This is a genomic window from Pseudomonas sp. MAG002Y (genome assembly GCF_019400845.1).
GTDB lineage: Bacteria > Pseudomonadota > Gammaproteobacteria > Pseudomonadales > Pseudomonadaceae > Chryseomonas > Chryseomonas luteola.
The window spans coordinates 399322-487195 of sequence record NZ_WOEJ01000002.1; the positions used below are offsets into that span (position 1 = coordinate 399322).

An 87874-nucleotide genomic window follows, 5' to 3' on the forward strand; every position below is an offset into this window, starting at 1 on the left:
AAGGCTCGACCAAGCTCAAGCTCAAGGATTTCAACATCCAACGTGACCTGGGTCCGGCTTCGCAAGAGGTTGAGTTGACCCTGTCACTGGAAGGTGTACGCCAGTAACTAAATATTTCGATACACAAAGCGCAGTTCCGCAAGGGCTGCGCTTTTTTTATGGGCCTAGTCTAACAAACGTGATAATAGCCTTTAAATCTTCATAACTTCTGCACACTGTCTAGGCTAAATAACCAAGTTCAGCAGTGCTCTAGCCTGTTAACCATGAAACGCATCACATCGAATGCGAGTCTGTTGAAAGCTCAGGAGCAAGATGCCAAATGGTTTTTTCAATCGCTTGGATAAGTCCCCGCAGGCGACTTGTTCCTGTTTACAAACAACCATGTACGTAAGTATATTGGGCGATCACAAGAATCTGCCAAGAATGATGCGGCCGCATAGCGTCGCGTTGCCTAGCACCCTATTCAAAGGTTTTGTTCAAGGACTCCGATATGCACATCAAGTCGGCGCATGCTTATTTTGTCCCGGTTTTATTGCTGGCGACGCTGACGCTCAATGGATGCGGTAAGCAGGATCAGGATCAGCAGGCTCAGCAACAGCAGCCACAAGCGGTTGAAGTGGGTGTGGTTACGCTCAAGGAACAGCCGGTTACCCTGACGACTGAATTACCTGGCCGGACCTCGGCATTCCGTGTAGCGGAAGTCAGGCCTCAGGTCGGTGGTATTCTCCAGAAGCGTTACTTCAAGGAAGGTTCTGAGGTCAAGGCTGGCCAGCAGCTCTATCAGATCGATCCTCGCACCTATCAGGCCAACCTGAATGCAGCCAAGGCCACTTTGGCACAGGCGCAGGCGACCATGGCGTCCAACCGGCTCAAGGCCCAGCGCTATGCTGCCTTGGTAAAGGACGAAGCGATCAGCCGCCAGGAAGCGGATGACGCCCAGGCGACTCTCAAGCAGAACGAAGCCCAGGTAGAGACTGCCAAGGCTGATCTGCGTACTGCTGAGATCAATTTAGCCTATACCAAGGTGACGGCGCCGATTTCGGGACAGATCAGTCGTTCACTGGTGACAGAAGGTGCTCTGGTTACTGCTGATCAGGCGACTGCCTTGGCCATCATCAACCAGCTTGATCCCATTTATGTGGACGTGACGCAGTCCAGTACCGAGATGCTGCGTCTGCGACGTGAGCTGGACAGCGGTCTGATCAAGCGGGCGGGTGAGGATGCCGCCCAGGTGAAGCTGATGCTGGAAGACGGTTCCGAATACAAGCATCTGGGCAAGCTGCAGTTCTCTGAGGTGTCAGTGGATCAGGGAACCGGCTCGGTTACCATTCGTGCAGAGTTTCCCAACCCTGACCGGTTGTTGCTGCCAGGCATGTTCGTGCGTGCGCAACTGCAGGAAGGAGTCCGTCAGACGGCTATCCTGGCGCCACAGCAGGGCATCTCGCGCGACCTGAGAGGTAACGCCGTAGCGATGGTTGTTACGCCGGACAACAAGGTTGAGCAGCGTACCGTGAAGACCGAGCGTACGATCGGCACCAACTGGCTGATCTCCGATGGCCTGAAGGCGGGCGACCAATTGATTACGGAAAACCTGCAGCGTATTCGCCCGGGTGCTTCGGTTACGACCAAGCCGGCCACCAATGTGGCTGGGCCTGGCGATTCGGCACAACCTGCTCAGCAGGATAGTGCCGACAAGCAGCAATAAGGGAGCCGCTGTCGATGTCAAGATTCTTTATTGACCGCCCCATTTTCGCCTGGGTACTTGCCCTGGTGATCATGCTGGCGGGCGGTCTCGCCATTCTTAACCTACCGATCAACCAGTACCCAAACATCGCGGCACCGGCTGTTTCGATCCAGGTGAGCTATCCCGGCGCGTCGGCACAGACCGTTCAGGATACAGTCGTCCAGGTCATCGAACAGCAGATGAACGGGATCGACAACTTGCGTTATCTCTCCTCGGAGTCCAACTCCGATGGCAGCATGACCATTATCGTGACCTTTAACCAAGGCACGGACCCGGACATTGCGCAGGTTCAGGTACAGAACAAGCTGCAGCTGGCGACACCGCTTCTGCCTCAGGAGGTGCAGCAGCAGGGCCTTCGGGTGGCCAAGTATCAGCGTAACTTCATGCTGGTAGTGGGTCTGGTGTCAAACAACGACTCCCTGACTCGTGAGGATCTGTCCAACTACATCGTGTCCAACATGCGTGACCCCATCGCGCGGACCCCGGGTGTAGGTGATTTCCAGGTCTTCGGCTCGCAGTACGCCATGCGTATTTGGCTGGATCCGGCCAAGCTGAATAAATATCAGTTAATTCCCGGAGATGTTTCCAATGCCATTCAGAGCCAGAACGTCCAGTTGGCTTCGGGCTCGCTGGGCGGTTTGCCTGCCGTTGAAAACCAGCAACTCACCGCTACGATCATTGGCCGTACCCGTCTGGAAACCCCAGAGCAGTTCGGTAACATTTTCCTGAAGGTCAATCCCGATGGTTCCCAGGTGCGGCTGCGTGACGTCGCACGTATCGAGCTGGGCGGTGAAAACTATTCGATCGACGCCCAGTTCAACGGCAAGCCTGCGTCGGGTATGGCGCTGCGTCTGGCGACCGGGGCCAACCTTCTGGACACGTCCAAGGCCGTTCGTGCGACCATCGAGCAACTCAAGCCGTTCATGCCTGAAGGCATGGAAGTGGTGTACCCATATGACACCACGCCTGTTGTAACTGCCTCCATTCATGAGGTGGTCAAGACACTGGGCGAGGCGATTCTGCTCGTATTCCTCGTGATGTATCTGTTCCTGCAGAACTTCCGAGCCACTTTGATCCCGACTATTGCAGTTCCGGTCGTTCTGCTGGGTACGTTCGGTATCCTGTTCGCGTCAGGCTTTACCATCAATATCCTGACCATGTTCGGGATGGTGCTGGCGATTGGTCTGCTCGTGGACGATGCCATCGTTGTGGTGGAAAACGTCGAACGGGTCATGGCGGAAGAGGGGCTAAGTCCCAAGGAAGCGACCCGCAAGTCCATGGATCAGATCCAGGGCGCGCTGGTGGGTATCGCTCTGGTGCTGTCAGCGGTATTCGTGCCGATGGCCTTCTTTGGCGGCTCGACCGGGGTGATCTACCGGCAGTTCTCGATTACCATTGTTTCCGCTATGGCCCTATCGGTGCTGGTTGCTTTGATCCTGACGCCAGCGCTGTGTGCCACGATCCTCAAGCCGGTCGACAAGAACCATCACGAGAAGCGCGGCTTCTTTGGCTGGTTCAACCGCAAGTTCGACAGTGGCGTCAACCGTTATGAGCGCAGCGTCGCTACTGTTATCCGTCACAAGGTACCGTTCCTGCTGGTATATGTCGTCATTCTGGCTGGCATGGCGTTCATGTTTACCCGCATTGCATCATCCTTCCTGCCTGAGGAAGACCAGGGCGTAATTTTCGTGCAGGTAACCACACCAACCGGATCGTCTGCGGCACGTACCCAGGTTGCGCTGGATCAGATGCGCGAAATGATGATGAAGAACGAGCCGTCGGCAGTCAGCTCCATGTTTACGGTCAACGGCTTCAGCTTTGCCGGTCGTGGTCAGAGCTCCGGCCTTGCATTCGTTCAGCTCAAGCCTTGGGAAGATCGTCCGGATGCCAAGGACCGCGCCAGTGCTGTAGCCGGACGCGCCATGGGTTATCTGTCGCAGATCAAGGATGCCATGATCTTTGCCATCGTTCCGCCAGCGGTACTTGAGCTGGGTAACGCTACCGGTTTCGACTTCTATCTTCAGGACAACTCCGGCCTTGGCCATGAGAAGTTGATGGAGGCGCGTAATCAATTGCTGGGCATGGCGGCACAGAATCCGAAGCTGACTCAGACTCGCCCCAATGGTTTGAATGACGAAGCGCAGTACAAGCTGATCATCGACGATGAAAAGGCCCGTGCGCTAGGTCTGTCCCAGACCGATATCAACCAGACCTTGTCAATTGCCTGGGCCTCCAGTTACGTCAATGACTTCATCGACAGAGGCCGCGTAAAGCGTGTGTATATACAGGGCGAAGCCGATTCACGGATGAATCCGGAAGATCTGAGCAAGTGGTACGTACGTAACAGCAATGGCGAGATGGTGCCGGTATCGGCTTTTGCCCATGGCGAGTGGGTCTACGGCTCACCCAAGCTCGAGCGTTATAACGGTATCTCGTCTGTCGAGATCCAGGGCTCTCCTGCGCCTGGTTACAGTACGGGCGATGCCATGACCGAAATCGAGAATATGGCCAAGGAGCTACCGCAGGGCGTTGGTATTGCCTGGACCGGCATGTCGTATGAAGAACGACTTTCAGGTTCGCAGGCACCTGCCTTGTATGCCTTGTCCCTGGTAGTGGTCTTCCTCTGCCTGGCAGCACTGTATGAGAGCTGGTCGATCCCGATTGCGGTCATTCTGGTAGTACCGCTGGGCGTGATCGGTGCGCTCCTGGCTACCTACTTCCGAGGTTTGGCAAACGACGTGTTCTTCCAGGTGGGCCTGCTAACCACCATTGGTTTGTCAGCCAAGAACGCGATTCTGATCGTGGAGTTTGCCAAGGAGTTGCACGAGGGCGGCAAGAGCATCGTCGATGCCGCCGTAGAAGCCGCACGGATGCGTCTACGCCCGATTATCATGACGTCCATGGCCTTTATCTTGGGCGTGGTTCCGCTGGCCATCTCCAATGGTGCCAGCTCCGGTAGTCAGCATGCGGTTGGTACGGGCGTGATTGGCGGGATGGTAACCGCAACCGTTTTGGCGATCTTCTGGATTCCCATGTTCTACGTCGTGGTCAGCAGTCTGTTCAAGGACAAGGCTTCACGTGATCAGGAATCAGGCGCCGAGGGAAGACATTGAGTATGAAGAAGTCTCTTTTATCCATCGCAATAGGTGCAGTGCTGCTTTCGGGCTGCACCCTGATTCCCGACTACGAGCGGCCTGCATCGCCTGTGGAAAACGCTTGGCCGCAAGGCGAGGCGTACAAAGGCAATCCAACCAGCAGTGGTTCGGAATACACGGCCGATATTGGCTGGCGTGAGTTCTATAGCGATCCGCAATTGCAGCGTCTGATTCAAGTCGCTCTGGATAACAACCGTGATCTGCGGCAGGCGGCTCTGAATGTTCGCCTGTATCAGGCGCAGTATCGTATCCAGCGTGCAGAGCTGTTCCCGACCATTGGCGTCAATGCCAATGGTTCGCGGACGCGTACGCCAGCAGACATGAGCTCGGCAGCGGCGATCCAGGAGTTGCTGCAAAGCACTGGTCAGGCTGGCGCGGGAAGCTCTCGTAGCGGCTCGATCAACAGCCAATACACGGTAACGCTTGGCATGTCGGCCTATGAGCTGGATCTATTCGGTCGGTTGCGTAGTTTGAACGAGCAGGCCTTGCAAAGTTATTTTGCAACCGTTGAGGCGCGGCGCAGTACGCAGATCAGCCTGATTTCCGAAGTGGCCAACGCCTACTTCACTTGGAAAACCGATCAGAAATTGCTCCAGCTTACCCGCGATACACTGGACGCTTATCAGCGCTCATTCGATCTGACCAAGCGTCTGCTGGATAATGGGGTGGGTAGCGGTCTGGATCTACGTCAGTCCCGTACGGCGCTGGAAGGCGCTCGGGCGAGTCTTGCGCAGTACACTCGTCAGGAGGCGCAGGATCGCAATGCGCTGGGGTTGCTGTTGGGCGCGCCCTTGCCGACCGATCTACCGGCCGGCAAGAGCCTGGATGACAATGACCTGCTGGCCAAGCTGCCAGCTGGCTTGCCGTCGCAGCTGTTGCAGCGCCGTCCGGATGTTTTGCAGGCCGAGCTTAACCTTAAGGCAGCCAATGCCAATATCGGAGCCGCCAGGGCAGCGTTCTTCCCAAGCATCAGCCTGACCGCCCAGGGTGGAACGGGTAGCCGGGAGCTTTCTGGCTTGTTTGATGCCCATTCGGGATACTGGACGTTCGCGCCCAGCATCAATATCCCGATCTTTACCGCCGGTAGTCTGAAGGCAAGCCTTGATGCGGCCAAGATCCAGAAGGACATCAATATCGCTGCGTATGAGAAAGCCATCCAGACAGCCTTCCGGGAAGTGTCTGATTCTCTAGCTGCACAGGGAACTTATGATGACCAGCTTCAGGCCCAGCGTGATCTGGTGACGGCAAGTCAGGAGTATTACGATCTGGCTGAGAAGCGTTACCGTCAGGGCATCGATAACTACCTGACTGTGCTTGATGCGCAGCGATCCTTATATTCGGCTCAGGAGCAGCTGCTCGCAGACCGCCTTAATCAGCTCAGCAGCAGTGTGACGCTGTACAAGGCGTTAGGCGGTGGCTGGTTGGAGCGTACGACGGATAACAACGTCAGTGCGACGCCCGCAATCACATCAAAGCGCTAGTAAGGCAGACATGAAAAAGCCGACTCGATTGAGTCGGCTTTTTTTATGCCTATTTTTCCCTCCAGCCTGCGCGGGAGGGAAAACGCATCAAGCGTCAGCGTCAGCCGAGCGATTACGTGTCAGCAAGGCAGGCTTTTCAGCCTTTGGACGAACCTGGAGCGAATCCAGTTGCTCAGGCGTCAGCATGCGGTCTGCACGAGAAGGCTTGTGCAGAATGCGAGGTTGCGGCTTGCTGGGTGCACGCTCCTCTGTCATAGCGGGACGCGGCTCACGGGGTTCGCGTGGCTGGTAAGGACGATTCTCCTGACGGGGACGTTGTCCGGCCGGCTTGTTACGACGCTTGTTCTGAGCTGGGCCACGACTGTCGGTTGCAGGCGCGTTGCTAGCATTGGCCGCACCTTGTCTAGGACGGGGCGGGCGTGCTTGAGCCGTAGCGCCTGAAGTCGCTGCGCCTTGGCTATGGGTACGCGGCGGTTGCCCTTGACCTGGACGACGCGGACCACCATTACGGCGATTCTTGCCTTGATAAGGGCTGACATAATCGACCCGGTTACCAAAGTTATCGAAATCGTCATCTAGAAACTCTTCCGGATCGCGGTTCTGGGGGCTCTGAGTTGTCTGCTGTGGCTGGCGCTCGCCGCTGCGCTCCTGGCGTGGCTTGTTTCTACCGGCGCGTGCCTGGTCCTGACCCTGACTCTGGCTCTGCTGGCGGCCACGACGTGGCTGGCGTGCCTGCCGCTCCTCGTGCTGTGGTGCTGCGTGTTCAGCAGAAACTTCACCTTCCGCTGCTCTTGCAGGCTGCTCTTTGCGGGGTGCACGTGGCTGTCGTGCCTGGCGACGGGGCTCGCGTGGCTCACGCGCTTCCACTTTCTCAACCGGTGCGCTGGCAGGGTCAAAGCCCTGCATGTCACCGTCAGGGATGTTCTGCTTGGTCAGGCGCTCGATGGCGCGCAGCAGTTTCTCCTCGTCGGGAGACACAAGGGATATGGCTTCGCCGCTACGACCGGCACGACCTGTACGGCCGATGCGGTGTACGTAATCTTCCTCCACGTTCGGCAACTCGAAGTTGACGACATGGGGAAGCTGGTCGATGTCCAGACCGCGAGCGGCAATATCGGTTGCTACGAGCACGCGAATGGAATTGTCCTTGAAATCGGCCAGCGCTTTGGTACGTGCGTTCTGGCTCTTGTTTCCATGGATAGGCGCAGCCGGAAGGCCGTTCTTGTTCAGGTATTCGGCCAGGCGGTTGGCACCGTGCTTGGTCCGTGTGAAGACCAGCACTTGTTCCCAGGCGCCAAGAGTAATCAGATGAGCCAGCAAGGCGCGTTTCTGGGCAGCGGCAATACGGAAGACACGCTGCTCGATACGTTCGACCGTGGTGTTTGGCGGCGTGACCTGGATGCGCTCGGGATTACGCAGGAGCTTGTCGGCCAAATCGGTAATGTCTTTGGAGAACGTTGCCGAAAACAGCAGGTTCTGCCGTTCTTTGGGAAGCAGGGCGAGAACCTTCTTCACGTCGTGAATGAAGCCCATGTCGAGCATGCGGTCAGCTTCGTCCAGCACGAGAATCTCGATGGCTGACAGATCGACGTTATTCTGACCGGCAAGGTCCAGAAGACGACCAGGGCACGCTACCAGGACGTCAAGGCCCTTGGAGAGCGCAGTGACCTGGGGCTTCATGCCAACACCACCAAAGATGCAGGTGCTACGCATGGGAAGGTCGCGTGCATAGATCTTGAAACTATCATGCACTTGGGCGGCCAGCTCCCGGGTAGGCGTCAATACCAACACACGGGCTTGGCGCGGACCGGCTTTTTTGCCGTCAGGTTGTCCGTTCGGAAAGAGCCGCTCGAGAACGGGGAGGGCGAATCCACCCGTCTTGCCAGTACCGGTCTGGGCGGCAACCATCAGGTCACGGCCTTGCAGTACAGCGGGAATGGCCCGTTGTTGAACGGGAGTCGGGTTGACATAACCCGCGTCGTTTACTGCGCGGGATAGGGCCTCGGAGAGACCGAGGGAAGTGAAGGACATGCGGGGTTCCTGTCTACTAAGTCGGCGTCCCGCCGACGTTGGGGCGCGGTTTCGCCTGAAACTGACGACAATAATGTGTTCGTCTTCTCCACACGCTACCGCCCTGCGCTGGGTGGAAGGCTGGAAAATGGCTCCAGGCGATGATGTTCAGCTTTTAAAGCCAAGGTTATTCCAAATGGCCAGGCTGGGTTCAGCCTGATTCAATGTGTAGAAGTGCAGGGCAGGCGCTCCGCCGGCCAGCAAGCGTTCACACATGTCTGTCACGATTTCCTGGCCAAACGCCTGAATGCTTTTGACATCGTCAGCATACGCTTCCAACTGCTTGCGAATCCAGCGTGGGATTTCGGCGCCACAGGCTTCGGAAAAGCGAGCCAGGCTGCTGTAGTTGGTAATCGGCATGATGCCAGGAATGATGGGTACGTCTGCGCCTAGCTTGCACGCTCTGTCGACAAAATGAAAGTAGCTGTCGGCATTAAAAAAGTATTGTGTGATCGCGCCGTTGGCTCCAGCCTTGATTTTGCGAACAAAATTGGCGAGATCGGCTTCGAAGTTGCGTGCCTGGGGATGAACTTCCGGATAAGCGGCAACTTCAATGTGAAAATGATCACCGGTTTCTTCGCGGATAAAGCTGACCAACTCGTTGGCGTAACGCAGTTCGCCGCCGGAAATTCCCATGCCGGAAGGAAGATCACCGCGCAGTGCCACAATACGCGTGATGCCCGCTTCACGGTAGCGAATCAGCAGGTCCCGTAATTCGGCCTTGGAGTCGCCTACGCAGGAGAGATGGGGCGCTGTAGGAATCCGAATCTCGCTGTCGAGCTGAAGAACGGTATTGAGGGTACGGTCCCGGGTCGAGCCGCCAGCACCATAAGTGCAGGAGAAGAATTCTGGGGAGTAGCCGGCCAGCTGGCGAGCAGTATTGAGCAATTTTTCGTGGCCGGCTTCGGTCTTCGTCGGGAAGAACTCGAAACTGACGTTGGGTGTGGTACGAGTCATGGGTAATCCCTGGAGCGCATTGGCGCTTCCTCAAGAAACACCGCCGCTTGGGCGGTGTTGTCCTGAACTGCCGAGGAGAAGGGGAAGACCTTCTCCGTGTCGATTGATGCCTACCGCTTAGTAGCGATAGGTTTCCGGCTTGAACGGGCCGTCCTGCTCAACGCCGATGTAGTCCGCCTGTTCTTTGGTCAGACGTGTCACGACACCGCCGAAGCCCTTGACCATTTCCAGCGCCACTTCTTCGTCCAGCTTCTTGGGCAGAACCATAACCGTGACGTTCTTGGTCTTTTCGACTACAGGAAGGTCGGCGAACTTTTCATTGAACAGGTGCATCTGCGCCAGAACCTGGTTGGCAAAGGAGCCGTCCATGATGCGGCTTGGGTGGCCGGTCGCGTTGCCCAGGTTGACCAGGCGACCTTCGGCCAGCAGGATTAGATAATCATCGTTGGCCGGATCGATGTCCTTACCGGTGCGGTGAATCTTGTGAACCTGCGGCTTCACTTCTTCCCAGCCCCAGTTCTTGCGCATGAAAGCTGTATCGATTTCATTGTCGAAATGGCCGATGTTGCACACCACGGCGCGCTTCTTCAGCTTTTTCAGCATATTGGCGTCGCAGACGTTGGCGTTGCCGGTGGTGGTGACGATCAGGTCGATCTTGCCCAGCAGGTCGGCATCAACGCAGGCTTCGGTGCCATCGTTCTGACCATTCTTGTAGGGCGAAACGACTTCATAGCCGTCCATGCAGGCCTGCATGGCACAGATCGGGTCGACTTCGGACACTTTCACGATCATGCCTTCCTGGCGTAGGGAGGCAGCAGAACCCTTGCCTACGTCGCCATAGCCGACAACCAGCGCCTGCTTGCCGGAGAGCAGGTGGTCGGTGGCGCGCTTGATGGCGTCGTTCAGGCTGTGACGGCAGCCGTACTTGTTGTCGTTCTTGCTCTTGGTAACGGAGTCATTGACGTTGATCGCCGGGATCTTCAGGGTGCCTTTCTTCAGCATGTCCTGCAGGCGATGTACACCAGTGGTGGTTTCTTCAGTAACGCCGTGAATCTTTTCCAGGGCCTGCGGGTACTTATCATGTAGGATCTGGGTCAGGTCGCCACCATCGTCCAGGACCATGTTGGCATCCCAGGGCTGGCCATCTTTCAGGATGGTCTGCTCGATGCACCACTCGTATTCTTCTTCGGTTTCACCTTTCCAGGCAAAGACCGGAATACCGGCAGCGGCAATGGCGGCAGCGGCCTGATCCTGGGTAGAGAAGATGTTGCAGGAGGACCAACGCACTTCAGCGCCCAGCGCGACCAGTGTTTCGATCAGCACGGCAGTCTGGATGGTCATGTGGATGCAGCCCAGGATCTTGGCACCCTTGAGCGGTTGCTCGCCGGCGTACTTGCGACGCAGGGCCATCAGGGCAGGCATTTCGGACTCGGCGATGATGATTTCGCGGCGGCCCCAGTCAGCCAGGGAAATGTCGGCAACCTTGTAGTCGTTGAAACCGGCAGGCGTGATAACAGCGCTCATTAAGCTCTCCATTCGTTCGAAGTTGTTGGCTGCCCCGGCGATAACGTGCCGCTGCAGGACAGCTGTAAATGCGAATGGGCGCCGTTGATGCGTGTGCAGGCCAGGCCTGCGGCTACGCTCCCCCGAGCCTGACAGGGAAACCCTGCTGCAGCGCCCCTCGGTAGGATGGCGGGTGGCGATTTGAAAATCGCCATGGGCTCGAAGTATAGCGGGCAATCCCCAGGCTTTGTAGGTGTACCGGATTCATGATGATCAGTAATTGACTGCATAGAGAGGAACGACCGCTTCGGTGGCTTCTCTAACCGGCGGAAGGGGTTAAGCTTGTGTACCGCTATTACTCAAGGAGACGACATGAATTTCCATACACGCAAGTGGGTAAAGCCCGAGGATCTGAACGCCAACAACACTCTGTTTGGCGGCAGCCTGCTGAAGTGGATAGACGAAGAGGCTGCGATTTATGCCATCGTTCAGTTGGGCAACCAGCGGGTCGTCACCAAATATATTTCCGAGATCAATTTTGTCAGCGCATCGCGTATCGGTGACATCATCGAGCTAGGGATCACGGCTACTGAATTTGGCCGCAGCTCCATTACCCTGCGCTGTGAAGTCCGCAACAAGATTACCCGCAAGAGCATTCTGACCATCGACAAGATCGTCTTCGTCAACCTGGACGAGGAGGGTAATCCGACTCCCCATGGCAAGACGAAGATCACGTACATCGAAGATCAGTTCAAGGATGAAGAAAAGGGCGCCTGAGTCGCTCTAGGTTCGCGACAGACCTTGGAGTAGCCTTGGCGTTTACTGCTCGTATCGGAAATGCCATGGCTAATCACAAGATCGAGATCCGCCGCAGGAATACGCAGAAGATATTGCTGGCTGCCGAAAAGGTGTTTGCCGAGAAAGGGTTTGGTGCTGCTTCCATGGGCGATATTGCCCAGGAAGCAGAGCTGCCGCGGTCGAACCTGCATTATTACTTCTCGACCAAGGATGACCTGTACCGTGAGGTGGTGCTCGGATTACTGGAACTCTGGAAACAGGATGCCATCTGTTTCGAGCAGTTCGATGACCCCCGGGTAGTGCTGGCGAGCTATATCCGCGCCAAGATGAACCACTCCCGTACGCGTCCCTATGGCTCAAAGATCTGGGCCAACGAAATCATGCATGGTGCACCGCTGCTGGGGGCCGCTCTGGATGAACACCTGATGGAGTGGGCCAGACTCAAGCAGGCCAAGATCAAGCAGTGGGTGGATGACAAACGTATCCTGCCGGTAGAGCCGGCTTATCTGCTCTACATGATCTGGGCCTCGACTCAGCACTATGCAGACTTCAATTATCAGATCGACCTAATCAACGGTCATACGGCCTTGAGTGATCGGCAATTCGAGCAGGCTGTACAGACGGTGACGGCGGTTATCCTGCGAGGAATTGGTCTGGAGCCTTGAGCATTCCTAACGTAGCTGTCAGGAATAAAGGGTATCCGGCGCTGCCTTGGTGATCGTCGCTCACCAAATTGTTGCACAGGCTATGGCTTGGCTTTTCTGAACTTAATCAATGAGTTGGTTGCTTTTGCAACGCTTGCAAGCGATCACACTGCCTTTTTTCTGCACCAGTTTGATTCCTGACAACGCTGTTAGGACGCTTCGCTTCGGTGATCAGCTGCCATTGCCTTGCTAGGCAAACCAATATTCCAGGTGTGATATCAAGGACTTAGCGCAAGGCCCGCTCCCCTGACTGTTTTCGATCACGGTTCCGGCACGCTTATTGAGAGAAAGGGCGATCAGCCTGCTAGCAGGACCTACTCACCCCTATGAGAGAAAACAGGGAGAGCATGCCATGCCATACAACAGATCCGAAGTGATTGTGCGCGATGGTCTTCATGAGCTTCATGCCGGCCCGGATGTTCTGGACAGCCCACGTTATAACCACGACATGGCGCCTACTCAGGTAGCGGAGCGTTCCTGGAATAAGTGGCATATCGCAGCGCTGTGGGTGGGCATGGCCATCTGCGTACCCACGTACACCCTGGGTGGCGTACTGACGGCTTACTTTGGATTATCAGTGGGCGAGGCGCTGGCTACCATTCTGCTGGCCAACCTGATCGTGCTGATTCCCCTGACATTGAATGCATTTCCAGGCACCAAGTACGGGATTCCTTTTCCGGTCCTCCTGCGCAGCTCCTTTGGTATTCTGGGCTCGAACGTGCCCTGCCTGATTCGAGCAGTCGTGGCCTGCGGTTGGTTTGGCATCCAGACGATGTTTGGCGGTTTGGCGATTCACCTGTTTCTCGGGTCACTTTTCGAGGGCTGGAAGGCCTTGGGCAGTACGGGTGAGGTCATTGGCTTCATGGTGTTCTGGACGGCCAATCTTTGGGTGGTCATTCGAGGCGCCGAGTCGATCAAGTGGCTGGAGACCTTGTCTGCACCGCTCCTGTTACTTGTCGGGGTCGGTCTTCTGATGTGGGCGATGCCCCATGTGTCGATGACGGAGCTCCTGTCCCAGCCAGCCAAACGACCGGAAGGCGAGGGGGTGACCAAGTATTTTCTGGCAGGCCTGACTGCCATGGTGGGTTTCTGGGCGACTCTCTCGCTGAACATTCCAGACTTCAGTCGCTATGCCAGAAGCCAGAAGGATCAGATCATAGGGCAGGTAATTGGCCTGCCGGTCACCATGTTCCTGTTTGCCTCCCTGGGCGTGGTAATGACGGCCGCTTCGGCGGCCCTGGTGGGCGAGACGGTGTCTGATCCGGTTTCGCTTATCGGTCATATCCAGAGCCCTGTTTGGGTCGCCTTGGCCATGGCCTTGATCGTAGTTGCGACGCTGTCGACCAATACAGCTGCCAATATCGTTTCGCCCACGAATGATTTCCAGAATCTTGCGCCCCGGCTCATCAATCGGACCCGAGCCGTATTGATAACTGGGTTGGTGGGCCTGGCGCTGATGGCCCATGAACTGCTCAAGAAACTAGGCTGGATTGTCTCGGATGTCAGCTTGGAGAGCGTGTATTCGAACTGGCTGCTGGGGTACTCCAGTCTTCTGGGGCCCATCGCCGGCATCATGGTGGTGGACTATTTCATCGTGAAAAAGCAGCAGCTTGATCTGGCCGGGTTATACCGTGACGACTATTACCCAGCCTACAACGTGGCGGGTTTCGTTGCGTTCGGTATTCCTGTCGTGCTGACGCTCATGGCGTTGACAACGGGTGTCATGACCTGGTTTTACGATTACGGCTGGTTTACCGGTTCGGCACTTGGTGGGGTGATCTACTTTGCCTGTGCCGGGCAGCGTCATCGCAGCCCGGCGCCGCTGGCCAGACCTTCGCTGTGAAGGCCCTGACTAGACTTCCAGGGTAATGAGTTCGGCGTTGACCTCAGTACCCTGTATGGTCAGGCGTCCCAGAGAGACAGGCAGCTTGAAGCGGCGAGGGCCAGGGCTGCCTGGGTTGAAGTAGAGTACGCCCTCGCGCTCCTCCCGTTTTGGCTTATGTGAATGCCCGCAGATTACGACGCGAATACCTTCGGCCGCCGGATCAATCACCAGATCCTGGAGGATGTGGATCACGTAGAGGTCGACCTCGCCAAAACGAAGCGTAGCTGTTTCAGGTAGGGTCTGGGCCCAGTCGTCCGTGTCGTTATTGCCGCGGACGACGGTAAGGGGAGCTATTTCCCGAAGTCGCTCAAGGATTTCGGGCTTGCCGATATCACCGGCATGGATGATATGGTCGCTCCCTTCAAGTGCACTCAATGCGCCGGGACGCAGGAGATTGTGCGTATCGGCGATAACGCCAATGCGAAAAATCGGATGGTTGGAGGCAGGCATGGTTCTCCCGTACACAGGCTGGGTCTGTATAACCTTTGACCGATAAAGTGTGTAAGGGTTGAATGAGTGTGATCGACGCCCAGTACAGGCGTCGATCACAAGCGCCCTTTATTCCTGTGCTATGTCTGTGGTGCTGTCTGGCAGGAACCAGTTCATGATCAGAGCGCAAAGCCCTCCTGTGGCCACACCTGAATTCAGCACATCACGTAGCGCTGCTGGCATGTGGGCGAGAAACTCAGGGACCTGGGACACACCCAGACCCAGTGCCAGGGAAACGGCAATAATCAACAGGGCACGGCGGTCCAACTGAATGCCGGCCAGAATGTTGATCCCCGAAGCTGCAACGGCGCCAAACATCACCAGTGCGGCGCCACCCAATACTGGCTCTGGTACGGCCTGAATAATGCCAGCAACTGCTGGAAACAGGCCGAGCAGAACGAGAAAGACGGCAATCCACAGCCCGACGTGGCGGCTGGCGATACCCGTCAGTTGGATTACGCCGTTGTTTTGCGCAAAGATTGAGCTGGGAAAGCTGTTGAACAGTCCGGCCAGCAAGGAATTGGCTCCATTGACCAGTACACCGCCCTTGATCCGAGCCATCCAGACCGGACCCTCTACCGGCTGGCGGGACACTTTACTGGTTGCGGTCACGTCACCGATGGCTTCCAGGGAGGTGACGAGATAGATCACCAGCATGGGAACGAACAGTGCCCAGGAAAAACCCAGCCCAAAATGCAGGGGAACCGGCACTTGGAACAGAGGAGCTTCATGCATGCCGGTAAAGTCCAGACGTCCTAGATAGGCCGCCAGGCCGTAGCCGACCAGGAGCGCAATGACGATGGCCGCGCTACGTACCCATACCACGCGAACGCGGTTGAGCACGACGATGATTGCCAGCACCACACCGGACAGCAGCAGATTCTCGCCGTTGGCAAAGGTACCCTGGCTCATGGCTGAGAAGCCGCCGCCCATACTGATGAGTCCGACCTTGATCAAGGTAAGACCGATCATCAGCACCACGATGCCGGTTACCAGCGGAGTAATCAGGCGCTTAACGAAAGGCAGTATTCGGGAAATACCCATTTCGACGAAAGAGCCTGCCATGACCACGCCAAAAATGGCAGCCATTACGGCTTCGACCGGCGTACCTTGCTTAACCATCAGCGCGCCGCCAGCGATCAAGGGGCCGACAAAGTTGAAGCTGGTACCCTGAACGATTAGTAGCCCTGCCCCGAACGGGCCGAAACGGCGACACTGGATGAACGTGGCAATGCCTGAAATCACCAGGGACATGGACACGATCAGGTTGGTATCCCGTGGTGAGACACCCAGTGCCTGGCAGATTAGAAGGCCTGGAGTGACGATAGGCACGATGATCGCCAGCAGATGCTGCAACGCAGCGAGCAGAGCGATAGGCAGGCGAGGCCGATCGTCGAGACCGTAGACCAGTTCATGGCGGGAGGGAGAGGCGTCCGGCTGGCTCATGTAGCGGTTCCGCAAAAGGCGGCAAGTGTACTGTTCCGGTGCTGCGCCGCACAGTCTTCATCCCATAAAAGAGACGGGCGATAGGACAGGCTGCTGCCATGCGCCTTGGGCATGGCGTTAACGTTCAGTAATAAAGACGAAAGTCCCACGGCCTAACTTTACCAGTATCCAGGGTCTTAGGCCTTGTTCTGATGGCAGGCGCTTGGCATTCACTACTCCAATCCCGCCGGGCTTCATGGCAAGCACTTCAGCAGTCATGCCATGCAGATCCAGCAGCCAGGTTGCCCATACCTTCTTCTTTTACCGAGGGCTTTTGCGTGTTTGACGCGATTACAGGGTTGATTCAACAGGGGGGTTACCTGGGCATTCTTTTGCTCATGTTTCTGGAAAACGTGTTTCCGCCTATTCCATCGGAGGTCATTATGCCGCTGGCAGGGTTTCTAGCGGCGAGAGGGGAGCTGAATTTCATCGGCGTGGTGCTGGCGGGAACGCTGGGGTCCTTTCTGGGCGCGCTACCGTGGTATTACGCTGGTGCGGTATGGGGAGAGGCGCGCATGCGCAAGCTGGCGCAGCGTTACGGGCGCTGGCTGACTCTTTCGGCCAAGGACGTCAGTGAGGCCTCTCTCTGGTTCAGGTCGCATGGCAGTAAGGCTGTCTTCTTTGGCCGCCTGGTACCGGCAATCCGTACCCTGATTTCTGTACCGGCCGGTATTGCCCATATGCCGTTTCGTCGCTTCGCCGGATATACCCTGGCGGGTTCTCTGATCTGGACAACGGTGCTGACACTGGCGGGTTACCTGCTGAATGCCGAATACGAGCGTGTCGCGACGCTTTTGGATCCGGCCTCCAAAATAGTTCTGGCAGTGATTGTGCTTGTTTACCTGTATCGCCTGCTTAAAACCAACAGCCGGGAAGACTGCCGGGAAGGCTAGACGGGTTGGAATAGCGCCAAGGATGAGTCCTAGCGCTGATCCAGCAGACGCCTGCGCTCGGCTTTCTGTGCTTCTACCTGCGCCTTTTTCTGCTCGATCGCGGCGCGTCCACGCTCTGTTACGCTGGGGCGCGGTGCGGGCTCGGGGGCTGGCTGGGGCGTTGGTGGGGTTGGCCTGGGATAATGATGCCAGGGCGGACGGTGTCCACCATAATCGTAATAGGGCTCTGGATAGGGATAGTAGCGGTCCTGCCGGATCGGTGGCGGGACATCATAGTCATCATCGTCGAGATCGTAGTAACGATCAGCGTCTGATGGTGTACGAGTGCTTGACTGAGACGTCTCGTCTCGAGGCTTGATGCTGGGCTTTTCCACTACCGGTGGTGGCGTCGGGTCGGCCATACGGGTGACCGGGCCACTGCCTCTTGGTGGAGGGTTATCAACTTCGATACGGTCGGCCAGGGATTGATCAGATGGGCAATGGCCTTGTGTAAACGTGATCTGGCCTGCCTTGTCGACGCATTTGAGTATGGTGTCTGCCTGGGTATGGGTGACGCCGCCCAAGCTTGAGACCGCAACCGCCAGAATTGCCCACTTCATAGCAATCCCCTCTAACGTACCTGCATGCCACTCTAGCACCTTGCAGGTCGGGTCATCTAAACGGTTACTGAAGAAAACCGTGAAGGTTAGACCAGGGAGTGCTGCGCTCTGACAGAAAATCGAACAAGCCTTCCAGAGGCAGTGGCTCGGCCAGAAAATACCCCTGCGCCTCGTCGCAACTCGCGCGCTTGAGCAGTTCGAGCGTCTCTTCGTCTTCCACACCTTCCGCCACGACAACAAGGTTCAAGGCATGGGCCATGTCGGTAATGGCCTTGATGAACACGTAGCGGTCCAACCCTTCGGCGGGATGGGTAATAAGCGTGCGGTCGAGTTTGACGGTATCAATAGGAAAACGCCTAAGATAGGACAGGCCGGAGTAGCGGGTTCCCAGGTCGTCTACTGCCAGTTTGACACCCAAAGCTTTCAGCGCTCTGAGCGCCTGATTGGAGGCGTCCATGTCTTCAATGAAAGCCCCCTCGGTCAACTCGAGTTCCAGGTGACAGGGTCTCAGTTTGGTCGTGTGCAGAATCGCTTCTATCCTGTCCTTCAAATGTGGTGACTTGAGCTGGTGGGGTGACAGGTTCACGGACAGTTCCAGCGACTGCCCAAGTCGACTGGACAGGTCGTGAATGTCCTGACAGGCCTTTTGCAGAACCCACAGTCCCAGCTCGTCTATCATGCCAATCTCTTCGGCAATCGGAATGAAATCCACAGGCGAAATCCAACCCCGCTCCGGGTGATGCCAGCGGATCAAGACCTCAACGCCCTGGGGAGTGCCCTCAGGCAGCCGAATACGCGGCTGGTAGTAAAGCGAAAACTGATTCTGCTCCAAGGCGTGGTACAACGCCGTTTCCAGCACCATGCGGTTTTTGGCTTCGACACTCATTTCTTCTGAGAAGATGCGGCAACAATGGCCTCCTGCCGCCTTGGCACGATACATCGCAATATCTGCATGCTGGACCAGTTGTTCCTTGGTATGGCCGTGCTCAGGGTAGAGTCCTATCCCTACCGACGCACCGGAAAAAACACGGCTGCCATTGATTTCGATCGGAGCCGCAACCGCTCGGATGATGGCGTCAGCCACCGCTTGAACGGAGATTTCACCTTCCGGGGTGTGGGCGACCACGACAAACTCATCGCCACCCAGGCGCGCCACCAGATCACCCTGAGGTACCGCTGCCCTCAATCGCTGCGCCACTTCGCGCAGCATTGTGTCGCCGGCATCATGTCCCATCGAGTCGTTGACCTGCTTGAAGCGGTCCAGGTCGATCAGCATGATGGCAAGGCAGCTGTTAAGCGGCGTGAAATTGATCAGAGCCTGCAAGTGCTCGTTCAGGTACGCCCGATTGGGCAGTCCTGTCAGCATGTCATGGTTGGCCAGCTGGTGCAGGCGACTTTCGGCCAGCTTCTGCTCGGTGACATCCGTATAGCTGCCTGCCCATTCGATAAGCTGACCTTCCGTATCAAGAATGGGAACGGCATAACCACTGACATGGCGATATTGACCATCGGCCCGGCGCAGCCGGTACTGGGCATATACCGGCTGGCGGTCTTGCAGCATTTTGGCTCCCAGCGCAGCGGTGGGCTCCTGATCGTCCGGGTGAACCACGTTCATCCAGCCAAACCCCTGCATTTCCTCCTGAGTTTGGCCGGTAAAGGCACACCAGTCCGGCTGAGGAGAAACAATTTCCAGGGTAGGCGAAGCCGTCCACACGATGGCACCTGTAGCATTTACCAGTGAGCGAAAGCGCTGCTCGCTGGCTTGAAGCGCCAACTCTGCCGCTTTGCGCTCCGTGGTTTCCCGGTCGCGCTCGATAACCAGCGCCGCAGTATTGACCAGCAGGCGCATGGACTCCTGCTCCGAATCGCTCGGCTCGCGCGCCTCCCTGCAATAATAGGCCAGGGTGCCCAATATTCTTCCAGAGGATGACAGGATCGGGTGAGACCAGCAGGCGCGGAAACCATAACCAAGCACCACAGACTTGGCTTCAACCCAGCGCGGATCGTTTTCTATATCGCTGACGATAGTCGAGGTGCCGGTATACGCGGCCGCTCCACAGGAGCCGGCGAGGGGGCCAATGGGTATGCGTTCTACGGCCTGATTGAACGATTGGGGGAGCGAGGGGGCCGAGCCAAAGCGCAGGTGCAGGCCATCGGTGTCCATGAGCATGACCGATGCCCAGATGTTGCCACCTGCCTGCTCTTCCGCAGAGCGGGTCAGGGTATCGAGAATCTGCTTGAGCGGGGCTCCCGCGACGGCCTGTGCCAGTGCCTGCTGCTGACCGTTGGCCAGGGCCTCGGTGCGTTTCAGATCACTGATATCTGACGCAATGCCCCGTAGCCGGAGGCTGTCAACGTCGCTTAGCACCTTGCCTTTGACGCTGATCCAGCGAGTGCGGCCGTCTGATAGCAGCAACCTGCAGTCGAAATGCCAATGCTCGGCACGTTTCGCTGCCGTTTCGATGACGCGGCGTACACGCCTCTGGTCATCCGTGTGGATACGCTCGAAAAACTCCTCGAGCGCCCATGTGTCCGGCTGTATGGACGTACCGAAATCCGGTCCGTTTCTTAATAGACAGGTCAGCGTTCCGCTAGCGACATCCAGTTCCCATTCACCCAGATCCGCTACATCGAGCGCGAACTGCAGGCGTGCCTCAAGTTCTGCAGCGGAGGAGGAAGGCGAGGGGGCGGTGTTGACATCCTTTTTTACCCTGGGCTCGGCATTGGTGTCCGGCATATCGTTCACTCGAAGTTTCCAACTATCGATTGATCTGCCACGTCTTGCGGGCGCGGCACAGCAGCGGTGCGTCTAAAACAGGACTCTATAGAAAGCGTAGTCGCTCTGGGCAATGGCTCAATTCATAATCATCCATGAAATACGAGGGTAACGATTTACCATGCTGTCGGAGGGCTATCATCGAGCAGAAAAGGAGACGTTCTACAGGCGACGCCATCTTGCCTGAAACAGGCTTTTTGCCAAGAGTAAGAGAGTCCCAACCAGACCAGTGGAGAGGCTGCGCTTTTGTGGAACAGACACAAAAACGCCGCCCGAAGGCGGCGTGCTCAACACGATCCCAGATCAGTCTTCCAGCATCGCCTTGTTACGGACGGCACCCTTGTCGGCACTGGTGGCCAAGAGGGCATACGCCTTGAGCGCTGTGCTCACGCGGCGCGCACGTGGCGTGGCAGGCTTCCAACCCTTTTTGTCCTGTTCGATGCGGCGGTGAGACAACTCCTCATCGCTAACCAGTAGGTTGATGCTGCGATTGGGGATATCGATCAGAACCTTGTCGCCGTCTTTCACCAAGCCGATCGCACCACCAGCCGCCGCTTCTGGCGAAGCATGGCCGATGGAAAGTCCTGACGTGCCGCCCGAGAAACGGCCGTCGGTGAGCAGGGCGCACTGCTTGCCCAGTCCCTTGGACTTCAGGTAGCTGGTGGGGTAGAGCATTTCCTGCATGCCCGGGCCGCCCTTGGGACCTTCGTAGCGGATGATAACGATATCGCCGGCTTTCACTTCGTCGTTCAGGATGCCCTTCACCGCGGCATCCTGACTTTCGAAAATCTTTGCCGAGCCTTCGAAAACATGGATGGATTCATCCACGCCCGCCGTTTTCACCACGCAACCGTCCAGCGCGATATTGCCGTATAGCACGGCAAGACCGCCTTCCTGAGAGTAGGCATGCTCGACGCTACGGATGCAGCCTTCGGCGCGGTCGTCATCCAGGGTGTCCCAGCGAGTCGCCTGACTGAAGGCTTCCTGCGTGGGGATACCGGCCGGACCTGCGCGGAAAAAGGTCTTGACCGCTTCGTCCTGAGTAAGCGTGATGTCCCACTTCTCGATGGCTTCGCCCAGGGTTCTGCTGTGCACGGTTGGCAGATCCGTATTGAGCAAACCGCCGCGAGCCAGTGCACCCAAAATGCTCATGATCCCGCCGGCACGGTGAACATCTTCCATATGGTATTTCTGGATGTTCGGCGCCACCTTGCACAGCTGGGGTACTTTACGGGACAGGGCGTCAATAGCGCGCAGATCAAAGTCGACCTCGGCTTCCTGAGCCGCCGCCAGGAGGTGGAGGATGGTATTCGTGGAGCCACCCATCGCGATATCCAGCGTCATTGCGTTTTCAAAGGCCTTGTAAGACGCAATGTTTCGTGGCAGTACAGAGGCATCGTTCTCCTGATAGTAGCGCTTGCACAGCTCGACCGCCGTACGGCCGGCTTGCAGGAATAGCTCCTTGCGGTCGGCATGGGTTGCCAGCAGCGAGCCATTACCCGGCAGTGCCAGGCCCAGGGCCTCGGTCAGACAGTTCATGGAGTTGGCCGTAAACATGCCGGAGCAAGAGCCGCAGGTTGGGCAAGCGCTGCGCTCATACTCGGCTACTTTTTCATCAGAGGCGGTGCTATCCGCGGCGATGACCATAGCGTCGACCAAATCCAGGCCGTGGCTGGCCAGCTTGGTCTTGCCGGCTTCCATGGGGCCGCCGGAGACGAATACGACCGGAATGTTCAGGCGCAGGGCCGCCATCAGCATGCCGGGGGTGATCTTGTCGCAGTTGGAAATGCATACCAGCGCGTCGGCGCAGTGAGCATTGACCATGTACTCCACGGCATCAGCGATGATCTCACGAGACGGCAGGGAATAGAGCATGCCATCGTGGCCCATGGCGATGCCGTCATCCACAGCGATAGTGTTGAATTCCTTTGCAACGCCACCGGCTTTTTCTATCTCGCGGGCGACCAGCTGGCCCAGGTCCTTTAGGTGAACATGACCTGGCACGAACTGGGTAAAGGAGTTGGCTATCGCAATGATCGGCTTCTTGAAGTCTTCGTCCTTCATGCCGGTGGCACGCCAAAGTGCGCGGGCACCAGCCATATTGCGGCCGTGGGTGGAGGTTTTCGAGCGGTAATCAGGCATGGAGGCTGCTCTCCGGGGCGGCTTTGCTTATCACGGTAATCTGTTCAAACACTGCGGCGTATCCACCGTATAGCTGTAAAGGTAGCAGTGGAGGCTTAGGGCACGCGAGCATTGAATAGGCTCAGGGCTATCGTGAGCGCGGATGGAGCGCAAAGCAAACGGAAGTGGACCGAGTGCCGTACTCTGGGCCGGTCGGATAGCGCGGGATCTCCGCGTGACTGGCTTGGGCTCACAGACCCGCCGGGGATAATGGCGAGGGAATCTCCCGATTCTACTCCGCATTTGTTCAAAGAGGAAAGCGCACGACAAAGGGTATGTCTTGGCTTGCGCTTTCACGGTTCAAGAAGGCGTCATTTGTTTGCGTGCAGCCCAAAGATCTTTGGATCAATAGCATTTGCCATCGCCACATAACCTGCCCGGTTTGGATGCAGTCCATCGCCAGGGCCGCCTGCGCTGCTGGGAATGAACTCTGCACGCAGGCCGCCCGTAGTGGGATCGAGCGTGGCCGCATCAAAGTCAATGATCGAGTCAAACAGACCGCTTTCCTTTATGAAGCGATTAAGTGCCATACGTTTCTGATCCTGCTCCTGAAAGGCCGGGTCTGCAGGATTGGCCGCCAGGCTGCTGGTCAGGGTCGCGCCGTGAAGGCGTACACCGGGCAACGCTTTGCGCATACGTTCAATCGCATTGCGCATGGCTGTCTCGACGACCTCGACGGACGCACCAGTACCCGGTGAAAAATCATTGATACCTTCCATCCAGATAACGTCTGTTACACCAGAAAGGCTTAATACATCCCGTTCCAGACGATCCATGATAGATGGACCGCCACCGTAGCCTTGCCCGGTGCTTTCATTCAGAGGGCCTGCGACCTCGTTGCCAGAAATGCCAGCGTTCACTACCGAGTAGTGTCCCGGTGCCAACTGGGCGAGGCGACGATTCAGGATGTCTGGCCAGCTGTCATATCCATTGGGTGTTGAGCCGGTACCGTCGGTAATGGAATCGCCCAAGGCTACGATGACTCGCGCAACGTCTGGTGCCTGGATATCAACCGCGTCGAGCAGGAACGTCGAGGTCGTAGTAAAGGGCCAGGCGCTTTCCTGCTCCTCGGCGGCGTGGTCGGTGCCGCGAACACTGAAATAGGAGGTTGCGAGCGCTGCAGCATGCCAGCTCAGCGGGCCGCTGTTCCCAGCGAAATGAAAGCTTACCGCCAGGGTGTGGGAAGGTGCTTTAGGTAGCGGGACCGGATCCGTCCAGCGAGTCTCACCAGGTTGAAGCTGAATTTCGCTCTGGCCGTCAAAGCTGACCGGGCGATTACTGCCCGGTACCAGAGCTGCACCCCCTAAAGGTTGCCCGATATAGACACTGCGCAAGGTAATGGGCCTGCTGCCAAAGGTATTCGAGAATCGCAGGCGTGCCTGGCTTCCCCATACACTAGGCCGAATGATCTGCCGGATACTTTGATCCTGAGCCCCACTAGCCGAAACAATACCTTCCAGCTTTGGCTGGGCGATGGGCGAACCGTTGGGGTAGGCTGCCTGCAAGGGGGCTGTCCAGGCTGTTTTCCAATCATCGGCATGTCCGGGCTTGGACGCGAGTGCAAACAGGCCGGCAGCCAGAAGGGTTAACAGGCGCATGAGGATTCCTTGATCAGGTATCGAACGTTGGATTAAGCAGGCTTTTCAGCTGGGCTTGCAGGTTCTCCCAGTGGGTGCCTTCCCAATAGACACGATCACAGCCCGAGCATTTCAAAAAATAATCATGACGCTCCCGCACGAGTGGCGGCAGGCTATCGAGGACGACACTCTTATCGACGGAATGAAGGGTATCGTTACAGACCAGGCACCGGCTGAAGGGCGCAGCATGGTCAGCCAGGTTGTAGCGCTCGAATACTTCGCGCAGCTGTGCCTCAGGCTTGTTTGATCGGACGTAGCAGCCGTAGACAATCTGGCTTCGCTTGAGCAGTTCGCGGTCCCGGGTCAGGACAATATAAGGTTCTCGCGCACAGTAATTGGCAATTTCATTGTCATGAATGGCCGGATAATACAGCGTATCGAATCCAGCCAGTCGTAACAGCCGCGCTAGCGCGCCCATATGGGCATCGGCAATGAAGCGAAACGCCGTTAGCCGATCGCGCAAGGGGACAGCATCTTCTACTTCTAGCCGATAAAAGGGCGGGTAGACTGCTATCCGATCATCCTGTTGTATCAGATAGTCAAACCCTACGGATTTACCATTGACCAGAATGAACTCGACTTCTGGATGCGGAACGCCCAATGCCTCGATCATGTGTTTGACGGTGGAATTCGGGTGGCAGCCAAGCGTAAAGCTGCGTTGGCGGCGAGCTGGAGGCAAAAAGTTATTGAGGCGTGCGTAGAAACGAAATGTCGTGCTGTTCATGCATGCAATCCGGTCGTATCAGATATGACACGACCGGAAGCGGTCGTTACCGAAAGCGTAGAGCGGCTAATCAATAATGATCGGCCGATTCGCATGTTTCGAAACCTTTGCTATCGACGCGACCTGCGCTGTCAAAGCCTACCGAATACACCTGCTCTTTGCCGTCTCTGTTGAGTACGTAGTTATTGCAGGAGCCTGGTTTGACCTTGCGTGTGTATTGGGTGGATGGGGTACCACCAATCTGCAGCACCTGCTCTTTGGTCATGCCTGTCTTCACGTCGCGAACCAGTGGTTGTTCACGGTATTCAATACGATCCTTGGCCGTATCGACGTTTTCCTTGACGGAGCTACAACCAGCGGCCACGGCAGCGAGAGCAACAACGGCGAGTGTCTTCTTGTACATATGATTCTCCTATAAGGTCGTTGATGACCGGTCATTTCTTTGAGCATGCCGTTGCCCAGAAATTCACTGAATTCGTGATGTTCAACGAAACGGTCTCAAATAAAGAGGCGTACCCTAGAAAGAAATAACCGTGATCGTTGAAGTCCAACGGTTGACTGGTTAGAGGGCAAACCTGGGAGTGGTATGAGCGAGCATCAAAACCTGACCCGCTATCCGCTAGTGTTGGTCCATGGTCTGCTGGGGTTTGTGGAAATTGCAGGCTATCCATACTGGTATGGCATCGTTTCGGCGTTGGAGTCCATGGGGGGCAAAGTCTATCCGGTACGGCTTTCCGGTGCTCATAGCAACGAGGTGCGGGGGGAACAGCTGCTTGCGCTTATCGAGGATATCGTGCGCGACAGCAAGGCCGAGCGGGTCAATCTGATCGGTCACAGTCAGGGTGCCCTGACCGCGCGCTACGCAGCCGCCATTCGTCCTGAGCGGGTTGCGTCAGTCACCTCTGTAGCAGGTCCCAATCATGGGTCGGAGCTGGCCGATATGCTCCAGTTTTCCATGCGTACTAGTAGCCTGAAGGCGCATCTAGCTGCCGAGTATGTTCAATGCATGGCCAAGTTCATGGCCTTTCTGGATCGCAGTAATGGTTATCCCCAGAGCGCGATTGCCAGTCATGAGTCACTTACTACCGAAGGCGTGGCAGCATTCAACGATAAATACCCGCAAGGACTTCCCGCTACCTGGGGCGGTGAAGGTGCTCCTGTCGTCAATGACGTCCGTTATTACTCCTGGTCCGGCATTCTGGTGCCGGAGCTGACGGACCGAGGTGCCAATCGGCTCGACCCTACCCATAGCATGTGTGTACGCCTGTCTCGTTGCTTCGAGCTGGAAGCAGATCAAAACGATGGATTCGTTGGGCGATTCAGTTCACATTTGGGGAAAGTCATCCGCTCCGATTATCCGCTTGATCACCTCGATATCATCAATCAACTGGCCGGTGCGATAGGGCATGGCGTCAATCCGGTAGCGCTCTACACCGACCATGCGCTTCGCCTGAAAGCCGACGGACTTTGACAGCGCACGGCCAAATGTCGTGCAGACTCAACAGCTTGCCGATCTGAACTCGTTATTCAAGCTGGCACTCGAAATGCCGGTTGGTCAGCACACTGATTCCTCCTACTGCTCAAGAAGAGTCCTGTCTGCCGTTTACGCGCTGAAATGACCCCTTGTCGGCTTGTCGGTCTATCTATAGATGACATTAAAAAAAGTGCCTATCCTTCCGATTTAAAAGGAAGAAATACTGATTTGGACGTCGTGCGCGCTATCTAAACATGCGCCGCATTGGTATCGTTATAATATTTCAAAATATTACTTGCTACGTCAGAGGGTCGCATGAATCGCCGCCGCTTGCTCAACCTGCTCCTGGCCAGCCTGACACTACCCGCTGCTTTTCCAGTGCTGGCGCTTCCTCAGCGTCTGACCAGCGCACGCGCCTGGTTGGATTCAGATAAATTTCGCCTGGTTTTCGATCTGAGCGGCCCTGTCCGATTCAAGACGTTCAGACTTAGTGCGCCTGACCGGATCATCCTGGATCTAGCCAATACGCAACAGGTAGCCGCACTCAACAATGTGCCGCTCAAGAATACCCCGGTGCGCTCCATTCGAAGTGCCCCGTTCGGCTCATCCGATACCCGTGTCGTCCTCGAACTTTCCCAGCCGGTTACCCTGGATAGCTTCCTGCTCGGGCCTGCCGAGAATGCAGGGCATCGTCTGGTGCTGGATCTCAAGCCTGCCCAGGTACCGAGCATCCCTGTACCGGAGCCTGAGGCAATGCTCGCATCTGCCCCCGTCGTGACAAGGGCTGGCAAAGGCCGTGACATTATTGTGGTCGTCGATGCCGGTCACGGTGGCAAGGACCCAGGCGCGCTGAGCCAACGCGGGGACCGCGAGAAGGATGTCGCCTTGATCATTGCGCAAAATCTTGCGCGCATGATCAATCAGCAGAAGGGCTACAAGGCCAAGCTGGTACGTAACGATGACTTCTTCGTTCCGCTGCGCAAGCGTGTGGATGTTGCGCGCAAGTACAACGCAGACATGTTCATCTCCGTGCATGCCGATGCTGCGCCGCGCCGCACGGCTTCAGGAGCTTCGGTATATGCCCTGTCCGAACATGGGGCGACCTCGACAACGGCACGCTGGCTGGCCAACAAGGAAAACGATGTCGACCTGATTGGTGCCAATGAGATCCTGAAAAACAAGGATCCGGTCCTGGCAGGCGTACTGCTGGATATGTCCATGAATGCCACGATCTCGTCGAGTCTCGATCTGGGAGACCGTGTCCTGAACAGCCTATCCAATGTCACAGGTCTGCATCTGAAACGCGTCGAGCAAGCCGGTTTTGCCGTGCTCAAGTCGCCGGATATACCGTCGATTCTAGTGGAAACCGGCTTCATGTCGAATGATCGAGACAGCCAGAAGCTTCTGAATCCACGTCATCAGAAGGCGTTAGCGCAATCCATTTTTGGCGGTATCCATCATTATTTCAGTGAGCGTCCGCCGACAGGAACCTACCTGTCCAGTATCAAGGAACAGGCCACCGGCTAAGAAAAAGACGCTTGGGTTTCTGTGCATGGGCACGGTATTTTTTCTTGATCCGCGGTAAAGTGTGCGCTTTCATGTCCACAAGGAAAGCGCACATGGCCAACCCCGCTGCTCGTCTCTCCGACGTCAACGCCTGCCCCATGACGGGCCACGGCCCCAACCCGACCGTGACTGGCTCCCCCGACGTTCTGATCAACTCCCTACCTGCCTTGCGTGTCGGTGACTCCAGCGCTTGCGGTGATACCGTGGCGGTAGGAAGTGCTACCGTATTCGTCAATGGCCAGCCGCTGGCTTACCTGGGCAGCGCAACCGCCCATGGTGGCGTGATCATCACAGGCTCCGGTGATGTTCTGACAGGCTGATCGGAAGGCCTAGTAGATCGGGATGTACAGGTTTACTTCAGAGGCTGGGTTATCCGGCCCCTTGAAGTGCTCGTCGTATCGCTCGAAGCTGACAGCTTTCTTCGGTTCCAGACCACGTTCAGGCAGGACACGGGCATACAGATACTCGTAGGTATCTGGGAGCGTGTCTGTCGTTCCGATGTGGGTGAACTGCAGATATTTCTGCGCAGGCACCGTGTAAAGGAGCATGCCTTCCGATACGGGTGTGTTCTCGTCGACCTTTATACCGGCCAGATAGCGCAGCACACCGGGGGGTGGACTGAGTGTCAGACCGAACCACTGTTGCGGGGCGCTAGGCAATTGCAGCTCGGCTAGCCGATGCGTAACGTCATGCCAGAGCTGTGCAATGCCGCCGCCCTGGCCATTGCCCGTGTACTCCAGGCCCATGACGGTAAACGCTGGAAGCTCGGTGATACTGAGCGGCATGGTGGTCTCCTTGTAGATAGAGGCGTCTCGCCCGGACAGGCCCATGAGGAATATTTCCAGTTGAGCCTGTTTCGATTGGTCGAGTTCAACTGCCTTGATAGGTCAGGTTGCTGTATGGCCTAGCCGTAGCGCTTGAAGGCCTCGATGGCAAGACCGCTACCGATGCTGCCGAACTGATCGCCTTCTGCCTTGCGTGCCTGGGGCAGCAATTGGTCAATGCTGTGGCGCAGCGCCGGAATACCACTCGAGCCGCCGGTATAAAAGACCGTATTGATCTGCTCATGGGAAACGCCTGCCGAGGCCAGCAGTTGATTGACGCTTGCCTGAATACGCGCCAGTAGCTGAGCGATCGACTCCTCGAACAATGGGCGGGTCAGTTCAGCAGACAAGTCCTTCTCGATATGCGACAGGTCCAGACTCAACCGATCGGCATGGGTCAGTTCTATCTTGCTGTTTTCCACCTGAATCGCGAGCCAATGCCCGGCGCGCTGCTCGATCAGCTTGAACAGGCGATCCATCCCGGCCGTGTCCTGAGCGTCGTAGCGCATGTCCTTAAGGGCAAGCTGTGCCTTCTGACTGTATACGGTATTGATGGTGTGCCAGGTCGCCAGGTTGATGAAGTGGCTGGTAGGCATCAGTGCCTGGCTTTTCATCAGGCTGCCATAGCCGAAAAGCGGCATGACGCCCTGCAGGCTAAGCTGCTTGTCAAAGTCGGTACCACCGATGTGTACCCCGCCGGTGGCGAGAATATCCGATTGGCGATCCGCCAGCTGCCGGCGCTCGGGTGACAAACGTACCAGGGAAAAGTCGGACGTACCGCCGCCAATGTCGACGATCAGCACCAGCTCTTCCTGATTCAGTGTTCGCTCGTAGTCGAATGCTGCCGCGATGGGCTCGAATTGAAAGGAAATGTCCTTAAAGCCTAGCTTTTGCGCTACGGCAACCAGGGTGTCCTGGGCTTCGCGGTCGGCGGTTTCATCATCGTCCACAAAGTAGACAGGGCGGCCCAACACGACACTGTCGAACTCACGTCCGGCCGTGGCTTCGGCGCGGCTTTTCAGCGTGCCGAGAAACAGGCCAAGCAGGTCCTTGAAGGGCAGGGCGCTGCCTAGGATGCTGGTTTCGCTCTTGAGCAGTTTGGAGCCGAGCAGGCTCTTGAGCGAGCGCATGAGGCGGCCTTCATAGCCTTCCAGGTATTCATGAAGCGCCAGACGGCCGTAGACGGGACGGCGCTCTTCCACATTGAAGAAAATGACTGAGGGAAGCGTCACCTTGCCGTCTTCTAAAGGTATGAGGATATCCGAGTCGGGGCGCAGCCAGCCGACAGTGGAGTTCGACGTGCCAAAGTCGATACCGCAGGCACGTGCGGGTAAAGCGATAGTCATGGTGCTGGTCCATCCAGAAGCAGCCGCACAGTTTATCGCGACTTGCCGGACCTGTCCGCTCGGTCAGGCAAAAGGCTCGGTTAGCATGCTGCACGATGTTACGTTGTCACCTTCTGTTTGGGAGTAGCCATGCCGTTTCATCTACAAGTGTTGCTTCCCGGACTTTTGCTGGCGCTGGGCTATGGGCTGGGCGACATTGACGAAGCGGGGTTGTTGGCCGGAGTACTTTATGTCGGCTGGGTGCTGAGCGAGGAGCGGTTGCCGTCCTGGCTATGGTGGTTTGGGGCATTGGCGTCCAGTGTTGCGCTCGCCATTCATGTCGCGCCGGGATTCTCTCCTCATGTGCTCGGCGGGCCGCTGCAATACAGCCCGGACGCCGGGCCAGTGTGGCTAAGGTTAAGCTGGGATAAGGCACTGGTGGGAGTGACGCTACTGGCCTGGTGGCTTGGCAAGGCGGTTCCGTACGATACGCGGCGTATGCTGCAGGTCAGGCCATGCGTGCTGATTGCTGTCGGTACCCTTGCCGTAGTGCCTGCCCTAGCGTTAGGAATGAGATTAGTGGCCTTCCAGCCCAAATGGCCAGCACTGTTCTGGACCTGGTTTTCTCTTAATCTGGGCGTTGCGGTACTGGCGGAGGAGCTGCTGTTTCGAGCCCTGCTGCAGCGCGGGTTGATTGATCGGTTTGGGTTCTGGGCAGGTCTGTTGGTAACGGCAGTCTTGTTTGGCATGGCGCACTGGCCATTCAGTGCCGGTTTTGCCTTGGTCGCTGCCGTGGCGGCTCTGGGGTACGGTGCGATATTCGAGCGGAGTGGACGGCGACTGAGTATGGCCGTGGCCTTGCATTTGGCTGTCAATGTGCTGCATGTTCTGCTGCTCAGCTATCCGCTGCGATTGTCCTAGCTTGCATCGGTAGGCATGTTCATGGCGTCTGAATCCTCAGTCCGGCGTCCCGATGGTTAAGGCAAGGAGTAGACGTACATGGTGGTTGTCCTCGCAATCATGCCCGTATTCGGACTGATTGTGCTGGGTTATGTATTAGGGTGGCGGCAGTGGTTGACGCCAGAGTCCATGGGTGGGCTGACCCAACTGGCGTTCAAGGTGTTCATGCCGGCTGTGCTGTTCACGGGAATTGCCAAGGCAGATTTGCGCCATGGTTTGTCACCTTTACTGCTGCTCGGATATTTCGGCCCGGTCCTGCTGGTGTTTCTACTGGTCAATCTATTTGTGCATTGGCGCCGGCGTGAGCCTACGGCGTTCGGGTTGACGGCCAGTTATTCGAACAATGTCCTGATCGGTATTCCTCTGGTCGTCAATTTGATGGGGGAGGAAAATCTCGTCTATGTGTTCGCCATTCTGGCGCTGCATAGCCTGACGTTGTTTGCCATGCAGAGCTTTTATACGGCCTTTGGCGGCACGGAAAAGGTTAGCATCCCAGAGCTGCTGATGAGTCTGGCAAACCCATTGATCATCGGGCTTTTGCTGGGAGCTGCCGTGAATGTATCAGGGCTAACTTTGCCGGGCCCGATATGGCAAATCGCGACCTGGCTGGCACAAGCCGGTCTGCCTTGCGCCTTGATTGTGCTGGGCGTGAACCTTTCACGCTACCGGCTAAGGCCGAGCCTTTCCGTTGTCGGGTTGACGGCAATAAAGCTGCTGGTCTTTCCCTTCGTGGTCTGGACGGTATGCCTGTGGCTGCCGGGCTTGAGCGGTGCAGCACGAAGTGTGCTGATGCTGATGGCCGCCTGCCCGAGCGGGGTAAACGTGTTGGCATTTGCCCGGACGCCTGAGGAAAACCGTGTCGTCAGCTCAACGGTGTTTCTTTCAACCGTTCTGGCTGTCGTAACCGTGCCGTTGTGGATGGCACTGGTCGGACTGAATCGGTGACTGGCCGTCCGGTAAAAATCGGACGGCCAGAGCGTGGGATCAGCTGGGCAGGATACGGCAGGTCAGACTCTTGATGTAGCGGGTCTCGGGGATGGCAAGGTGGACCGGATGATCAGGGCCTTGGGCACCACGCTCGATCAGCTGGATATGACGATCCAGGTGACGTGCACTGCTGAGCAGGATTTCCTGCAGGTTCTCTTCAACAAGATGCATCGAGCAGGAGGCGCTGACCAGAATGCCGTCCTTGTTCAAGAGGCGCATGGCCTGCTCGTTGAGACGACGATAGGCGGCCTCGCCGTTTTTCACGTCCTTCTTGCGCTTGATGAAGGCGGGCGGGTCGGCCACGATCACGTCGAAGCGCTCGTCAGCAGCCTTCAGCTCCTTCAGGGCCTCGAACACATCGCCTTCTACACAGGCCATCTTTTCGGCAACGCCGTTCAAGGCCGCATTGCGTTCTACACCATCCAGGGCAAAGCCGGAGGCATCCACGCACATTACTTCGCTGGCACCGAATACAGCGGCCTGCACGCCCCAGCCACCAATGTAGCTGAACAGGTCCAGAACGCGCTTGCCTTGTACATAGGGTGCCAGGCGGGCACGGTTCATGCGATGGTCATAGAACCAGCCGGTCTTCTGGCCCTCAATGATAGGCGCTTCGAATTTCACGCCGTTTTCTTCCAGGGCAGCCCATTCCGGTACGTCACCGTAGGCGGACTCAACATAGCGGGGCAGGCCCTCGGCTTCTCGAGCACTAGAGTCGTTTTTCCACAATACGGCCGCCGGCTTGAGTACCTGAAGCAATGCAGCCAGCACATCATCCTTGTGACGCTCCATGGTGGCCGATGCCAGTTGAGCCACGATAACATCGCCAAAGCGATCCACCACCAGGCCAGGCAACAGGTCCGAGTCGCCGTAGACGAGGCGATAGAACGGTTTATCGAACAGGCGCTCACGCAGGCTCAGGGCGACTTTCAGGCGATGGACAAGCAGGGACTTGTCCAGTACATGCTTGGTATCGCGGGAGATCAGACGGGCGCAGATCAGGTTGTGTGGGGACAGGGCAACGATACCGATCGGCTTGCCGCCAGCAGCTTCGAGAACGGCTTGTTCGCCGGCCTGGAAAGCGGTCAGCGGAGTGGCTGCCACGTCAATTTCGTTACTGTAGACCCAAAGGTGCCCGGCGCGCAGACGGCGCTCGGCATTGGCTTTCAGTCGCAGGCTGGGCAAGGACATTTGAGGGACTCCAAGAAAAAGGGGCGAAGTATACCTGCCCGGGCGGCACGGCGCCTTCACGCTTGAAGATCAGTCTAAAAGATAGAGAGAAACGCGACGTACGGATGAAAAATGGCCCGGCTGATACAGCGCGGGCCATAGATCAGGCAGGTTGGAGATCAGGCAGCGATCATGTTGATCAGCTCGCGATTGAACGCGGGAATGTCATCAGGCTTGCGGCTGCTGACCAGTTTTCCGTCCACGACGACTTCCTTATCCACCCACTGGGCACCGGCATTTTTCAGGTCATCGGTCAGCGAAGGCCAGCTAGTCATGGTCTTGCCATCCACCAGACCGGCGGAAATCAGCAGCCAGGCACCATGGCAGATCACGGCGATCGGCTTGCCGCTGCTGCTGGCCTCTTTGACCAAAGTCTGCGCACGCTCATCGGTGCGAATGGTGTCTGAATTGACGACGCCGCCTGGTAAAACCACCGCGTCATAGTCGCCGATGTTGGCAGCATCGAACGTCAGGTCGACATTGAATGTGTCCGCCGGGTCGGTGTGGTTCCAACCCTGGACGGTGCCAGACTTGGCAGAAATGATATGAGTCTTGGCGCCTACCTTCTCGAGGGCCTCCTTGGGACCGGTCAGCTCGGCCTGCTCGAAACCGTCAGTTACCAGGATTGCTACTTTTTTGCCTTCTAACGATGCCATCATGGAACCTCCGTAAGCTATGTGATCTAGGATTAAGTGGAGATGCGTTTCCACGGCTTCTGTATGAGTCGAACCCGGGAAAGCAGGCAAGTTCCTCCAGTGATCAGTGGTTGCTGAGCGTAGGGTGGGCTAAAATGTGAGGTCATTCACAGGTATCTGATCCATGTCGCTAGAGCTTCAACCCGAGCAGATTCGCCAGGCGCTTCAGGGAATCACCATCCCGCCTCAACCGCAGGTCATGGTTGATCTACAACTTGAGCAGCTTGCCCCGGATCCCAGTCTCAAGGTGATTGCGCAGCTGATCAGCCAGGACCCCGGCTTGGCAGGCGCGCTGCTCAAGCTCGTCAATGCACCCTGTTTCGGGCTGGCCAACCGGATTACGTCTATCCAGCGGGCCGTCAACCTCCTGGGGATCAATTCCGTCGTCAATCTCATCAATGCGCAGTCCATAAAGAGCGAGATGAGTGATGAGACGATCGTGACGCTCAACCGCTTCTGGGACACCGCCCAGGATGTGGCGGAAACCTGCCTGACACTGGCCAAGCGGACAGGCTATCAGGCTCCGGATGAGGCATACGCTCTTGGGCTCTTTCACAACTGCGGCATACCGCTGATGCTAGGGCGCTTTCCTCATTATATGGAAGTGCTGGAGGAGGCTTATGGACGGGTTGGGCCTGAAAGGCGTGTCGTGGATACGGAAAACCATTACTTCAACACCAACCATGCGGTCGTCGGTTATTACACGGCCCGCTCATGGCGTTTGCCAGCCCATGTCGCCGAGGCCATTTCCAATCATCACAATGCCCACCGGATTTTTGTCGACGGTGACGCCAGCAGTGTGCCGATGAAAAATCTATTGGCCATTCTGAAAATGGCCGAGCATATCTGTGGCTGTTATCGCGTGCTGGGCAATCAGGCTCAGGACGCCGAGTGGAATCTGGTCAGTAATCAGGTTTTGGATTACATCGGTCTGTCCGAGTATGACTTCGATATGCTCAAGAACAACATCCTTGAAATGGGGCTTGGGCACATCCATTTTTAAGAGCATATTGTTTTCTCTGTCGAGGGCTGAATGCCTGAATTACCTGAAGTCGAAACGACCCGGCGTGGAATAGCGCCGCACCTGGTAGGGCAGCGTGTGTCCCGCGTCATCATTCGTGATGCCCGGCTGCGCTGGCCCATTCCGGAAGACCTGGATGTTCGCCTGTCCGGCCAGAGGATCGAGGCGGTCGAGCGGCGCGCCAAGTACCTGTTGATTCGTGCCGAGGCGGGTACGCTGATTGCTCATTTGGGCATGTCCGGCAGCCTGCGAATGGTGCCGGTCGGGACGCCGCCGGTTAAGCACGAGCATGTGGATATCGAACTCGAGTCAGGATTGTCGCTGCGCTATACCGACCCCCGCCGCTTCGGCGCCATGCTGTGGTCCCATGAGCCTCTGGAGCATGTGCTGCTCAAGTCGCTGGGGCCGGAGCCTCTGACCGAGGCGTTTGACGGGCGGCGTCTCTACGAAATGTCGCGTGGTCGCTCCATGGCAGTAAAGCCCTTCATCATGGATAACGCCGTTGTGGTGGGCGTTGGCAATATTTACGCGACGGAGGCCCTGTTTGCGGCCGGTATCGATCCGCGTCGGGCGGCGGGCAGCATTTCCCGAGCGCGCTACGACCGGTTAGCCCAGGAGATCAAGCGCATCCTGGCACTGGCTATCGAGTCCGGGGGCACAACCCTTCGGGATTTTGTGGGCGGCGACGGCAAGCCGGGCTATTTCAAGCAGGAGCTGTTTGTCTATGGCCGGGCGGGTGAGTTCTGCAAGAACTGTGGCTCTGGCCTGCGCGAGATACGGCTGGGGCAACGCGCCAGTGTTTATTGCGGCAAATGCCAGCGATAAGTGAACGTGCGTGAGCTATTTCTCTTTTTATAAGTCAGCCGGTTAACGTACGGGCTGCACAGGGCGGAATCCTGGTCTAGGCTGTGGTCGCTTGCCAAACAGCAGAACTGACCCACAAGATCAAGGATAAGCCATGTCAGTCCGTCGTCTCGCTCTTGCCTCACTGTGCGCTGCGATTTCCTTTGCCAGCGCCGCCCATGCCGCTCCCAACCCTTACAGTCATCTGGTCGTCTTTGGCGATAGTCTGAGCGACTCGGGACAGTTTCCCGACCTGAATGGCCCATTAGGCTCCTCGCTGCGCTTTACCAATCGGGTAGGGCCCACGTACCAACCGGGGAGTGGTGAGCCAGTCGGGCCTACCAGCGTCATGCTGCTGGGCGGCCGGCTAGGCTTTTCCAGCCAGGAGCTTGGGCCTTCCACATCGCTCATCAATTCCGTGTTGGGACTTCCCGACGGCAACAACTGGGCGGTAGGCGGTTATCGAACCGACCAGATCCTCGCGTCGATTACCGAGGAGAATGGCTCTGTTGTAGCCACTAATGGTCTGACGCTCCGCCGCCGGGATGGCTATCTGGTCGATCTGGCGGATCAGGGCCAACGCCTTGATTCCAACGCATTGTATTACCTGACGGGAGGGGGAAATGACTTCCTGCAGGGTGTGGTCACATCGCCTGCAACCGCCCAGACAGCGGCCAATCAACTGGCTGCCAGTGCCAGCGCACTGCAGCAGGCCGGTGCCCGCTACATCATGGTCTGGCTGCTGCCTGATATCGGCCTTACGCCTGCCTTGAGCGGAACCCCGCAGCAAGCGGCTGCGTCCCAGCTCAGTGCTGTGTTCAACAACCAGCTGGTGTCACAGCTTTCCACCATTGATGCGCAAATCATTCCATTGAATGTGCCACGACTTCTAAATGAGGTGTTGGCCGATCCTGCCCGTTACGGCCTGGCGGCCGACCAGAACCTGACGGCTACCTGTTTCGATGACTGCACGCAGCAGAACGCTGTTTACGGCCTCGACAGCGCCAACCCTGATCCGACCCGGTTGCTCTACAACGACCGTGTGCACCCTACGATTACTGGTCAGCGCCTGATCGCCGACTATGCCTATTCAATTCTGGCGGCCCCCTGGGAGCTGACCTTGCTGCCGGAAATGGCCTACGGTTCGCTGACTGCCCATCAGGGGCAGCTGTATTCGCAATGGCTGAGTGACCGCAATCACTGGCAGCCAGTAGGCACATGGAATTCCTTCGTATCGCCGGGCGGGTTGCATCAGAACTTTGATGGACAGTCCAGCAGCGTGAGCGGTGATGGCGACGGCTACAGCCTGGACTTGGGAGGCAGTTTCCGCCTGAATGACTATTGGCGTGTGGGCGTGGCCGCCGGGTTTTACAAGCAGGATCTGAACGTGGGTGCTGCTGATTCTCGTTATGACCTGCGCAGTTATTTCGCTACCGCCTTCGCGCAATATCAGCAGAGTCACTGGTGGGCCGACCTGGCCTTGACTGGGGGACACCTGGATTACCATGATCTCAAGCGTACCTTCGCCCTGGGGCCGACTGAGCGTAGCGAAAAAGGCGATACCAACGGTCATCTGTGGGCGGCAAGCGGACGGCTGGGTTTTGATCTGGCCCAGCCACAAAGCGCCTGGCACCTGTCGCCGTTCATCAGTGCCGACTACGCGCGAATTACCGTGGACAGTTATTCGGAAAACAGTGATCGAGCAACGGCGCTGAACATCGACGAGCAAAAGCGCCGCTCGCGGCGCCTGGGTGCTGGTCTGCAGGGGCAGTTCGAGCTGACCACCAGAACGCAGGTTTTCGCAGAAGTAGCTCGGGAAAAGGAATTCGAGGACAGTACGCAGGACCTTACGATGTCCCAGGTTGACCTGCCAGGACTCAGCTATACGTTGCAGGGCTATACGCCATCGGATCGGTTGGACCGTGCTTCGCTAGGGGTTAGCCAACAGCTGACCGACGATGTGGCAGTGCGTGCGAGCTATTCCTATCGCAAGAGCCGGGAAGACGATGCCCAGCAGTCTGTAGGCCTCAGTGTGTCGTGGCAGTGGTAATAAAGAGGTCTGAAATGGGAGTCGGCGCATAAAAAAGTCGTCGATTCCTTGGACCTATTTGCCGTTTCGACCTACAAAGATAGGTATGCACCCTTAATCATGGGCCGGTCGATGTGTCTCCCAATACCTTCCAGACACGCTTGCCGGTCAGCCTATCAGTGTTCGTTATGCCGAGGTTGTTACTAGATGACGAGAGCCCGTTTTATCTCGCCCAACGAAGTTGCTGCTCTGCGTTCAAACATTCTTTCCAAGCTGACCTATGACGTAGGCAAGGACCCCGAGCACGCCCTGGATCATGACTGGTTCATGGCGACTGCCCTGGCGACGCGTGACTATATCGTCGATCGCTGGATGAGTCGGACGCGTGAGGCTTACCGGGCCAACCAGAAGCGCGTCTATTACCTGTCCCTGGAGTTTCTCATTGGCCGCCTGCTGATCGATAGCCTGTCCAATCTGGGCATACTGGAGGAAACCCGTCGCGCACTGGCAGACCTGGGTGTCGACCTTGAGCGTATCCGCGGACTGGAGCCGGACGCTGCCTTGGGTAATGGTGGTCTGGGCCGTCTGGCGGCATGCTTCATGGAAAGCATGGCGACGCTGGGTATTCCTTCCCATGGGTACGGTATTCGCTACGAGCACGGCCTGTTCCGTCAGGTCATCGCTGATGGTTTCCAGCACGAGCAGCCGGAGAACTGGCTTGATTTCGGTAATCCGTGGGAATTCGAGCGTGCCGAGGTCGTGTACGAGATCGGGTTCGGCGGTCATGTCACGCCCTATGAAGGCAATTCCTTGCGTCAGGTCTGGACGCCGGGTGAGAAAGTTCGTGCGGTTGCCTATGACACGCCCATCATGGGGTGGGGTGGGGAAGGGGCCAATACGCTGCGCCTGTGGCGCTCCCGCCCGCTGGAAAACATCAAGCTGGACACCTTCAACGCAGGTGACCATGTCGGGGCCGTAGCCGATCAGGCCCGGGCTGAAAGCATCTCTCGAGTGCTGTATCCGGCCGACAGCACCGAGGCGGGACAGGAGCTGCGCCTGCGTCAGGAGTATTTCTTCGTGGCCGCCTCGCTGGCGGATCTTACCCGCCGCCATATCAAGCAGCACGGCGACATCATGAGCCTGCCCGAATACGCGGCCATCCAGCTCAATGATACTCACCCGGCCATTGCCGTGGCCGAGTTGATGCGCTTGCTGGTGGATGTGTACGGTCTGCCATGGGACGCTGCCTGGAGCACCACCGTCAACACGCTGTCCTATACCAACCACACCCTTCTGCCAGAAGCATTGGAAACCTGGTCGGTCTATCTGATGGAGCGCCTCCTGCCGCGCCACATGCAGATCATCTACATGATCAATGCCCAGTTCCTCGACTCGCTCCGTGCACGGGGCGAGACAGATGGCTCCATGCTGTCTTACGTGTCCCTGATCGATGAAAGCCACGGCCGTCGGGTACGTATGGGCAACCTGGCCTTTATCGGTTCGCACAAGGTCAACGGCGTGTCCGGATTGCATACCGAGCTGATGCGCAAGACCGTCTTCCGCTCCATGCACCGGCTCTTTCCGGATCGAATCAACAACAAGACCAACGGTATTACCTTCCGCCGCTGGCTCTATCAGGCCAACCCTGCGTTGACCGATCTTCTGGTGGATGTATTGGGCGAGGATGTCCAGCACGATCCTGAAAAAGCGCTCCCCCGGCTCAAGCCCTATGCCAACGATGCCAATTTCCGAGAGCGTTTTGCCCACCAGCGGTTGCATAACAAGAACAGTTTTGCCGAGCTGGTGAAAAAGACGCTGGACGTCTCCCTCAGTACCGACGCCATCTTCGATGTGCAGATCAAGCGCATCCATGAATACAAGCGGCAGCTGATGAACCTGCTGCAGACCATTGCGCTGTATCAAGCCATCAAGGACAACCCCAACGGGCAATGGACGCCTCGTGTAAAGATTTTTGCGGGCAAGGCAGCTGCCAGCTATCACCAGGCCAAGCTCATCATCAAGCTGGCCAACGACGTGGCCAAGGTGGTTAATAATGACCCGTCCATTCGTGACCTGCTCAAGGTGGTGTTCCTGCCTAACTACAATGTGAGCCTGGCTGAAGTCATTATCCCGGCGGCCGACCTTTCCGAGCAGATTTCCACAGCGGGTCTCGAGGCGTCAGGCACCAGCAATATGAAATTTGGCCTGAACGGTGCACTTACCATTGGCACGCTCGATGGCGCCAACGTTGAAATGAGTGAGTTTGTCGGTCAGGAACATATGTTCATCTTTGGCCTCAAGGCGGCCGAGGTTGAAGAGCGCCAGCGCATGGGGGGCAACTCTTCGGACATCATCAACAGCTCGCCACGGCTGTCGGCCGTGCTTTCGGCCATTCGCAGCGGGCAGTTCTCACCGGATGATCCCTCTCGCTATAACGGGCTGCTGGACGTGCTGACCTGGCACGACCGCTTCCTGGTCTGTGCTGATTTTGATGCCTACTGGAATGCTCAGGTGGCAGTCGAGGAGCGTTGGAATCAGCCGGACGAGTGGTGGCGCTCAGCGGTACTCAACACAGCCAGCATGGGTTGGTTCTCCTCCGATCGAACCATTCGTGAATACGCCACGGATATCTGGCAAGTCTTATAAGTCTCAATAGCCGGCACCTTTCGCGTGCCGGCTTTTTTCTGCTTTACGGAGATTTTCTGTGCCCCGCCACGTGACTCATCTCGAAACCGGAAACCCTGCTGAACTGGGCGCGACACTGGTCGGCGATGGCATCAACTTTGCCGTGTGGGCGCCAGAGGCCGAGCGGGTAGAACTCTGCCTGTACGATGCCAAGGGCGAGCATGAAACCCATCGACTCGTCTTCCACGAAAAGACAGGCAGTGTCTGGCACGGGCATTTTCCGGGAGGTAAGGCGGGGCAGCGTTATGGGCTGCGGACTTACGGTGCCTATCAGCCTTCTCAAGGACTTTACTTCAACCCTCATAAGCTACTGGTCGATCCTTACGCCAAAGCGGTAGACCGCCCGTTCGTGCTGCATCCCAGCGTCTATGGCTTCGATCCAGACCACCATGATCGACCGGACCATCGCGACAGCGCGGCTCATGTTCCCAAGGCCATTGTTCAGGCACCGCTAACACCGCTTGAGCTGGAAGGCCCGCGTTACAGGGGTAGCCAAAGCCTCATCTATGAGCTGCATGTGCGTGGCATGACCATGCAGCATTCCAAAGTTCCTAAAACCATGCGCGGTAAACTGGCCGGGCTTCGGCAGCCTGCCGTGATCGAGTATCTGCAAAAGCTTGGCGTGACTACGCTGGAGCTGCTCCCTATTGCGGCCTGGGCGGATGATCGTCATCTGCCCAAGCTTGGGCTTGGCAATTACTGGGGCTATAACCCCGTCACCATGATGGCTGTCGACCCCCGTCTGGCAGGACGTGACGCCATTATTGAGTTACGTGAAACCGTGGCAGCGCTGCATGCGGCAGGGTTCGAGGTCATCCTTGATGTGGTGTTCAACCACACCGGTGAAGGTGACGAGCTGGGTCCGACCTTTTGTATGCGAGGACTGGATAACCGAGGCTATTACCGGCTGCATCCGGATGATCCTTCGATTTACATCAATGATGCAGGTTGCGGTAATTGCCTGGCGCTGCAACGCGAGCCAGGGCTGAGGCTGACGATGGACTCGCTGCGCTATTGGGTGCAGGCGGCAGGTGTAGACGGTTTCCGTTTCGATCTGGCGCCCGCACTTGGACGGCTTGAGACCGGCTTTAGCGTCGACGCGCCACTCATGTTGGCCATTGCCCAAGATCCGGTCCTAAAACAGGTCAAGCTGATCGCCGAGCCTTGGGATATTGGCCCGGGCGGCTATCAGGTCGGACAGTTCCGCAGCCCTTGGGCTGAATGGAATGATGATTTTCGCGACGATGTTCGCAAGTTCTGGCGGGGCGACGATGGCATGCGTGGCGCACTGGCGACCCGATTGTCAGGAAGCGCCGATCTGTATGACCGGCACGGCCGGAACATCGACGCCAGCATCAACTTTGTGACGGCTCATGATGGGTTCACGCTGGCAGACCTTGTGACTTATGCGCAGAAGCATAATGAAGCCAATGGCGAAGAAAATCGCGACGGGACTCAGGACAATCACAGCTGGAACAACGGTGCCGAGGGCCCGACCGACGATCTCCACATCAATGAGCAGCGTGCAGCTGATCAGCGTGCCCTGCTGGCAACGCTGCTGCTGGCAGGTGGCACGCCAATGTTGACAGCTGGCGATGAGTTCGGTCGCACTCAGCATGGCAACAACAATGCCTATGTTCAGGATAATCCGCTGTCATGGTTGGACTGGGCACTTGCCAGCAGCCCAACCGGCAAACGCCAGATCGATTTTGTCGCCCGGCTGGCTGCGCTGCGTCGTCAATACAAGGCGTTGCAAGCCGAGCACTTCATCGGGCGTCCCGCTCACGGTGACTGGGTTAGCGTGCAATGGCTCGATGCAGAGGGTGAACCCTTGGACGAGGCGGGTTGGAACAGGCCCGAATCTGCGCCATTGGCACTGGTGCTCTCGCCCATGAACGGTGCCGGGCACCTCAGGGCAGAGCGGTTATGGCTCTGTTTCCAGCCGCTTAACCATCCTCAGACGTGTCGGTTAGCGCTATCTCGTGACGGCCATCACTGGTCGCTCATTCTAGATAGCGCACGACCTGAACTGGAAGCCGGTCATGCAGTCTACTCCAGCGCCGAAAGCCTAGCGCTCGGCCGCGGTGTTAGCATAGCCGTGGAGTTGCTGCGTCCCTAGCGGCGTGCAGACCTTGTCTCTCGAACAATCAGAACGTTGGGTGGGGCTTGTAGGCCGCTTCGCTTGAGACGGAGCTTGAGCATCCGCGCTACACTGCGCGAACCTTTTCTACCGGAGCCTCACATGTCCCGTATTACGCTGAGCCGCTATCTGATCGAACAGACCCGTAGTCATAAAACCCCAGCCGATCTGCGTTTTCTGATCGAAGTCGTAGGCCGTGCCTGCAAGCGAATCAGCTATGAGGTATCCAAGGGTGCGCTAGGTGGCGTACTGGGCAGCATGGGCACTGAAAACGTTCAGGGCGAAGTTCAGAAGAAGCTGGACGTCCTGTCCAACGAAATCCTGCTTGAAGCCAACGAGTGGGGCGGCACCCTGGCTGGCATGGCGTCCGAAGAGATGGACCAGGTTCACCAGATCCCTGGTGAGTACCCCAAGGGTGCTTATCTGCTGATGTTCGATCCCCTGGACGGCTCCTCCAACATTGACGTTAACGTGTCGGTTGGCACTATTTTCTCCGTTCTGCGTAAGGATCATGGGGGTGCCACCTACGGTGATACCACTGAAGAAGCCTTCATGCAAAAGGGCACTGAGCAGGTCGCTGCAGGCTATGCCATCTATGGCCCCCAGACCATGTTCATTCTGACCCTGGGTGATGGCGTCAAAGGCTTTACCCTGGACCGTGAGCTGGGCAGCTTCGTATTGACACACGAAAACATCTCCATTCCGGAGACAACTGCCGAGTTCGCTATCAACATGTCCAACCAGCGTCACTGGGAGCCGCCGGTACAGCGTTACGTAAGCGAGCTGCTGGCTGGCAAGGAAGGTCCACTGGAGAAGAACTACAACATGCGCTGGATCGCCTCCATGGTGGCCGATGTGCATCGTATTCTTACCCGTGGCGGTATCTTCATGTACCCACGTGATGCTCGTGAACCGGAAAAGCCCGGCAAGCTGCGTCTGATGTACGAAGCCAACCCGATGGCCATGCTGGTCGAGCAGGCAGGCGGTGCGGCCACCAATGGTTACCAGCGTATTCTGGAAGTGCAACCGGAAGGCCTGCATCAGCGTGTAGCCGTCTTCCTCGGCTCCAAAGAGGAAGTCGAGCGCGTTACCCGTTACCATCAGGACGCCTGATGACCGACTGGCCAATGGTCATTTACCGTTGGCCAGTTCTCTTCTCCCGCTAATGCAGGCTTCGTTCAGCCTGTATTAAGCCGCGATTCAGACGCTGTTAAGAGCTCTTTTTCTACTCTGACCCTGCTTGCTCATTCATGGCCAGCGAGGACAGTATTATGAATCTCTTTCAGAAAATGGCAGCGTTTGCAGTAATCAATACCGTGAGCTACACCGCCCTGGCAGCAGATCGCGATGCTTCTGTTGAAACCCCGGTCGGCTCTACGGGTGGTGATGTGATGGATACCCGGGACTTACTGCAGACAGCCAAAGAATCCGATACTGGCGATGGGGTTTCCCAGGGTCAGTCATGGAGTCAGCGTCTTGGGCGCTCCGGTCAGCGCTATACAATTGCAACCCAACGCTTCAACGGTAAGGCTATTGAGTCGCACAACCCCTCTGGGCATTACTCCGGTGTCTCGGCCACAAACCCGCAGGGTGCTGTAGCTTTCGAGGTTCCGTCCCTTGAGCAAAGTACCTCCGCTCATCAGCCGACACCGTACTTGTCCGATAAAGAGACAATCTGATGGTGTAAAGCTCTGCACGGGAGCGCAGTGCTCCCGGCAGGGCAGGTTCAAGGCCGACGGGTTGCCAGAAACTCACCTTTGCCTACCGGCACAAGGCAAGTCGAAAAGTCCGGATCGCTCTCAACCAGAGCCTTGAAGGCCGCCATTTCATCGGCATGGGACAAGGCATTGTCCACGATCAGAAGGCCGCCCGGGCGCAGGACTCTTCTGAGGTCAGGCCACCAGCCACAATATTGGCAGCGCTCGGAATCAAGAAACACAAGGTCCAGTGAGTACTTGTCCTGTGCAGCCAGGATGGCACCGCCGTCACTGTGAAGCTGTGTTATCAGCGCCTCGAGCCCGGAGCGCTTGAAGTTCTGCCGTGCCAGCTCGATTTTGGCTTCAGAAAGCTCCACGGTGCGAATGGTTCCGCCCACTGTATGAGCCGCTTTTGCCAGCCACAAAGTGGAGTAGCCATTGGAGGTCCCGATTTCCAAGACACGCTTGGCATTGGTAGCCTGAACCATGACATAAAGAAACTCACCCGTATCACGTGTGATGTTCAGCATGCGACTTGGCCGCTCATGCGTACGGCTATCGTTAACTTCCCCAAAGGTTTCCAGTTCTTTTAATAAAGTATCCAGATTGGAAGGCATTAATTATCCACTCACTGTTTTTGTTTTAGGGAATTAATACTGCTGGATAATAGTAAGTGTTTGGAGAATAAAAAAGCCCCGCCAATATAATTAGCGGGGCTTTTAGTTAACGCTTTAGGAAGCAACCGAGGGTGTATCGTTACTCGGCTGCTTTGGGTGCTTTTTTAGGAAGTTTAACTTTGGTGCCTGGAACATATAGTCCATATGCAGTTTCAGCATGATTTTGGCAGCAATAATCGGTACGACAATGCCAACAAGGCACGCTGCAAAAATATGCAGGTAGACGTTATCGACATGCAGGAACTTGCTCAGGATAACGCGCACGCCGCTCCCGGCCAGGATGTGCATGAGATAGATCGGCATGGACAGCGTACCGATGGTAATGAACCACTGAACAGGTTTGCGGGCCAGCAGCATGGACAGGCTCGTAACTAGCAGAATGGCCGATAGCGCCACCATCAGCGACATCCATCCGCGGTCGGTATAAGTGTGATGCGAGATGATATGGAACTGATACTCCAGTCCCGCTGTAACCAGAAGCGTAAAGGCTGCTATGCGACCTGGCTGCGCTTCGATGGCAGCAGCAATATTGGTAAACCAGACGCCAAAGGCGAAAAACACGAAGTTCTGGATCAGAAAGTCGACCAGCATCTGGCGCGGCGCGTATTGCTGGAGCCCGTAGGCCACGGCGGACAGCAGGAAAATGGGTAGGAAAACCTTCTTCGATTTGCTGCCGTACAGCACGATGGACAAAACAAATACAAAGAACAGCGCATACAGGAACCAGAACTGAGCTCTGGGCCGCCACAATAGGGAGAACACCTCACCCAGCGTTACATCGCCATTGGTATAGCGAGAGAGGAAGGCTTCAATTACGCCCTGCAGGATTGACCAGACAAGGAAAGGGTAGACAACCGTGTCCAGCTTGTTGACGAACACGCCCTTACCGCCGCGACTCGTTAGCGATTTGAAGAAAAACAGGCCAGACAGGAAGAAGAACAACGGCATGTGAAAGCTGTAGATGATGCTGTCCACAAGCATGTGCGTCTCGACATCGGTCTTGATGATGCCGGCATTTAAAAGCCCGCGGAGCACATGGCCATAGACAACCAGGATTATACCAATGGCCTTGGCATAATCGACCCACACATTTCGGTTATTCATTGAACTATCCTTGATTCAAAGGTTGAAACTAAGACGATTTTTTAGAGGTAGTAAGTTGGGATCCAACTGCTCATCCCTGTGCATGAGGAGTTCCGCTTCCTTGGTCAGGCTTGGCCGCTTTAATAACAACGCGAGATCGTAAAGCCATCATAAATTAGAATGTGAAACGTATAGTGAAAAGTCTAAAAAAATAATTCCGACAATCGGGATTTGCTTTAAAGTCTGGCCAGACCTGCACACGCTTATTGTTATTAGCAAAAATAAATACGCCAATAAAACCCTGAATAAAGAACGGGTTTTATAACAAGATAAAAACGTGTTTATGGAACAATCACAACTCCAGCGACGAGGTCTGACAATGGCGATGTGCTATTGTTCCGTGGCGCTTTGAAAAGATTTCGCTGTTCTGTCTGGCAGATCGCCAAATCAGCATTTGAGGCTGGACATCTGCACGCTGGAGTGCTCACTGGCAATCTAGAGGTCTGGATTGATGCCCTTGAGCTGCTGTTTGACGAGGATTTTCTCGTAATCGGGTGAGGTGTAGATCAGAAGTGCCTGCCGCTTCATATCTGCGTTGGTGGAAAACCTGTAGAACACCGTATTGTTATCGAACGCCATGAATGCATGACTGTTGGGCTGACTTTCCAGTTTGATGAAGTGATCGGACGGCGATTGCGAGGAGGGTGGCCCATATTTCTCGGTCAGGCCTTGAGCAATGAGAAAGCTCTTTTCAACTGGCGTGACAATCGAAAGGCGCAAGAAGCGGTTGTCGATAAAGAACAGCCCAGCCTCAAGGCTATCCTTGCCCAGCTTAAGATCGGGGCAGCTGTAATACTCCAGCCCCTCGATAGGTGCAGTACGCGGTGTCAGGGTGCAGATCTTGCTTTCCAGTACCGTTTGCTTGCTATCACCAAAGTGCAAACCCTTATAGCCGTCTACGGCTTGGGAAAGGCCTGCATGCAGCGAAGCGATAACGCCTAGCAGATACCCTGACTTGCGCATTACATGACATTCCGACGTAAGGGTGAGTGATGATGACGCGCATCATACCTCATGTCAGCGATGTTGAAAGAAGTGGTGCAGTCGCCGGGTAAGCCGGGAGAGGAACCCAGGCTTACCCGTTCAGAGGTGAATTACCAGACGCCAGGAGGAATGATGTCGTCAGAGTCATATTTGATCTTGTCGATGTTCTCTTTCTTGCTGTGTTCCGGCGTCGTGTCATCCAGGGTTTCAGGCTGGGTATCGTCCTTGGGATAGTCATCAGCTTCAGGCATACAGGCGTCCTCCAGTGGATACGGGGTCTCTTGTTTGGGCCGATAAATGCCCGTCAGGTTCCTTGGGAGCCTGATTCAGAGGCCATCACGACTCGATTACGGCCCTCGTGCTTGGCCTGATAAAGAGCCGCATCAGCGCGTTTCAACAGTGACTCGGCAGGCTCATCGGCATCCCCATTGGCACCGCCAATACTGGTGGTAACCGCAACTGGGCCGTTGACGGTCAAAAAGGGAGTATCGGCAATGGAAAAGCGTATGCGTTCCGCGATGCCGTCTAGCTGTTCCGGCTTGTTGATGCGGGTGATCACAACAAACTCTTCGCCCCCCAGCCTGAGTAACAAGTCATGGGGGCGAAGCGTGGTGGCGATCCGGTGTGCGGTTTCGACAAGCACCTGATCGCCTGCGGCATGGCCATGCTGATCGTTGACTGCCTTAAAGTGATCCAGGTCGATGAACAGCGCGCCGATTCGCTCGTTGTCGCGCCGCGCGGCAGCTTGCTCGACCGGATAGAAGTGCTCCAGCGCCGCACGATTCCATAATTGTGTCAGCGGATCGAGCATCGCTCTGCGGCGCTCGCGTGAGATAACGATGCGCAGGTAGCGGGTCTGCTCTGAAAGGCTGCGTAGTTTCAAGTAGCCGTCAGCCATTTGGGCAAGGTCTCTCAGGCGGTCACGCTCCCGAGCCGTCAGCTGCCTGGGCTCGGAATGCATCAGGCACAAGGTGCCAATGGGCAGACCTGATGGCGCCACGAGGGGATGCCCTGCATAAAACCGTATGTACGGGGGCTCGATCACCAGTGGGTTGGATGCAAAACGCTCATCGCTCAAGGCGTCCGGTACGATCAGCGGGCGATGGGTATCAAGCAGAGCATGGGCACAAAAGGCAACACTGCGTGCTGTAGCGCTGAAGGGTGATCCACTGTGGGCCTTGATGCACTGTTGTTCACGGTCGATCAAGCTGATCAGCACTCGGTCGACCTTGAACAGGTCCCGCGCGATCCGCACCAGGGCATTCATATAGGCATCCGCCGGGGTATCCAGTATTTCAAGCGACTCCAGCGCTTTTTGGCGCTCGGCTTCACGAGGGTGTGCAGGCGCAGCGTACATGGTGAGTCCTGTGGCAGGTAGGTGCGATAACCTTGTTCCAGAAGGCGTTCCGCTTGATATGACCCTTGGAAACGCGCGGTGTTGCCAAGGAAAATAGGCGGCGTGTAGGAGGCGAGAGACGAAGCCCGGCTGTCATCTCTCCGCCGGGCTACCTGTGCCAACCTTTGCTAGGCATCAAGAAGGGTCTTGAGGGTGCTGATCAGGTATCCAGGCGTTGCGTCTGGTCATCTGCCAGGCCTGAAAGCTCTGGACGATACCTCTCAAGGCCATGAAGCCCAGAAACGACAACCACAGCCCATGGTTGCCCAGGTCTTTGAGCGCAATGCCTAGCGGAAGGGCGAGCAGGACGGCAATGACCATCGCATTGCGCATTTCCCGGGCTCGGGTTGCTCCGATGAACAGCCCATCCAGCAGGTAACTGCTCATGGCAATGACTGGCAGTGCGGCCAGATACGGAAGGTATGTATAAGCCGCTTCACGTACCGCGGGAAGATCGCTTTGCAAGTCGATGAAGCGTGCACCGAACAAGGCAAACCCCAGGGCAAATAAGAGACTGGCCAGCAGCGACCAGCCGGCGGCAATGACCAGGGTTTGCCGGAGGGCCTTGCGATCACGAGCCCCAATGGCGTGCCCTGCCAACGCTTCCACCGCATGGGCAAGTCCATCCAGGGCGAATGCGGTCACCATCAGGCCATTGAGGAGAAGGGCGTTAGCGGCCACCGTGGCATTACCTAAACGTGCGCCCTGAAATGTGATCAGAAAGAAGACGCCTTGCAAGGCCAGCGAGCGGATAAAGATATCGCGGTTAACCGCCAGCAGGGGGCGCCAGGTGGACCAGCGCTTGAGTCGCGCGATGCGAACCGCGCCTGCCATGTGATGCAGTGTCTGGCGCGCCAGCCATAGGCCAAGCCCCGCGCCGAACCACTCAGCCAGGGCGGTTGCTGCTGCAATACCGCGAATGCCCCAGCCAAAGCCGAACACGAACAACACGTCGAGCAGCAGATTGACGATGTTGGTGGTCAGCAGCATCGCCAGCGGCGCACGTGCGTTCTGGGTGCCCAGTAGCCAGCCGATCAGAGCATAGCTCGACAGGGCGGCAGGCAGACCCAATAGGCGAATCTGAAAAAAGCGCTCAGTGGCCTCGCTCAATGCTGCCGAGGAGGTCATGCTGTTCAGCAGCAGAGGAAGGCCTAGCAGTGAAAGGCCGATCAACCCCAGCGCCAGCACACAGGCCAGCAGCAGCCCTTGCAATAGGACTTGCCGAAGTGCACTGCCATCCGTACGGCCACTGGCTTGTGCGGCGAATCCAGTCGTTCCCATGCGTAGGAAGCCTAGTACCGCGACCATTGTGGTGTAGAGGCTTCCCCCCACCGCCACGGCGCCCAGATCATGTATATCCGGCAGATGACCAGCGATGGCGCTGTCTACCAGGGTCACGAGGGGTACGGTCAGGTTGGACAGAATCATCGGGCCGGCTAGCAACCAGACACGGCGGTGCATCGGACGGTAGCGCCAATCGGCAAGCAGGGTGGACATAAGGGCTCCAGTCAGCAGAACCCCTAGTGTAAAGGCTTACCGGTCATCATGTTTCGTGGCTGAGAAAACAGTGCTGGCCGGGCAGGGGCGGCAGGGCTAGTGTTGAGGGTGCGCCAGCGGCATGGCATTACCAGTGTGTAGTGATTTTTCTTTGGGAAAGGAGCTGACATGTATAAGCATTACCCTGCTGCCTATCAAGCGAGCCACGGTTCAGCCCTGTCGGTGGATACGGCCTTCTATGACCGTATCCGGGAAGCCAAGGACAAGCGCACGCTTATTGAATCCTTTGAGGTTCCGATCCGTACTGGGCGGGCGTGGCGGGTGCCGGCCGGGCATGTCTTTCGAGTGACGACGCCTGTAGGGCCGCAAGTGGGCGACTTCAATATCTGGAATGCCCATGATCCACGGGAGCGGCTATGGGCAGCCCGTACCCGTCAGCTACAGGGCGCTCATGTGTCTATCTATGATCGACTGTGGTCGAACCTGCCCTTTCTGCGGCCAATGGTCACCATCACGGACGACACCCTGGCTAGTTATGGCATCGACGAACATGGCGGACGCATTCATGACCTGCTGGGTACCCGCTGCGATCCTTACGTCAACAAGCTCCTGACCGGAGAAGATTTCCATCATCACTGCCATTCGAACCTGACCCGCGCGGTATTGCCCTACGGGCTGACCGAGTTCGACGTACATGATGTGCTAAACATTTTTCAGGTGACCGGGCTTAACGATGAGGACATGTACTTCATGAAGGCCTGCCCGGCGAAGCAAGGAGACTACCTGGAGTTTTTCACGGAGATCGACGTGCTGTGCGCTATGTCGACCTGCCCAGGTGGTGATCTGTCCGTTGCGCTGTGGGGGCCGGACGCGCAAGACCCGCTGTCCGTCTGCCGCCCTCTGGGCGTTGAGGTTTATTCGCTGGATGACACCCTACTGGCAGGCTGGTCATCCCCGGAGCGGGCGGGTTACAAGGGGAACCACGGCCTGGAGCTGGTGAGGCCTGCGTGGGATCGGTGAGTGGTTACTTTTTTAAGGCTTGCCTGCACAGCCGTTGTTCCGCGTAACGGTAAACAGCTAGTTCAGTTGTCCACCGGTTTCCTTGAGATCGGTGGGCGTCATCATGGCCGCTTTCACAGCAATTCCAAGGCCCGCTACTAGAGTTTCGAGTGCCATGGAGGGCTGGCCTGGATGCCGGGCCGCTTGTTCGGGCAGATAAGGGATATGGATGAAGCCGCCGCGCACATTCGTGCCGGCGAGCCGGTGCATCAGTCCATAAAACACATGGTTGCAGACAAATGTGCCAGCCGTCTGCGATACCGAGGCAGGAATACCGGCATCCCTGAGTGCCCGTACAATGGCTTTAATAGGTAGCGTCGAGAAATAGGCCGCCGGACCGCCTGGCACTACAGGTGTATCGATGGGTTGTTGACCATTATTGTCGGGAATACGGGCATCGTTCACGTTGATGGCTATGCGCTCGAGGGTCAGGTCCGTACGCCCCCCGGCCTGGCCTACACCAATCACCAGGGCGGGCCGATGAGCGGCCAGCATGTGATCCAGCGAGACCAAGGCAGCACCAAAGACGCACGGCAGCTGGCGCGTGATGATGTAGGCATCGCCCAGATTCAGACCATCCAGTTGGCGCACGGCCTCCCAGGAAGGATTCACGGGCTCGTTCTCGAACGGTTCGAATCCGGTCAACAGGATGGTAGTCATGGTGGTCCTCACATCAGGATATATAGCAGCATGATATTAACTGCCAATAGACTCAAGGCGGTGGGGATTTGTGCCTTGATGACACTATTCTTGTCCGGCAGATTCAGCAGGGCGGCTGGCACGATGTTGTAGTTGGCTGCCATAGGTGTCATCAGCGTGCCGCAGTAGCCTGAGAACATGCCTATGGCCGCCATCACCGCCGGGTTAGCATCGTACTGCCCAATCAGAACCGGAACGCCTACACCGCCTGTCATCACCGGGAAAGCCGCAAAGCCGTTACCCATAATGATGGTAAACAGCGCCATCCCCACGACATACACGGCCACTGCCACGAAGCGGAAATCCATATTGATATAGGAAGTGGTGAGGTGTGCGACGGCCTTGCCAACGCCCGCATCGTTGAACAGGAGCCCCAGCATGGCGAGCATCTGCGGCAGTACCAGGGCCCAGCCCAGGGCCTCGGTCAGGCGGCGTGATTCGCGCATGGATTGCACAGGCGTATCGCGTGTCAGCCAGCAGGCGAGGGCCAGGGAAACCAGACAGCCGACACCCAGGGAGACAAAAGTCGTATTTTTAGGGTCCAGCAGTGGAAGGCCACCGACCTGCACGTCCTTGACCACTACCGAGCCGATAACGGTGACCAGCGGAATGGCCAGGGCGGGAATGAACAATTTGTTCTTGAGGCGCAGCGCACTGGCTTGGCGTTTTTCAGCAGGCAATTCCCCATGCTTGCCCAGTCCGACGCCACCTGTACCTGCAATGACGGCCATGACCAGCACGCCTACGCCTACCCAGGCGGGCGGCAATAGATCGCCTACCAAAAAGACAAGGCTGAACAGCGCCCAGAAAAAACCTGTCGTCCAGCGCTTGGGATGAGCGCGATCGGCAAACGTCATGATCGCCGTGGTTGCCAGGATGATGCCGGCCAGCCAGTAAAGGTATTGAATCGAGAGGATCATGGCATCACTCCTGACGGCCGGTAGGCGTATGGTCGGCGTCCGGACGTTTTCCGCCCAGCTCGCGCTCCAGTTGGCTATTGAAGCGCTTGAGGCGAATGGCATGGATGATGAATGCACAGATGGCGGTAGGAATGCCCCAGACCGCAATGTGCAGCGGCTCAACATCGATATTGGAGCCGAGCAGGAAGGTATGCATCAGGGCGATGGCACCAAAGGCGACAAAGATGTCCTCGCCAAAAAACAGGCCGACATTATCGGTAGCAGCGCACAAGGCGAGCAGTTTGTAGCGAATTTTCTCCGGCAGCTTGCCGTAGCGGTTTTCCGCAGCCCCTTCGGCCATGGGCGCGAGCAAAGGGCGCACCATCTGCGGATGCCCTCCAAGGCTGGTCAGGCCCAGCGCAGCCGTCAGCTCCCGTACAAACAGGTAAAAGATCAGGAGCCGGCCCACCGTGGCGGTGCGGATCTTGGCAATCCAGTTCTGGGCATGCTCACGCAGGCCATGCCGTTCGAGAAGACCGATTACGGCAAGCGGCAGGAGGATGATGAGGGGCAGGGCACGTGTCTTGACGAACCCGGCGCCGATAGTGGCAAGAATGGTCTCGAACGGCATGGATGCCGCAAAACCGGTCGCCAGGGCTGCCAGGGCTACGACCAGCATGGGATTGAAGCGCAGCACAAAGCCGATGACGATGACCAGCACACCGATTAGTGGCCACAGGTTGACTGTGGTTTGCATAGGGAGTCTCCCTCGCCGGTTATGCCCAGGCAGGTGGGTTTGACGGCTGTGTGGAGGCGATCGGGAGCGCCTCCTTTGATATTTACGCCGCCCGAGCCGGCGTCAGTTCTTGTTATGACTGCAACGGGCACGATCGCGCCAAAGGTATCAATCTGCGATACCAGAAACCTGCAGTGGCTCGCTCAAGGCGAAGCGTCCCCATTTTTTGTATGGATAGTGAAGAACGTCCAACAAATAAAAGTGTTCACCGCTGATTGATAAAAAGCGTGGCCTTTCAGGGGCGAGGCGACTGACGGCCAGTGGTGAGAGGTCGTTCAAAGGGGGTAGAGTGAAATGCTCCACGGGGATGGTAAGCCAGCATGAACCTTCGCTTTCTCGAAACATTTGTCTGGGTGGCGCGTCTGGGCAGCTTTCGGCTGACAGCTGAAAAACTGTCCAGCACCCAGGCGGCAATTTCCAGCCGTATCGCCGTGCTTGAAGGCGAGCTGGGTGTCCAGCTGTTCCTGCGCGATCCGCGAGGCGTCACGCTGACAGCCGATGGCCAGAAGGTCTTGGGGTACGCCGAGCAGATGATCGATACCTGGCACGACCTGCGCAAAGTGCTTGGGCAGGAAACCCGGCTGAGCGGACGGATACGCATCGGCGCCATGGACACGGTCATCCACAGCTGGCTGAGCGCCTTGTTCACTTGTGTAACCGACGCCCATCCAAATGTGGAAATCGAGCTGCTGGCCGATACGGCGCTCAACTTGAGCGACCAGCTGCTCAAGGGACAGCTTGATCTGGTATTCCAGACCGATCTCTTGCGCGCCGAAAGCGTGCGTAACCTGAAGCTGGCCAGTTATCCCATCCGCTGGGTGGTTGCAACCGACTCGCCGCTCAACCGCGCGTACACGAGTCTGGATGAGCTGGCCCGCGAGCGGTTGATTACCTTCTCGCGTAATTCGCGTCCCCATCAGGACCTGCTTAACTTTCTGCATCAGCACGGGATTTCGACGCCCCGGGTCTCTTGCGTCAACTCGGCGGCGGCCATCATCCAGTTGATCAGGGACGGATTTGGCATTGGTGCGTTGCCCCCGGCCCTCGTTGGCGAGGCGCTGAAGCACGGGGCTCTGGCGCTTCTGCCTTTCGAGGCACCGCCGCCGTTTGCCGTGTATGCCAGTTGGCATACGGGCGTGGGACTGACGTTGAACGAGGCCATTGTGGCGCTCAGCCAGCAGGTAGTCGGCGGCTTCTGTGCGCAGGTGGGGCCTGAACAGGCATTACCGGCCTGAAGCAACAAAGCCTTATCGCCGGGGGCCGGAAAGTTTTGTTGGACAGCCGGCATGATTTCCTCAAAGACTGGTTTTTCCGCATCAAGGGAATCCTGATATGAGCATGCGTATCCTTCTGAATTGCGATATGGGCGAAAGCTTCGGAGCCTGGACGATGGGCGATGATGCTCATGCCATGCCACTGGTGGACCAGGCCAATCTCGCGTGTGGCTTCCATGCTTCGGACCCGCTGACGATGCAGAAAACCGTGGCCCTGGCCGTAAGACATGGTGTTCGAATCGGTGCTCATCCGGCCTATCTGGATCTGGTCGGCTTTGGCCGCCGGCATATGGTGTGCTCGCCGGAGGAGGTGAAGGCGCTGGTGCTCTATCAGATCGGCGCACTGGATGCCTTCTGCCGCGCAGCAGGAACGACCGTGCAATATGTGAAACCTCATGGTGCCCTGTATAACGATCTGGTGCGTGACGATACCTTGCTCACTGCCGTGCTCGAGGCCTGTTTGCAGTTTCGTGAGGGGTTACCGCTTATGGTGCTCGCCAAGACGGACAACACCCGTGAGCAGCAGCTGGCGGAGAAGGTCGGCGTACCCTTGCTGCGTGAAGCCTTCGCCGACCGCGCCTACATGCCCAACGGGCAACTGGCGCCTCGCCGGGAAGCGGGCGCGGTCCATCATGATCCCGAACGTATTCTGTCCCAGGCGATCGCCATTTCCCGTGGGGATGCCTTTCCCGGTTTCGATGGCCAACCCATGTGCCTGACGGCAGACAGCCTGTGTGTCCATGGAGACAACGCCGAGTCACTCGCTGTGTTACGTCGCCTGCGGGCGGCTCTGGATGCGGCATGATCCGGATTGAGCCCTACGGCGCCGAGGCGCTGATGTTGACCCTGGCGGATACACCCACGCCCGATCTCCCCGGACGTATTGCCCGTCTGGCCGCTCTGATTGAACACACACTGGGCGACGGTGTGATCGATCTGGTGCCGGGCTGGAACACGTTGCTCATTCACTATGACTTGTTGCGCTACGACCTGACGGACATTCAGGCTCGCGTCACGGCGATCGTCGAGCGGTGGCGCAAGGAGCCGGAAACCGTGCAGAGCTCTTCACGCCGGCATGAAGTACCCGTCTGGTACTGCGGGCCGGACCTGGAGCCGGTGGCCAAGGCCTGCTCGCTGACGGTCGCGGAATTGATTGCTTTGCATAGCGGACGCGATTATCTGGTCGGTGCCATCGGCTTTGCGCCCGGTTTTGCCTATATGGGCGAGCTGGATGAGCGAATCGTCCTGCCTCGGCTGGCCTCACCGCGGCCTCGGGTGGAGGCTGGCAGTGTGGCGATTGCCGAACGCATGACCGCCATCTATCCCCAGGCGTCACCCGCGGGCTGGCATATCCTTGGACTAAGTGCCTGGCCGCTCTTTGACGCACAGGCCGAGCCGCCATGTCCGCTTGCTGTGGGCGATCGGGTTCGGTTCGTTGCGGTTGACGAGGCCGCCTATCGCGCCGCGGGAGGTCAGGTATGAAAGGGTTGAAAGTCATAAAACCGGGGCCGCTGAGCCTGCTGCAGGACGTCGGTCGTTATGGATGGCGTCATCTGGGCGTATCCACATCAGGTCCGATGGACCGTCAGGCGGCGGCCTGGGCCAATCATCTGCTCGAGAATTCCTATGGCAGTCCGGTCCTGGAAATTGCCCTGGGTGGCGTAGAGCTGGAAGCCCAGGTCGATACCTGGCTGGCACTGACCGGGGCACCGCTGGGCGCGACGGTAGATGGACAGACGGTTCCTGCCTGGTCGCGCTTCTGCATGAAGGCTGGGCAGCGGCTGCAATTGGGATTTGCCCAAGCCGGGCAACGCGCTTACCTGGGCGTAGTGGGTGGCTTCAGGGGTAAGACCGTGCTGGGTAGCGTGGCCACACATCGTCGCGAAGGTCTGGGCGGCCTGAATGGCGATGGTCAAGCGTTGCAGGCCGATGACATTCTGGTTTGCAGCCCTGGGCTTGAGGCTTTCGACAAGGCACTGGGTGCGGCGAGCCGCTTCATTCCCGACTACCGTGAGTCTCCGGTGTTACGTCTGGTCGTCGGGGGCGATGGAGAAGCCTTTGCGGTCGAGCAGCGGGATCGGTTCTTTGGTTCATCCTGGCGAATCAGTCCTCAGGCCGATCGCATGGGGATTCGTCTGCAGGGTGATGCACCGCTTGCAGCGCCAGTGCGTCAGTGGTCTATGGGGGTTCTGGCCGGAGCGGTTCAGGTTCCGCCGGAAGGCCAGCCCATTGTGCTCATGGCAGACTGTCAGACCATGGGGGGATATCCGGTCCTCGGCTTCGTGCATCCGCTGGATCTCTGCCGGCTGGCGCAATGCCCTGCCCACCATGAAGTGCGCTTCAGGCCGATCGAGCTGGAGGAGGCCCAGGGTGATCTCAAGCGGTTCTATCGGTTTTTCAAGCACCATGAAATGAACTTATGTGCGGACTAGAGGGTGCCGTTTGTGCGAGTGATTTTTGCTGAGCCGTGCGTCATGACGTATAACGTTATGTAGGTATGGCCAGAAGTGATCAACGTACAAACAGATGAAAACACCCAAGCGCATGGAATCTCTGGTCGAGGACGGCCTGATTGATGAGGTGCTGCGCCCGCTGATGAGCGGCAAGGAGGCCTCCGTATATGTAGTTCGGTGCGGCGACGAGATCCGTTGCGCCAAGGTCTACAAGGAAGCAAACAAGCGCAGCTTTCGTCAGGCGTCCGAGTATCAGGAGGGTCGCAAGGTGCGTAATAGCCGTCAGGCACGCGCCATGGCCAAGAGCACTAAATACGGCAGAAAGGAACGGGAGGAAGCCTGGCAGAATGCCGAGGTTGCCGCCCTGTACCGGCTGGCTGGCGCCGGCGTTCGCGTACCGAAACCGCATGATTTCCTGGATGGCGTCCTGCTGATGGATCTGGTGACGGACGAGCGGGGGGATGCCGCTCCGCGTTTGAATGACGTGACCCTGACGCCCGACGAGGCCCGTGAGTATCATGAGCTGATGATCCGGCAGGTGGTGCTTATGTTGTGTGCCGGACTGGTACACGGCGACTTGTCCGAATTCAACGTGTTGTTGGCGACCGATGGGCCGATGATCATTGACCTCCCTCAGGCAATCGATGCGGCGGGCAACAACCATGCCTTCCGTATGCTCGCCCGTGATGTGGAAAACATGGCCCAGTATTTTGGGCGTTTTGCGCCTGAGCTGAAGCAGACCCGGTATGCACCGGAGATGTGGGCGCTTTATCAGAAGGGCGAGCTATACCCGCACACCCCGCTTACGGGCATCTATGCTGAACCCGAGGGGCAGACCGATGTTTCATCCGTCATGCGCGAAATCGAAGGTGCCCGGCGCGAAGAGGCACGTCGCCAAGCGGCTCGTAAAGAGGCCGAGGCACCGTCGTCCAGCGATGAGCCTCCACCCCCGCCATGGCTGAGCTGAGCCTGATGCTCGGTCCGGTGCGATCATTTAATTAGGTAGTAACCATGAAAGGTCATACGCAAGTCATTGATTATCTAAAGGACCTGCTCCGTGGTGAGCTGGCCGCACGCGATCAGTACTTCATCCATTCCCGTATGTATGAAGACTGGGGGTATCTGCGCCTTTACGAGCGCATCAACCATGAAATGGAAGAGGAAACCCAACATGCAGATGCCCTGCTGCGTCGTATCCTCTTTTTGGAAGGGCAGCCGGACATGCGCCCCAAGGACATCAATGTAGGCCATACAGTGCCGGACATGCTGCGCAGCGATCTGGCGCTGGAATACGAAGTGCGTGAGGCACTGGCCCAAGGCGTTGCGCTGTGTAACAGCGTGGGTGATTTCGTCAGTCGTGAAATCTTGGTGGCACAGCTTGAAGACACCGAGGAAGACCACGCCTATTGGCTGGAACAACAGCTGCGGCTGATTGACAAGCTGGGACTGGAAAATTACCTGCAATCCCAAATGAAGGCCGGCGAGCCTTCCGAGACGGTATAGCGCGCCTGGTTATGAGGCGCAATACAGCGCCTCAGGCCACTTCCTGAATACAGACATCACTTAGCCCAACCTCAACGGCACGTCGCTCGATGCTGGGCTGAGCATGCAGCTCCCAAGGGGCATCCACCACACCGGTGGGCTCGGGGACATGCTTGATCAGTAGCTGCATGATGGCCTGCTCCTGAGTGATGGGTTCAAAACTCTCCATCTGTTCTTCGAGCGGCTCGCCATTAAAGCGGTAGTGAATGGCGTAACGGTGCAGGTTATGCATAACGATCTCCTTGAAGGGCCTGTACCTAGATGGACCGCGGCGGCGCCTTACTCGTTTCAATCATTTCGGTCTCGCGCTTGAGTAGCGTCTCCTTGCGCGCAACGCCCCAGCGATAACCGGTCAACGCTCCGCTGGCGCCGATGACGCGATGACAGGGCACCAGCAGGCCCAGGGTGTTACTGGCACAGGCGCGGGCAATGGCGCGTGGATGACTGTCCAGTTCTACAGCAAGCTCTCCGTAGCGCCGGGTCTCGCCGGGCGGGATCTGCATGAGGGCCTGCCAGACCCGTTGCTGAAAGGCACTACCCTGCATATCCAGCGGCAGGGCATACACCTGGGTCGGCTTATCGAGCTGAGCATGGACATGGGCAAGCTCATCGGCCAGGGCGGCATCGTCATGCTCGCAATGGGCGGCGGCAAAGCGCTCGGCCAATTCCCGTTCAAGCGCTGATGCCTCGTCCCCAAACAATACGGCGCAGAGACCACGGGAGGTCTTGGCGACTAATACCAGCCCAAGTGAACAGATAGCAATGCCATAACGGATGTGCTCTCCTGCACCCTTGCGCCGACGTTGCGCCAGCGCCAGGGCGTTGGGCTGTTCATAGACAGCGCGGCTGCTGCCATACCCACTGGCTAGCGCAGCTTCCAGAACAGTCTCCGCTCGAGGCAGGTTGGCCTGCAGACGCTGCTGGCGACGGGCTTCAGCCCAGGCGCGGGGTGTAAGCCCGGTACGCTGTTTGAACAACCGGGCCAGATGCGAGGGTGAAAGCCCAATGCGCGAGGCCAGTTGATCCAGGGAGAGCGGCTGCTCGGCCTGGTCGAGCAGGGCACATGCGGCCTGAATCAAGGCGTCCTGCTGCTTAACGGGGCTTTCCCGGTCCGGCTGACAGCGTTTACAGGCGCGATACCCGGCTGCCTCTGCCTCGCGTGGCGTTGTGTAGAACGTCACACGCTCCTGACGAGGGCGACGGGCAGGGCAGGAGGGGCGGCAATAGACGCCGGTGGTCTGGACCGCAAACACGAATCGGCCGTCATGGGCCGTATCGCGGGTACAGACAGCGTTCCAGCAGAGGTCGATGTCGAGCATGGCGGGGATCTCATCTCGTCAGGGTTTGGATGATTGTCGGCTTCCAGGCCGCGGTGGGCAATCCGGTTCACGCTTTCAAATCCGTACAGGCACGCTCCGTCCGAGACGAATAAAGATTTGTATCACTCGAGCGATACCCTCTCACAGTTAACACGAAACTAGCCTATGGGCTTCTGGGACCAGGCAATGAGCCAGATCAAGACCGCACTGTTTTTTCTGACGCTTCTCATGGGCGGTCTGCAACCTGTTCAGGCCCACGAGGTAGCGCTGCGCGTCGTGACGGAAGAGCTGCCGCCTTACAACATGACCATTTCCGGCAAGCTGACCGGCTTTAGTACAGAAGTTGTAGAGGCTGTATTGGTCCAGGCCGGACTCAACGGGGCCTTTCAGTCAATGCCCTGGGCCCGCGCCTACGAGACGGCGCTGCACGATGAAAATGTCCTGATTTATTCGATTGCCCGTACACCCCAGCGGGACGGGCTATTCAAATGGGTTGGCGTCATTGCTCCAGCTCAATGGGGGCTATTCAGTGACCGTACGCGAAATATTTCTCTTAATGCACTTGAGGATGCCAGGCGCTATCAGATCGCTACGGTACATGGTGATGTAGGTGAACAGTATTTGCAGTCCCGCGGCTTTTCCGTGGGACTGAACCTGCAATCCAGCAATACCTATGCGCAAAACTACCAGAAGCTCAAGCGTGGACGGGTGGACCTGTGGGTCGCCAATGCCGTTATGGCCAAGTATCTGGCACGGCAGGCAGGTGAACCGTTTGATGACACCGTGACTCAGGTTTATCCACTGACCGATATCGGACGCAACGAAGGGCTGTATATGGCTTTCAGCGCCCGGACGCCCGATGAAGTAGTCGCCCGAGCCCGAGAAGGGTTCGAGCAGATCAAGCGTAACGGTATCTATGAGGCATTGAAAAAGAAATGGCTGTAGATACCGATAATACTCATGCAGAGCTGCCGGAGCACTGGCAGCAGGGACGACACTCGCTGGGCTGGCGTCTGGTAGTTGTCACGCTGGGGTTCTGTTTTTTTTTCACGCTGATCACCGTTGGGGTTCGTACCTGGGCGGTGTGGCACGAGAATGTCCATCAAATGGACATTGAGTTGGGGCTGATCGAGCAGGTCTACCAGCGCACCCTGACCAAGGCCATCTGGGACATGGATCAGGAGTCGGTCGAGGCGCATCTGGACAGTGCCGTTCATATCGCGTCGGTGGCGCGCGTGCAGCTGACCGTGTTTTCCGCTCAGCAAACGCCGATCGTTCAGGTGCGCTCCCGTACCGGATGGATCGAGTCAAACCTGGCTCCGATGCGCCAGGTTCCTCTGGTCTTTTCACCGTACGCCGGGAGTAGGGAGACTGTTGGGGCGCTGAGACTCTATGGCAATGAAGAGCTGCTCTGGTCTGAACTGAAATCGGTCGTGGTGTCAATCGTCGGGTTCCAGCTCCTGCAATCCATGCTGCTGGCCGGCCTGATCATTCTTATGTTCAGCCGTCTGGTCACGGTACATATCCGGCGTATTGCGCTTCACTTGGCTGAGTTGAGCCCCGAGCGGCTTCACCTTCCCTTACGGCTTTTTCGTTCTGCCGGGCGCGAGGACGAATTGACCCTGTTGGTACAGGGGATCAATCAGCTACAGAACAACCTGTCCGGGTATCTGGGGCGGCAACATGTGTACGAAAAGGAGTTGGCCGCGCACCGGGATCAGTTGGCCGAGCGCGTACAGGCCCGTACGGCGGAGTTGCAACGTCTGACCGAGGCGCAGCACATGGTGCTGCTGTTGTCCAATCGGCTTATCCGTGCGCCGTATGAGCGGCTGGAGCTGTATCAGCAGTCCTGCCTGAGCGAAGTGGCCCAGCGTCTAGGGGCCTGTTATGCCCTTTGGTATATCCGTGAGGAGTCGGGCAGTTATTTTCGTCTGGCCATGCACTGGTGCTGTGAAACCCACGCCGTCCCGGAAAACCAGATCAACGCAGCGCAGCTGGCGCATCTGGAGGTACTTCTTGATCAGGGCGAGCCGGTTACGTTCACTTCCGGCAAGGCGCTTACCGATGTGCTGTCAGCGTATGGTGCTGCCGCCTTCCAATTATTGAATGCCGAAGCCACTGCATTTGTCCCGGTAGGAGCTGGCGATGAGCAGCTGGGGTTTCTGGTGTTCATTCGCAAGCAGGTTATCGACGTCTGGCAACCCGATGAGCACGCTTTGTTGGCCATGACGGCGCAAATGCTGTTGCACAGCACCCGGCATCGCGTGCAGCTGGGCGACATCATGCAAACCCAGGAGGCGTTGCGGGAAGCCAATGCTCAGTTGAAAGCGCTTTCGCGGAGCGACCCGCTGACGGGGTTGCCCAACCGGCGGTATTTCGATGAGGTCAAAGACGTTGAGTTCAGCCGTGCTCAGCGTTCGGGCCAGCCCCTGTCCGTGCTGATGTGCGACATCGACTACTTCAAGCGCTACAACGACACCTATGGACATGCCCAGGGGGATGAGTGTCTGCGCTTGGTGGCGGCGGCCATGAAGGCCAGCATTGCGCGGGCGGGTGATCTGGTCGCGCGCCTGGGTGGGGAAGAGTTCGCTGTTCTGCTGCCGGCTACAGACAAGGCTGCGGCGTACCTCTTGGCAGAGCGATTGCGTCAGGCTGTCTGTGACTTGGCTATTCCTCATGACGAATCGTCTGTCGCACCCATCGTCACCCTGAGCATCGGACTGGCCACGTTCGAAGCAGGCATTTCCAGCACCTTTCATGAGCTGCTCGAACTGGCTGATCGATCCTTGTACCAGGCGAAAGGGGATGGTCGTAATCGGGTGGTGAGCGCCACATTCAGGAAGACGTTATGAAAATTGGAAAATGGATGGCACTGCTGGCGGGGATGGTTGGTACTCATGTCATGGCCGAGCCGATTCAGGTGGTTACCGAAGAAAGCCAGTTCATTACAGTCAAAAATGGGCGTATTGGAGGGGCGGCAACAGAGGTCGTTGAGCTCACGCTGAGTCGGGCCGGGCAGACGGACTACAGGATTGGTCTTTACCCTTGGGCAAGGGCCTACGATATCGCGACCAACCAGCCAAACGTTCTTATCTATCTGGTTGCCCGGACACCGCAGCGTGAATCCTTATTCAAATGGGTAGGGCATGTAACGAGCATGCAATATTACTTTTACAAGCTAAAGTCCCGTACGGATATTGATCCGCAGAGCCTGGAGGATGCGCAGCAATACAGCGTAGGTGTGATGCGTGATGATTTCCGGCATCAGTATCTACTGCACCATGGGTTTTCCCGGTTGGTGATATCAGCTGGGGTTGAAGAGAACTTTCAAAAGCTCATCAATGGACAGGTGCAGCTGGCACCGCTGACGGAAAGCAGCGCCGCCCACGAGTGCGCCCGAAAGCATTTTGACTGTACCGAATTGGAACAGGTTGCAGCGCTAGGTACCATTGAGGCGGAACTGTACATGGCTTATAGCGTGGCAACGGATGATGCTGTCGTGGAAAGCACCCGCACCGCCTTCGGACAGCTCCAGCAGGAAGGTGTTGTCGACAAGATCATTGGTACGCTCACGAACAACCATTGAGAAACCTGCTCGCTGCATTACGAATTGATGCAGGTCTCGTCTTTACCGTAACGCATTGCCGGTTATTTGCAGGAATACACACCTTGGCAATCCGGTGATCACTTGCGCCGACATGCCGTTATCCTAGGGTGTCTGAGGGTTGTTTTTGTAATTAAGGGATTGAGCAATGCAGGCTTTGACAACCATTACCAATTTTGGTGATTCCTCGGTCATGTTGCCGTGCGCATTCATTATTGCTCTATGGCTGTGGCTTGGCGCTTCACGCCGTACGGCACTGCTCTGGCTGTCGTTGTTTGGTGGGGCATGCCTGCTGGTAGCAATTTCTAAGATGGCTTTCTTTGGCTGGGGTATTGGCATCCGCGCCTACGACTTCACCGGCTTTAGTGGACACTCCATGCTGGCCTGCAGTGTCATACCGGTTCTGTTCTGGCTGTTGGCAGCCAAGGCCCGGTCTGTCGTGCGCTGGGTCTGTGCCGGAGCCGGGGCGCTCTTCGCCCTCGCGATTGCGGTCACCCGAATCAAGTTGGGGTTTCACTCGGTTTCCGAAGTGGTTACCGGGGTGCCGATCGGCTTTGCAGCCAGTGGTGTCTTTCTCTGGCTCATGCGTGATCGAGCGGTTGTGGTGAAATCAAACCTGGCTGTCATTGCCAGCCTGCTGGCCCCCTTGCTGGTGCTCTATGGGCTCAATGCACCAACCCAGCATTTCATGGAAGATGTCGCAACCAAGCTGGCCAACGGTGCGAACCCCTATACGCGTGCTCATCAGCGTGCAGGTGTTAAGCCGATAGGCGATTAGACCTTAGTAGGGTGTATGATGGTACATCCCGAGGAGTGACAGCTGCCATGGAGCAATCTTCTCCCGTACAGCTGTCATAGAAGCATAGATGGTGCGCTCGTGTGTCATCGGCTTCGAATCCATCAGCCCTGTCCAATGGAGGTCTTATGGCCACACCTTCGCAGCATGAGTTGCGAAAGCAGTTTCGTGCATTGCTTGAATCCAATAAGTGCTATGACGTTGGTTCGGTATTCGATCCGATGTCTGCCCGCATCGCGGCCGATCTAGGCTTCGAAATGGGTATCCTGGGTGGATCTGTCGCATCGCTCCAGGTTCTGGCTGCACCTGACTTTTCCCTCATTACCTTAAGCGAATTCGTTGAGCAGGCGACCCGTATCGGTCGTGTTGCGACACTGCCCATCATTGCCGACGCCGATCATGGCTACGGTAATGCCCTGAACGTCATGCGCACTATCGTCGAGCTTGAGCGCGCCGGTGTGGCAGCCTTGACCATCGAAGACACCCTACTGCCTGCCCAGTATGGTCGCAAGTCCACCGACCTGATTCCACTGGATGAAGCTGTTGGCAAGATCCAGGCCGCTCTGGCAGCCCGTATCGATCCAGCACTGAGCGTGTTTGCCCGGACCAATGCCGGTGTCTTGAGCGTTGAGAAAACCATCGAGCGCGCCCGTGCTTATCAGGATGCAGGCGCCGATGGCATCTGCATGGTGGGTATCAAGGACTTCGATCATCTGGAGCAGATTTCGCAGCACCTGAGCGTGCCGCTGATGCTGGTTGCCTATGGCAATCCCGAGCTGCGTGATTTCGAGCGTCTAGCCAGCCTGGGCGTGCGTATCGTTCTAAATGGCCATGCGGCCTATTTCGCCGCTATCAAGGCCACCTACGACTGCCTGCGTGAACAGCGCGGCATCCATGCTTCCGACCTGAGTGCTTCCGAACTCTCGACGAAGTATTCCACGCTTGATGAGTACCGTGTCTGGGCACGTGACTACATGAACGTGAAAGAGTAAGGCGCTTCTTCGCGTCCCGACTCCAGTGAGCCCGACTGCCTGCTGAACGGAGAACTTCCACTCAGCAGGCGGGCCGCTTAAACCACCGTATACGCCTTGGGCGATGCCGCATCCTCCTGACTCACCCCCGTACACTGCTCCCGCTGCGCCTTGTGCGCTTCCTCCATGCGGGCCACATCTGCAGCCTTGATGTAATAGCCGTGATCGTCCTTGAAGCTATGCAGGATGGCAGTGGCAATCATGCCGATAAATCCCAGAATGGCCATCCACCAGATGTACCAGATCAGACCAAAGCCCAGCACAAAGCTGAATCCGGCGATGATCAGCCCGGCGCCGGTGTTGCTCGGCATGTGGATATCCTTGTAATCCGCCTGGTGCTTTTCCCTGACGCCATGCTCTTTCATGTCCAGATAGGCATCAATGCCATGGACTTCCGGCAGCTCGGCAAAGTTATACGGAGCTGGAGGCGAGGCTGTGGACCATTCCAGCGTACGGGCATCCCAGGGATCGCCGGTCAGATCCTTATTGTGGGCGCGCTGGTGAATGCTGACGAGCAGTTGGGCTATCTGGCAGATGATGCCGCACAGGATGGTCAGGGCACCGACAGCTGCCACGATCAGCCAGGGATGCCAGTCTGGATTGGCATAATGGTTGAGGCGGCGCGTCATGCCCATGAAGCCCAGCACATAAAGCGGCATGAAGGCCAGGTAGAAGCCGACCACCCAGAAAAACAAGGCATAGCGGCCAAGCCTTTCGTTCAGGGTGAAGCCAAACATTTTGGGAAACCAGTAGGTGATGCCGGCAAAGTAGCCAAACAAGACGCCGCCAATGATTACGTTGTGGAAGTGGGCCACCAGGAACAGGCTGTTGTGCAGGACGAAATCAGCCCCCGGGACGGCCAGCAGCACGCCGGTCATGCCACCGATGGTAAAGGTCACGATAAAGGCAACGGTCCACAGCATCGGGGTAGTGAACTGAATCCGCCCCTTGTACATGGTGAACAGCCAGGTAAAGATCTTTACGCCGGTTGGAATGGCAATGATGCTGGTGGCAATGCCAAAGAATGCGTTGACGTTCGCTCCTGAGCCCATCGTGAAGAAGTGGTGCAGCCATACGAGGAACGAGAGCACCGTGATCGCCACCGTAGCCCAGATCATCATGTTGTAACTGAACAGGCGCTTGCGGGTAAACGTCGCGGTCACTTCGGAGAACACACCAAACGCTGGCAGGATCAGGATGTATACCTCGGGATGGCCCCAGGCCCAGATGAGGTTCACGTACATCATGGCGTTGCCGCCCAGTTCATTGGTGAAGAAGTGCATTCCCAGGTAGCGGTCCAGACTCAGTAGCCCCAGGGTTACGGTCAGGATCGGGAAGGCTGCCAGAATCAGCACGCTGGTACAAAAGGCCGTCCAGGTAAAGATCGGCATTTTCATCAACGTCATGCCGGTGGTACGCATCTTCAGGATCGTGACGAAGAAATTGAGGCCGGTCAGGAGCGTGCCGAGGCCTGAGATCTGTAAGCTCCAGATGTAGTAGTCCACGCCAACGCCAGGGCTGTACTTGATCCCTGAGAGCGGCGGATAGGCGACCCAGCCCGTCTTGGCGAACTCGCCCAGGCCGAGCGATAGGTTGACCAGTACTGCTCCGACAACGAACAGCCAGAAACTGAGCGAGTTGAGGAACGGGAAGGCCACGTCACGTGCACCAATCTGCAGCGGTACTACCACGTTCATCAGGCCGACCACCAACGGCATGGCCACGAAAAAGATCATGATCACGCCATGGGCGGTAAAGATCTGGTCATAGTGATGCGGAGGCAGGTAGCCCTCTGCGCCACCCGCCGCAATGGCCTGCTGGGCACGCATCATGATTGCATCCGAGAAACCACGAAGCAGCATTACCATGGCGACGATGATATACATCACGCCGATTCGCTTGTGATCGACCGAGGTCAGCCACTCCGACCACAGCCAGCGCCACTTGCGAAAATAGGTGAGTGCACCCACAGAGGAGAGGGCCACCAGAATAATGAAACCGATGGCGCCCATGATAATAGGCTCATGAATCGGAATGTCCGATACACTGAATCTTCCGTACATTCGCGTTGCTCCTCCAATGTAACTAGGCGTAATGACCTGAACGCTGGAGATTTCGTTAGTTCCACTCAATACCCTATCAAACTCGCCTCAGGTCTTTTTGCAGGTCTGTGTCTAGGGTGAGGCTCAGCGAACATTGGCGGCACGAAGCGAAAAGAGCGCATGCCTTCAGTGCTGGTCCTGGTATCGCTCAAGAACTGCAATGCCGACAGGACGCTTTGCCCAGCGAGTCCAGAATGGCGCATTCAGGATGTTCGTTGCCCGGGCACTGATCCACCAGCTGTTGAAGAGTGTCACGCAGGCTCGCCAGTTCAGCGATCTTGCGGTTCAGCTCATCCACATGGGCGCTGGCCAGGGCCTTGACCTCGGCACTGGCGCGGTGTCGATCACGCCAGAGCCCCAGGAGCCTGCCGACTTCCTCAAGCGAAAACCCCAGGTCTCGTGAGCGCTTGATAAAGGCCAGCGTCTCCAGATCACTGGTGCGGTACTGTCGATAACCACTGGCGCTGCGCCCGGCTGGGTCCAGCAACCCGATGTTTTCGTAGTACCGGAGCATCTTGGGGGTAAGCCCGCTTGCACGGGCGGCTTGGCTGATGTTCATGACTGACTCATCTTCTCTGGTTGCCAACGTTTGAGCAGTAAAGCGTTACTGACAACGCTCACGCTGGAAAAGGCCATAGCAGCCCCGGCGAAGACCGGGTCAAGCAGGCCAAACGCCGCCAGCGGAATACCAATGACGTTGTAAATAAAGGCCCAGAACAGATTCTGGCGGATCTTGCGATACGTACGACGGCAGATATCCAGCGCCCCTGGCACCAATGCCGGGTCGCCATGCAACAGGGTAATCCCGGCGGCATGCATGGCGACATCCGTCCCGCTGCCCATGGCGATACCCACATCGGCGGCCGCTAGGGCGGGTGCGTCGTTGATCCCGTCACCCACCATCGCCACACAGCGACCTTGCGACCTAAGCTGTTGTACGACCGCGGCCTTATCGGCTGGCAGCACTTGGGCATGAACGTCTCGAATACCGGTCTGCCGTGCAACAACCCTTGCGCTGCCTTCGGTATCACCTGTGATCAGATGACTGCTGATATGGTACTTTTCAAGCGTGGCAATTGCATGACCCGCTCCCGGCTTGAGCTCATCTCCAAAGGCTAGAAGGGCCAGTACCTTTGGTTCGGGCTGCTGCTCAATCAGCCAGGAAAGCGTGCGACCTTCTTCTTCCCAGGCGTTGGCCTGAGCGATAAGCGGACCTTTATCAAGCCCCAGCTCATGGAGCAATCGCCCGTTAGCCAACGCCAACTGCCGGTGGTCGATCTGGCCCTGAATACCGCGCCCCGGCAGGGCGCGGATATTCTGCGCAGCAGGTGCGTCCAGCAGGTTCTGCTCGCAGGCAGTGAGAACGGCCTGAGCCAAAGGGTGTTCGCTACCGCGTTGCAGGCGGGCCGACAGGGCAAGTGCCTCTTTCTCACTTACGGTATCTGTCGCCAAATGAATCAGGCGAGGCTGCCCCGAGGTCAATGTACCGGTCTTGTCAAATGCGACGGTATCCACGGCGTGGGCTATTTCCAGCGTCTGCGCATCCTTGATTAGGATGCCGTGGCGTGCCGCGACGCCTGTTCCTGCCATAATGGCCGTAGGCGTGGCCAACCCCAGGGCGCAGGGGCAGGCAATCACCAGAACGGCGACGGCATTGATGAGCGATGTTTCCCAGCCTGCGCCTGCCAGCAGCCAGCCAACCAGCGTCAACAACGCGATACCCAGCACGACGGGGACGAACACCTCACTGACGCGATCGACCAGACGTTGAATGGGCGCCTTGGCGGCCTGGGCGTCCTCTACCAGCCGAATGATACGCGACAGAACGCTTTCATTGCCTAATGCGGTCACACGAACCGTCAGCACACCCTCGCCATTGATGGAGCCTCCCGTGACACGATCACCCGGTCCTTTGCCCACTGGACGACTTTCTCCACTGATCAAGGCTTCATCGGCGTAGCTGTCTCCAGACTCCACGAGACCATCGACGGGTATCCGTTCACCGGGGCGGATACGTACCCGATCGTCTATCTTGAGCTCCGCCAGACTGACGTCCTGCTCCAGTCCGTCTTCGGACAACTTTAAGGCCCGCTCCGGTCGCAAGGCTTGCAAGGCACGGATGGCATCACCGGTCTGCTGCTTGGCGCGGCTTTCCAGGTATTTGCCCAGGCGGACCAGGGCGATAACCACGGCAGCCGCCTCGAAATACAGGTGCGGCATGCTGTTGGACGGGGCGCTCCACCACTGGTACAGGCTAAGGCCGTAGGCTGCGCTGGTGCCAAGGGCAACCAACAAGTCCATATTGCCGGAGCGAGCCCGCACAGCTTTCCATGCAGCCACATAAAAGCGCGCGCCCAGCAGAAACTGAACGGGTGTTGCCAATACAAACTGCACCCAGGGCGGCAGCATGGCATGGATACCCAGCGGCTGCAGCAGCATCGGCACAATGAGGGGAAGGGCCAATAACAAAGCGAGTATCAGGGCACCGCGTTCCCGGGCCAAACGCTGCCCAGCCGTTTTATCATCATGGGTAGTGGCAAGTCGCGCCTCATACCCCGCCTTGCCGATGGCGGCCAGGAGCAGGCTTGAATCTGTTCCCGGTATCAGCTCGACATGGGCCTGTTCGGTCGCCAGGTTCACGCTTACGGTATTGACACCCGGAACCTTGCGCAGCGCGCGCTCGACCCGGTTGACGCAACTGGCGCAGGTCATGCCGGTGATATCAAGTTCGAGCGACTCGGTAGGAACGCTATATCCTGCGCGTGTAATGGCTTGCTGCAAGATAGGAAGCGATCCCTCTGGTGCGTGGACCCGGACACGCTCATTGGCCAGATTGACGCTGGCGTTTTCCACACCTTCAACTTTTCTGAGCGCACGCTCCACCCGGCCGGCGCAGGCCGCGCATGTCATGCCGTGTACGGGTAGATCGAATTCGGTCATGGTTAATCTCCTCATCATAGGATAGAGGATCAACCTTGACCTCGTGTTAAGGTCAAGCCCTGCCGATCAATCCTTGATCAGGGGCAACATGCCGGGCAATACCCGGTCCCGACGCGCCACGTAGTGCCAGATCGCCATGCTGGCATGTCCTAGGATCAACAGGATAAACGCATACTGCACGGTGACATGAACCTGCTTGGCTGCACTGCGAAGCGCTTCAGGCAAGGGCAGAGGGCCAAAGCTGAACAACCAGAAGTAGTTGACGGAGCGAGCACTGAAAATAAGCCCTGTGATGGGCATGAGAAAAAGCAGCGCATACAGCACCGCATGCCCCAGCTTGGCCTGTTTCTGCTGAAGCACGGCATTCGGCGGCAACAGGGCTGGTGAGCCATGTTTGAAGCGAACCAGCAAGCGGATCACGGCCAGAGCCAGAACGGTAATGCCCAGCGATTTATGCAAAATAAAGACGCCGGCGCTCCCGCCCAGTAGCCTACTGAAAAAGTCTTCGAAATAGGGAAGTGAAATGATGAGAATGACCAGAGGCGCCGTCAGCCAATGCAAAAGAATCTGTGCATTCGAATAGCGCGGCAGTGTAGCCATGAGCGAGTCCCTATCCGCACGGTGTAGTGGTGATAGGCCGTTCTTCCGAAAGGGCAAGGCGACCTTTCGCAATAATAGGTGACTTACCGTGCTAACAGAAGCTGTCGGACTTGACCTTGACCTCGTGGGAAGGTTGAGAATGAAATTTTCCCGTCAGGAGATACACCATGCATACCTTTAATGTACAAGGCATGAGCTGTGGCCACTGCGTCAAGGCGGTTACCCAGGCGATCACCGCATTGGACGCATCGGCCAGGGTCGACGTGGATCTGCCAACCGGCAAAGTCACGGTAGACAGTCGCGAAGCTCCCGAGCCGCTGCTGGAGGCGATTCGCGAAGAAGGTTATTCCGCTGAAATCGCCTGATCCCAGTCCCGCACCAGGCCCCGGAAGAGGATATCGAACATTGCGGTCGAATCCTTGACCGGGTCAAACAGGCCGGGGTCGCGCAGCCAGTCGCTGATCAGGCCAATGAACATCGAATGCACGGCAAAGGCAGCCATGCGAGGCGTGACGCCCGGTTGCAGCCGCTTTTCCTGATGCTTCCATAGCTGCTCGCACAAACCTATGAACTGTGAAATAAAGGCGTTATTGCGCTCCTCGGCCTCCCGTAACTCGTCGGTAAATTCACAGCGATGCAGCAAAATGGTCATGACCCGGCGACTGCGCTCATCCTGAGTCAGCCGGTGCATGCCGTTCACACAGACATCTTTCAAGGAAATAATCGGATCTCGTCCCTGACAACCGCAGAGTTGCTGATTAAGCACTTCCATGGGGGTACGAACCTCGTTGAGCATCTCATGGAACAGATGTGCCTTGTTCTGGAAGTGCCAATACACAGCGCCACGTGTGACTCCGCATTCACGAGCTATCATCTCAAGGCTAGTATGCGCCACGCCATTGGCGAGAAAGAGCTGTTCAGCGGCCTCAATGATGTCGCGTCGGGTCTGCTCGGCTTCTTCTTTGGTTCTGCGCATAAGGTTCGTATGAAAATCAAGGATTAAAACGATAGTTTAACGGTTGGCCGTGTATTTACAAACATTGTTGTATGTAACAGCATGGCAGTTCATCGCTTTTGGGCCGCTGGCCCCCTCCGGATCTCCTCAATGACATTTCGCATTTTGTTAATGCTGGGTGCGCTCAGCGCGTTTGCGCCGTTTGCCATCGATATGTACCTGCCGTCTTTCCCGTCACTGGCAAAAGCCTTTTCAACGGATGTGGAACACGTCCAGTTGAGCCTTTCGGCGTATTTCGCAGGCTTGTCCATTGGACAACTGTTCTACGGACCGCTGGCAGACCGGTTCGGCCGGCGTATACCGCTACTCACGGGTATCGTTCTGTTCACCCTTGCCTCATTGGCTTGTGCCATGGCGCCTACGCTGGAATGGCTGATTGCAGCGCGTTTCGTTCAAGCATTAGGCGGTTGCGCAGGCATGGTGATTTCGCGTGCCGTAGTGCGTGACTTGTGCGATCCGATTCATGCTGCCAAGGCGTTTTCCCAGATCGTTCTGGTGACCGGGGTTGCGCCGATCCTCGCGCCAATTGGCGGAGGCTTCCTCCTCAATCATGTTGGCTGGCAAGCCATTTTCATCAGTTTGGTAGTCTTTGCCCTGCTATGTGGCAGCGCGGTTGCGCGCTGGCTACCAGAAACCCTGCCGCCCGAGGCACCGCGTCCATTGTTGCGCAACGCGCTGCGGCAATACTGGCAAATGTTGAGTGACAGGAACTTCATGGGGTTTGCGCTTATCGGCGGCATCTCCATGGCAGGCATGTTTGCGTATATCGCAGGCTCTCCGTTTGTGTTCATCAACCTGTACGGTGTACCGGCAGAGCATTTCGGCTGGGTGTTTGGTAGCAATGCGGCAGGATTCATCTTATTTAGTCAGATTAATGCGCGCCTTTTGAGCCGGCACGGCCCATCCTGGCTGCTGACAAGAGTCACGCGGTTTTACGGTGCGGCAAGCCTTGTGCTGCTCGCCATCGCGGCCTTTCAGCCCGCCATGTTGTGGTGGATCTGTGTGCCGCTGTTCTGCTGCATCGCCTCGTTGGGCGGCATCATTCCCAACGCTTCGGCATGCGCAATGGCTGGTCAGGGGAGCAACGCAGGCAGTGCGTCTGCACTGTTGGGATGCCTGCAGTTTTCCATCGCGGCGTTATCGTCCGCGGCGGTAGGAATGCTGCATGACGGTACGGCACGGCCAATGGCAGCAATCATTGCGATCTGTGGCGTGGCAGCAGCGGTGCTGGCCTGGCTGACAACACGTACAAGGCCAACACCCCACTGATCCGATCAGGCCGGAAGGCTTTCCGGCAGCTTATGAGGGGCTTTCAATCGAGCATTGAGCTTGTCGACGTATGTACGCGCTTCGTCCTCGGTTCTAAAGGTGATGGCTTGATCATCCAGACGAACTTGCCAACTACTTTGAGGCGAGCGCGTCAACGGGCGGACTTCAATTTTCATTGCGTATTCCCCCTTCCCTCGGTTGTCGGTGGGCGCTTAGTGTAGACCTCACTTAGGTTACAGAAGCGTGACGTGGATCAATTTAGTGACCGGTGGTAATCGTAATACCATTTCTCAAACGCTTCCGGTGGAAGCGGAGGGCTGAACAGATACCCCTGGCATTGCTGACAGCCGAGTTTACGGATCACTTCAAGCTGTTCGTCGGTTTCAACACCTTCTGCCAGAACGTCCAAGTGCAGGCTGTGCCCCAAGGCAATAATGGCGGAAGCAATGGCCTGATTGCCATGTTCACCATTATCGGTACGGATATCGCGCATGAAGCTCTGGTCGATCTTGAGTTTATCCAGTGGGAAACGCCGCAGATAGGCAAGCGACGAGTAGCCAGTGCCAAAGTCATCGACTGCAATGCGCACCCCAAGCGCTTTTAGAGCCGCAAGGCTGGTCAATGCCATCTCGACATTTTCCATCAGCGTTCCCTCTGTGATTTCCAGCTCCAGCTTATTGGCAGGCAGATGTTGTCTATTCAGGGCTCTGGTAATGCGCTCAGCCAGATCGGCTTGGGCAAACTGCCTTGGAGACAAATTGACCGCGATGATGTCGAGTTCAATACCCTTGTCGAGCCACTCTCGAATTTGGTGGCAGGCTTGCTCTAGAATCCAGAAGCCCAGAGGGACGATCAGCCCGGTTTCCTCGGCCAGAGGAATAAAATCGGCTGGGGAGATCATTCCAAATTCCGGGTCACGCCAGCGCACCAACGCCTCTGCGCCAATGGGTTGGCCCGTTGCGACATCAATCAGGGGTTGGTAATACAAGACAAAATCGCAGCGTTGCAACGCTACGCGCAGGCGCGATTCCAAGCTTAACCGCCGACGAGCCTGCTCTGTCAACGCCTGTGTATAGAAGCGATAGGTGTCGCGGCCCTGATTTTTGGCCAAGTGCATGGCCGCATCTGCATTGCGAATCAATTCATCGGCAGTGGTGCCATCGCTGGGATAGACGCTGATACCCAGGCTCAAGCTAAGAAAGACCTCCTCGCCATCTTCCAGACGTAGCGGGGCTTCTAACAGCTGGCGCAGCGTTTGCGCCAGCGTCGCCACTTCATCGAGCCGTTCGAATTGCTCAAGGATGACCAGAAACTCATCTCCTCCAATGCGGGCCAGCGTATCCTCGGGTCTCAGGCCGGATCTGAGGGTATTGGCTACTGCGTTGATCAAATCATCCCCTGCGGGATGGCCATAACTTTCGTTAACAGTACGAAAATGGTCGAGATCAAGCAGCAGCACGGCCAGTTGACCCTCTCCCTGCAGCCGTTTCAAGGCATGATCCAGTCGGGTCCGGGCGAGCAGGCGGTTGGGCAGATCAGTCAGTGGATCGAAATGGGCCAAATGGGCCAGCCGTGCTTCGCTTTCCTTGAGTTGACTGGTATCGCTCAGCACCATGACGAACTGACGCTGGTCCCGCTGGCTAATCTGGCTGATGTTGAGCCAGCCGGGGAAGTTCATGCCGTTGGGACGGCGCCATAAGACCTCGCCTTCCCAGTGGCCTTCCTTCAGTAACGTGCGCCATAGGGTGCGATAGAAGTGATGATCCTGGCGGCCACTGAGCGGCAGCGGCAGTTTCTGACCCTGCAACTCCATGATGGAGCGAGCGCACAAGGCTTGAAAGGTTGGGTTAGCCATGAGGATACGGCGTCGCTGATCAAGCACCACAATACTGTCACGGCTGTTTTCGAAAAGAGCCGCCGCCTGACGCAGCGACTCCTCCTGAATCTTGCGCAGCGTTATATCCTCGATGACCGCAATGAAGTAGTGAGGCTCGCCCTGCGTGCCTCGAATCAGGGTAACGTTCAGATCGACCCAGATGACTTGGCCATCCCGACGCACATAGCGTTTTTCAAGCTCATAGCTATCCATTGTTCCGGCGAGCAGTTCGCGAATCCGCTCGTTACCGGAAGGCAAATCCTCGGAATAGGTAACATCATGAACCGTCAGGTTCCTTAATTCATCGTGCGAATATCCCACCATTTGGCACAGGTATCGATTGGCACGCATCCACTTGTAATCAAGCCCTACCAGAGCGATTCCGATGGCCGCATGTTCGAACGTGGCGCGGAAGCGGTGTTCAATCTCGTCCCGCTCTTGAGTATGACGCTGTTGCCGGATGGCCAGTGCGGCCAGGCGGGTAAATTCGTTGACCAGCGCAATGGTGGCCTGCTCGGGTGACGTGAGCGTGTGGTAATAGATGCCAAATACCCCAACAGCACTTTCGGTCTCATCACGAATCGGCAAGGACCAGCCGGAGCGGATATCGGCCTGTCGGGCAGCCTCGCGCAAACCTTCCCAGTTCGGGTCGTGCTCGATGTCCTGGCTGATGACCAGTCCGTTACGATAGACCGCTGCGCCACAGGTGCCTGAGTCTGGAGCAATAGGCGAGTCTTCCATTGCATTGATATACGCATCCGGCAGGCTTGGTGCTGCGCTGACGCGGAGTTTGTTTTGAGAATAATCCGCTAGCTGAATGATAACGCGCATTTCAGGGAATATATCCTCCAGACGCTTAGCAATACCCGTGAGGATGCTGCGTTTGGAATGCGCCAGCAGGAGCTCGTCGAGCACGGCATTGCGGGCGCGCTGTAAGGCGTCGGCCTGGAACTGATGATGGACATCAGTGAGAGTTCCCTGAAGACCCTTATCGATGACCTTGTGAATCCTGAACGAGACCCAGCGATGCGAGCCATCTGCCTGACACAGGCGCAGCGTGGCAGAGCAGTCTTGTCGCGTACCATCACGAAACTCATTAAGCATCTGGCGGATGGGCTGGCTTTCCTGGCTATGGAAACACTGGAAAACCGAAACGCCTATCGTCTGAGCGATGGGTTTGTTGGTCATCCGCTCCCAGGCAGAGCTGAGAAAGCGCCAATGCCCATCTATATCGACCAGAAAGGCCACAATCGGGAGATGATCGATTATATCCTGATAATGATGTGTTTCAGCGTGCGTCTGAGCAACAGGCTGAGGCGGGGAGGGATCATTGGCAGCCTGAGCAGTGGTATTTAATGTTTGTTGCAGTTGCTCTACGTGCCGCTGTAACTCATCAATCAGCTGTTGGCGCGCGTGCTGTTCTCGACGAACATAGAAGTAGAGCAGGACGGCAATGCCACAGACAAACAGAATGCCTTTGGTCGTTTGCAGGGCGCTAAGCGTACTGGCGTTGAATGACGCATGATCCAGAAGGTAGTCAGTGATCCCTACCCACGCAACCCCGATCAGGGCATACAGACCAGCCAAGCGAAATGGATGAAGTGTCCGCATCCGTGTCCCCATCGTTCGCACGAAGCGAAAGCTGATATCCACAGTGGACAGGGTAGCGTGTGACGAGGTTCACTGCCATGCCATTGGCCTGACGCTTGATAGCTCTCTGAAAGCAGCCCGGCAGCTTTTCACTACCGAGCTGCTGGCGATCAGAAGCCTTCCAATACGATCTTGCCCTTGGCCTTGCCGCTTTCCAGCAGAGCATGGGCACGACGCAGGTTCTCGGCGTTGATCTTTCCGTAATGCTCACCGAACGTCGTGCGCAGTACACCGCTATCGATCAGCTGAGCCACCTCGTTGAGCAGGTTATGCTGCTCCTGCATGTCCGGCGTCTCGTACAGCGAGCGGGTATACATCAGCTCCCAGTGCAGCGACAGGCTCTTGCGCTTGAGCGGTACGGCATCCAGCGACTCGGGGTCGTCGATCAGGCCGAGTTTGCCCTGAGGCATCAGAGACTCGATGATCTGCTCATAATGACGATCGGTCTGGGTCAGGCTCGCGACATAGGTAACCTGCGGAATGCCGATGCGCTTGAGCTCTTCGCTGAGCGGTTTGCTGTGATCGATCACATGATGCGCGCCGAGTTCGGTTACCCAGGCCTGCGTTTCAGGACGAGAAGCCGTACCGATGACGGTAAGCCCGGTCAACTGGCGAGCCAGTTGCGTCATGATAGAGCCTACGCCACCCGCAGCACCCACGATCAGCAGGGTTTCACCACGATCAGCCTTATCACGTGTGACACCCAGGCGGTCAAATAGCAGCTCCCATGCTGTAATGGAGGTCAATGGCAGCGCAGCCGCCTGAGCAAACGCCAGCGACTCAGGCATGCGACCTACGATACGCTCGTCAACCAGCTGAAACTCGCTATTGCTGCCCGGGCGCACCAGTGATCCGGCATACCAAACCCTATCGCCCGGCTTGAACAGGGTGACATCGCGGCCTACCGATTTGACGATGCCGGTCGCGTCCCAGCCCAGAATACGCGGTTGTGATTCATCGGCATGGGGTACGTAACCCTGGCGAACCTTGGTGTCTACCGGATTCACCGAGACAGCTTTGACTTCAACCAGCAGATCACGCGGGCCTGGGGTTGGCTCGGGAAGTTCGATGTCCTGCAGACTATCCGGGTTGTCGACAGGCAGGCACTTGTAATGTGCAACGACTTTCATGCTGTTTTCCTCAGGAAATACGGTACATCTTGGTCACACTGAATTTCTCAGCGGTACGCTCGATAACCGGTAATGCGGCCTGGAAGTGTGGTGTTGCCTCGTGCTGGGCCAGGGATGCTTCGTCACGCCATTGTTCGATCATGTGAAACGTGCGTGGCTGCTCGGCATCGCGATGGAAGTCATATTGGATACAGGCATCTTCTGCACGGCTCTGCGGCTGTAGGCCACGTAGGGCTTGTTCCAGTTCAGCTTCGGAACCCTCTTTGGCAACCAGGGTAGCAACCAGTGTCAGGGGAGTAGTCATCGTATTTCTCCTGTGAAATGCAGTAATGGTGTTCTCTTTCGCTGGATGATAAAAGCCGTTATAAAGCAAGGCTCTTTCAATAAAATTTTGAAAATGATCCGTCTGGCTGACTTGCAACTGTTTGTTAGGACTGTGGAATGCGCCAGTCTTTCCGCCGCTGCGCGAGAATTAGGTCTGTCTGCGGCAGTCGCAAGCGCGGCACTGAAGCGTCTGGAGGATGCGCTCGATACCAGGCTGCTGGCGCGCTCGACCCGAAGCCTTCGGCTAACCTCTGAAGGGCAGATGTATCTGGAGCACGCCCGACAAGCCTTACAGAGCCTTGAAGAAGGGCAGCGCCTGCTGGAAAGCGGCAAGGCTGGGATCAGGGGTGTGCTGCATCTGTCGGCACCTTCGGATCTGGGTCGCAATCATCTACTAGAATGGCTGGACGAATTTCAGGCGCTGCATCCTGAGGTAAGCTTTCAACTGCTTCTGTCCGATCACCTGAACGATCTGTTTCGTGAGTCTGTGGACATTGCCATCCGGTATGGCGCACCTGAAGATTCTTCTCTGGTGGCCTTGCCCCTCGCTCCGCTCAATCAACGTGTGCTGTGTGCGTCGCCTGCATACTTTCAACGACGAGGCCATCCTCAGCAGCCGGATGAACTGCGTCAGCATAATTGCCTCTGCTATATGCGTGGCTCCAGGGCTCATGATCGATGGGTATTCGATGATGGCAAGCGACAGATAACGGTCACCGTTCAGGGAGACCGCATAAGTGATGATGCCGATGTCATTCGACGCTGGGCCGTGGCCGGACAGGGACTGGTCTATAAGTCGTGGCTGGATGTCGCGAGTGATATCGAAGCGGGGCTACTGGAACTGGCGCTACCAGAGTGGCATGGCGAAGTAACGCCGCTTAACCTGCTCTGTCCACACCGCGCCCAACTATCGAGCGCTGTGACGCAATTGAGGGATCTGATCCGGCTGCATTGCCAGAGGCTTCTGGAAAAAGCCCCCTGGCAAGGCCGATAGGCAGAATTCAGGCGTAGGGAGCAAGCTGCTGAATGAGTTCGGCATGCAGCGTCTTGTCACCACAAGCGATGATTGCACCGCCATTCTGCGCGTCGCCACCGCTCCAGCTGGTCATCATACCGCCAGCGCCTTCGATGATCGGAATCAGCGCCTGGACATCATAGGGTTGCAGGCTCGCCTCGATAATGACATCCACAAAGCCCGACGCCAGCATGCAATAGGCGTAACAGTCACCACCGAAGCGGACCAGCTGAGCCTGTTCGGCAATGCGTTCAAAGGCTGCCAGACGCTCTGGTGTATCAAGGATCTGCGGGCTTGTACACATCACGCGGGCTTTGGAGAGGCTGGCACAGGCGCGGGTCTTTAGCGGGATACCATTGAGCCAGGCGCCTTCTGGTGTTCCGACAAAGCGCTCCCCTGTGAACGGCTGATTCATTACGCCGATGACGGGGCGAGAGCCATCGTTCAAGGCGATCAAGGTACCCCAGAGCGGTAGCCCGGTAATAAAGGCGCGCGTGCCATCGATAGGATCTAGCACCCAGGTCAGCGAACTGCTTCCGGTAACAGCATCTTCTTCTTCACCCAGAATACTGTGTTCTGGAAATTCGTTCAGGATCAACTCCCGCATGGCGCGCTCGGCGGCCTTGTCGGCCAGCGTGACGGGGTCGAATAGGCGACCGCCTTTGTCATCTACCTGAAGCTGCGAGCGGAAATACGGCTTGATAGCCACGGCGGCGGCATCGGCCAGGCGCTCGGCGAACTGTTGATACTGGGTCGTTTCAGCGGCATTCAAAGGCATTGAAGTTCTCGATGGCGATTACGGATAGCACAATGAAAACCGGCCGCACGAGAGCGACCGGTAGTACCTGTCAGACCAGTCGGGCGTCCAGGCTGTTCTGGGCCAGGCGCTTGGCCTGATCCTGAGTCATGCCCAGGCTTTCGTACAGTGCCATGAAGTTTTCGGTCACGTAACCGCCAAAATAGGCTGGATCGTCAGAGTTCACGGTTACTTTCAGGCCACGCTCAAGTAGTTTGAGAATGTTGTGCTGGCTCATGTCATCAAACACGCACAGCTTGGTGTTGGACAGCGGGCAGACCGTCAGCGGAATCTGCTGGTCAATCAGGCGGTGCAGCAGGCGCTCATCTTCGGCTGCACGGACGCCATGGTCGATACGGACCACATTCAGCAGATCCAGAGCTTCCCAGATGTACTCGGGCGGGCCTTCCTCGCCAGCATGTGCCACAGCAACAAAGCCTTCGCTGCGCGCGCGGTCGAAAACACGTTTGAACTTACTTGGTGGATGACCCATCTCGGAACTGTCCAGGCCAACCGCAATAAAGGCGTCACGGAAGGGAAGCGCCTGATCCAATGTCTTCTGGGCTTCGTCTTCAGACAGGTGACGCAGGAAGCTCAGGATCAAGCCGCTGGTTACACCCAGCTTCTGCTCGCCATCCTTGAGCGCCTGCTGGATACCGCGCAGGACTACTTCGAACGGAATACCACGGTCCGTATGTGTTTGCGGGTCGAAGAATGGTTCGGTATGAATGACGTTTTGTTCTTTGCACTTGAGCAGATAGGCCCACGTCAGGTCGTAAAAGTCTTCTTCAGTGCGCAGGACATTCGCGCCTTGGTAATACAGGTCCAGGAATTCCTGAAGGTTGTTGAAGGAGTAGGCTTTGCGCAGCGCCTCGACATTCTCGAAAGGCAGCTGGATGCCATGGCGCTCAGCCAGCTTGAACATGAGCTCGGGCTCGAGCGTGCCCTCCAGATGAAGATGAAGTTCGGCTTTGGGGAGGGCATTGAGCCAGTCGTACATGGTGGGATTACTCATTAACAGCGATTTGCCCGGAATTATGTCATGCCCACCGGCGCTGCGCAGGTCTTTACTGCCTGAGCGGGGCATTGAAGCAGGCAAAGCGCTATTAATGCCTGTGCAGAGCGTCAGGCCGACGCCTTGCAGTCTGGCAATCTCATAACCACCTCTGGTTTCTGGAAGAGGCCCAGGGGCACGAGAGCGTTTTAGCGGAGTGCAATGATTTTTTGCAGGCCGATGGCGAAATCACGCGCTGAAACATGTCGTAACCCTATGCCGTCAATTGGCTGGCCTTTCGCCGCATGAGGCGAGTCTTTCAAAGGATACGACTTACATGGTTTCAACATTGAAGGGCGAAGCATTCCTGCTGATCGCCATTGCGGCCGGCGTGCTGGCCTATGTCTTCGAGCATCAATTGGTAGGAAGCGGACAGACGATTGCCTTGGTCGGGGCGGTGGCTCTGATCGCAGCCATCATCTGCGCTGCCATGCGTGTTGCTCACCATGCAGAGGTGCTTGCTGAAAAAGTGGGTGATCCCTACGGTACGATGATCCTGACGCTTTCGGCGGTGCTGGTAGAAGTGATCATCCTAGCCATTATGATGGGGCACGATCACTCGCCGACCCTGGCGCGAGATACGATCTACGCAGCTGTTATTCTTGATATCAATGGACTGATCGGCTTGGCCGCTCTTCTTGGAGGGCTCAAGCATGGCGAGCAGCGCTACAATGATGATTCCAGTCGTAGTTATGGGGTAATGATCCTGACCGCAGTGAGTATCTCCATGCTGGTACCGGAATTCATCCCGGTCGAGCGCTGGCATGTCTACTCCGGCTTTACCATTATCGTAATGGTCTTGATGTATGCCCTGTTTTTGCGGATGCAGACTGGTCCCCATAGTTATTTCTTCAGCTACAACTATCCAGAAAAGAAGAAAAAGAAGCCTGCTGGTGACTCAACTGTCGTGGAGCACGAAGCGCCAGCGAATGCAGGGTTATCGGTTGGTCTGCTGATTGTAGGCGTGGTAGTGACAGGCGCATTGGCTGAAGTCATGTCAAAATCACTGGACGCTGGTCTTGAAGGGCTGCCGGTTCCGCCTATGGTGTCTGCCTTGGTGGTTGCTGTTATCTCAGCCAGTCCAGAGATTCTTACTGCTTTGCGTGCAGCTATGGCCAACCGCATGCAGTCTGTTATCAACATCGCGTTGGGAGCATCGCTTTCCACCGTTATTCTAACGGTGCCGGTTGTTGAGGCCATTGCACTTTATACCGGGCAGCCTATGCAAATGGCTATGACCCCAGTGCAGACTGTCATGATGGGTGTCACACTCATCATTGCTGCTATCAATCTCAATGACGGTGAGACCAATGCAATTGAAGGCATGACTCACTTTGTACTGTTCCTGACCTTTATTATGCTGACAATCATCGGTCTCTGATCCTGAGGGCGGGCATTGGTAATGCTTGCCCGCTCCATGCATCGTTCAGAAAGTGGCAACTTGAAAATTCAATGCACCTTATTTTCGGCCTGCCATATTCTTAGTAACAATTGGGATTACTAGACTCCTAATAAACGGCTAGGCAAGGGAAGGCCTGTAGGCCATTAGCACTAGGGTAGGGCTGAAAATCTACAGGGGAGCAAGATAAAGGAGCAATCCGTCATGGAGTGATCAAAAAGTGATCAATTTTCCCTGAGCCGCGCAACATATGCGTTTGGCACATGTATCCTTGGCTTATCCACAGCCCCATCCACGTTAAGTGTGAGCAAGTCGAGCCTCTCAACGCGCCTGCTAATCCTATACACGCTTTGAAATCAAGCACTTATTCTGGATTGGTAGCAGAAATCCTGTGGATGGATAAGTCCGCTCCGTAATACTCCTCCTCTTGCGTCAGACGCAGACCAAGCACTTTCTTGATGACGCCATAAACGATTAGTCCGCCTGCCAGTGCAATCGCTACGCCCATACATGTGCCAATCAGCTGGCTGACAAGGCTTACGCCTCCACGGCCTTCCAGCATAGGTTGCCCGAAGATGCCACATGCGATACCACCCCAGACGCCGCATAGGCCGTGCAAAGGCCAGACGCCCAGAACGTCATCGATTTTCCATTTTACCTGGGTGGCAGTGAATGCCCATACAAAGAGCCCTCCAGCAACCAAGCCTGTTGCCAATGCACCAATAGGATGCATCAAATCCGAACCGGCACAAACTGCAACCAGCCCAGCTAACGGACCGTTGTGTAGAAAACCTGGATCGTTTCGCCCAAAGATAAGCGACGCCACGACACCGCCTACCATGGCCATCAACGAATTTACGGCAACCAGACCGCTCACGCCGTCCAGTGTCTGAGCGCTCATGACATTAAAGCCAAACCAGCCAATAATCAGAATCCATGAGCCAAGTGCGAGGAAAGGAATATTGGAGGGAGGGAACGCCACCAGCCGCCCATCGCGATAACGACCGTTACGGCGGCCGAGTAACAGGACGGCTCCCAATGCAAGCCAACCCCCAACGGCGTGCACCACAACCGATCCGGCAAAGTCATGAAACTTCGCGCCAAAAGAGGCTTCAAGCCACGCTTGTAGGCCGTGGTTGTTATTCCAGACGATTCCCTCAAAAAACGGATAGATAAAAGCCACGATTAGAGCCGTTGCGCAGAGCTGTGGTGCAAACCGTGCCCGCTCAGCAATACCGCCAGAAATAATCGCCGGAATAGCGGCTGCAAATGTCAGCAGAAAGAAAAACTTCACCAAGGCGTAGCCGTTATCGGCCATTAGCGCTTCAGCCGGGCCAAAGAAGTTGACGCCATAGGCACTCCAATACCCGATAAAAAAATAAGCCAGGGTAGAAATGGCGAAGTCGGCTAGTATTTTTGATAGCGCATTTACTTGGTTTTTCTGGCGAACCGTGCCTACTTCCAAAAAGGCAAAACCAGCATGCATGGCTAGAACCATGACAGCGCCTACCAGAATGAATAATGTGTTGGATCCGTGGATCAGAATGCTTACGGCGCTTTGCAGTTCGTTCATGATTGGCAGTTACACAAGAATGAATAACGGCACCAAAAGCAGTCAGTATTCAAGGTCGGCGCACTGAAATGGCGCATTTTGCCTGACGTGATTTACATGCTTTGATGTTAGGTGCAGATGTTAAATGGCAGAGAAGACGAGCCCGCAAGCCTTAATTGCACGCTTGCAGAGCAGGGTCTCTCTCCTGCGCACCATAAGGCAGCAATTCTTGTGCCGTTCGAAGCGGTGAAGAGCGAAGCTATACGCTTCGCTTGGGTAGTCTTATTCCTGGATACGGTGCAACACTATGCGGCCCCGGCTAACATCTGCCAGAAAGCGCTCTAGAGGAGAAAGACGCTCTTCCGGCAAAGCCAGGCGAATATCGACACCCGAGGCACCGAATGCTTTGTCGTCTAGAAGAGCATCAAACTCATGTAGTCTGGATTCGAGCAGGGGAAGCTCAGAATAAGTGCAGTGGCAGGCCACCAGAACTCGAGGTACCAACTCCACACGCTCAGCCTGTTGAAGGCATTTGGCAGCACAGCCTCCATATGCACGCACCAATCCACCTGTCCCCAGCTTTATGCCACCGAACCAGCGTGTTACCACTACAACCACACGGTCACAGTTCTGCCCTTCGATGGCCGTTAGGATGGGGCGGCCGGCAGTCCCGCCAGGCTCGCCGTCATCGTTGAAGCGATATTGTTGGCCAAGCTTCCAGGCCCAACAATTGTGAGTAGCGCCAGGGTCGCTGACCCGGTCAATAAAAGTCTGCGCATCGGCAGCACTTGAAATAGGCGCAGCAAAGGCCTGAAAGCGACTCTTGCGGATCTCTTCCTGAAACACCGCTTCAACTAATAGTGTTTCGCTCATATGCGAGCCGGCAGCTGAAGGCTACAGCCCTTGAATATGATATGAGTCAACGTATGGGTCGCTGCCTCGAAATCCTGGTCAGTCAATTGGTTGCGTCCTGTCACATGGCAGAGTCGGCTGGAAAAGTCAGCATAGTGCTAAGTGCTGCCCCGTAACACGAAAATAAGATGTACAGGGTCAACGGGATCCATTTTGCCGTGTTTGATCCATGCTTCAAAGACAGCTGCCCGCTGCCTAAACCAGTTCCGGTAGTCGTGATCGAAATATTCATACAGGCAAGTACCGTCACCAACAATTTCCATGGCAAAAATATGCGAGGCTAGAAAGTACGGCCGAGAAAGCGTCATTTTGGCTTGAATGTAGCGAGCCAATGCTTCAGCAGGATCTTCTTCAAACGTAGGCGTGTTAAGTGTACTGCCAGAGCTCAAGGATATTGGCCAGCAGAGCCATATGAAGTCTAACGTGTGAAGCAGTAATGTACGTTGGCCTTGAGCAAGCCAACCCGCTGGGCAATGGTATTAACGAAGCCAGTCAGGGCTTCAGGAGTGCCGTGTTTCGAGAACGGCGCTTGATAAAATGAGTAGCATAAGCAGGCGCAGCGCATCAAATAGGCGCTGCGCCTAAGCTCTTAGAAATGATATTTGGCTATTACGCTAAAAGTATTCTGGTCCGTGCGAAAAGCGTGGCTGTCTTTGATGCCGTATTTGTCAGACCAGTAATCGTACTCCACCCCTACATACATATGCTTGGCTTCGTAGCCCATCGCCTTGCCAAGGTCATATTTGATCTGTGGGTTGAAGTGGAAATTGGCGTGATAGCTGCGACTAGGAGTTTTGTTATCGTTTCTATTATTGACGACCCAGTCGATGTAGCCGTCAAACAGGATATCTGAAGTCCCCGCCGGCAAAGTAATGGACCATGCGGGCGTAACCTGCCAGGCGCCTGAGCGAACCCGGCTACCTTCAGGCTTGCGATAGTAGAAGTTCAGAGTAAAGAAATTGAAGCCGGGCACCTTCAGATCGAAACCAGGGCCGATCAGGTAGCTATCGACATCACCTTCACCAAACTCATAGGTAGTGGCCAGCAGCACATCAGTGATCGGGCCAAGCTCTAATTTGGTACCCGTCAGCTTACCCAGCGAGAAGCGAGGGCTGAATTCGCCATAGTAACTGTGATGGCCATTGGCGTTGGCGCGCCCGACACCGTTGTACCAGCTGTTATCGACAAAAAACCAGATATCGCCCCATGACCAGTCACTGGCATGTTCAAAGGTGATCGTTTGCTGGGTATCAGGATCAACCTTGTAATTTTGCCCGTATAGGTAGGTAAGGCTATTGTCCTGCCAATGTAACATGCCATCAGCCATAGCATTTCCTGTTAACAACAGGCCGCTGGCTAATACAACGGAAGAAAGGGCGCGGCTCATTGTCTGCTCCTAGAGAAAAGTCGTTCTTTAGTAATAAACGCTCCAAACCTGTCCGCTCGGTTAGGCTTTTCCCCGTTTAGCAAGAACAGAGCCAAGGTTTGGGCGGCGGCATTCTACAGAGGTCTAAGCCAAGCGAAAGGGCTTTTTGAGTCAATCAGGTAAGCGGTAGGTAAGGCCGACAGGTAGGCTTTTCGCCGTGCAAAAAAATGAGCACCGTGTAATAAGAATTCGGGCGCTTTGTCGATATAAAGGAAAGGCTCTGTTCCACGCTTGAGCAGAGCAGAACATCATCACCACAGGTGAGCAGGAGAAACCAACATGCGGCATCCCCTAAAGCTGTTAGCAGGCATTCTGGCGTTTCACGCTAGCGTCACCTGTGCCCAGACCATTAATAGCCCGGGCGCTGCAGGCGGCTCTCCTTCAGTCTTGATGATTACTCGAGGGGATACAGCCACTACATCTGCCTGTGATGTTGGCATTTACCTTAAGAATGAGCTGGCCGCCCGTTTGATGGCTGGCGAAAGCGTATCCTTTAACCTGCCGCCGGGCGAAACCACTGTTACGCTGCGTTCGCTGGGTGCTGGCTATTGCTCTGCTCCAATGGCTTCTATAAAGAGTCAGTCATTGTTGCTTGCACCCGGAGAGATAAAGCAATACCGCGTCGTCCAAAGTGAGCAGGGCTACTTTCTGGCGCCTGTCGATCTCTATCAAGATCGATAAAGGTTGATTACAGATATATTTCAAATAAAGCTTGACCTGTGAGCGGAGGGGCCTATAATGCGCCCACTTCCGCTGCAACGGAACAGCAAAAAGCCTTGTAGATCAATAGCTTAGCTGTTTAGTCAGGGCCAGGCCTCCGGTCTGGCAGAAGCGGAAAGAGGGAAGCGGTAGTTGACAAGCCCCTGGGTTTGTGTAGAATACGCCTCCCGCTGCCAGAACAGGTTTCCTGATCCGGCAGGTCCGGCAAGCAGTTCAGCAGGTTAGATCGATTGAACAAAATGCTTGACAGGACAAGAGGTTAGCGTAGAATGCGCGCCTCGGTTGAGACAGAGGTCTTAACCAACCGCTCTTTAACAAGTTGAATCAAGCAATTCGTGTGGGTGCTTGTGCTGTAAGACTGATGGATC

General features: G+C 56.7%; 77 protein-coding genes, 1 pseudogene and 1 riboswitch (1 of these 79 cut by a window edge). Of the genes and pseudogenes, 37 read left to right on the forward strand and 41 right to left on the reverse strand.

What is annotated here, in order from left to right; translation table 11 throughout:
* From GM154_RS04775 to adeC, 4 genes are all read left to right on the forward strand, one after another.
* Nucleotides 1-107: the 3' end of a YceI family protein gene (locus tag GM154_RS04775; RefSeq protein WP_219651207.1), read on the forward strand. It extends 472 nt beyond the left edge of the window; only the last 107 of its 579 coding nucleotides appear in the window; its start codon lies off the left edge, out of view; its stop codon occupies nt 105-107.
* 383 nt (nt 108-490) lie between these two features.
* On the forward strand, nt 491-1705 hold the full coding sequence (locus GM154_RS04780; RefSeq protein WP_219651146.1) for an efflux RND transporter periplasmic adaptor subunit: 1215 nt from the start codon (nt 491-493) through the stop codon (nt 1703-1705).
* 14 nt (nt 1706-1719) lie between these two features.
* On the forward strand, nt 1720-4857 hold the full coding sequence (locus GM154_RS04785; RefSeq protein WP_219651147.1) for an efflux RND transporter permease subunit: 3138 nt from the start codon (nt 1720-1722) through the stop codon (nt 4855-4857).
* A gap of 2 nt (nt 4858-4859) precedes the next feature.
* Nucleotides 4860-6380 (forward strand): AdeC/AdeK/OprM family multidrug efflux complex outer membrane factor, encoded by a 1521-nt coding sequence (gene adeC / locus GM154_RS04790; RefSeq protein ID WP_074822423.1) that lies wholly within the window; start codon nt 4860-4862, stop codon nt 6378-6380.
* An 87-nt stretch (nt 6381-6467) separates the two neighbouring features.
* Here adeC and GM154_RS04795 read toward each other — a convergent pair whose 3' ends face one another.
* The 3 genes from GM154_RS04795 to ahcY form a co-directional block, all read right to left on the reverse strand.
* Nucleotides 6468-8411, reverse strand: coding sequence for a DEAD/DEAH box helicase (locus GM154_RS04795; RefSeq protein ID WP_219651148.1), 1944 nt, complete (start codon nt 8409-8411; stop codon nt 6468-6470).
* A gap of 147 nt (nt 8412-8558) precedes the next feature.
* Nucleotides 8559-9407, reverse strand: a complete 849-nt coding sequence (metF, locus tag GM154_RS04800) for a methylenetetrahydrofolate reductase [NAD(P)H] (RefSeq protein WP_010795575.1) — start codon at nt 9405-9407, stop codon at nt 8559-8561.
* Nucleotides 9408-9524: 117 nt separating this feature from the next.
* Nucleotides 9525-10931 (reverse strand): adenosylhomocysteinase, encoded by a 1407-nt coding sequence (ahcY, locus tag GM154_RS04805; RefSeq protein WP_010795574.1) that lies wholly within the window; start codon nt 10929-10931, stop codon nt 9525-9527.
* A 69-nt stretch (nt 10932-11000) separates the two neighbouring features.
* Nucleotides 11001-11096, reverse strand: a riboswitch (S-adenosyl-L-homocysteine riboswitch).
* Nucleotides 11097-11282: 186 nt separating this feature from the next.
* Here ahcY and GM154_RS04810 point away from each other — a divergent pair.
* The 3 genes from GM154_RS04810 to GM154_RS04820 all read left to right on the forward strand — a co-directional run bounded on the left by GM154_RS04810 (nt 11283) and on the right by GM154_RS04820 (nt 14255).
* Complete coding sequence (locus GM154_RS04810) at nt 11283-11687, forward strand: acyl-CoA thioesterase (RefSeq protein ID WP_010795573.1); 405 nt, start codon at nt 11283-11285, stop codon at nt 11685-11687.
* Between the two features lie 65 nt (nt 11688-11752).
* The gene (locus tag GM154_RS04815; RefSeq protein ID WP_219651208.1) at nt 11753-12373 is read left to right on the forward strand and encodes a TetR/AcrR family transcriptional regulator; all 621 of its coding nucleotides are present in this window, start codon (nt 11753-11755) and stop codon (nt 12371-12373) included.
* Between the two features lie 391 nt (nt 12374-12764).
* Nucleotides 12765-14255 (forward strand): NCS1 family nucleobase:cation symporter-1, encoded by a 1491-nt coding sequence (locus GM154_RS04820; protein WP_074822429.1) that lies wholly within the window; start codon nt 12765-12767, stop codon nt 14253-14255.
* Between the two features lie 9 nt (nt 14256-14264).
* Here GM154_RS04820 and GM154_RS04825 read toward each other — a convergent pair whose 3' ends face one another.
* Together GM154_RS04825 and GM154_RS04830 are read right to left on the reverse strand one after the other, a co-directional pair.
* Nucleotides 14265-14747, reverse strand: a complete 483-nt coding sequence (locus GM154_RS04825) for a metallophosphoesterase family protein (RefSeq protein WP_010795569.1) — start codon at nt 14745-14747, stop codon at nt 14265-14267.
* Nucleotides 14748-14855: 108 nt separating this feature from the next.
* Nucleotides 14856-16232 (reverse strand): nucleobase:cation symporter-2 family protein, encoded by a 1377-nt coding sequence (locus GM154_RS04830; protein ID WP_010795568.1) that lies wholly within the window; start codon nt 16230-16232, stop codon nt 14856-14858.
* 317 nt (nt 16233-16549) lie between these two features.
* Here GM154_RS04830 and GM154_RS04835 point away from each other — a divergent pair, with 317 nt between their 5' ends.
* Complete coding sequence (locus GM154_RS04835) at nt 16550-17164, forward strand: DedA family protein (RefSeq protein WP_010795566.1); 615 nt, start codon at nt 16550-16552, stop codon at nt 17162-17164.
* Nucleotides 17165-17193: 29 nt separating this feature from the next.
* Here GM154_RS04835 and GM154_RS04840 read toward each other — a convergent pair whose 3' ends face one another.
* The 6 genes from GM154_RS04840 to osmE all read right to left on the reverse strand — a co-directional run bounded on the left by GM154_RS04840 (nt 17194) and on the right by osmE (nt 25484).
* Complete coding sequence (locus tag GM154_RS04840; RefSeq protein WP_219651149.1) at nt 17194-17763, reverse strand: hypothetical protein; 570 nt, start codon at nt 17761-17763, stop codon at nt 17194-17196.
* Between the two features lie 64 nt (nt 17764-17827).
* Nucleotides 17828-20500 carry an EAL domain-containing protein gene (locus tag GM154_RS04845; RefSeq protein ID WP_258019729.1) on the reverse strand — a complete coding sequence of 891 codons (2673 nt, stop codon included), beginning with the start codon at nt 20498-20500 and terminating at the stop codon, nt 17828-17830.
* 342 nt (nt 20501-20842) lie between these two features.
* On the reverse strand, nt 20843-22681 hold the full coding sequence (gene ilvD, locus GM154_RS04850; protein WP_125887418.1) for a dihydroxy-acid dehydratase: 1839 nt from the start codon (nt 22679-22681) through the stop codon (nt 20843-20845).
* Nucleotides 22682-23031: 350 nt separating this feature from the next.
* A complete protein-coding gene (locus tag GM154_RS04855) occupies nt 23032-24318 on the reverse strand; it encodes a GDSL-type esterase/lipase family protein (protein WP_219651151.1) in 1287 nt (428 codons plus the stop codon).
* Nucleotides 24319-24331: 13 nt separating this feature from the next.
* Nucleotides 24332-25081, reverse strand: coding sequence for a Mut7-C ubiquitin/RNAse domain-containing protein (locus tag GM154_RS04860; protein ID WP_219651152.1), 750 nt, complete (start codon nt 25079-25081; stop codon nt 24332-24334).
* A gap of 70 nt (nt 25082-25151) precedes the next feature.
* Nucleotides 25152-25484: an osmotically-inducible lipoprotein OsmE gene (gene osmE / locus GM154_RS04865; RefSeq protein ID WP_074822447.1), complete on the reverse strand. Its 333-nt coding sequence runs from the start codon at nt 25482-25484 to the stop codon at nt 25152-25154.
* A gap of 183 nt (nt 25485-25667) precedes the next feature.
* On the opposite strand from osmE, the gene GM154_RS04870 reads away from it, so the two are divergent.
* From GM154_RS04870 to GM154_RS04880, 3 genes are all read left to right on the forward strand, one after another.
* Nucleotides 25668-26552 (forward strand): triacylglycerol lipase, encoded by an 885-nt coding sequence (locus GM154_RS04870; protein ID WP_219651153.1) that lies wholly within the window; start codon nt 25668-25670, stop codon nt 26550-26552.
* 318 nt (nt 26553-26870) lie between these two features.
* Complete coding sequence (locus GM154_RS04875) at nt 26871-28082, forward strand: N-acetylmuramoyl-L-alanine amidase (protein ID WP_010795557.1); 1212 nt, start codon at nt 26871-26873, stop codon at nt 28080-28082.
* A gap of 71 nt (nt 28083-28153) precedes the next feature.
* On the forward strand, nt 28154-28441 hold the full coding sequence (locus GM154_RS04880) for a PAAR domain-containing protein (RefSeq protein ID WP_328296304.1): 288 nt from the start codon (nt 28154-28156) through the stop codon (nt 28439-28441).
* A gap of 9 nt (nt 28442-28450) precedes the next feature.
* Here GM154_RS04880 and GM154_RS04885 read toward each other — a convergent pair whose 3' ends face one another.
* Together GM154_RS04885 and GM154_RS04890 are read right to left on the reverse strand one after the other, a co-directional pair.
* Nucleotides 28451-28906: a GyrI-like domain-containing protein gene (locus tag GM154_RS04885; RefSeq protein WP_219651154.1), complete on the reverse strand. Its 456-nt coding sequence runs from the start codon at nt 28904-28906 to the stop codon at nt 28451-28453.
* A 119-nt stretch (nt 28907-29025) separates the two neighbouring features.
* Nucleotides 29026-30291: an Hsp70 family protein gene (locus GM154_RS04890; RefSeq protein WP_074822461.1), complete on the reverse strand. Its 1266-nt coding sequence runs from the start codon at nt 30289-30291 to the stop codon at nt 29026-29028.
* 129 nt (nt 30292-30420) lie between these two features.
* Here GM154_RS04890 and GM154_RS04895 point away from each other — a divergent pair, with 129 nt between their 5' ends.
* Complete coding sequence (locus GM154_RS04895; protein ID WP_219651155.1) at nt 30421-31191, forward strand: CPBP family intramembrane glutamic endopeptidase; 771 nt, start codon at nt 30421-30423, stop codon at nt 31189-31191.
* A 78-nt stretch (nt 31192-31269) separates the two neighbouring features.
* Complete coding sequence (locus GM154_RS04900) at nt 31270-32175, forward strand: AEC family transporter (RefSeq protein WP_219651156.1); 906 nt, start codon at nt 31270-31272, stop codon at nt 32173-32175.
* 39 nt (nt 32176-32214) lie between these two features.
* On the opposite strand, the gene GM154_RS04905 is transcribed toward GM154_RS04900, so the two are convergent.
* Together GM154_RS04905 and GM154_RS04910 are read right to left on the reverse strand one after the other, a co-directional pair.
* The gene (locus GM154_RS04905; protein ID WP_219651157.1) at nt 32215-33408 is read right to left on the reverse strand and encodes a class I SAM-dependent rRNA methyltransferase; all 1194 of its coding nucleotides are present in this window, start codon (nt 33406-33408) and stop codon (nt 32215-32217) included.
* A 158-nt stretch (nt 33409-33566) separates the two neighbouring features.
* Nucleotides 33567-34106, reverse strand: a complete 540-nt coding sequence (locus GM154_RS04910; protein WP_010795549.1) for a type 1 glutamine amidotransferase domain-containing protein — start codon at nt 34104-34106, stop codon at nt 33567-33569.
* 214 nt (nt 34107-34320) lie between these two features.
* On the opposite strand from GM154_RS04910, the gene GM154_RS04915 reads away from it, so the two are divergent.
* From GM154_RS04915 to GM154_RS04945, 7 genes are all read left to right on the forward strand, one after another.
* Nucleotides 34321-35145, forward strand: a complete 825-nt coding sequence (locus tag GM154_RS04915) for an HDOD domain-containing protein (RefSeq protein WP_371106371.1) — start codon at nt 34321-34323, stop codon at nt 35143-35145.
* Between the two features lie 30 nt (nt 35146-35175).
* Entirely contained in the window at nt 35176-35988 is an 813-nt protein-coding gene (mutM, locus tag GM154_RS04920) for a bifunctional DNA-formamidopyrimidine glycosylase/DNA-(apurinic or apyrimidinic site) lyase (protein ID WP_010795547.1), read from the forward strand.
* Nucleotides 35989-36121: 133 nt separating this feature from the next.
* Nucleotides 36122-38056 carry an esterase EstP gene (gene estP / locus GM154_RS04925; protein WP_219651158.1) on the forward strand — a complete coding sequence of 645 codons (1935 nt, stop codon included), beginning with the start codon at nt 36122-36124 and terminating at the stop codon, nt 38054-38056.
* Between the two features lie 186 nt (nt 38057-38242).
* Nucleotides 38243-40681, forward strand: a complete 2439-nt coding sequence (locus GM154_RS04930) for a glycogen/starch/alpha-glucan phosphorylase (protein ID WP_219651159.1) — start codon at nt 38243-38245, stop codon at nt 40679-40681.
* A gap of 58 nt (nt 40682-40739) precedes the next feature.
* Complete coding sequence (gene glgX, locus GM154_RS04935) at nt 40740-42839, forward strand: glycogen debranching protein GlgX (protein ID WP_219651160.1); 2100 nt, start codon at nt 40740-40742, stop codon at nt 42837-42839.
* Between the two features lie 123 nt (nt 42840-42962).
* Nucleotides 42963-43973: a class 1 fructose-bisphosphatase gene (locus GM154_RS04940; protein WP_010795543.1), complete on the forward strand. Its 1011-nt coding sequence runs from the start codon at nt 42963-42965 to the stop codon at nt 43971-43973.
* Nucleotides 43974-44131: 158 nt separating this feature from the next.
* Nucleotides 44132-44539: a hypothetical protein gene (locus GM154_RS04945; RefSeq protein WP_139208686.1), complete on the forward strand. Its 408-nt coding sequence runs from the start codon at nt 44132-44134 to the stop codon at nt 44537-44539.
* 47 nt (nt 44540-44586) lie between these two features.
* Here the strand turns inward: GM154_RS04945 and GM154_RS04950 are convergent, their stop codons facing one another.
* From GM154_RS04950 to GM154_RS04975, 6 genes are all read right to left on the reverse strand, one after another.
* On the reverse strand, nt 44587-45174 hold the full coding sequence (locus GM154_RS04950; protein ID WP_074822486.1) for an O-methyltransferase: 588 nt from the start codon (nt 45172-45174) through the stop codon (nt 44587-44589).
* A gap of 114 nt (nt 45175-45288) precedes the next feature.
* Nucleotides 45289-46338, reverse strand: coding sequence for an acyltransferase family protein (locus GM154_RS04955; RefSeq protein WP_219651161.1), 1050 nt, complete (start codon nt 46336-46338; stop codon nt 45289-45291).
* Between the two features lie 474 nt (nt 46339-46812).
* Nucleotides 46813-47340 carry a hypothetical protein gene (locus GM154_RS04960; protein WP_150346741.1) on the reverse strand — a complete coding sequence of 176 codons (528 nt, stop codon included), beginning with the start codon at nt 47338-47340 and terminating at the stop codon, nt 46813-46815.
* A gap of 131 nt (nt 47341-47471) precedes the next feature.
* The gene (locus GM154_RS04965) at nt 47472-47612 is read right to left on the reverse strand and encodes a hypothetical protein (RefSeq protein ID WP_162997549.1); all 141 of its coding nucleotides are present in this window, start codon (nt 47610-47612) and stop codon (nt 47472-47474) included.
* Between the two features lie 53 nt (nt 47613-47665).
* Nucleotides 47666-48718 carry a sensor domain-containing diguanylate cyclase gene (locus tag GM154_RS04970; RefSeq protein ID WP_219651162.1) on the reverse strand — a complete coding sequence of 351 codons (1053 nt, stop codon included), beginning with the start codon at nt 48716-48718 and terminating at the stop codon, nt 47666-47668.
* Nucleotides 48719-48892: 174 nt separating this feature from the next.
* Nucleotides 48893-50254 (reverse strand): MATE family efflux transporter, encoded by a 1362-nt coding sequence (locus tag GM154_RS04975; protein WP_219651163.1) that lies wholly within the window; start codon nt 50252-50254, stop codon nt 48893-48895.
* Between the two features lie 168 nt (nt 50255-50422).
* Between GM154_RS04975 and GM154_RS04980 the strand changes: the two genes are divergently transcribed.
* Complete coding sequence (locus tag GM154_RS04980; RefSeq protein WP_219651164.1) at nt 50423-51274, forward strand: DUF1989 domain-containing protein; 852 nt, start codon at nt 50423-50425, stop codon at nt 51272-51274.
* Nucleotides 51275-51331: 57 nt separating this feature from the next.
* Here GM154_RS04980 and pcp read toward each other — a convergent pair whose 3' ends face one another.
* From pcp to GM154_RS04995, 3 genes are read right to left on the reverse strand one after another with little or no spacing between them, the layout of a single operon-like run.
* Nucleotides 51332-51973 (reverse strand): pyroglutamyl-peptidase I, encoded by a 642-nt coding sequence (gene pcp, locus GM154_RS04985; RefSeq protein ID WP_074822501.1) that lies wholly within the window; start codon nt 51971-51973, stop codon nt 51332-51334.
* An 8-nt stretch (nt 51974-51981) separates the two neighbouring features.
* Nucleotides 51982-52932 carry a DUF979 domain-containing protein gene (locus GM154_RS04990; protein ID WP_219651165.1) on the reverse strand — a complete coding sequence of 317 codons (951 nt, stop codon included), beginning with the start codon at nt 52930-52932 and terminating at the stop codon, nt 51982-51984.
* A 4-nt stretch (nt 52933-52936) separates the two neighbouring features.
* Nucleotides 52937-53668 (reverse strand): DUF969 domain-containing protein, encoded by a 732-nt coding sequence (locus GM154_RS04995; RefSeq protein ID WP_219651166.1) that lies wholly within the window; start codon nt 53666-53668, stop codon nt 52937-52939.
* A gap of 359 nt (nt 53669-54027) precedes the next feature.
* Here GM154_RS04995 and GM154_RS05000 point away from each other — a divergent pair, with 359 nt between their 5' ends.
* From GM154_RS05000 to bfr, 6 genes are all read left to right on the forward strand, one after another.
* The gene (locus GM154_RS05000) at nt 54028-54942 is read left to right on the forward strand and encodes a LysR family transcriptional regulator (protein ID WP_219651167.1); all 915 of its coding nucleotides are present in this window, start codon (nt 54028-54030) and stop codon (nt 54940-54942) included.
* Nucleotides 54943-55039: 97 nt separating this feature from the next.
* Nucleotides 55040-55786 (forward strand): 5-oxoprolinase subunit PxpA, encoded by a 747-nt coding sequence (locus tag GM154_RS05005; protein WP_219651168.1) that lies wholly within the window; start codon nt 55040-55042, stop codon nt 55784-55786.
* Nucleotides 55783-56463: an allophanate hydrolase subunit 1 gene (locus GM154_RS05010; protein ID WP_219651169.1), complete on the forward strand. Its 681-nt coding sequence runs from the start codon at nt 55783-55785 to the stop codon at nt 56461-56463. Before GM154_RS05005 ends, GM154_RS05010 begins: the two co-directional genes overlap by 4 nt.
* A complete protein-coding gene (locus GM154_RS05015) occupies nt 56460-57413 on the forward strand; it encodes a biotin-dependent carboxyltransferase family protein (protein WP_219651170.1) in 954 nt (317 codons plus the stop codon). Before GM154_RS05010 ends, GM154_RS05015 begins: the two co-directional genes overlap by 4 nt.
* A 94-nt stretch (nt 57414-57507) precedes the next feature.
* On the forward strand, nt 57508-58401 hold the full coding sequence (locus GM154_RS05020; protein ID WP_219651171.1) for a PA4780 family RIO1-like protein kinase: 894 nt from the start codon (nt 57508-57510) through the stop codon (nt 58399-58401).
* 44 nt (nt 58402-58445) lie between these two features.
* A complete protein-coding gene (gene bfr / locus GM154_RS05025) occupies nt 58446-58937 on the forward strand; it encodes a bacterioferritin (RefSeq protein ID WP_074822525.1) in 492 nt (163 codons plus the stop codon).
* Nucleotides 58938-58968: 31 nt separating this feature from the next.
* Here bfr and GM154_RS05030 read toward each other — a convergent pair whose 3' ends face one another.
* Nucleotides 58969-59208, reverse strand: coding sequence for a hypothetical protein (locus GM154_RS05030; protein WP_010795525.1), 240 nt, complete (start codon nt 59206-59208; stop codon nt 58969-58971).
* A 25-nt stretch (nt 59209-59233) separates the two neighbouring features.
* A complete protein-coding gene (gene ada / locus GM154_RS05035) occupies nt 59234-60295 on the reverse strand; it encodes a bifunctional DNA-binding transcriptional regulator/O6-methylguanine-DNA methyltransferase Ada (RefSeq protein ID WP_219651172.1) in 1062 nt (353 codons plus the stop codon).
* 186 nt (nt 60296-60481) lie between these two features.
* Here ada and GM154_RS05040 point away from each other — a divergent pair, with 186 nt between their 5' ends.
* The 5 genes from GM154_RS05040 (at nt 60482) to GM154_RS05060 (ending at nt 65687) form a co-directional block, all read left to right on the forward strand.
* A complete protein-coding gene (locus GM154_RS05040) occupies nt 60482-61240 on the forward strand; it encodes an ABC transporter substrate-binding protein (protein WP_074822667.1) in 759 nt (252 codons plus the stop codon).
* Entirely contained in the window at nt 61231-63147 is a 1917-nt protein-coding gene (locus GM154_RS05045) for a sensor domain-containing diguanylate cyclase (protein WP_219651173.1), read from the forward strand. The genes GM154_RS05040 and GM154_RS05045 overlap by 10 nt, the downstream gene beginning before the upstream one ends.
* Entirely contained in the window at nt 63144-63881 is a 738-nt protein-coding gene (locus GM154_RS05050) for an ABC transporter substrate-binding protein (protein WP_219651174.1), read from the forward strand. Before GM154_RS05045 ends, GM154_RS05050 begins: the two co-directional genes overlap by 4 nt.
* Nucleotides 63882-64047: 166 nt before the next feature.
* Complete coding sequence (locus GM154_RS05055) at nt 64048-64677, forward strand: phosphatase PAP2 family protein (protein ID WP_073449899.1); 630 nt, start codon at nt 64048-64050, stop codon at nt 64675-64677.
* 146 nt (nt 64678-64823) lie between these two features.
* The gene (locus tag GM154_RS05060; RefSeq protein WP_019364929.1) at nt 64824-65687 is read left to right on the forward strand and encodes an oxaloacetate decarboxylase; all 864 of its coding nucleotides are present in this window, start codon (nt 64824-64826) and stop codon (nt 65685-65687) included.
* Between the two features lie 77 nt (nt 65688-65764).
* Here GM154_RS05060 and cyoB read toward each other — a convergent pair whose 3' ends face one another.
* From cyoB to GM154_RS05080, 4 genes are all read right to left on the reverse strand, one after another.
* A complete protein-coding gene (gene cyoB / locus GM154_RS05065) occupies nt 65765-67789 on the reverse strand; it encodes a cytochrome o ubiquinol oxidase subunit I (protein ID WP_219651175.1) in 2025 nt (674 codons plus the stop codon).
* Between the two features lie 187 nt (nt 67790-67976).
* On the reverse strand, nt 67977-68387 hold the full coding sequence (gene cueR, locus GM154_RS05070) for a Cu(I)-responsive transcriptional regulator (protein WP_219651176.1): 411 nt from the start codon (nt 68385-68387) through the stop codon (nt 67977-67979).
* The gene (locus GM154_RS05075) at nt 68384-70783 is read right to left on the reverse strand and encodes a heavy metal translocating P-type ATPase (RefSeq protein ID WP_219651210.1); all 2400 of its coding nucleotides are present in this window, start codon (nt 70781-70783) and stop codon (nt 68384-68386) included. Before GM154_RS05075 ends, cueR begins: the two co-directional genes overlap by 4 nt.
* 51 nt (nt 70784-70834) lie before the next feature.
* Nucleotides 70835-71368, reverse strand: a complete 534-nt coding sequence (locus tag GM154_RS05080; protein ID WP_219651177.1) for a cytochrome b — start codon at nt 71366-71368, stop codon at nt 70835-70837.
* Nucleotides 71369-71535: 167 nt separating this feature from the next.
* Between GM154_RS05080 and GM154_RS05085 the strand changes: the two genes are divergently transcribed.
* Nucleotides 71536-71733, forward strand: coding sequence for a heavy-metal-associated domain-containing protein (locus GM154_RS05085; protein WP_010795514.1), 198 nt, complete (start codon nt 71536-71538; stop codon nt 71731-71733).
* On the opposite strand, the gene GM154_RS05090 is transcribed toward GM154_RS05085, so the two are convergent.
* Nucleotides 71712-72344 (reverse strand): TetR family transcriptional regulator, encoded by a 633-nt coding sequence (locus GM154_RS05090; RefSeq protein ID WP_010795513.1) that lies wholly within the window; start codon nt 72342-72344, stop codon nt 71712-71714. The two genes, GM154_RS05085 and GM154_RS05090, sit on opposite strands and share 22 nt — an antisense overlap.
* A 129-nt stretch (nt 72345-72473) precedes the next feature.
* Between GM154_RS05090 and GM154_RS05095 the strand changes: the two genes are divergently transcribed.
* On the forward strand, nt 72474-73652 hold the full coding sequence (locus GM154_RS05095; protein WP_219651178.1) for a Bcr/CflA family multidrug efflux MFS transporter: 1179 nt from the start codon (nt 72474-72476) through the stop codon (nt 73650-73652).
* Nucleotides 73653-73657: 5 nt separating this feature from the next.
* Here the strand turns inward: GM154_RS05095 and GM154_RS05100 are convergent, their stop codons facing one another.
* The 4 genes from GM154_RS05100 to GM154_RS05115 all read right to left on the reverse strand — a co-directional run bounded on the left by GM154_RS05100 (nt 73658) and on the right by GM154_RS05115 (nt 78612).
* On the reverse strand, nt 73658-73828 hold the full coding sequence (locus tag GM154_RS05100) for a hypothetical protein (RefSeq protein ID WP_010795511.1): 171 nt from the start codon (nt 73826-73828) through the stop codon (nt 73658-73660).
* Nucleotides 73829-73905: 77 nt separating this feature from the next.
* Nucleotides 73906-77139: an EAL domain-containing protein gene (locus GM154_RS05105; RefSeq protein WP_219651179.1), complete on the reverse strand. Its 3234-nt coding sequence runs from the start codon at nt 77137-77139 to the stop codon at nt 73906-73908.
* A 149-nt stretch (nt 77140-77288) separates the two neighbouring features.
* Nucleotides 77289-78308, reverse strand: a complete 1020-nt coding sequence (locus GM154_RS05110; protein WP_074822554.1) for a zinc-binding alcohol dehydrogenase family protein — start codon at nt 78306-78308, stop codon at nt 77289-77291.
* Nucleotides 78309-78318: 10 nt separating this feature from the next.
* A complete protein-coding gene (locus tag GM154_RS05115) occupies nt 78319-78612 on the reverse strand; it encodes a putative quinol monooxygenase (RefSeq protein WP_010795508.1) in 294 nt (97 codons plus the stop codon).
* Nucleotides 78613-78705: 93 nt separating this feature from the next.
* On the opposite strand from GM154_RS05115, the gene GM154_RS05120 reads away from it, so the two are divergent.
* Nucleotides 78706-79626 carry a LysR family transcriptional regulator gene (locus tag GM154_RS05120; protein ID WP_219651213.1) on the forward strand — a complete coding sequence of 307 codons (921 nt, stop codon included), beginning with the start codon at nt 78706-78708 and terminating at the stop codon, nt 79624-79626.
* A gap of 7 nt (nt 79627-79633) precedes the next feature.
* Here the strand turns inward: GM154_RS05120 and hisN are convergent, their stop codons facing one another.
* Nucleotides 79634-80425: a histidinol-phosphatase gene (gene hisN / locus GM154_RS05125; RefSeq protein ID WP_219651180.1), complete on the reverse strand. Its 792-nt coding sequence runs from the start codon at nt 80423-80425 to the stop codon at nt 79634-79636.
* Nucleotides 80426-80495: 70 nt separating this feature from the next.
* Entirely contained in the window at nt 80496-81443 is a 948-nt protein-coding gene (locus GM154_RS05130) for an adenosine deaminase (protein WP_074822673.1), read from the reverse strand.
* 331 nt (nt 81444-81774) lie between these two features.
* Here GM154_RS05130 and GM154_RS05135 point away from each other — a divergent pair, with 331 nt between their 5' ends.
* Nucleotides 81775-82878: a calcium:proton antiporter gene (locus GM154_RS05135; RefSeq protein ID WP_219651181.1), complete on the forward strand. Its 1104-nt coding sequence runs from the start codon at nt 81775-81777 to the stop codon at nt 82876-82878.
* A gap of 382 nt (nt 82879-83260) precedes the next feature.
* Here GM154_RS05135 and GM154_RS05140 read toward each other — a convergent pair whose 3' ends face one another.
* From GM154_RS05140 to GM154_RS05155, 4 genes and pseudogenes are all read right to left on the reverse strand, one after another.
* Nucleotides 83261-84469, reverse strand: a complete 1209-nt coding sequence (locus GM154_RS05140; protein WP_219651182.1) for an ammonium transporter — start codon at nt 84467-84469, stop codon at nt 83261-83263.
* A 261-nt stretch (nt 84470-84730) separates the two neighbouring features.
* Complete coding sequence (locus tag GM154_RS05145; protein ID WP_219651183.1) at nt 84731-85321, reverse strand: YigZ family protein; 591 nt, start codon at nt 85319-85321, stop codon at nt 84731-84733.
* A pseudogene (locus GM154_RS05150) lies at nt 85318-85883 on the reverse strand (TetR family transcriptional regulator C-terminal domain-containing protein); the annotation flags it as partial. The pseudogene GM154_RS05150 and the gene GM154_RS05145, both read right to left, overlap by 4 nt.
* 66 nt (nt 85884-85949) lie before the next feature.
* Nucleotides 85950-86747 carry an outer membrane protein OmpK gene (locus GM154_RS05155; RefSeq protein ID WP_010795500.1) on the reverse strand — a complete coding sequence of 266 codons (798 nt, stop codon included), beginning with the start codon at nt 86745-86747 and terminating at the stop codon, nt 85950-85952.
* A gap of 318 nt (nt 86748-87065) precedes the next feature.
* Between GM154_RS05155 and GM154_RS05160 the strand changes: the two genes are divergently transcribed.
* Complete coding sequence (locus tag GM154_RS05160) at nt 87066-87467, forward strand: hypothetical protein (RefSeq protein WP_010795499.1); 402 nt, start codon at nt 87066-87068, stop codon at nt 87465-87467.
* Nucleotides 87468-87874: the final 407 nt, after the last annotated feature.

Bases quoted from the DNA above. Each gene is read 5' to 3' on its own strand.
- GM154_RS04780 (WP_219651146.1), top strand. From the start codon at position 491: ATGCACATCAAGTCGGCGCATGCTTATTTTGTCCCGGTTTTATTGCTG.
- GM154_RS04785 (WP_219651147.1), top strand. From the start codon at position 1,720: ATGTCAAGATTCTTTATTGACCGCCCCATTTTCGCCTGGGTACTTGCC.
- adeC (WP_074822423.1), top strand. From the start codon at position 4,860: ATGAAGAAGTCTCTTTTATCCATCGCAATAGGTGCAGTGCTGCTTTCG.
- GM154_RS04795 (WP_219651148.1), bottom strand. From the start codon at position 8,411: ATGTCCTTCACTTCCCTCGGTCTCTCCGAGGCCCTATCCCGCGCAGTA.
- metF (WP_010795575.1), bottom strand. From the start codon at position 9,407: ATGACTCGTACCACACCCAACGTCAGTTTCGAGTTCTTCCCGACGAAG.
- ahcY (WP_010795574.1), bottom strand. From the start codon at position 10,931: ATGAGCGCTGTTATCACGCCTGCCGGTTTCAACGACTACAAGGTTGCC.
- GM154_RS04810 (WP_010795573.1), top strand. From the start codon at position 11,283: ATGAATTTCCATACACGCAAGTGGGTAAAGCCCGAGGATCTGAACGCC.
- GM154_RS04815 (WP_219651208.1), top strand. From the start codon at position 11,753: ATGGCTAATCACAAGATCGAGATCCGCCGCAGGAATACGCAGAAGATA.
- GM154_RS04820 (WP_074822429.1), top strand. From the start codon at position 12,765: ATGCCATACAACAGATCCGAAGTGATTGTGCGCGATGGTCTTCATGAG.
- GM154_RS04825 (WP_010795569.1), bottom strand. From the start codon at position 14,747: ATGCCTGCCTCCAACCATCCGATTTTTCGCATTGGCGTTATCGCCGAT.
- GM154_RS04830 (WP_010795568.1), bottom strand. From the start codon at position 16,232: ATGAGCCAGCCGGACGCCTCTCCCTCCCGCCATGAACTGGTCTACGGT.
- GM154_RS04840 (WP_219651149.1), bottom strand. From the start codon at position 17,763: ATGAAGTGGGCAATTCTGGCGGTTGCGGTCTCAAGCTTGGGCGGCGTC.
- GM154_RS04845 (WP_258019729.1), bottom strand. From the start codon at position 20,500: ATGCCGGACACCAATGCCGAGCCCAGGGTAAAAAAGGATGTCAACACC.
- ilvD (WP_125887418.1), bottom strand. From the start codon at position 22,681: ATGCCTGATTACCGCTCGAAAACCTCCACCCACGGCCGCAATATGGCT.
- GM154_RS04855 (WP_219651151.1), bottom strand. From the start codon at position 24,318: ATGCGCCTGTTAACCCTTCTGGCTGCCGGCCTGTTTGCACTCGCGTCC.
- GM154_RS04860 (WP_219651152.1), bottom strand. From the start codon at position 25,081: ATGAACAGCACGACATTTCGTTTCTACGCACGCCTCAATAACTTTTTG.
- osmE (WP_074822447.1), bottom strand. From the start codon at position 25,484: ATGTACAAGAAGACACTCGCCGTTGTTGCTCTCGCTGCCGTGGCCGCT.
- GM154_RS04870 (WP_219651153.1), top strand. From the start codon at position 25,668: ATGAGCGAGCATCAAAACCTGACCCGCTATCCGCTAGTGTTGGTCCAT.
- GM154_RS04875 (WP_010795557.1), top strand. From the start codon at position 26,871: ATGAATCGCCGCCGCTTGCTCAACCTGCTCCTGGCCAGCCTGACACTA.
- GM154_RS04880 (WP_328296304.1), top strand. From the start codon at position 28,154: ATGTCCACAAGGAAAGCGCACATGGCCAACCCCGCTGCTCGTCTCTCC.
- GM154_RS04885 (WP_219651154.1), bottom strand. From the start codon at position 28,906: ATGCCGCTCAGTATCACCGAGCTTCCAGCGTTTACCGTCATGGGCCTG.
- GM154_RS04890 (WP_074822461.1), bottom strand. From the start codon at position 30,291: ATGACTATCGCTTTACCCGCACGTGCCTGCGGTATCGACTTTGGCACG.
- GM154_RS04895 (WP_219651155.1), top strand. From the start codon at position 30,421: ATGCCGTTTCATCTACAAGTGTTGCTTCCCGGACTTTTGCTGGCGCTG.
- GM154_RS04900 (WP_219651156.1), top strand. From the start codon at position 31,270: ATGGTGGTTGTCCTCGCAATCATGCCCGTATTCGGACTGATTGTGCTG.
- GM154_RS04905 (WP_219651157.1), bottom strand. From the start codon at position 33,408: ATGTCCTTGCCCAGCCTGCGACTGAAAGCCAATGCCGAGCGCCGTCTG.
- GM154_RS04910 (WP_010795549.1), bottom strand. From the start codon at position 34,106: ATGATGGCATCGTTAGAAGGCAAAAAAGTAGCAATCCTGGTAACTGAC.
- mutM (WP_010795547.1), top strand. From the start codon at position 35,176: ATGCCTGAATTACCTGAAGTCGAAACGACCCGGCGTGGAATAGCGCCG.
- estP (WP_219651158.1), top strand. From the start codon at position 36,122: ATGTCAGTCCGTCGTCTCGCTCTTGCCTCACTGTGCGCTGCGATTTCC.
- GM154_RS04930 (WP_219651159.1), top strand. From the start codon at position 38,243: ATGACGAGAGCCCGTTTTATCTCGCCCAACGAAGTTGCTGCTCTGCGT.
- GM154_RS04940 (WP_010795543.1), top strand. From the start codon at position 42,963: ATGTCCCGTATTACGCTGAGCCGCTATCTGATCGAACAGACCCGTAGT.
- GM154_RS04945 (WP_139208686.1), top strand. From the start codon at position 44,132: ATGAATCTCTTTCAGAAAATGGCAGCGTTTGCAGTAATCAATACCGTG.
- GM154_RS04950 (WP_074822486.1), bottom strand. From the start codon at position 45,174: ATGCCTTCCAATCTGGATACTTTATTAAAAGAACTGGAAACCTTTGGG.
- GM154_RS04955 (WP_219651161.1), bottom strand. From the start codon at position 46,338: ATGAATAACCGAAATGTGTGGGTCGATTATGCCAAGGCCATTGGTATA.
- GM154_RS04960 (WP_150346741.1), bottom strand. From the start codon at position 47,340: ATGCGCAAGTCAGGGTATCTGCTAGGCGTTATCGCTTCGCTGCATGCA.
- GM154_RS04965 (WP_162997549.1), bottom strand. From the start codon at position 47,612: ATGCCTGAAGCTGATGACTATCCCAAGGACGATACCCAGCCTGAAACC.
- GM154_RS04970 (WP_219651162.1), bottom strand. From the start codon at position 48,718: ATGTACGCTGCGCCTGCACACCCTCGTGAAGCCGAGCGCCAAAAAGCG.
- GM154_RS04975 (WP_219651163.1), bottom strand. From the start codon at position 50,254: ATGTCCACCCTGCTTGCCGATTGGCGCTACCGTCCGATGCACCGCCGT.
- GM154_RS04980 (WP_219651164.1), top strand. From the start codon at position 50,423: ATGTATAAGCATTACCCTGCTGCCTATCAAGCGAGCCACGGTTCAGCC.
- pcp (WP_074822501.1), bottom strand. From the start codon at position 51,973: ATGACTACCATCCTGTTGACCGGATTCGAACCGTTCGAGAACGAGCCC.
- GM154_RS04990 (WP_219651165.1), bottom strand. From the start codon at position 52,932: ATGATCCTCTCGATTCAATACCTTTACTGGCTGGCCGGCATCATCCTG.
- GM154_RS04995 (WP_219651166.1), bottom strand. From the start codon at position 53,668: ATGCAAACCACAGTCAACCTGTGGCCACTAATCGGTGTGCTGGTCATC.
- GM154_RS05000 (WP_219651167.1), top strand. From the start codon at position 54,028: ATGAACCTTCGCTTTCTCGAAACATTTGTCTGGGTGGCGCGTCTGGGC.
- GM154_RS05005 (WP_219651168.1), top strand. From the start codon at position 55,040: ATGAGCATGCGTATCCTTCTGAATTGCGATATGGGCGAAAGCTTCGGA.
- GM154_RS05010 (WP_219651169.1), top strand. From the start codon at position 55,783: ATGATCCGGATTGAGCCCTACGGCGCCGAGGCGCTGATGTTGACCCTG.
- GM154_RS05015 (WP_219651170.1), top strand. From the start codon at position 56,460: ATGAAAGGGTTGAAAGTCATAAAACCGGGGCCGCTGAGCCTGCTGCAG.
- GM154_RS05020 (WP_219651171.1), top strand. From the start codon at position 57,508: ATGAAAACACCCAAGCGCATGGAATCTCTGGTCGAGGACGGCCTGATT.
- bfr (WP_074822525.1), top strand. From the start codon at position 58,446: ATGAAAGGTCATACGCAAGTCATTGATTATCTAAAGGACCTGCTCCGT.
- GM154_RS05030 (WP_010795525.1), bottom strand. From the start codon at position 59,208: ATGCATAACCTGCACCGTTACGCCATTCACTACCGCTTTAATGGCGAG.
- ada (WP_219651172.1), bottom strand. From the start codon at position 60,295: ATGCTCGACATCGACCTCTGCTGGAACGCTGTCTGTACCCGCGATACG.
- GM154_RS05040 (WP_074822667.1), top strand. From the start codon at position 60,482: ATGAGCCAGATCAAGACCGCACTGTTTTTTCTGACGCTTCTCATGGGC.
- GM154_RS05045 (WP_219651173.1), top strand. From the start codon at position 61,231: ATGGCTGTAGATACCGATAATACTCATGCAGAGCTGCCGGAGCACTGG.
- GM154_RS05050 (WP_219651174.1), top strand. From the start codon at position 63,144: ATGAAAATTGGAAAATGGATGGCACTGCTGGCGGGGATGGTTGGTACT.
- GM154_RS05055 (WP_073449899.1), top strand. From the start codon at position 64,048: ATGCAGGCTTTGACAACCATTACCAATTTTGGTGATTCCTCGGTCATG.
- GM154_RS05060 (WP_019364929.1), top strand. From the start codon at position 64,824: ATGGCCACACCTTCGCAGCATGAGTTGCGAAAGCAGTTTCGTGCATTG.
- cyoB (WP_219651175.1), bottom strand. From the start codon at position 67,789: ATGTACGGAAGATTCAGTGTATCGGACATTCCGATTCATGAGCCTATT.
- cueR (WP_219651176.1), bottom strand. From the start codon at position 68,387: ATGAACATCAGCCAAGCCGCCCGTGCAAGCGGGCTTACCCCCAAGATG.
- GM154_RS05075 (WP_219651210.1), bottom strand. From the start codon at position 70,783: ATGAGGAGATTAACCATGACCGAATTCGATCTACCCGTACACGGCATG.
- GM154_RS05080 (WP_219651177.1), bottom strand. From the start codon at position 71,368: ATGGCTACACTGCCGCGCTATTCGAATGCACAGATTCTTTTGCATTGG.
- GM154_RS05085 (WP_010795514.1), top strand. From the start codon at position 71,536: ATGCATACCTTTAATGTACAAGGCATGAGCTGTGGCCACTGCGTCAAG.
- GM154_RS05090 (WP_010795513.1), bottom strand. From the start codon at position 72,344: ATGCGCAGAACCAAAGAAGAAGCCGAGCAGACCCGACGCGACATCATT.
- GM154_RS05095 (WP_219651178.1), top strand. From the start codon at position 72,474: ATGACATTTCGCATTTTGTTAATGCTGGGTGCGCTCAGCGCGTTTGCG.
- GM154_RS05100 (WP_010795511.1), bottom strand. From the start codon at position 73,828: ATGAAAATTGAAGTCCGCCCGTTGACGCGCTCGCCTCAAAGTAGTTGG.
- GM154_RS05105 (WP_219651179.1), bottom strand. From the start codon at position 77,139: ATGCGGACACTTCATCCATTTCGCTTGGCTGGTCTGTATGCCCTGATC.
- GM154_RS05110 (WP_074822554.1), bottom strand. From the start codon at position 78,308: ATGAAAGTCGTTGCACATTACAAGTGCCTGCCTGTCGACAACCCGGAT.
- GM154_RS05115 (WP_010795508.1), bottom strand. From the start codon at position 78,612: ATGACTACTCCCCTGACACTGGTTGCTACCCTGGTTGCCAAAGAGGGT.
- GM154_RS05120 (WP_219651213.1), top strand. From the start codon at position 78,706: ATGATCCGTCTGGCTGACTTGCAACTGTTTGTTAGGACTGTGGAATGC.
- hisN (WP_219651180.1), bottom strand. From the start codon at position 80,425: ATGCCTTTGAATGCCGCTGAAACGACCCAGTATCAACAGTTCGCCGAG.
- GM154_RS05130 (WP_074822673.1), bottom strand. From the start codon at position 81,443: ATGTACGACTGGCTCAATGCCCTCCCCAAAGCCGAACTTCATCTTCAT.
- GM154_RS05135 (WP_219651181.1), top strand. From the start codon at position 81,775: ATGGTTTCAACATTGAAGGGCGAAGCATTCCTGCTGATCGCCATTGCG.
- GM154_RS05140 (WP_219651182.1), bottom strand. From the start codon at position 84,469: ATGAACGAACTGCAAAGCGCCGTAAGCATTCTGATCCACGGATCCAAC.
- GM154_RS05145 (WP_219651183.1), bottom strand. From the start codon at position 85,321: ATGAGCGAAACACTATTAGTTGAAGCGGTGTTTCAGGAAGAGATCCGC.
- GM154_RS05155 (WP_010795500.1), bottom strand. From the start codon at position 86,747: ATGAGCCGCGCCCTTTCTTCCGTTGTATTAGCCAGCGGCCTGTTGTTA.
- GM154_RS05160 (WP_010795499.1), top strand. From the start codon at position 87,066: ATGCGGCATCCCCTAAAGCTGTTAGCAGGCATTCTGGCGTTTCACGCT.